The sequence below is a fragment of the Neobacillus sp. BF23-41 genome, from assembly GCF_041106275.1.
On sequence record NZ_JBGBPR010000021.1, the window covers coordinates 1 to 85088 of the forward strand.

An 85088-nucleotide genomic window follows, 5' to 3' on the forward strand; every position below is an offset into this window, starting at 1 on the left:
ATAGTGCAAGCACGGTTCTGTGAGGGGGGTGGAGTACAATTTACCGCAAGGTAGAAAGGCTCCCTTCTACTCGACTAATTAAATAGCAGCCAACATAGACTCTAGGACATTCATTTTAGAACCACTGAATTAAGCCCCTCTCGAGTGAGAAAGGCTTTTGTTTTTTTACAAACAATTTACAAAGATTTTATAGGGTTTTATTCATTTTTGACTAATTCTAAACGTAAGAAAAATAAAAGGAAGGAAGTGGAGAGAATGAAACGTCAAAGGACTTTTTTTATTATTAAAGATCTGATTTTTGAAATCCAAAAACCAGAAATTACACTAAAGCAAATCAGAGTAGCACAGGTTAAAATTGAAAATGAGGAATATAAAGAACTGAGAAAAAAATTCGATGAAGATGTTTTTCATATAGAAAAAAAACCGGAAGGATGGTTTATAACACAGAAAGAGTAATCCCCACTCTATTTTGAGAAGGGTTTGTTTGTGGAGAGAACCCTTCAATCTTTTTATCCGATTCGTAAAGTTCCCAGGCTTTTGTTAACAGCAAAATAAATCCCTTTTTAAATTGGTTATATTAGAGGAATTATTGCCTTGTTTATAGAAATGAAAACGTTGGGATAATGAACTATCGGGTCTGTTTGGTTAAAGAAGAATTGAAACATAATTCGATTGAAAAACGTATATTAAAGTGAATTTTATCAATACAGTATTACCGTTATAGGCCTTAAAGTTTAGTAAATAAAGGACTCATTTTCGAACTTAGGATAATAATAGGATTAAATACAGACACGTAAAATGTTTAAAAGATGTATTAGAAGATGATGTTTTGAATTTTATAAAAGGAGAAGTTTATAAAATTGTAGGGTTTGATTATAATTCACTTGTGTATTATATTGAAGTAGAATTTTATGAAGATAATCCGTTACCAGATGAATTTGTCGTTTTCCCATTAAATAAAAATTTTGAATTTTTGTATATAGAATGACAATATGAATTAAGTAGAATGATGAACACATGCAATTCTTCAAGTATGAAGAATTGCTTTTCTTTTTCAGTAACGATGAGTTTAGTTTAATAAGGATAATGCTAAAATAGAACGTGGTTATGTTGATATTTGGAGGTAATTACTTATGTCAGTGGAACGTGATGCAATGATTAATCTTTAAAAGTGATACTTTATTTGGAAGGATACCCACCTATGGAGATTCTAGTATTTTTGAAAGGTTTAGTTATTGGTTTTTCTATTGCTGCTCCTGTAGGACCTATTGGTGTACTGGTTATTAAAAGAACGTTAAGTCAGGGGAGAATATATGGTATTGTGTCGGGAGTTGGGGCAGCAAGTGCGGATGCAGTTTATGGACTTATTGCAGGGCTTGGTTTAACCTTTATTACAAATTTTTTTATAGGTCATCAGTTTTGGCTTCATTTAGCAGGGGGAGCATTCCTCTGTTATTTAGGAATAAAAATAGCAATATCTAAAGCATCAGAAAACCCTGCACGAGCCCAAGGTCAGCATTTATTTGGGGATTATACCTCAGTTTTTCTCCTTACTCTGACAAACCCTATGACGATAATATCTTTTGTTGGCATTTTTTCAGGATTGGGACTCACTCAAGTTAATGTAGGATCAGTGGTCACTTTGGTTTTAGGTGTATTTTTTGGTTCAGGAATTTGGTGGCTTATACTCTGTTTTGTTGTGGGGCTTTTCAAGGAAGTTCTCAAAAAACAAACCTTAATATGGATTAACCGATTATCGGGTCTTATCATTTTTTTATTTGGAATATATTCCTTTTGGGGTTTATTGCACTAACGGGTGCAAGAGTTAAAGATGGGGACCGCTGCTGCGATCCTTTTTTTCTTGTTGTACTAATGGAGCAGGAGTTAAATAATATCTATTAATTAAATAGTTGGTTAACTTAATGGGACAGTACCATTTTAGTTTTTTTAGGGAAGGGAATATAAAAAATGACACAAATTACATTCTTAGCTTCATCCAAACCATTTGAAATACCAGATGAAATTGAAGAATACAATAATCGAACAGTATTTGAACGTGAGGAAGATGTTATCTTTTTCTCTGTTCAAGAGGTTGATGATTATTGGAAGAAAAAAATTGAGGGGTTGTTTTCTTTGCCCTACGTTTATGAAGTAAATGGTGTTGGAAATCGCTTATTTCTAACATACATTGAAAAGTATCTGGAATTAGGAGATGTGTTGGAAATTTACCAAGTACCAAATCAACACGCTTTCGAAGAATACAAACAAAGGTTGGAAGATCATCCTGAGCCGATTGAAGTAAATGTAGGGAGTTATACATACCGAAACATTTATGGTTTGAATCAATTATATTCTAAAAAGTGGTTAGAGGATCTTAACCACCGAAATTATATTACACATCGAGGTATTACAACATTTGTTAAGTGTTGAACGCAGGGGATAAATCGAATAAATAAATGGATTGAATCGTAAATAAAAATCTATATTTGTTATGACTAACGTGTGCAAGAATTGAAGATCGGATCTGTCGTTGAGGCAACTTTACTTATTGTACTAACGGATGCAGGATAGTCCAAGAAGGAAATATATATTAATCAAGAGAATATTATCCTTATGATAAAAATTTATTAAGGGAAAGGAGAACTGATGGAGATTAATAATCGGATTACTGCTATATTGAATGATAACTATGGAATTGAAGCAACTTCAATAGAACAACGTCCAGGCGGCTGGTCGGCTTTAGCATTTTTCGTGGAAGATAAATGTGAAAAGTATTTTTTAAAATTATATAACAAAAGAAAGCCGTCCAGTTTTCCGTGGATTGATGCAATTGATAGATATACTCCCTTAGTAAAGTGGTTGTATAACCATACTGATTTAAAAAACAATCTCGTCAATCCAATCTTTACGAAATTGAAAAGTAATCAATGCGAAGACGAACAGTACGTGTATTTGCTTTCAGAATATATTGAGGGAACTACAATTGCAGATAAACAGCTAAGTCAAAATCAGGTAAATGAACTGGCTAAGATTCTTGGAATACTTCATAAGAACACTTCAAACATCCCTAATGAATTAAAACAGCAACAAGTAAACGAAAGTTTTGACATAGATTTCTGCGAATACTTATCTTCTTTTATTAATAACGATTTGGATAATACAGATGATATCGTTTTAGAAATTGTGAAGCCTTATACAGGCACTTTATTAGAAATGATTAACAGGATGAGGTATTTATCAAATACTTTGAAAAGCAAACCATACCAGTTTGTTTTGTCCCACGCAGATGCTCATAATTGGAATGTTATGCAAGGGAAATACCTTATGCTTATTGACTGGGAATGTCTAAAACTTGCTCCACAAGAACAAGACTTGATTTTAATCATTACAGAGCCATATGCTGGACAATTCTTATATGAATACAGGAAATATATGAAGTATGAGTCTCCTGATTTTGATGCCTTTGAATTTTATTTCTTAAAGAGGAAACTTGAAGATATTTGGGAGTGGATTAAGAACTTACGTTTTGAAGGTCTTGTAAAATCAGAAGAAGTAACACTCGAATTTCTAAAGTTGAACCTTGATGCCTGTACAAGAACTGAGAGCTTTCGGTCGGAAATTCAAAAAGTATTTAATTAAAAGGTAAACATAGATATTCTTGTTGAACTAACGGGTGCTAGAGTTAAAGAGCCAGCTGCCAAAATGGCGGCTTTTTCTTATTGTGCTATCGGGGCAGGTTAGTAAAAGAAGGGATCGGTTAAACGTCCATCATTTAGTATGATTAATGAATTTAATCCTAGTTAATATTCTACTTCGATTTTCTATCGAATAACATTTTATTGGTAGATATTTTTTTGGAAGTAGAGGTGATATCTTTGATACAAAAATTACTGCTTTCAATGGAGCAAATGATTTACATAATTCAAAATGGGTTACAAAAAACGAATTCACCAAAGGATGTAACCATTATAGGTGCAGGGATATCTGGTTTAGTTGCTGCTTCACTCTTAAAAGAAGCTGGACATCGGGTTACCATTATTGAAGCAAATAACAGAATTGGCGGAAGAATTTACACAAAAAGGGAACCTTTTATTAATAATCAATATATAGATCTTGGGGCAATGCGTATACCTTCATTTCACCATTTAGTTTTTGAATATATAAAAAAATTCAATTTACAAGTCAATGAATTTATTAATAGCACCCCTAATGATCTGATTTACATCAATAATATATTAACAAATGAAAAAAATTATGGAACAAATCCAGACCAATTAAGGTTTAAAGTCTACCCAAGTGAAAAAGGAAAAACTGCAACAGAGTTACTATTATTAGCAGTTGGTCCAGTTATTGATTTTATAAACCAAGATCCCGAAAAAAATTGGGATATAGTTATTAATATGTATGATCATTTTTCAATGGCTAACTTTTTAAAATATAACCCTGTGGGTGTATCCTTATCAGCTGAAGCAATCGATATGATTGAAACGATGGTCGGATTAGAAGGGTTTTCTGAACTTGCATTTACTGCAATATTAAGAGAAGTTTTAGTACTCCTTACAAAGAACCTAAAACTTTATGAAATTTCAGGGGGTACTGATCATCTTATTAATGGATTTTTACCACAACTAAAAGACGATATTATTACTAATCAAAGAGTAAAAAAAATTATGCAACAAGAATCAAACGTAACAATCTATACAGAAAATCAAATACTTAATACTGAGCATCAACTTACAAGCGACTTTGTTATTTCAACAATTCCTTTTTCTTTATTGAATTTCGTAGATTTACTTCCCTTTGAGTCTATTTCATATGACAAGAGGAAAGTTATTAGAAAGATACATTATGCAAATTCAACTAAAATAGGACTTCAATTTAAAAATAGATTTTGGGAAAAATATGGGTTATATGGTGGGAAAATAACAACCGATTTACCAATCAAGTTTGCATATTTTCCTAGTCATGGTCAAGAGGCATCGGACAGTACAGGGATTATGTTAGCTAGCTACACATGGGAAGACGATTCTAGTATTTGGGATAATATGACACAACAAGAACGTATAAAAATTGCTTTAAATGATCTTTCGTATATATTTGGAAATCAAGTGTTTACGGAGTTTTTAATAGGATATTCACATAATTGGTCTAAATTTCCTTATTATGGAGGAGCATTTGTCATGTTTAAACCCGACCAAATAAAAGAATTAGGTAAATATATTAGTACACCAGAAGGGAGAATTCATTTCGCAGGATCACATTCATCTACTACACCAGGTTGGATTCAAGGTGCGATTGAAGCAGGAGTTAGAACAGCATATGAAGTTAGTAATAGGTAAGTTTTATTTAAATATCAAAAGATGAACTTCCACAAAAAGGTCATCTTTTATTGATAATTAGAGTATTTATTTAATCAGATTACTGAATATAAAGGATTTTCTTATTCAACTAGCGCATGTGTTAGTTCAATAACGATCGACTGCTTCGGCGGTCTTTTTTACTGCACTAAATGGGCAGTTTAGTTGAAGAAGAAAGTGGTAAAATGAGGATTAAAGGAGGTTGATTTTGTGGTAATACAATCAAATATGACTTCAAAGGCAATAACCGTTGTGTGGGAAAAAACGGTAGATGTTTTTCAAAAATTCAATGTTCCAATTACAGAAAAGACATTGCAAGTATTAGTTAACGACAACATTCTTCAATTATTATTAACTGAATTAAATAATGTAGTGGGTAGCTCAAATGCAACTTGCGTAGTAGGTGGCTGACAAATGCCTTCTAGAAAGGAGTAGGTTACTCCTTTAATTTATCTTTTTAAAGTACAAGGTTGCTTTTATTTTATTAAAATCCTTACATAAGGAGGAGTATTTATGGGCTATTGTGAAGACATAAGAGAAATGATTGAAAATTTTCCTTTGATAATGGTAAGACCAAGTGTAGCAATCTTAAATAAAAAAGGTGAAATATATTAAGTAGGTATTCAGGTGCAGACTGGGGAATTCCTGGTGGAATATTGCAGCTAAATGAGTCAGTTGAAGAATGTATTAAGAAAAATGTAAAAGAAGATTTAGGGGTAATGTTACATTCACTTCAATTATTTGGTGTTTACTCAGGCAAGGAATTAATAAATCGAGTCTAAGAAAGTGGCGATGAGTATCATACTGTTGCAATTGGTTATTTATGTACCGAGTACGAAGGAGAAATAACTCCTGATAGTAATCAAGCAATAGAAGCCCAGTTTTTTAAATTAAATCAATTACCTGAAGAAATCGATCCTTTTATTAAACACAAGTTAGTTGAATTAAAAGGGCAACTAAAAAATCTACATACCCCTTCTTAAGCTAACGGGTGCTTTAACTAAAGAAGGTACATTGCTACGTCAGTCTTTTTCTAATTGAGCTAACAGTCAGGTTTGTAAAAAAATTAAAGAGGGTTTGCCAATGACTAAAAATACTCATTTTCAATATGAATATACTATTGGCGAAACTTGGGCTTCAGGCTTCATTAAAATCGATAACAATAAGTTTGAGTTTGTATGTTCATATTTAATTTCTAATCCCTTAGAGGAATTACTTAATTCTGTTTATCAGTTAGTCCCGAATCTGGCAGCATTTCCTAGGAAGCAAATTGATTTTACAATGTTGGACGAACCATTTGAATATCGCTGGGAATTAAATTCAATCAATGAAGAAAACGTCAAAATTAACATTTTTTTCAAAGGATATGATTTGTCATCAGAATTGGTTTTTGAAGATATATGTGAACTAAACAGTTTAATAAAAGCAATTGTCCAATGTATAAATAGTAACCCTGAACTCAGATCTAATAAAAATATTGAAAGGTTATATAGTGGTCTTAAACTTCACCTGAAACATTGAACCTCTATACGTTCTTCTTCAACTAACGGGTGCTAGAGTTGAAGATTGGGGTTGCTGCGGCAGCCTTTTTTCTTGTTTTACTAACGAAGCAGTATAGTTGAAGAAGGAACTTAACAATAATCGAAAAACTAAAAATCTAAAGACAGACAGGAGTTAGATACGATGATAAAAGGGTTCGGAGGAATATTTTGGAGAACTAAGAATCTTGATGTAATAAAAAAATGGTATAGTGAAGTGTTGAAGATTGATGAAATAGAAAATTGGAATGGGACTGTGATTAAACCCCAATTAGGAAATGAGACTATCTTTTCTTTCTTTACCGAGAATGACAGTTATTTTCCAACTGAACAACAAGTGATGGTAAATTTCCAAGTACTTAATCTAAACGAGACTATTAAGCATCTTGAACATATTGGTGTACCTCTTGCAAAGAAAATAGAGATTAGTGAATTTGGAAAGTTTATTTGGATTGAAGATCCTGAAGGTCGACTGGTCGAGCTATGGGAGAAATAACGAGTTGTAATTCATTTGCTATTGAGCTAACGGGTGCTAGAGTTAAAAAAGGGGTGCTCTGCGGCATCTCCTTTTATTATTGAGCTAACGGATGTAAAATCAATTAGGCACTTTTTCTTTTACAGAATAATACGATAAATAATGTAATCTGTCATAAGGGGGGTGCAATAATGAACAGAAACCTTAAACTTAGTTATATTGTTCAACCAGTTGATAATTTATATTCAATAGCATTGAAGTTCAATACTTCTGTGGAAAGTATTGTTTTCTTAAATCATCTCGTAAGCCCGATCATATATATTGGCCAAACGCTATTGATTCCCGAACCAGTTTCAAAAAAGGGTATTGAAGCTAGGCAATTACAATACAAACCTGTTACAGCGTACACAGCAGATAGACCTATTTTGGTTAATGGTGTAGATATTAATACTGGGCTATATCCTGTATTAAATTTTCAACCTACAGGTGCTACCTACCCTTTTATTTATGTTCCAATTGCCGAGTTTAGCAGGGTTGGGGCCAAGGTTGTTTGGGATGAGACAAATCAGGTAATTAGGGTTACTTCTGATTATGATGAATTGAAAAATAGAGTCAATGTCCTAACCCAGGAGAATCAATATTTATTATCACTTACTGGAGATTTGTCTATGGAGGGGCTAGGGAATACAGCAGGTAATATATTGAACAGTGGCATTGTTGGTAAAGAAAACGAATGGCTTTATTATAATAAACGGCAAGGTACAGCGTTGTATGGAACATTATCTATAATTAAAACAGATTTGACAATGGATACACCGTTAATGGCCAAAGATGATCCAACCTATATTAATGTTTTAAACGGATGGGTCTATTATCGAAATGGCAGGGATAATGGGAAGATATACAAAATAAAAATTGATAGTACAGAAAGGACAAAATTAACGGATGATAGTTCTACCGATATTATGGTTGCAGGTAATTGGATTTATTATGCAAATCAGTCGGACGGTGCTAAATTATATAAATTAAACGTAGATGGAACAGGAAGGATAAAATTAAATGAAGATCAATCCTCCGCTATTAACCTAATTGGTAATTGGATTTATTACCAAAATGTATCAGATGGCCAAAAACCATACAAAGTAAAAATTGATGGATCGAAAAAAACAAAACTAAATGATACAAGTGCCTACAATATTCAAATAAATGGCTATTGGATTTATTTCAGAAATCCAGCAGATGAAAATAGAATTTATAAGATGACTTTGGATGGATCAAATAAAATCAAATTAAGCGATGTTCCTACTTCAACCTTCAACGTTTCCAATGGTTGGATATACTATACCACTGTAGATGTACCTGGCGGTGATCTCTACAAAATGAAGCTTGATGGAACAGGTAAAACTTTTTTAAATGAACATTTTGTTACGAACACAAACATTTTCGACGATTGGATTTATTACACAAGAACAGAGAAAATGGTATATCGAATAAAAACAGATGGGACACAAAAGCAAACTCTGTATTAGTGCTTTCACCTCCCAAAAATCCTTAATTGACAAATTATCGTAAGATGTTGTTTAACTAACGGTTGCAAGAGTTGAAGATTCAGCTGCCATTTTGGTGGCTTTTTCTTATTCGACTAACGGGCAGGTTAGTTGAAAAAGGTTGTGAATAGGTAAGGTTATTTTCCGAAAATTGGATAGTAGCAAATTTAAAATATTGCTATAGATTTCATCAAATGGTATACTTATAGTACGAACTATTTGAATTTTCTCATTTGCAAACATATAAGACATACAGATTCGAGTCTTTAGACAGTCGCTTAAAGAGCTATCTTTAAGCCGTTCTAAAGGCTTTTTTGTTGTTCCCGCAAGTTTGAACGCTAGTAAAAATCATTAAATTATTGGAGGTGATTGAATGAAACTTGCCTTGCAAAGACTGCGAAGGAATGTGTTGTGGTGCCGTCCTAACTTAAATGAACGAAAGAATATTCTGTTTAAAAAGGAGACAGTAATACTATGATTATTGAAACAGATATATCTCTAGAAGGAAATTCAATTTCGCTTATTCCTCTCGAGGTGAAGCATAAGGAACAATTATTTGAAGCTTTAAAAAGCCCTGAAGTATGGAAATATTCCTGGCGAAAAGTTACCACAGTGGATGATATAGAGCAAATATTAATGATAGCTGTTAATAATAAAAAAGACGGGAAACATATACCTTTTATTGTTAAGGATAAACTGAAAGGTCAAGTATTAGGGACAACTCAAATTTGTGGTATTGATAAAGTAAATCGTAATGTGGAAATAGGTTGGACTTGGCTTTCACCAAAAGTTTGGAGAACAAAAGTAAACACAGAATGTAAATTCTTATTACTTAAGTATTGTTTTGAAGAATTAAAAGTAAATCGTGTCCAATTTTCAGTTAGTGGAGAAAACTTACGTTCTCAAAAAGCTGTTGAACGAATAGGAGCAACAAAAGAGGGAACTTTTCGTAAACATAGAGTAAAGGAAGACGGAACCATTCAAGACAATATATTTTACAGTATTATTGATGATGAATGGGAGTCAGTAAAAGAAAGATTGATTTATTTATTAGAGAAAGCATACTGTTAGTCTCACCTCTTCTTTTATTATCATTATTCTATTGGGAAGAGGTGTTACCTTTAATTGGTAGCACCTTATTTGAATCGACCTTGTTCAACTAACGGAGTGCTTTACCAAAAAGATGGGCAAAAAAAGGTGTTACCTTATCTGGCAGCACCCATTTTTATAATTAAAAGTCAGTTTTTATTTATGGAAGTAAATTTAGTTAAATTATAACATTAAACAAATAAGGGCTAGGCAATCTGAGAACTACACCTTGTACCAACTTGTTCTGATTGTAATAAATCATTAAAGGCTTGCTGATTAATCACATCATTAAAATCAGAAGGTAGGTCTAAGGAAATTCCTCTCCGATTAGCAACAGAAATAATTATACCTATTTCATAATACATATTTTTCGTAAGAATACCTTTTTCAATATTATTAATAATTTCATAGTAAAAACGAATTAATAACTCTTCAGGTAACTTTTCATAGAAATCCATTTTTTATTCACCTCAAACTCCAACGATTGTAAGCCTTTTCAATAATTATACCATTAATCGTATAATTATTGATGTTAAAGTTGTGTAAAAAATTAAAAACATTATGATTTGTTATAGTAAAATACGGAATGTTTGATAATCGACTTCACCCTAAAACCTAACAATCCACCTTCTTCAACTAACGAGGTGCAAGAGTTGAAGATTGAGGGTTGCTTTGGCAATCCTTTTTCTTGTTCAACTTAAATGAGCAGGGTTAGTGGAAGATGGCTTAGATAACGATCATTCTTCAGTTCTCCTATTTGCTATTAATGACACCATTAATATTAATTATTTAATCAGCATTCTTGTATTCGACTTTCTGGAACAGACTTCTTTTTACTTAGGAAGTAGAGGATGAAATATTATCCAATAGGAGTAGAGCCTTTTTTTCTGTTGTTCAGTAACAGGTACCTTTAACATAATAAGAAACAAGATTAAAAAGCCAAAAATATACAAGTTATCATACACAACTTGTATATTTTGGCTTTTTTTAATTAGTGGTTTATTTCTACCTTGACTGATTGAAACGGAAAAGAACAAGCAAGTTAAATGAAAATACTTTGTCAAAAATTCTTACATAAATAGGTAAAGCTGCCCGAAATAAAAATATAATTAAAAACAACGATATTCTTGAATGAAATTAATCATAAAATATCTTTCACATTTATAAAATCGAAAGAAGAGGTTTCTCTATTTATAATGTGTCCGCTATAAAAAATGAGTCGAAGGGTGTTGTGCAATGAGTCTCAAAGACATAAGTACCTCAGTGCCCAAAAAGGATCATACAGGAAAAGTATCGGGCCAGCTGCCCTATATTAGTGATGTGAAAGTGGAAAATATGGTTTATGGTGTTTTGGTCCGGTCTCAGATTGCATATGGAAAAATCATCTCCATCCAATTACCAAACCTTCCGGAAGGATATGAAGCGGTTGGAGCAGAGCATATCCCTGGTCCGAATTATGTCAAAATTATCAAAGAAGATCAGCCCATTTTTGCCAATGAGTGGGTCAATTATATTGGTGAGCCAATTCTGATGCTCGTAGGAGAAGACCTGAATATCTTGTACCGTTTGTTAAATGAAGTAGAGATTGAATTTGAAGAACATCCGCCTATCTATACATTGGACGAAGCGATCAAGCAAAAATCTGTAGCCGGGGTCAATATGGCTAGCTATGAATTGGGGGAAAGCTTAGAGATCATTTCAGCGATCGAGCAGGGAGCCCACAAAATAATCGAAGAAGAATATGATACGGGTTATCAGGAGCATGTCTACCTTGAGCCACAAGGAATGCTTGCCATTTATAAGGATGATGAAATTGAAGTCCAGGGATCGATGCAATGTCTGTATTATATAAAAAATGCCTTGCTAAGCGCATTAGCCTGTGGTGACGATGATGTCAGAGTGGTTCAAAGCCCTACCGGCGGAGGTTTTGGCGGCAAAGAAGACTTTCCTTCGATGATGGCGTGTCACGTAGCCGTTGCGGCAAAGGCAGTCAAAAAATCGGTGATGCTTGTGTTCGACCGTTCGGAGGATATGGTGGTTACGACAAAAAGGCATCCGGCCAAACTCAACTATCGAACTGCCTTAGATAAGGAAGGAAATATTTTGAGCCTGTGTGTTGACATCTATCTCGATGGCGGAGCGAATGTGGGTTTGAGTTCTGTCGTGCTGCAGCGCGCCTTAATAAACAGTGCAGGCGTTTATAAAATTCCTCATTTTCATGCAAAAGGCTATGTCTTAAAAACCAATACCGTTCCGAATGGCGCCTTCAGAGGCTTTGGTGCTCCACAAAGCTTTGCCGGAATCGAAAGCCATATCGGACATCTTAGTAAACTAGCAAACATCGACCCACTTGAATATAAACGAAAATACCTCGTTAAACAAGGAGACCCCACCATCACCAAAGGAATATTCCGCGATCCAATATTAGTAGAAGAAATGATTGAGGACCTGCTCAATTCGTCGGAATACAAAAAGAAGAAACAGGAGTTTCAGCATTTCAATCAACAAAGTCAGCGCTATAAAAAAGGCCTTGGAACTTCGCTGTTCCTCCACGGCTGTGGATTTACAGGCAGTGGCGAACGAGACCATATTAAAGCAACGGTGAAGCTGGTTAAATCAAAGGACGACCAGGTATCTCTAAAAATCTCCAATTCCGATATGGGACAAGGCATTTTGACGACGCTGTGTAAAATTGTCGCCAAAGAACTAAACCTACCTTATGAAGATGTTTTGTACCCTTATCCCGATACAAAAGAGGTTCCAGACTCTGGTCCGACCGTCGCTTCCAGGACGACAATGATTGTCGGGAAATTGCTGGAACGGGCCGCAAAAAACCTTAAGGATAAGTGGCAATCAGGGGTGGAACAGGAAGTATTGGAGCATTATGTTCACCGTGAAATGATACCGTGGAACGAGTTGACCTTCACGGGAGATGCTTACCCGGCTTATTCCTGGGGTGTGAATTTCGTTGAGTTGGAAGTGGATACGTTAACAGGAAATGTAAAGTTAGAAAAAGTATACGCCAATTATGAAGTGGGGAAGGTCATCGATGATCGGATTATGAAAGGCCAAATTGATGGTGGTTTGGCTCAAGGATTAGCGTACGGATATTTAGAAAAGATGACGTCAAAGCAAGGCAAGATCCAACAAAAAAGCATATCGGATTATGGACCGCCGACTTCATTGGACGTTGTTCCCATCGAAAGTAAAGTCTTTGATAACCCTTATGCTGACGGTCCATACGGGGCGAAGGGCGCAGGTGAATTGACGTTAATCGGCGGCGCTCCGGCCGTTCAAGCAGCGATTGAGGATGCTCTGCAAACTTCATTTCAGCAAATTCCAATCACACCAGAAGTCATTATTGAAAGTCTGTGGATGAAAGAAGGTGAAGAGGGTTGATTAAATTTACACTAAATGGAAGCCCCGTAGAAACAGACGCCCCTGCTACAGCAAGATTACTAGATTTATTAAGAGATGACTTTGAATTAATCGGTACAAAGGAAGGCTGTGGAGAAGGGGAATGCGGCGCCTGCAGTGTTTTTGTGAATAACCTCCTACAAAACAGCTGCCTTATTCCCATTGGCTCGATTGCTGGTGCCGATATTCAAACGATAGAAGGGATACTTGAAACGGAACAATTTAAGATTTTAGATGAGAGCTATAGCTTAGCAGGGGGAGTACAATGCGGCTATTGCATTCCGGGGATGATTATGGCAAGTGCAGCATTGTTATCGAAAAATCCGCATCCTTCAGATGCTGAAATCCGTGAAGGTATTTCTGGAAATCTGTGCCGATGTACAGGCTACAATATGATTGTTGATGCGATCAATCAGGCAGCTAAAAAAGGTGACGGATTATGGTAGAGAAATTAGCCGCGTATCGGTTCGATCGTTTAGACCAAACGTTGAGTCAATTGAATAGAGAAGAATGTGTAATCATGGCCGGGGGCACTGATGTCATGGTTCTTCACAAAAGTGGTAGGGGAGTACCTCTGAAACTCCCAAAACCCCTTGTTTTTATTGATCATCTTTCTGAACTAAAGCAGGTGTATCAAAATCACAAGGATCTCCACATCGGGGCTTGCTGTACCTATAGTGAATTACTTGAACATCCGTTAATCCCGATACCATTAAAGAACGCCATTAAAACCATTGCGGCCCCGGCAATAAGAAACAGAGGGACATTAGGTGGGAATATTTGCAACGCCTCTCCAGCAGGTGACACACTTCCTTTATTATATGTATACAATGCAAAGCTTCTGTTGCGCTCCGTAAATGGTGATCGTGTAGTAGCTATTAGCGATTTTATTCAAGGACCACGAAGGGTACAACGTTATCAAAATGAGATTTTAGTAGAAGTTATTTTGCCGTCCATATTAGAAGAAGGTGCACATGTCGTTTTTGAGAAAGTCGGCAACCGCAACGCAGATGCCATTGCCAAAGTAGGATTTGCAGGATATATCCGGATCAATGATGCTCGAATCGAAGATGTGCGCTTTGCCTTCGGGGCAGTCGGACCTACAATGGTTCGTTCCATTGATATTGAAAAGAAGCTGGTTGGAAAAACCATACCATTAGCGAATGCAGACATCGCTCAGGTTGTAGAAGCCTTTGATAAGATCATAAGACCAATCGACGATCAGCGCTCTACTGCAACTTACAGAAAAACAGTCGCATTAAATCTTTTACGATATTTTCTTAGCATAAAGCAATTTCAAACGGACTAATGTTAAAAAAAGGGGGGAGCTATTCATGTTACTGATGGAAAAAGTAGCCATACTGAACCGTCAAAACGAAACCTTTGCCTTAGCCATGATCATTGAATCCAAGGGCTCAACTCCCAGGCATGTTGGAAAAATGATTGTATACCGTGATGGTACGATTGAAGGCACGGTCGGGGGTGGCTTGGCTGAACACTATATCATCGAAGAGAGTGTAAAGGCGCTCCAAATGGGTAAGTCGAAAATCGTTGAATACAAATTAAATAGACATGCAAAAGATGGTATTCAAATGAGTTGTGGGGGAACGTTGCGGGTGTTTATTGAGGTCTATACAAGCAGGCCTGAACTCGTTTTGGCCGGAGCCGGTCATTTAGCTTATGCGTTATCCAAGCTTGCTGATTCCCTTGAATATCCTTATTACATTGTTGATGATCGCGTTGGTTATTGTACGAAGGAACGCTTTCCTAATGCGACCAACCTTTTTGTGAACGAGGATATTGGAAAGGCCTTACTCGCAGCCAACCTAAATGAAAAGTCATATGTGGTCATTGTTACAAAAGATGGTGATGATATGGTCTTAAAAACAGCACTGCAATTTCCGATTGCCTATGTTGGGATGGTTGCCAGCAAGCGCAAGGTCATAACCATTTTTGAAAAATTAAAAAGTGAAGGAGTCACGGAAGAACAGTTGGAGCAGGTCCACTCTCCAATCGGATTAGAAATGGGCGCGGAAACAACAGAAGAAATTGCCATCAGTATTATCGGGGAAATCATTAAAGTAAGCAAGGAAAACAAGCCTGTAAAAGTGAAACTGTTAAATAGATAAGTAAAAGAAGTAACAGCGGTCGATTCTAAAGGATCTTTAAACGTAAAAGCCTTATAGGTCAATGCTTTGTTTAAATCAAAGCGTTGGCCTTATTTGTTATTTTTATCCATTTGGTAAATGGTGGGTCTCTATACTTTTCTTAAGATATTAAACAATATGGATTGATTTGTTCAATAATCAACAAATTGCATGAATTTAACGATAGCATAAATATTCGAATTCGAACGATGAGGTCTTTTTTACACAAAGTATTAAAAAATGTCCCCATTTTGCAAAGGAATTATATTCAACTATGACTGGACATGATTGTTTGGAAATTATTGAAGGTGTCAGGCACTTATCTATTTGATTAAATTTTGTTATATTAAGATAAATGAAATGGTTTTCACAAAGAAGTCTAAGAAAGGGGGAAAAAGATGAAGGGATTTGGTCAAAGGTTATATAGATTATGTGAATTAATTTGGCAGCTGGTCATTTTAAATATAATTGTCACGGTATCTTATATTAAAAATAAATATGATATGGAAGCAACGGTGCAGGAATTATGAAGTTTAAACGTTTCTTAAGGTTTCGCCATTTGAAAAATCAATTGTTATTCCAGAATGCTCTAAGTATCAGTCTAATAATTGGGTTGACTGCGATTATTACCTATACGATTGCTATAAAAATCCAGATTAAAGAGGCAATTAGATACAATACTGTTATGGTCATGCAAATTAGTAAAAGTATAGATAATATGGTGGAATCCTTTAACCGTGTGATGGATGGAGTAACTTTCAACAATGAGATTCAAGGGATATTGCCAGCTGCCTATGAAAATAGTAAAGAGAAGAATCTTTTAAATAAAAACTTATTATCTAAAATAACGGATGAAACTATCATGTTCAATGAAGTCGACCTCATTTATCTTTATGACACTGAAGGCATGAGAGTGAATTTAAGAAGAAGTGTAAATAAAAATAACTATGAATTTTTTAATACATTACGTCCGGAGATTTATGATCCAAATGGAAAAGTCACTTGGAGTGTTGAGAATTCCGTGATTACAGCTAATCGGATGATTTACGATATACACTCTTATAAAATGAAAGTCAGTGGTTATCTCACAATGTCTATGGATAAATCATATTTGAAGGAGCGGATTCAAAAATTTGATCCAACTGAAGATAGACATATCATTATACTGGATAAAGAAAATCATGTGGTTGTATCGAATTCAAATGATAAGGAATTAAGTGCCGTCACATCATGGCTGTCAAATTCAAATAAACCTTTAGCTAATTCTGATGAATTAATAGAAATCCCGGGTTCTGGGAAAATGATTGTGAACAATTATCAATCTGAATTAACAGGGTGGAAAATCATTTCTTTAATAAGTTTGAATGAGATTTCGGAAGGACCTGCAATTATTGGCAAGACTGTCTTTTTAATTGGAATAGTAGCCATCATCATTGGCATCATTATCATTTGGATTAGCACCAATTATATCGTCAGACCCTTAAATAAGTTAAGTTTAGTGATGGATGAGGTTGAAAAAGATAACTTCAATGTTCAGCTTCAAATCGACCGATCGGATGAGCTTGGAAGAGTTGGCGAAAGCTTTAATAGAATGATGAATAAAATTAACAACTTGATTTCGGATATTTATCAGAAGGATATAAATGAAAAAGACGCGCAGTTAAGAGCACTGCGTGCACAGATAAATCCACATTTTCTATATAATACCCTGGACACAATCAACTGGATGGCACAATTTGGGAAATCAGAAGAAGTTAGTAAAATGACAACCTCTTTAAGCAGACTTTTGAAAACGAGTATAACTAAAAATGGGGAGTTTATTAGACTAGAAGAAGAGATTAATTATATCGATGATTATATGACGATTCAAAAAATTAGGTTTCAAGACAAAATTCATTATTCCGTTCATATTGATCTGGGGGCTAAAAATTGTTTAGTGCCAAAACTGATCCTGCAGCCAATCGTTGAGAATGCAATGATTCATGGAATAGAAAAGAAAATAGGAAACGGATATTTATTTATCAATGGGAAAATTAAAAATAACAAATTACACATTGAAGTTTTAGATAATGGAGTAGGTATGGATGAAAATACGGTCGCCTCTCTTTCTGAAGGAAGATATGTAAATCTTGATGAAAAAAAAGGTACAGGAAATGGGATTTTAAATGTTCAAAACCGGATTCAATTATTATTTGGTGAAGATAATGGTATAAAGATTGAAAGTAATATTAACGTCGGAACCTCGTTTGAGCTGACTTTACCTTTACACAAGGAGGGCGACTAAATGTTAAAAGTACTTATTATAGACGATGAACCATTTATAAGTAAAGGATTATCTGAAAAAATCGATTGGCCGGGCCTGGGTTGCGAAATTTGCGGAATGGCCTCGAATGGTTACGAAGGAAAAAAACTTATTTGTGAACTTAATCCAGATATCGTAGTGTCGGATATTGTTATGCCTGGTCATACTGGATTAGAATTGGCTGAGTACGTTCATCAAAATCATAAGGAAATTATAATGATTCTATTATCAGGCTATGATGAGTTTACCTTTGCCAAAGAAGCTTTTAAATATGGTGTTTTTGATTATTTACTTAAACCAACAGTAGTAGACGAAGTAATGATAGTTATTAAAAATGCTGTGAAGACCATTGAACAAAAAAGAGATAAAGAGAAAAACTACGAATATTTGGAAAATGCTCTGCAGGAGAGTATTCCCATTATTGAACAATCATTATTATATGACATGACTGTTAAAGGTATAGTACCGACACAAAATATAAAACAAGGCATCGATCTGACGCCTGGAAAAGGTACTGTGATAACAATAGAAATATATAGTAATTCAGAAAATAATCTTTCCTTTGATACTATTACAAAATCAATCAAGGACTTTTTACTAACAAAAAAAATGGAAGTAAGATTTGTAATCCATAATCAACAACTACTAGTATTACCTTCTTTTTCACTATTGATGCCAGATAAAGTGGTAGAAACACGCTTAAGAGATATTGCTGATAATATTTTGGGTAATTTTCATAATGAGGATTGTATACATGTATCGATTGGTATTGGAGGCATGTATACTTCAATCAATACTTTACACTCTTCTTACTTGCAATCTATAAAAGCGTTAACACAGAGTTATTTTGTTGGGAAAGGTAAAATTCATATTTATGCTGACACAAGCATCCAACATTGCAACAATAATTTTTCAGCAAAATTATCGAGCTTTATTGAAAAGTTTGAAGAATGGGAACTTGAGAAGATTCAGTTTGAAATTGAGGCGCTTTTCAAGGAACTAAAATACACATTTGATAGACAGTTAGTATTAAATCTTTCCTTAGAGTTATTAATTAAACTTGGTTTGATCGTTGCAAAATGGGATAAAAATTTTACGATGACCGTTGGATATGAGCAACTTGAACGGTGTAAAACCTTTGATCAATTGCTTGAATTTATGAACCAGACCTGTGTGAAGGTAAAAAAACATCTCTACGAATCGATGAATAAAAATAACATAGGTGTAGTGGAGCAGGCAAAACGTATTATTGAACAACAATATGCGAATCCAGATTTAAATGCACAGTTTATCGCAGAACTACTTGATGTTAGTGTTAGTTATTTAAGCCGGTCCTTTAAAAAGGATACGGGTGAAAATCTTAGTAATTTCTTAACGGAAAAACGGATTCAGGTTGCACAAAAACTCTTAGCTACAACTGATTTAAAAACGAACGAAGTCTCAATAATGGTAGGATTTCTCGATGCGAGATACTTTGGTCAAGTTTTTAAAAAAATCATGAGAACTACACCTTCAGAATATAAAAAATGCAGATAGTCAATTTTTCAACAGTAAAAATTTTAAGCGTTCTCCTTTATGGCCGGATCACATCAAATTTATGTGATCCGGCTTTTTTATATACGGTAGTCAATATTTTCAACAACTACTTCAAAAATTTCAACCTTTCTCTCTTATGACTGTCAGGTAAAATTAAAACCAAGAAAGCACTTTCAACTACTTTTGTAAGGGATTGCAATCGGAGGAGGGAATATACGAAAAGATACAATATCCCATAATTTTTAACCCCTCCACTAGATCGTTAGCTGGTAACAGGGAGAAAAGTCGTTAAATTTTATTAGGAGAGAGAAGGGGATTATATGACAAATATAAAGAAAAAGATTACCATACCTAGAGCCGTTGGTTATGGATTAACGGACATAATGGGTGGCGGTGCTTTCACCGTTATTGCCGCTTGGTTAATGTATTACTATACAACTTTTGTGGGTTTAACTCCTGTTGAAGGTGCCTCCATTATTGCTATTGCTCGAATCGTGGATGCTGTAGTGAGCTTATCTATCGGCAGTATCACAGATAACTTCTATAAGTTTAAATTGGGAAGAAAGTTTGGCAGACGCCGTTTCTTTCTATTAATTGGTTCGCCGCTAATGGCCACCTATGTGTTGCTATGGTTTACAGGAATGAATTATTGGTACTATCTCATTAGCTATTTGCTATTTGAAATTGTTATGGCTTTAGTATTAATTCCATGGGAAACGCTTCCTTCCGAAATGACAAAAGATTTTAATGAAAGAACCAAATTATCCACAGCAAGAATGTTTATGTCTGGTACAGGTGTATTTTTAGCCACGTTTGTTCCTGGACGTTTAATCGCTTACTTTGGTGAAGATAATGCGTATGCTTATTTTATCAATGGTGTATTTTTTGCCATACTTTTTGCGGTCTGTATCTTTATCTCTTATAAAGTAACATGGGAAAAGAAGCCTACACTTGAAGAAGAAAGAGAATTAATCGCACAATCCAGCAAATCTAAAAGTTTTGGTGAAACACTTAGTGCGATTGGATCTGTTTTAAAGGAATATGGAACTACCTTGAAAATAAAAAGCTTTCGTAAACATTTAGCGATCTATTTATTATCCTTTACTGCTAAAGACGTATTTAATGCTGTTTTTGTTTATTTCTGTGTGTTTGCTCTAAGTATTTCAACATCACTTGCTGCAGACTTGCTATCACTCAGTATAATTGGGGTGCCTTTTATGCTGGTAGCTGGATTCTTAATGATAAAAGTAGGCCCTGGTAATCTGTACAAAATCTCCTATTCCGTAATGCTTATCTGTTTGGGAGCTTTTTATGCAGTCTATGTAACTAAGCCTGATTCAATGGTCGTCATGCTGTTTGTGATCGCTGCCTTTTATCAAGTTGGCAGAGCAATTTTGGACTTTACACCGTGGAATGTATTCCCGTTCATTCCGGATATTGATGAGATTGTAACGAGACAAAGACGAGAAGGATTATTTGCAGCAGTTATGACATTCGCCAGAAAAACGTCTGTTGCATTGGCAACTTTCTGTGTGGGACTTGTACTACAATGGGGCGGTTTTGTTGCTGGAGAAAAAACACAGACAGCAGAGGCAGTTCATACCATCGTCTATACTATGGTCATTGGTGCTTCAGTACTTCTTGTTGCAGCATTACTAGTTGTATTCACTTTTAAATTAAATAAACAAACTCATAAAATATTAGTCGATGAAATTGACAGATTAAAAAATAATGGTTCAAAGCTTAAAGTGGATCCAAAAACAAAAGAAGTTGTTGAAAATCTTACTGGATTTAAGTATGAGGATGTCTGGAAAGATAATAATGAAAATAAAATAAAATCAGCTAAAGTTAAGTCAGCTCTTTAGAAAGCGTAAGGTGAAAAAATTATGTCAATCCGTGAAAAATACGTGTTCAAGTTTATCAATGAAGACAATAATTGTTTATCATTTAAATTAGATCAAAGTGATTTAATTGCGAGAGTATTTGTTTTAGAAAATGATATTGTTCGTGTTTTGATGACAGAGGGTGAAAAGCTGTCGCTGCCACGAACATGGTTAGTAGCACCAGGGATGGATGATGTCTCTATAGAAGGAAGACACCGTTTGGATGTTAGTCCATTTAGTCTGCCATCCTATGATTCCTATGAAAAAGAAGAAGTATTTTATATTGAAACATCAACATTAAAAGTTGAAATCAATCTAAATGGATTCCATTTACATTGGTATTATAAGGATTCTGAAACATCCGAATTTATTCATTTTATGAATGACCGAAAAACACAAGCCTATAATTTTGATGGTTCGTTAGGTGAAGGGATATTCCATTATATTGAGAGATCGAGAGAAGAGAGCTATTACGGTTTAGGGGAAAAGGCGGGCGAAACAGATCGCTATGGTAAGCGCTATCGTATGATGAATCTCGATCCAATGGGGTATGATGCCCAATATACTGATCCTTTATATAAACATATCCCGTTCTATATTACACGGAATGATAAGACAAACATTTCATTTGGCCTCTTTTACGATAACATGTCTAAGTCAGTATTTGATATGGGAAATGAAATGGATAATTATCATGGCTGGTATCGTTACTTCCAATCAGTAGCTGGGGATTTAGATTACTATATCATCGCTGGCCCAAAAGTGAAGGATATTACAAAGAAATTTACGTGGTTGACAGGGAAACCCATTTTTCAGCCGAAATGGAGTCTAGGCTATTCTGGTTCAACCATGACGTATACAGATGAGCCAAAATCACAAGAAAGACTAAATGAATTCTTACAGTTATGTGAAGAACATGATATTATCTGTGATTCGTTTCAATTATCATCCGGATATACTTCTATTGGAGATAAACGTTATGTATTTAATTGGAACACAGATAAGTTCCCAGACCCAAAGGGGTTTACAGAAGGGTATCATGAGAAGAATGTGAATCTATGTGCGAACATCAAGCCTTGCTTGTTAAAAGACCACCCGTTATTCGAAGAATTAGAACAAAAAGGAATGTTCATAAACGCGGGAGATGGAAAAGAGCCAGAAATGGCACAGTTTTGGGATGAAGTTGGAGCCTACTTGGACTTTACAAATAAAGAAACGATTATGTGGTGGAAAAAGAAGGTAACGGAAACGTTGCTAGAATATGGTATTGATTCTACTTGGAATGATAATAATGAATTCGAAATTTGGTCCAAGGATGCACGATGCAATGGATTTGGCCATGATGTAAATTTTGAACTTGTACGTGCGTTACAACCATTATTAATGATGAAAGCTTCCTATGAGGCTCAAAAGGAATTTTCACCAGGATTAAGACCCTATTTGATTTCGCGTTCTGGTTGTCCAGGAATGCAGCGTTATGTTCAAACATGGACAGGTGATAATTATACAAGCTGGAAAACCTTAAAATACAATATTAAAATGGCGATTGGTTTAAGTTTATCAGGCGTGTCTAATATCGGTCATGATATTGGAGGATTTTCCGGTCCTGCTCCATCACCAGAATTATTTGTTCGCTGGGTACAAAATGGAATTTTCTATCCTAGATTTACGATTCATTCATGGAATGAAGACAAAACGGTCAATGTTCCTTGGATGTATGAAGAGGTAACGGATCAAATTGGAAAGCTTATTAAGTTTAGACAAAGACTTACTCCATATTTGTATACTTTATTGTACAATTCTCACAATACGTATGATCCTATTATTAGACCAACTTTTTACGAGTTTGATTATGATAAAAAGACATTTGAAGAATGTGATGATTTTATGTTAGGTGATTCTATTTTAGTGACATCTGTTGTGGAAGAAGGAGCAATTGAACGAACAGTGTATTTACCAGAATGTGATGGCGGCTGGTACGATTTTCATACATCATTTTGGTATGAAGGCGGACAAAGAGTAACCATTCCAGCACCGCTAACATATGCACCGTTTCTAGTAAAATCTGGCAGTATCATTCCTGTGAATGATGCGGACTGTTCATTTATAACAAAAACAAATGATTCACGAGGTTTTGAGTTGTTCCCTCACCAACAAACAGGTACATCAGCTTATGTATTGTACGAGGATGATGGGATCTCTTCAAATTATCAAGAGAATTATTCTAAACTTCATGTTCACATGAATACAACAAGTGATCGATTGGAATTGTCTTTAGAAAAAGAAGGAGTCTTCGAGTTGCCATATAAGCAAATTACATTCTATTTGCCAAAAGGTGAAACGCGAGAGATACTGGTTAACGGACAGCCTATGCAACGAGTAGAGGATGGAAGTTTTGTTTACCAGCTATAAATATAAGAAATTTTAGTCCTCATCATTTTAATAGACCCTATAGTATAGATATACATAAAAAGTCTAACTATAGGGTATTTTTTTTGTATAATGAAGAGTGGAATTTTAAGCAATCACCCCCGAATGAAGTATCATCATAGAAAGGGCAGTATCATTTAATGAAAAAAGTATTGAAAACGATTTCGATTTTTTTTATTGCATCCATTTTATTATTTTCAGTATCAGCCTGTTCTGCCAAACAGAGTCCAAAAGAAATAATTGGTTCAGACGGTGAAAAGAAAGTTACCTTAGATTTCCTTTGGTTTAGTGACGGTGTAGAGGGAAAGGTAATGAAAGAGATTATCAAGGATTATCAAGCAAAGAATAAAAATGTTGAAATTAATTTAATAGAAGTGCCTTATCAAGATATAGATACAAAATTAAAAAGAATGATTGCTGGAGGGGAACCTCCAGCATTAGCGCGTATAACAGATACTGGGAATTTTGCGGATTATGCCTTAGATCTTACACCATATGTTGGCGGAGAGGAGGAATTTACTTCTCAATTCCTGCCAGCAATTAAGCCGTACTTTGTAAAAGATAATAAAATTATTGCCACACCTATGGATGTTACTGCAAATTGCATCATTTATAACAAAACATTGTTTGTTAAAGCAGGAGTGCAAGTTCCACAAACTCCTGACGAAGTATGGACCTGGGATGAATTTGTCGAAGCTCTTAAAACGGTAAAAGAAAAAGGCGGCGCAAAATATGGGCTGTTGGTTGATTTTACACCTCGAAGATATTCCACTTTAGTCTATCAATTTGGCGGAAGCCTCATGACAGAAGATGGTTCTGCACCAGCAATCAATAATGAAAAAGGTGTAGCAGCATTAGATTATTTTATTAAACTTCATAAAGACGGGATTATTCCTGAATCTGTTTGGTTAGGCGTGGAAGATCCAATAAAACTTTTCCGCTCAGGACAGGCTGCTGCTCACCTAGCCGGAAACTGGATGTTAAGCAACTATAAGGATCTTGAGAACTTTGAGTGGGGGGTAACATATCTTCCTAAAAAAGAGATTCGTTCTACAGTACCAGGCGGAAAATATATCATGGGCTTCAAAAATACAGGGGTAGAAGACGAAACAGCCGATTTTATTAAATATTTGGCATCAAAGGAAGTTAATGCTAAATTCAATAAAGAGTCTCTATTGTTAAGTTCAAGATTAGATAACAATGAATTAAACTACGAGTTTGGTAAAGATATGTTTAAAATATTTTCAAATGAATTAGAAAATACTCCACTTATTGCAGCGGAAGATTGGAGAAATCAAGAGGTCATCTCCCAGGTTTCCTCTGATATAAGAGACTCCATCGTAAAAGCGCTAAACGGGGAATTAACCTCAAAAAAAGCAATGGATGAAGTAGCTGAAAAAATTAAAGAAGCGATTGAGGGAAGTCATTCTATCCAGAGTGAATGAGAATTATGAAATGAGGTGCCATGACCTATAAAGAATGAGTACAGCGATGAAAGGATTAATGTTATGAACCAGAAAATCGTCCCTGCATCTTCAAATATGAAGGAATTCGAATCCTTTTTGAGAAGTCCTTACGAAATTGGTGTATTTTTAGATATGCATATTGCTCAGTTAAAACATATTAATAAGATGGCTAAGGAAAAAGGAAAGAAAATGATTTACCATGTGGACTTAATCCACGGCATAAAAAATGATGAATATGCCACCGAGTATATTTGTCAAGAATTCAAGCCGTACGGCTTAATCTCAACTAAATCTAGTGTGATTCAAAAGGCAAAGCAAAAAGGTGTAATTGCTGTACAGAGAATTTTCCTAATTGATAGTCATGCTCTTGAAAAAAGCTATAAACTAATTGCAAAAACCAAACCCGATTACATTGAAGTCCTGCCTGGTGCCATGCCGAAGATTATTGCGGAAGTTAAGGAGAAAGTAGGAACACCCATCTTGGCGGGCGGATTAATTCGAACTTCTGAAGATGTAAATGCGGCACTAGTGGCAGGAGCTACAGCCATCACCACTTCAAAACGAGAGTTATGGGAGGTTTTCTTAAAAAATAATTAAAACAACATACTAATGTTAAAAAAGTTGTTGACATCGTTTTCATAGAATTGTATAATTTTCTCAACAAGTTAAAATTTTGTGACGGAGATTAGGAGATTCACGCAGAAACCCATTTTGTGGTTATTTCTGATGAGTGAGTCTCTTTTTTTGTATCCATATAAGATGATATTTTTGGAGGAAATTACTAGTGGAAAAATACATATTATCTCTAGACCAGGGAACAACTAGTTCCCGTGCAATTATTTTTAATAAAAATGGGGAAGTTGTTCATACAGCACAAAAGGAATTCACGCAATACTTTCCAAAGCCAGGCTGGGTCGAACACAATGCGAATGAAATTTGGGGTTCTATTCTTTCGGTTGTTGCCGAAGTTTTATCAGAATCCGAAATTAAACCTGAACAAATTGCAGGTATAGGGATTACAAACCAGCGCGAAACAACTGTAGTCTGGGACAAAGAAACAGGCCATCCAGTTTATAATGCCATTGTTTGGCAATCAAGACAAACAAGTGAGATTTGTGAAGAGTTGAAAGAAAAAGGTTATAATGACCTATTTCGTAACAAATCTGGATTGTTAATTGATCCTTACTTTTCAGGCTCAAAGGTAAAATGGATCCTCGATCATGTGGAAGGGGCACGTGAAAAAGCGGATCAAGGAAAATTATTATTTGGTACGATTGATACTTGGTTGGTTTGGAAACTATCCGGAGGCCGAGCACATGTAACCGATTATTCTAATGCTTCACGAACCTTAATGTTCAACATCTATGAATTAAAGTGGGATGATGAATTATTGGATATTTTAGGTGTGCCTAAATCCATGCTGCCCCAGGTTAGACCATCATCTGAAATTTATGGAAAAACGGTTGATTATCACTTTTTTGGGAACGAGATTCCAATATCAGGGGTTGCCGGTGACCAGCAGGCTGCATTGTTCGGACAAGCGTGCTTTGACGAAGGAATGGCCAAAAACACTTATGGTACCGGCTGCTTTATGTTAAAGAATACAGGTGAGAAAGCTGTGCGCTCTGAGCATGGATTATTAACCACTATAGCATGGGGGCTGAATGGAAAAGTAGAATACGCACTTGAGGGAAGTATCTTTGTGGCGGGTTCTGCCATTCAGTGGCTTCGTGATGGATTAAGAATGTTTAAGGATGCAAAGGATAGTGAAGCATATGCAGCAAAAGTCGATTCCAACGATGGAGTCTATGTGGTTCCAGCTTTTGTAGGCTTAGGAACTCCTTATTGGGATAGTGATGTACGAGGTGCCGTTTTTGGTTTAACCCGGGGTACAACAAAGGAACATTTCATTCGCGCTACGTTAGAATCTCTTGCATACCAAACAAAAGATGTATTATCTGCCATGGAAGCAGATTCTGGAATTGAACTAAAAACGCTCCGTGTTGACGGCGGTGCGGTGAAAAATAATTTCCTAATGGAGTTCCAAAGTGGTATTTTGGATGTTCCAGTAGAAAGACCAGTTGTAAATGAAACTACCGCATTAGGAGCAGCATATCTAGCAGGACTTGCTGTTGGCTTCTGGGAAAGCCAAGAGGAAATTTCCAGGCAATGGGCGGTTGACCAAACGTTTTCACCAAAGATGTCTGCTGAAAATCGGAATAAATTATATGACGGTTGGAAAAAAGCAGTGAATGCCACAATGGCTTTTAAATAATAATTTTCAATTTTCATAGTTTTTATGTTATACTAAAAACAAGTTAATACTTGGTAGGAGAAGTCGGAGAGACCACAAAAACATTATCATTTTCGATAATGTAATTTGTGGTCTCTTTTTATTTTTTCTAAAAAAACCAATCATATTATTCATTCAGGAGGACTAAATAATGCAATTTTCAAATCTTAACCGTCAGGAGTTTATTAACAAATTTAAAACGGAAGTTTTTGATGTTTTAGTAATAGGCGGAGGAATTACAGGAGCAGGGATTGCCCTTGATGCCCAAACGAGAGGAATGACTACAGCCCTTGTTGAAATGCAGGACTTTGCAGCTGGAACTTCTAGCAGGTCAACGAAATTAGTTCATGGAGGACTCAGATATCTTAAACAATTTGAAGTCAAAATGGTTGCAGAGGTTGGAAAGGAGAGGGCTATTGTTTACGAAAATGGACCACATGTAACAACGCCTGAATGGATGTTATTACCTATTCATAAAGGTGGAACGTTTGGAAAGTTTAGCACTTCAATTGGTCTTCGTGTTTATGATTTTTTAGCAGGTGTTAAAAAATCAGAATGGCGAAAGATGCTATCATCTCAATCAACTTTAGCAAAGGAGCCGCTTATTAAAAAAGCGGGTTTAAAGGGTGGCGGTTATTATGTTGAATACCGGACAGATGATGCAAGGCTGACCATTGAGGTTATGAAGGCTGCGGTGGAAAAAGGGGCAATTGCTTGTAATTATACAAAAGTATCGAAGCTTCTTTATGAAAATGGCAAGGTTATTGGTGCCTTGGTCCAAGATCAATTTTCAGGAGAGATGTATGAAATACATGCCAAAAATATTGTCAATGCTGCCGGCCCATGGGTTGACCAAATTCGTGAAATGGATCAATCAAAAAAAGGTAAGTTCTTACAGCTTTCAAAAGGGGTCCACTTAGTGATTGACCAATCCCGTTTTCCTTTGAAACAAGCAATCTATTTTGATACACCTGACGGCAGGATGGTGTTTGCTATCCCTCGTGAAGGAAAGGCATATGTTGGAACAACTGATACCTTCTATAACAAAGATGCCGTAAACCCTTCTATGACTGAAAGTGATCGTAATTATATCTTAAATGCTATTAATTATATGTTCCCTGAAGTGAATATAAGTGAAAAAGATGTTGAATCGAGCTGGGCAGGTGTTCGACCGCTTATATACGAGGAAGGAAAGAACGCATCAGAAATTTCTAGAAAAGATGAGATTTGGGAGTCAAATTCAGGGTTAATCACCATTGCTGGTGGTAAATTAACTGGCTATAGAAAAATGGCTGAAATGGTGGCTAATTTATTGGCTACGAAATTAAAATCAGAAGAGGGGAGAAGTTTTAAATCGTGTCAAACGAAGTATCTCCCAATATCAGGTGGAGATGTTGGAGGTTCAAAACAATTTCCTTCTTTCATTACTGCAACAGTTAATAGAGGTATGGAAGTTGGTCTTACCAAAGATGAGGCTGAAACATTAGTGAAAATATATGGATCCAATAGTAACACAGTGTTTGAATTGTTGAAAAATAATATGTCAGATGTAAATAAATATCAATTACCTACAGTGTTATTTGCAAAATTACTTTATGGCATTGAACATGAAATGATTGCTACACCTATAGATTTCTTAAACCGCCGTACGGGTGCCATTCTATTTGATATACAAACCGTAAGAGATTGGAAGAAGCAAGTAATTACTTATTTAGCATATCGGTTAAATTGGTCTAATCAAGAGAAAAACAAATATTCATCTTCTGTAGATGAGGCATTAAAAGATGCTGTCATTCCTGTGGATCAACCAAAATCATACCCAAAAGCTGCAAATGATAATTAACTTTTAACGAGCAGCGGCTTAAAGTAATTTTTGCAGCGACAGGAGTGACAGATGGGAACTTTTAACCGGTGTACAATATAAAGGCAATGTAGGAACAACACACACTCCTGTTATGCGTGCAAGATCAGGAACTGTTCGTTTTATCGGGGGGAAGCATAGTTTAGCAAAAAAGCTTAACCTAGTAATAAAGTAATGAAGTTTTAGATAATTTATTTGAATAGTAGGGTGAACCTTATGGAACTTGGAGTTGCTGCTTATCTTAAGAAGATAAATAAAAGTTTGATTTTAAGTAAGATTATTAAACATGGGATGATCTCGAGGTCAGATTTAGCCAATATTACAAAATTAACAAAGGCAACAATTTCTGCACAAGTGGCGGATCTATTAGAGGAAGAGTTAATCATGGAATCTCATCAAGAGTATGCCAATGTTGGAAGAAAGCCAATTATGCTTTCACTAAGGCAAAATGCGGGTTATGCTTTAGGAATTGATTTGGATTATCGGAATATTACATTTACTATATGTGATTTAAAGGGGAACCCAGTTCATTCAGATAATGTAGAATTGGAGAATTCAAACTATGATGAGATTCTTCATTTTTTAATCACCCAAATTAGAGGATACCAAGAAAAATTTTCTCATAGTTGTTTTGGAATTGTTGGTGTGTCCATTGGAGTTCATGGAACTGTGAAGAATGACGAAACCATCTCTTTTGTGCCACAACATAAGTGGTATAATAAGGACTTAAAGAGAGCCCTTGAGAAAAATTTAAATACTGTAGTTTATGTTGAAAATAATGCGAATTTATGTTCATTTGCAGAAAAAGTATTTAAATTCCATCAAAGTAACAACTTAATAAGTATTAGTATGTATTCTGGAATAGGTATAGGGTTTTTAATCAACGGAGAACTGGTAAAAGGGTATCATGGTTATGCAGGGGAAATGGGTCACATGATTATTAATCCTAATGGAAAACCTTGTAATTGTGGCAATTTCGGTTGTTGGGAGTTATATGCTTCAGAAGTAAGCTTTTTTAATGAATTATCTGAAAAATTAAATAAACCAAAACTGACCCACGAGGATATCGAAAATCTTGTTATTGCAAGAAACCCAGCAGTTATGAATCAAATCGATGAATTTATAAAGTACGTATCTATGGGACTTAATAATATTATTAATATTCTGAATCCTGAAACACTAGTTTTAAATAGTGAGTTATTAAATTTGTTTCCTGAAGCATTGAATCTAATCAAATCAAACTTAAAATCTTCGATAAGTAATTATAAAGAAATATTCATTTCAGATTTCGGTACAAATGCATGTGTAATGGGTGCTTGTGCCCTAGCTATAAAGAACTTTTTAGATATACCAGAATTAAGTTTATCTATTAAGCAGGATAAATGCATTTAGGTGACCATAAAATACATATTATTCTAGTTCTGTATTACCCGTGGAGTGACGTTAAAGAAAGACCCATTTACAAATGCTTCAACCCTGTAACCGTAGTTAATTATTGAAAAGAAATAATCGTGATTTAGTAAATAATGATCATTCGCATCATAAATTCTTCTATTTATGATCTCGAAATATCTAAATGTCTGTGCCAAATCCTTTTCCTAATTGGTAGTAAATTATATAAATAGAGTCCCCTGTATTTCATATCCACATTTATGATTTACAGGGGACTTTCTATTAATTAGAAATGGAGATTCCTATTTTAGTATTTTTATGAATATCTTCCGTTCTGGCATCTAATGCAGTCTTGTAATATAAGCATTTATGCTCGATGACTTCCATTGTTTTTTTTAGTTCTTCCATCTGTGCTTCAACATGAGCTTTTCGGTCTAAAAACATGTCATATCTTTGTTGCAACGTGGAATCCCCATCAGAACACCAATCAATGAAAGTTTTTATTTCCTTAATAGGCATCCCGGTTGCTTTCAGACATTCTATTACTTTTAAAGCGTCGATATCGGATTCTTTAAACACTCGTGTTCCGCTTGGTGTCCGTTCTACAAAAGGAATTAGACCCTCCTTGTCGTAGTAACGCAAGGTATAAACTGTTAGATTTAATTCTTTTGCAACTTCGCTTATTGAATATGTCTTCATCATTTTTCTCCTATTCTTAATAATATAGACTTCGAGTTAACTCTATGAATGAGGAGATATTATCATGGTATTTTCATAATGTCAAAGTCACCTTACAGGAAATTATAGATGGTTTGAAACCATTGTGGTCAGGCGATCTTCAAAAAGAATCTAAACTAATCTCTTGACCTAGAGTTAACTATAAGGATTAATATTGTTTTGCAGGAGAGAAAAGTAGGGATAGAAGGGAATGAAGGGGAATTTTCACCTGAGTTCTTCATTTATATCCGGTACAAGCCATTCTCTTGAAAAATATATATTATTGGAGGTTTTTTTATGATAACTGCTAAAGCGCGAGCTGTAGACGGTCCAGACAAACCGTTTCGAGCTGCTGAAATTAAAAGACGAGACCTTGATTTGCATGATGTTCTGATTGAAATTAAATATGCAGGCATATGCCATTCTGACATCCATACTGCTCATGGCGAATGGGGTCCCGTGAACTATCCACTCGTACCTGGACACGAGATTGCGGGTATTGTCACAGCTGTAGGAGCAGAGGTCTCAAAGTACAAGCTCGGTGACCGGGTAGGGGTCGGATGTATGGTTGACTCCTGTGGCGAATGTGAAAATTGCCGTAAAGGAGAAGAACAATACTGTCTCAATGGAAATGTACCCACCTACGCTGGTGTTGACAAATACGGCGAGCCAACTCAAGGTGGTTATTCTACCCACATTGTCGTAACTGAGGATTTCGTAGTCAGAATACCTGATAGCATTGAGCTTGACGCGGCAGCACCATTACTTTGCGCAGGTATTACAACATATTCTCCACTAAATCATTGGGGAGCTGGTCCAGGTAAGAAAGTAGCGGTTGTTGGTATGGGCGGTCTTGGTCATATGGCTGTCCAAATTGCACATGCCATGGGTGCCGATGTCACCGTTCTGTCACAAACATTGAAAAAGAAGGACGATGGCTTGCAATTAGGAGCAGACAACTACTATGCCACAAGCGATCCAGAAACATTCGAGAAACTTTCCGGATCGTTTGACTTAATTATTAACACTGTAAGTGCAAAAATTGACATTAATGCTTATTTCTCACTGCTAACGCTGGATGGTACACTGGTCAATGTCGGTGCACCGGCAGAGCCGTTGTCAGTTAACGTATTTTCGCTTATCGGTCATCGCCGATCATTTGCAGGTTCAATGATTGGAGGCATCCGTGAAACTCAGGAGATGTTAGATTTCTGCGCAGAATATAACATTGTTCCTAAGATTGAAGTAATTTCAGCCGACCAAATTGACGAAGCCTACGAACGTGTATTAGCTTCGGATGTGAAGTATCGATTCGTGATTGACATCAGCACTATGTGAGTTGTGTAAATGATAAATTCTAATGTTAATTTCGAGGGATGTCCAAAAAGCCTAGCTTTTTGGACATCCTTTTATATATTGGCTTCAAAGTGGGATGTTCCAGGTGATATCAGCACAAAAGCTATTCAGCCAATTCCACAGTAATTATGCTTATCTATTATTTTTGAAAATCGATATTACTAACCCAACAGAAGCTGAGGCTTTCGTCAATTTAAAGAATTTGAAAAATTCGTCTGAATTTCTTTTAAAAACATCTCTGCAGCAGCGGAAAAAACCTGATGCTTTTTCCAAACAATATTTAAGCCAGATTCAAGTCTTGGCTCTAGCGGTCTAAAACAAAGGTTACTATCACTAGACGTATTCACTATTTTATCAAGAGTTATTGCATAACCAATGCCCTCATCAACCATAATGGCAGCATTATAGGCAAGATTGTAGGTAGTAACCACGTTTAATTTATCAAAATCTTCACCAAACCAATCCGCAAATTCATTTTTGGAAAATGTCTGTTTCATAGCCTGTCGTGAACAGATCAGCGGAACATTTAATAAATCCACTGCTTGAATGGAATCTTTGTAGGCAAGAGGACTGTCTTTCCTCATAACAACGCCCCAAACATCTTTACCAGGGATATTGAAATAATTGTATTTTGATAAATCAGCTGGTTGAATTAAAATACCAAAGTCAAGCAATCCCTTATCAAGCCTCTCGGTCACATCGTCTTCGTTTCCGCTGTAGAGGTGATACCGGATATTGGGGTAACTTAACTGTAAATCTTTTACTACCCGTGCAATCTGTCGCATAGCATCTGTTTCTCCACCACCTATGAAGACATCCCCACTAATTGTTTCTTCCATGGAACTAAACTCTGTCTCTAATTTATCGACCATATCTATGATTTCTTCCGCTCTTTTTCGCAGAAGCATTCCTTCATCTGTAAGAATCATACTGTGACTACTGCGAATAAATAATTTTTTCCCTAACTCTTGTTCAAGGTCTTTTAATTGTCTTGACAAGGTTGGCTGTGTAACATGCAAAAATTCAGCAGCAGCCGTCATGCTTCCTTCTCTTGCAACAGTAAGAAAATAGCGCAAAACTCTTAGTTCCAAAAAAACACCCTCCTTTATGATGTTTTAGTATATACGTTTTTGAAATACCCATCAAGCATATCATGATATAAGATATAGGCATTGGCTATATCAAAGGGCCATAGCTAGAATAAATAACATAGGATGTTGAATAAGGAATCAATGAATAGGTCTTCTAAAAAATAAAATCAAAAGCAATCTGGGAGGAAATAAATATGACTAACAATATGAAAGTTTGGTTTATCACAGGTGCTGGACGTGGAATGGGTGTTAGTTTGTAAAAGCAGCTTTTTCAGAGTGCAGATGCCCTTGCTGGTGCAGAACAAAAGGTCGCAGAACTTCAACAACAGATCAACGCCTATCGTGACATATCTACCTCTCTCGGTTACGAGGCTGAGTGAGCAGTTAGACGGAATTAAACTAAATTCTTCTTTGAGAAGAACCTTTAAAATAAATTGCCCCCCGAAAAAATGGGGGTAATTTATTGTTGAAAGGAGCTGTTTTTTTGACTAAACGAAATAATCTGTTGATTTTTATATTAACAATCGGAGTCTTCGGCATCTTAAATACAGAAATGGGGGTTATTGGGATATTGCCTTCCATTGCTGATCACTTTCATGTCAGTGTATCAAAAGCAGGATGGCTAGTAAGTTTTTTTGCCCTTGTTGTTGCAGTATCTGGTCCAACGATGCCTTTATTGTTTTCAGGGATAAATCGGAAGAAGGTCATGTTACTTGTACTAGGTGTTTTCGTTTTGGGAAACATTGTATCCATATTTACAGCTAACTTTACCATTCTATTAATGGCTCGGATAATTCCAGCCTTTTTTCATCCAATTTATTGTTCGTTGGCATTTACAGTAGCGGCTGCCTCAGTAAGTAAAGAAGAAGCTCCAAAAGCTGTTTCCAAAGTATTTATAGGAGTATCTGCCGGTATGGTAGTCGGTGTACCAATCGCAAGTTTTATTGCTAGTACAACTTCTTTACAAATGGCAATGGTATTCTTTGCTATTGTAAATATGTTGGCATTCGTTGCTACCTTACTATTTGTACCCTCAATGCCTGTTAAGGAAAGCCTTTCTTACGGAGTACAATTATCGGTATTAAAAAAATCTATTACTTGGCTTTCGATTGTGTCTGTCATTTTATTAAACTCAGCCGTATTTGGAGTTTATAGTTATCTTGCAGATTATCTGAAAACTGTTACGAATATGTCTTCCAATACCATTAGTCTAATATTATTCATATACGGCGGAGCCAATATTATTGGAAGCATTGTCGCAGGGAAGTTACTTACTAAAAATGCGATCAAATCTGTAATGACATTTCCTTTTGCATTGGGAGTTGTCTACATCCTATTATTCTTTTTTGGACAATTTACCGTACCAATGGTTATCATTACTTTAATTTGGGGAATTTTAGCTGGAATAGGGGGCAATATTAACCAATACTGGATTGCGTCTTCAGCTCCCGAAGCACCTGATTTCGCAAATGGTTTATTTTTAACATCTGCTAATTTAGGAACAACATTTGGCGCAGCTGTAGGCGGGTTAATTATATCGGATATGGGCACACAATACGTCGTATTGGTGGGATTCTTATCATTAATATTAAGTTTGGTAACTATTTTACTAAGAAACTACATGTTTACCCCTACACAACAACTTTCAAAATAAGGAGTATCCCGATTAGGATATTTAGATACCTCTCAATCTGAGAACGAGAAATGGAGGATTTTAAATGTCAAAAGATATAAAAGTTGCACTTGGCACCGGCGGGAATCGAGGAATTATCTAATGGAATATGTAAAACAGGGGGATATGACGAACAATTTGTTTCCGATTGGCACAAATTAATCGATAAGTTATAAATATTTAACCGATTGGGTCCATACCGCTTGTCATTGAAAATCGCGAAGGCACTGTCATGATGATAGTGTCGTCTTTATTTTTTTAATTCATACTTTACTGATAGGAATTATGGGTTTATAATAAAATTAATCTAATATATGAAATTAAAAGTGGTTGTATTCAAGGAAAAGTTTTTGTAAAACTAAGGGAGTGTTTCTGTTGAGAAATAATGATGAAAAAAAGCGACAAAAACTTATCAATAAATTAATTTTTTTAAACGTCTATAACAAAGACGATCAAAAGCTTTATGAGTTGCCACTATCGAAATTAGAATATGAGTATAGAAGATTTAAAATTCAAAACCATCCGCATGGTGAGTTTGGATCTATTCAGTGGATATAAAATAAATATGGTTAGGTTACATTAGACTGAATGGTGTTCCACACCTGCGGTCTTTTTTTTGCAAGGAAATTAAAAAATTCAATGTTGGGGCAGAAAAGAATCTTTTAATCTTGGAATGAAGAAGAAAAGTTGAATTTTTAGTCTATATAAAGTATTATTTACTGTCTTCCGGACAACCGATGGCATGAACATACAATGTTCATGCTTTTTTATTAACATAAATAGGCTGGAGACATAAAATAAACAAAAGATTGCGAACTTTTTTCTCCTGTTTTATTTTCAAAAGTTTACTAGTCATTTAAGGTTTATTCATTCTTGTAGCCTTTTTTACCGAATTAACCATGATAGGGGAATATTGGGGGTATTGTGATGAATATTAAGGAGAGCATTTTGGAAAAAGAAGGTCGGAAGTTTCCTGGAGCGACCTATTCAGAGGTAGTATTGGCACCTGCTTATGAGCACGCCAAGCAATCTTTACTAGAGCCGATGATAGCAATCCATAAAGCCCACCTGATTATGCTGGTGGAACAAGGGTTGTTGCAGGAGAGTGAGGGTTCCCAAATCCTTGCAGCTATTTGCGCACTTGATAAGGAGAGAATTCTCCAATCCACCTATGATGGACAGTATGAGGATCTCTTTTTCCTTGTAGAAAGTCAAATTATGAAAGTTGCCGGCGAAATGGGTGGGAGTTTGCACCTTGCTCGGAGCCGGAACGATATGGGTGTTGCAATGTACAGGATGGTTCTTCGGGAAAAGATTCTACTCGCCATCGAGGCGCTGCTTTCCTTTCAAGAAACACTTTTGAGGGTGATCGACACCTATAAGGAAACCATTGTCCTTGGGCATACCCATACGCAGCAAGCCCAGCCGATGACGTTCTCCCATTATCTGCTGGGTATGTACGATGTCGTTGACCGTGACTTAAAAAGATTGAAAGCAGCCTATGATACATGCAATGCTAGTCCTCTCGGCGCGGCGGCCCTCACTACGACCGGATTTCCGATTGACCGAAATACAGTCGCAGAGTTATTAGGATTTCCGAAAATCATCAAGAGTGCCTATGATGCGATTGGCGGTGCCGATTATTTAGGGGAAATTGCAACAGCGATACAATTAACCTTTATCAATCTCGGCCGGTTTTCACAAGACCTTCTCTTATGGTCCAGCCAGGAATTTTCAGCGATTCGTGTGGCAGACCCCTATGTTCAAACGAGTTCCATTATGCCGCAAAAAAGAAATCCTGTTTCACTAGAGCATATTCGTGCATTAAGCTCTAGCGGAATTGGGAATGCCCAAACCGTACTTCAAATGTTACATAACACACCATACGGAGATATAAACGATACCGAGGATGACCTTCAGCCGTATTTATGGAAGGGCCTGCACCTTATTGATCAAGTTTTTCGGTTAACCAACGTGGTGGTTGGAACACTTGAAGTAAATGAAGCACTGTTAAAAAGAAGGGCCCAAGAAAGTTTTGCGACGATAACGGAATTAGCCGATACCCTGTTTAGGGAAGCAAACATCCCGTTTCGAACCTCTCATTCCATTGCCAGCCAGGTGGTGAAAATTGCCTTGGCCAGAGGACTGAATGCTACTCATGTCACATCTGTACTCGTGGATGAAGCGGCAAAAGCAGTTGTCGGAATTCCGTTGAATTTACCGGAGGAGATCATTCGTACAGCAATGGACCCAGAACACTTTGTTAAAACTCGGTCGCTGCCTGGCGGACCAGCACCGAAGGAAATGAAGCGGGCCATTGTGGAAAGAGAAGCTAGTCTACACCACCATATTTCTTTACTCCATACTGAGGTTAATCGAATTAAAGTTTGTATGGAAAGACTTGACCAACTGACAAGCCATTGGGGTAAAACGGATGAAAACGATATCAATACTGGACATTGATGAAGGCGGTAGTTAATTCCAGAAGACAATATTACTCCAGAGGGACGGTTCTCATGGTTTTTAATGAGATTAGTGAGACCATAAGAACCTTCCCCATACTAGGGAGGCGCCAATTGTCTGTATTTCGTTTAATTCATACTTTACTTATTGGATTAATTGGAGTAGACTTTAGAAAATTGATAAAAAGTGGAAAGTAGCTGATTGGTCGTCCAAAAGCTCCTGAACGTATTATACGTTCGGGAGCCTTTTTTGTTAGCCTTTGTAATAGAAAAATCATGTTATATTAGTCTGCGAATTTGCTTAAGGTAGAAAATACGCTTAAACCCGGAGTCTATTGACTTCATTGTTTAAATACGTCTTTATATTAAATCAGGAAAGTTGTGGTGGAAAATGAATATTGATTATCTTGAAGCTTTTATGAATGTAGTTCATTTAGAAAGTATTCATAAAGCAGCTGAAGCTCTGTATTTATCTCAGCCAACCGTGACTGCAAGAATTAAAACGTTAGAACGTGATCTTGGCATCGAATTATTTTTACGTAAGGGAAGGAGTTTGAGATTATCTGAGGAAGGAAAAGCCTTTATCCCATACGCAGAGAAAATTTTATTTACCTATCATCAAGGGAAGAAACTATTGAAGAAGGAAGATAATCCTGAAGAAATTGTTATTGGGGCTAATATTATTACTTCACAATACTTTATTCCTTTTGCCCTTCCTTTCTTGAAGAAAGCAAACCCTCAATTGCGATTTAAATTTTTTTCAGCGCCAAACGAAGTATTGCTCGATAAACTTCTTCAGAAGCAGGTGGATATCGCCTTTATGAAGGATATTACTCATCGTGGAATTCAAAAACATGAGCTTCTAAATAATTCTGTCCGGTTGGTTGTTTATCCTGGACATTCATTTCAATTTCAAGAGAATGTATCTGTTCAGCAATTAGCCATTGAACCCATGGTATTTTTTGAATGCGGAGCTTTTAACTGGAATCGGGTCCATAAATTATTTGAAGTGGCAAATGTTAATCCTCGCATAGAATTTTTAGTAGACCATCTTGAAGTAGCAAAATCTATAATTCTTAGCAAAAATGGCATAGGATTTTTACCATACCTATGCATTAAGGAAGAGCTTGAACGAGGCAAACTGATTGAAATCGATGTTTCTCATATTCTCCAAATAAACCAGCATATTTTTGCGACACACTTAAATAATGGTTTTGTGTACCCAAAGCTATGGAATGATATTCTTTTATCCATTAAAGAATTTGAGAAGAAAAGTAGTATGTTGATTGATTAAATTTTCTGATATAAAGATTAAATTTTTCTATCAGTTAAGGTATTGCCATTACAACCTTCTCGGTGATAGGATTAATCTCAATAAAATAATAAGCATTCATTTCTCAGTGTAACAGGGAAAAGCAAAGCTTTAATTCCGACTATTCAAGTGTGTATTGTTGGATATAAAAGGAGGATGATAAATATGCAAACACAAAATATGAATTCTGTGGGGCACTTTTCAAAAACAAAAAAACAAAGTTCCTTCAAAACAAGTAAATATCTAAATTTGCCAGATTTACAGTTTTTTAATTGGTGCAATCAACAGTATCAGGTCAATAGAGGTGTTTATAATACGATTGATCAATGGTTTTACGAGTATGGGATTGTCAATATTCATTACCGAAGGATTCAGCTTTTGGCATTCTTAGAATTTGTCAAAGGTGAGAGGATCGAGCAAGATAAACAAAAATTTATCCGATTTGGTCATGGAGGTCTTACAAAGAGGCTGAATGAATTTCTGAATGATGGTCGACAAAGGAGAAATGTAATACAACTGAAGAAATGAAGAAAAATTAATAAATTAGAGTTTTTTCTTGAAAGATTATTTTAATCAATTATCAACAAAGGCGCTACAGTATGGAACCGTCAATGATGGGAAGGACTTTTCAGAACGTCTCTCTTTTTTATTGGAATTAGTTGAAAATTCGGTCGGTAATGATCATCCTCTTGCGGGTATTCAAGCAACACCCATTCCTCAGAAAAAACCTGGAATTTTCCTGCTTGGAGCAAATCCAAAAAGTGCACAGCTTGCTGCTAATTTAAGAATATCATATGTATTTGATAAATTTATCAATAGTGATGATAGGGTACTAGAAGAAGCGGAAAATGTATATCGGGATAGTTTTCCAAATGGAAAATTTATCATATCATTGGCTGTTATTGCCGCTCCTACTCAAATAGAAGCAGAAGAACTGGCAGGAGAAAGAAAAATAGTCAAAGTCCATCTTCAGAGTGGACGATCGGTGACCTTACAATCACTTGAGCAAGCAGAAGCGTTTGGAAAGCAAGCAAGTGAACCTTATGAAATAACCGAACAAGAAGCAGATATTATTGCGGGAACCCCTAATTATGTGAAGGGAATTTTAGGGAAACTTCAAAAAACTCATCAGGTGGATGAATTTATTTTACATACTCCAATTGAAAAAGAAGAAGAAGAAAGGTTTCAATCATTTCACCTCTTAAGTCCACTTTATTTTAAGGGGGAGATTGGGAGAAAGATAACAGAACATGAAGAATTTATCACAAAATAAAAATTATATTAAATGAGGAGACCAGGATAGGAATTGTGATGTCTAAAAAAAGACAATTAAAGCAGGGAACAATCATTCACGATATAGGATCTTCATTAATTATTTTTTGAAGTTCTTTTTTATAGTTATAATTCTTACTTGTTTAATAGGTTTAGTAGGATTTGATTATTAGATTTAAAAGGATAATAAAAGATAGCTTGGTATTTGGAAATAAAGTTAGATTGAGAGAAGGAGGAAGATAAAGATGGAGGAAAAGTTTCCTGTTATAAAGGGGGCAGAAAAATTTTATTTTAAGGGAAACAAGATTGGGATTCTTATTTCACATGGATTTGTTGGTACTCCGCAAAGCGTACGCTACCTGGGTGAAAGACTTAAGCAATATGGGTATTCTGTTATGGCTACAAGATTAAAAGGGCATGGTACCCATTATTATGATTTAGAGAAGTGCACTCATGAAGAATGGTTTGAGTCATTGGAAAGGGGTTATCAGGAATTAAAACAGACGTGTACAAGTATTTTTGTATTGGGCCAGTCAATGGGTGGGACGCTGGCACTTTGGCTTGCTCATAGATATAGGGATATACGAGGCATTATCATAATTAATGCTGCTTTAACTCTTCCGGCTTTTGAACATTTAAAAGGTAAATCCATACCGAGATTTCTTGATGAAGGAAAGCCCGATATTAAAGCAAAAGATGCCTATGAAATAACTTATCAAAAAGTACCGTTAAAAGCCGTTCATCAACTGCAAACGCTAATGGACATTACACCTGCTATATTACCGGAAATTCATTGTCCTATATTAGGCTTTAAGTCAGCTGAGGATCATGTCGTACCACCAGAAAATACGGATTATATTATTGAACACATAGGGTCTGACTTAAAGGAAGGGGTTGTTCTGAAAAATTCTTTCCATGTGGCATCTATGGATAATGACAAAGAGCAAATTGTAAAGGGGTGCCATCGATTCGTACAGCATCAAGTTGGATCTGGAGTGATTTAGGCTTTGAGTTGGTTTTTTTGGGGATTTGAACAACGTTCAGATAAGTGGGAACTACTATTTTTTTGATAGATTTTATCAATGAATTCAATAAATTTTTCTATCAGTTAATGTATAGAATTTCTATTCTGTAAGTGATAGGATAAAGCACAACATAATTAATAGTATTCCTATCTAATAACTGTGAATTAAATATAGGGTAAAGGCTTTCGGCCGTAAACCGGATGAACTTGTCACCCTGCCAGGGATCTCACCTATTATTGGTAATACAGAAGAGGAAGCAGAAAGAAAATACCAAGAAATTGCTAATCTAGTTTCGATTGATAAAGCGCTGGATTACCTAGGGCGATATTTCGATCCAGTAAATCGTTACTCAAAAGGGTTATCAAAGGATGAAGCTTGAAACTAATTATTTTAATAGTAAGTGGTGTTTGTGCCGACTAGGCGACTAGAGGCTCTCGATTTAAGATGTTTTGATCTTGAATGGGGAGTCTTTTTTATTAACAAAACTAAGGAGGAAAACAGAAATGGGAAATGAATTATCAGTGGTCGTGTGGGCCAAAGAAGGATGTCACTATTGTGGAGAGGTAAAACAGTACTTACAAGAAAAAGAGGTAAATTACAAAATAGTCGATGTCACAAATCATGATGAATTTCGAGAGATTTTAAATACCAAATATGGTATCCGTCATGTACCAGTCGTTGAAATAGGTCATGGTGAAGTGTATGAGGCGGTAACACAAGTAGGACTTAAACATCTGGAGAAAGTACTTGATAAATTTAATAAGCATAAAATATTTGGTTAATTCCGACTAATTTAATGAGTTTAATTGAAAATCAAGTACAGATTGCTAGTAAATAAAAAGGATAAGGTGGATATTTAATGAAGAAAACATTATTTATTTTTATGACGTTACTACTTGTTTTAGTGGTGGGAGCATGCTCTTCCCAAGAAACAAAAACAAGCTCAAAGGTAAGCTCCGAAACTGCTAAAGGGGAGTCGAAAGTACAAAAAATAATAGTCGGAACAGGAACACAATTTCCAAATGTATGCTTTATTGACAAGGATGGAAAGTTAACTGGGTATGATGTGGAATTAGTAAGGAAAATCGATGAAAAGCTGCCAGAATACGAATTTGAGTTTAAAACAATGGAATTTTCGAATCTGTTGTTAAGTTTAGAAACTAATAAAATTGATTTTATTGCCCATCAAATGGAAGTGAATGAAGAACGGCAAAAGAAGTTTCTTTTTAATGAAGAACCATATAATGTCTTTCCTCTTCATGTAACGATCAATAAAAATAACAATGATATTCATTCTATAAAAGACTTAAAAGGGAAAAAGGCAATTGTAAGTGCGACTAGTAATTCCGCTGTATTTCTAGAAAAGTATAACAAAGAAAATAACGCCGGAATTGAAATTGTTTATGCAGGTAACGGACCAGATTCGACGATAAATCAAATTAAAACAGGTCGAGCAGATGCAACCATAACGACACCATTTTCTGTAGATTTTAATAATGACGCTGTAGATGCGCAACAAAAAGTAGTAGGTGAGCCGCTGCTGAATTCAAAGGTTTATTTCCTGCTTAGAAAAGATGAACCCCCCCTACAAAAGAGAATTGACGAAGCAATTGTTGAATTGAAAAAAGAAGGTGTTGTGAGTGAATTGAGTAAAAAATGGTTAGGAGCTGACTATACAGTTAACTTTTAATAGATTGGATTATGTATTTGGAGGTTGTAGTAAACATGGGGAAAGCCTTTGATCTTAAGTTAATAATCGAGTTTATTCCCACACTAATTCAATATTTAGGGATAACTCTTCAAATTTTAGGAGCATCTATTATTCTAGGACTCATTTTCGGTATAGCAGCCGCTATACCGAGGTTATTTAAAATACCTTTACTAAATCAATTGGTCATTTTATATGTTTCTTTTGTTCGAGGGACACCAATATTAATCCAATTATTCCTTGTTTTTTATGGCTTACCCGCTGTACTCATAATTTTCAATATTGATATCTCAAAGCTTGATGCCATTTATTTTGTCATTGTTACTTATGCCGTTAGCAATGGCGCAGGTTTTGCTGAAATTTTTCGAGGAGCCATTCGTGCAGTCGATTATGGACAAACGGAAGCAGCTTATTCTGTAGGGATGACAGGCAGCCAAAACTTTTTTCGAATCGTCCTTCCCCAGGCACTAAGGATTGCTTTCCCGAATATGGCAAATTCGGTGATTGGTTCATTAAAGGATACTTCTCTTGCTTTTACTATCGGTGTGATGGACATGATGGGAAGAGGAGATACGCTCATTGCTTCAACAGCACATGCACTAGAGGTGTATATATCTCTATCGATTATTTATTATGTTGTTGTCCTATTGTTTGAAAAAATATTTAGTAAACTAGAAAAATATTACAATCGTTATCAGAAAGCTGATCTAACTGCTGCTTCATAGAAAGGAGGAGTGAAAATGACGATTGATATTCCCTTTATATGGGTAGCGTTTAAAGAAATTATCAAGGCCATTCCTATTACTCTTATCATAACTATTGTTCCTTTATTGGTGGGATTTCTAATAGGTATTGTTGTGGCCCTTGTTAGAGTATTTCAAGTGAGATTTCTTTATAGTGCAGCAAATGCTTATGTATCTTTTTTTAGAGGAACTCCTATCATTATGCATATTTTTGTGACTTATTTTGGATTTCCATTATTACTGGACCAACTTTCAGAAAAGTTTGATTTAGGGATTCATACAAATTCGATTCCGATTATTTCATTTGTATTAATCGCCTTATCATTGGCCGCAGGTGCCTATTTATCAGAAATTATTCGATCTGGAATTATCAGTGTTTCTAATGGACAAATGGAAGCGGCCTATTCAGTTGGAATGACGAAGATACAAGCGATGGTTCGAATCATTTTACCGCAGGCATTAGCGCAGTCTATTCCGAACTTTACTAATGTCACTATAGGTTTTTTACACACTTCATCCATTGCTTTTCTCGTATCGGAAAAAGAAGTAACAGGTGCCGCCAATATCGTCGCATCAATCAATTTAAAGTTTCTCGAAGCCTTTATTGCTGCGGGGATGATCTATTGGGGTCTTACTATTATTATAGAAGGTCTCTCCTATTTACTTGAAAAAAGGGTGACAGCTTATAATCGAGGAGGCGTGTCATGATCTATTTACAGGGTATTAAAAAATCATTTAACAAACAGCCGGTTTTAAAAGGAATTAACTTAAAAATTGAAAGAGGAGAAGTGGTAACAATTCTTGGTCCAAGTGGATCGGGTAAAACAACTTTATTAAGATGTCTGAATTTTTTGGAAACTCCTGATGCAGGTATTATAAAAATTGGCGATATACAGGTTAATTCAGAAAAGGCGAAGAAAAAAGAAATGTTGTTATTAAGAAAGCAATCTGCCATGGTTTTTCAACATTATAATTTATTTGCCCATAAAACAGTGCTGGAAAACGTGATGGAAGGATTAATAGTTTCAAAGAAAGTAAAGAAAAAGGATGCTAGAAATAAAAGTGAACAGGTGCTTTATAAAGTAGGTCTAAGTGATAAACTACATCACTATCCATCACAGCTATCAGGGGGGCAACAGCAGAGAGTAGGAATAGCAAGAGCGTTAGCGTTAAATCCAGAAGTCATTCTCTTTGATGAGCCAACATCGGCCCTGGATCCTGAATTAGTTGGAGATGTGCTTTCTGTTATTAAAGCCATAGCACGGGAAGGTATTACGATGGTCGTTGTTACCCATGAAATGAGTTTTGCTAGAGAAGTCGCTGATCGCGTATTGTTCATGGATGAAGGAGTAATCGTTGAGGAAGGTACACCTTTAGAAATTTTTAATGCTCCAAAAGAAGAACGAACCAGGCGATTTTTATACCGAATATCGGGTGAATCATTCTTTCCCCAACTTAAAGAACAGATTAATTAAATAAAAATCCTGGAGAAGAGGGTGACTGTAATGGTGACAAACCAAATCATTATTGATGAATTAGTGGAAGATGAAAAAGAAACGGTTCGACGTTTATTAGTTGAGAGCTATCAGCAGTATGAGCATGAATATACAAATCCATATCAATGGGAGGATTATTTAGCAAATATTAAGGCATCGGTTGATAATCCAGATGTGAAAAAGATATTGATTGCGAAAAATAATGTAAATATTCTTGGTACATTACAGTTATTCGAGTCATCTGAAAAGGCGTATCAAAAACCTGAATTACAAATCTTTTCACCGATTATTCGCCTATTGGCTGTCCACCCCCAGGCAAGAGGACGTGGCGTAGCGCAAGAATTATTAAAAGCTGGTCTTCATTTTGCAAAGTCTCAAGGAGCAAATAAATTGTATTTGCACACTGGGGATAAAATGCAAAAAGCGATTCGTTTATATGAATGGTTTGGTTTTAAGCGAGATCAAACGAAAGAATTTATGAACAATGATATTTTAGTAAAATGCTATCGTTTTGATATATAGGAAGGAGATTGTTATGAATCAAGCGGAATTAGAGGCTCAATTGATATCCATTCGGCGCCATTTACATCAATATCCAGAATTATCAAATCAAGAATTTAAAACATCCAAGTCAATTGAAAAATGGCTGCGGGAACTAGACATACCGATTCGCAAAACGGATTTGAAAACAGGTGTCTTTGCTGAAATAAAAGGAGGAAAACCTGGTCCTATCGTAGCTGTACGCGCAGATATTGATGCACTTCCAATTGAGGAAAAGTCAGGACTTCCCTATTCTTCAAAAATAAAGGGAGTGATGCATGCTTGCGGTCATGATTTTCATACAGCTGCTCTTATTGGTGCAGCCAGCCTTTTACAAAAAAAACAGTCAGAACTGAATGGAACGGTGCGCCTACTCTTTCAACCAGCAGAGGAATCCGGCGGAGGGGCCAAAAAGGTGATAGCAGATGGACAATTGGATGGGGTGGGGGCGATTATAGGTCTTCATAATAAGCCGGATTTACCAGTTGGGACAATCGGATTAAAGGAAGGACCATTAATGGCTGCAGTGGATCGTTTTCATATCGTGCTTTATGGAAAGGGGAGTCATGCAGCGATACCGCAAAATGGAAAGGACCCGATTATAGCTGCTGGACACCTTATCACAGCACTTCAGACGGTTGTCAGCCGGAATGTGTCTCCGCTTCAAAGCGCTGTATTGAGTGTGACGAAAATAATAGGTGGAAGCACGTGGAACGTTATTCCAGGTGATGTCATCCTTGAAGGTACCATTCGAACCTTTGACAATACAATTCGTGAAGTCGTAAAAGAAAAATTTTATACAATTGTTGAAGCAATAGCCACAGCTTTTTCGCAGAAAGTTGAAATTGGCTGGTTTCCAGGTCCACCACCACTTGTTAATCATAAGGCTGTAACAGAGATTGCTAGGAATTCTGCTAAGCAACAATCTTTACATGTTATTGATCCAGAACTATCAATGGCTGGTGAAGATTTCTCCTACTATCTTTACAATGTCCCAGGGACATTTGCTTTTTTTGGTACAAACGGGAACGAAGAATGGCATCATCCTGCATTTACACTAGATGAATCAGCTATTCTCAAAGCAGCTTATTTTTTATATGAAAGTTCGAGAGAATTATTAGATCGACATTTTGCTATTTAACAAATCTAAAGTTTATGATCCAAACGAAAAGGTGGGTTCAATTCCACACAGTCCTGCTGATTATAAGTGATGTTGCATAATCTAGAGTGTCGGTTCGACCCTTACCATCGGTATCAAATTAGGCTGAGAAAAGCTTATTCTTCAACGTTTCTTACATTTTGTAAGGAACTTTTTTTATCAGAAATACTCTCATACAAAAATATTCATCAAATCCCATTGAACTGTCACGCATATTCGCTAGATTTCCAGCTTTCTAGAGGCATGTTGCGATTTCATTTCGGGGCAATTAAATCTATTAAATCAAGTGCTAATACTATTTCAGAGCTTATAATATCAACGTTCCTACTATTCAAACAAAGTAAATAAAATTATGAATATTATGTTATAATACTCTTAAAATAATTAATTATTCTTAGTTATTTGAATAATTACATATTACATAATGAAAGACTTTCCATCTTTAATTTAGGAAAAAACATGAAATATAAAATGGTGCCTGTCACTTGTCGAATGCTACAAATTTCGAGTGGGACAGGCACTTTTTCAGGAGCACAGACTAAGGGGTCGAGTAAATATGAGTTTTAACCAAATGCACATAAAAGATGCTTTTGAATTACCTAAAGAAACCGTTTTGAATGAATTTTATGAACGAATTATTTCAATCCCTATTGAAGCAAGAACAAATTTGAAAAATGAGCTCATTACCGTCATTGGAGAGGAACGAACAAGGGGCGTGTTTATTCGCTACGGCTGGCATTGTGGTGTGAGTGATGCGGAAAAAGCCATGTCATTGCAATGGGACGATGAGATGGATTTGGTAAATGCAGGTCCTAAATTTCACAGGTTGCATGGTTACTTAGATAAAGTGGAAATTTTGGAAATGAGATTTGATGAGCAAAAGAAATGCAATTTTATTGAAGTCCTTTGGATTAATACATTTGAAGCGTCACAATATTTAAAAGACAAAGGCCTCAGTGAAGGGCCTGTTTGTCACACCTTGTGTGGATATGCAAGCGGTTACCTGTCTAAAGTGTTGCAACAGCCGATCCTTGTTAAGGAAGTAGAATGTCGCGCGATGGGTCACGAGCAATGCAAATGTATTTGTATGCCTATTGAAAAATGGGGAGAAGAAATTACGAGTGACCTGAGTTACTATCAAGCGAATAGCATGATCAAGGAACTCGATGAAATAACAGCGAAATTAAAAATGGAACGGGATCATTTAAGTAAAGCGAGCGATATACACCGGCAATTAATTGAGGAACTACTGTCGAACCAAGGGTTACAAAAAGTTGTTGATATTTTATTTGAAACGACTGGTTTAACAGTCTTTATTGAAGATGAATATAATCAAATCATTGTAAAATCAGGAAACCTTCCGAATCCGCTTACTTTAAATACATTTAGAGATTCGAACACTACATTTGTACGTTATTCAGAAAAGCTTTCATTGTTACGCACCCCAATTTTTTATGGACAGCAAGTTAAAGGCTATTGTTCTTTTGTTTATACAGGAGAGAATCAGCCGAATGAGCTTGATTATATGATTATTGAAAAGGCAGCAATAACGTCTTCGCTTATATTATTGAATGAAAGTATAAAAGTTACTACGGAGCAAACGATTAAACGGAGCTTTTTAAATGATATCCTGGAAGGCCGATTGGCAAAGGAAGAAATGTATAAAATCGCCTATTATTTAGATTTCAATCCTTCCTCGACCTATTGGATGTTAACGTTTGAACGATTTGTAAAGGAACCAAAAATTGAACATGAAATAGCGTTTAATGAAGAATTGATTCGTCATATTCATCTATTTTTGAAAGAGCGAACGATCAATTCAATCGTTTCACAAAAACTCAACAAAATTATTATATTAATGGAGTACCCAACTTTTGAAAGTTTGCATATATCACAGTCTACGTTTATTAATCAATTGTTAAAGCATTGTTCACGACGCTTCCCAAAATATAGGATTTCTGTCGGTGTTAGCTCTGTCATCCAAGAGTTTTCACAAACTGTCACGCTATACAATGAAACATTGGCGGCATTACGTGCAACAAACAATCGAAAAAATGTATATTACTTCGAAGAGCTAGGCATTGAAAGTGTTTTATTCCAAATACAGGATGATGTGTTGATTGAGCGCTTTGTGAATCAACATATTGGTAGGTTGTTAGAAGTAGATAGTAATGAATTTGAGTTAATAAAAACGTTATTTGCATATATAGATAATGGAAGCAGTATTAACGATACTGCGAAGGAATTATCCATGTCGATTAGCGGATTACGCTATCGACTGGCCAAAATTAGTGAGATTTTAAACCATGATCTTAATGATACACAATATGCCTTCACACTTTATTTAGCAATCAATATTTTAAAAGCAAAAGGAAAAATTGAGATGTAACTATAAGCCTTGCCCATTAACTTGTTGATGGACAAGGCTTTTTCGTAGTTAAATAATGAAAAAAGTTTGTTTGATTCATCATTTTACAATAACTATCAAGCTAACTCCGTTTCTTTTGTAACGGTTAGAAATATAAACTTATCATGATTTACGCAATCCAATTAAATATATAAAGAAAATATTTAATAGAAAACGTGTTAAAAACAATCTTAATTCAGTATCTACTGTAGGTATATTTAAAATATTCTAAATATTATAATTCAAATCAGTAGTAGATGCATGATAGGATTTGAAAACGTTTACTTAAGAGGAGGAAGGTATATGGCAGTTAATATTTTAGAAGTTAAAAAGACTCCCAACAAAGAAGAACTTCTTATGAGGGCAAAGGAGGTTGGTTTATTAGCTGAAAAATACGCTTTAAAGGCAGATCAAGATTCAAAGCTTCCAGATGAAGTAATTGAAAAAATAAAAGAAGCTGGGTTTCATAAACTTTTACGACCAAAAGAATATGGCGGCCAAGATTTAGATTACTTTACTTTTGGTGAAATGATCCGCACGATCGCGAATCATAGTATCGCCGCTGCATGGTTAAGTTATTTCTTTGTTATTCATGAAACCTGGGTTGCGTTTTTACCAAAAGAAAGCCGTGATGAATTGTATGGAAATGGTGGCTTAATGGCAGATGTATTTGCCCCTGTCGGGAAAGTAACAGAAGATGGCGAAGGCTATCGCCTTTCAGGGCAATGGAACTTCTGTAGTGGAGTGCTTTGGAGTGATTGGATTGGACTAGGCGCAATCACCAAGCTAAAGGATGGGACAGAGCCGGAATATTGTTTATTTATTTTGAATAAAGAGGAAGCGGAAATCGTCCATAACTGGGATGCAATGGGCTTGCGTGGCTCAGGAAGTAACGCGGTGAAAGTTGACAGCGTTTACATACCGCCGAATCGAATTTTCCATGCTACACGTGTCATTAACGGTGAAGGCCCAGTAGATGGTAATTTTGAGCCTGACTATCAAATTTTCAATGTACCATATATCCCATGGTTCTTAATGGGCTTCCAATTTATTCAGATTGGTGGCATTGAACGATTGATTGATATTTTCCAAGAAAAAACAGAAAATCGGATTCGTATTTTTAACAATAATTCAAATGAAAAAGAAGCAGCTAGTAGTCAACGCGTACTGGCGGAATTAAAACTACAATTAAGTTCTTTAAAAGGCTTAGCAAAGGATTACGTAGAAAGGTTAACGTATTATCAACAAAATCGCGTTCGTACATTGGATGAAGAAGAGCGTGAAAGATTGTTTGGGATTCGTGGGCATATATCAAAAACGACTTCTGAGATGGCGCTCCGTATTTTACTTACATTAGGTGGAAACTCCGTATTTAAAGGACAACCTACTGAACTGTTTGTGCGTGACATTATGACAGCGGCTTCTCATCCGACGCACCATTACGAAGATGCAATGGCATCATATGGCAAGTCAATCTTTGGCTTTAAAGGAAACCCAATTTGGTAAATAAAACTTTGGAGGGAATGTGAAATGATGAAAGAACCTATTTTTGATGTGGCACATCTGGCACATATTGAAATTTATAGTCCTAAAGTAGAAGAGTCTGTTTGGTTTTTTAAAGAAATTTTAGGGATGGAAGAATCGCACCGTCAAGGTGATTCTGTTTATATGCGTGCTTACGAGGATCTTTATCATCATACATTGATCATTACGAAAAATGATGAAGCGGGTCTTGGGCATGTGGCATGGCGTGCCACTTCTCCGCAAGCTCTAGAGCGTCGTGTACGAGAAATCGAAGCGACAGGTTATGGTATGGGGTGGATTGAAGGCGATGTCGGTCATGGACCAGCCTATCAATTTACCACGCCAGATGGACATAAAATGGAAATTCTTTGGGAGGTGGAATATTTCAAAGCGAATGAGGATCAAGCTACACCACTTTTAAACCGTCCACAAAGGCGTCCACGTCGCGGAGTACCAGTACGTCGCTTAGACCATGTGAATGTCCTGGCGAGCGAAACAAATAAAAACGTTGAGTTCTTAGAAAATGCACTTGGATTTAAAGTGCGCGAACGTATTCTAAATGATGATAATACAGATGTAGCAGCATGGTTAAGTTCGAACTCATTAGTGCACGAAGTTGCCATCATGGGAGACGCATTAGCTGAAAAAGGAAGATTACATCATATTTGCTACTGGTACGGCTATCCCCAACATTTAATGGATGTAAGTGAATTATTGGTGGAGCATGGGTTTAAAATTGAAGCAGGTCCTGGCAAGCACGGTGTCTCTCAGGCTTACTTCCTATATGTGATCGAACCTGGGGGTAATCGTGTTGAATTATTCGGTGACACGGGTTATCAAATTTTTGACCCAGACTGGAAAACGGTTGAATGGAAAGGGAAAGATTTAGAGCATGCAATTATTTGGTACGGCTCTAATTTACCACAAGAGTTCTTTGAATATGGAACACCAGTGAAGAAAAAGGCAGTTGCACCACTAAAATAAATGCTGGTGAATAGTTACAGGTGAGCTTTTCCAATGTACAAGCTCGCCATGTATGGAATGTAAAAGCGAGAGGAAGCTTTCAATAGTTTCCTCTATCTTTATTAATAGATGGAAGGAGCAATACGTTATGACGATTATCTCAAAATATATGGATGTGAATGGGATTAACACACACTATCATGAGGAGGGGAGAGGAGCAGAAAAAATTATATTAATACATGGGTCAGGACCAGGTGTATCTGCCTTCGCAAACTGGCGCTTAATTATCCCAAGCTTAAGTGAATCCTATCATGTATTTGCACCTGATATTATTGGTTTTGGCAAAACGGATAAACTCTCCAATCATCAATATACCGTTGAACTGTGGGTACAACATTTAATTAGCTTTATTGAATCCGTGTCGGATCAGCCTGTTCACTTAGTCGGCAACTCAATGGGCGGCGCATTAGCACTCCATGTTGCCTATCAAAGACCGGACCTTGTGAAAAAATTAGTTTTAATGGGTAGTGTTGGCATCAAGCACCAAATTTCAGAAGGATTAGAACGTGTTTGGGGGTATGAGCCAAGTTTGGAGTCAATGCGAGAATTAATTGAATTATTCTCGTACGATGAAAAAGCAGCGAAAAATGAAGAATTAGTCCGACTTCGCTATGAAGCTAGTATTGAACCTGAGGTGAAAGATGCATTTTCGGCTATGTTCCCAGAGCCGCGCCAACAAAAGCTCGACGAATTGGCGTTAACCGATGAACAAATTCAAAGCATTAATGTACGAACACTATTATTCCATGGCTTGAATGACAAGGTTATCCCCATTGCAGACACAAGCTATCGTCTAATTGAATTGCTTCCGCAAGCAGAACTACATGTATTTAATGAGTGCGGGCATTGGACACAAATCGAAAAAACTGAGCCGTTCGTGGAGAATATTTTAAGATTTATTAAATGATGAATCTCATAAAGATGAGCCCTACGCGTGATGGAGGATTTCGAAAAGTAAAATGGGTAATATCAATATTGCCAATTGGAAAAGTAACCGATATTCATCTTGAAGAGAAGGAACCACTTGTGTTCTTTAACGGAAAATATCGTGCATTGGCAGAAGTATAAGCTGACTTCATTATTGGAACATGAAAGGAGACTGGATGGAAACGATCTATTTAAGTAAGGGGAATTTGGCTGCTTATCAGGAAATCGCAAGCTCAAATGTTATGGCAATTGGATGTTTTGACGGTCTCCATCATGGGCATGTAAAAGTGATTCAAACTGCATTGCAGGAAGCAAAGGAAAGACAAGTCTCATTGTCAGTAATGAGTTTCTTTCCTCACCCGAAAACGGTCATTGAGGGGAAGGCATGTTTTCACTATTTAATGTCTCAGTCCGAAAAAGAAAAGAGGCTTAGTGAACTAGGTGTAGATACTTTTTACCTTGTGGAGTTCGATAAAGACTTTGCTGGGTTGTCACCTCGAGCATTTGTTAAGGAATACCTGATCAATCTGGGTGTTATTCATGCAGTAGCAGGATATGACTTTTCGTATGGCAGCCGCGGAGCAGGGAATATGGAAACATTGAAACAAGATTCTGGAGACCGGATGGATGTGACTACGGTCGACAAGGTGGAGTACAAAGGGGAAAAAATCAGTTCGACTCGTATCAGACAACAACTGTTAGAAGGAAATGTCGAGGAGCTGCCCTATCTTATCGGGCACTCTTACGAATTAATTACACAAAAGCCCGGCTAGCTCCTATCCGCTAGTCGGGCTTTTTCACGCGCAAAAACTTCCGATTGTCCCCTTAAAGAACCGTCCCCATGGTCTTTCGAGATATACATTATATGGTAAGATATGGAGTAGTAATTAACTCCTGTATTTATCTAAACCACATAAACAACCTTTTGAGCATATTTTCTTAGCTCTAAAAATCCGCATAATCCTGATGTTACCGTCTATATTAACTTACGCATACTAAAAGAGTAAAAAGTTATTCGGAGTAATATGATTTTTTCTACTGTCAATTAAAGCAATACATTGAGCCAATCGCTCTACCCCTATTTTAATTTGACTCTCTTTCACTTGAGAGATGCTTAATCGAAGGAGATTTTCCTTTTTATATTCTGGTAAAAACATTCTTGAGGCATCATCGACATATATATGCTGCTCGTTTAGCATATGAACTACCTGTTTTGCTGTTACATTCTCGGGCAAACAGATGGATAGATAGAATCCTGAAGTCGGTTTAGAAAAATGAGTATTATCCTGTAGCAATAATTCACAGGCTTCTTGAAGGATTTGCATTTTAGTACGGTAAACCTCTTTTATTTTTTTGAGATGGCTATTAAACATACCACTTTTTAAATAGATTTCTAATGCACCTTGAGAAAGTGCTGAACTATTAAAATCCGAACTAAATTTATATCGTAAAAAATTGTTAATCATTAATGTAGGAAGAACGACAGCAGCAATCCTTAACCCTGGGAGAAAAATTTTCGAAAAGCTTTTAATATAAATCACTCTCCCAGAAGGATCAAAAGAAAATAAAGGATCTGATTTTGCATTTGGATCCAGGTCTCCTAAAAAATCATCTTCCACTATATATACATCGTATTTTTCAGCTAACTCAACGATTTTTTTCTTTTCACTATTCGTGTAACAATGTCCAAGAGGATTGTGAAATCTCGGGATAATATAGAAAAATTTTATATCATTATTTCGAAAAATGTATTCCAGACGATCAAGATCAATCCCTTCCATCGATAACTCAATTCCAAAAGTAGTAGCTTGGTGCAGATTGATGGACTCAATAAACCCGAAATAAGTAGGCTGCTCAATTAGAATATTGTTTTTTCCATTTGGAAACGGCATTGAAACTAATAAATTTAGGGCTTGTTGCGAGCCAGATACAACGACTACTCTTTCAGGTTGAGTGAACACCTGTAAATTCTGCAAATATTTCACTAACTGTACTCGTAATGAGTAAAGCCCTTGTTGATCAGAGTATGTAAAAAGCTCTTCTTTATATTGTTCAATTGCTTGATTCATACAATGTTGAAATTCAACATAGGGCATAACGTTCTTATCTGGACCAGCAGATAAGAAATCAATCACCTCATTTTCTTTCGTCGCATTTTGTAATTCATTGACAACATAGTAGCCACTTTTAGGAACAGAATAAATTAAATGCTCTTTTTCTAGTTCTTCGTATGCTTTAATGACCGTATTTTTGCTACATGAAAAATACTCAGATAGTTGACGAACAGAAGGGAGTTTACTCCCTGCAATAAGCTCCCCATCTGCTAGCCGAAGCTTAATTTCTTCCATTATCTCGATATATTTTGAGCTCATACATTTATCCTCCTTCAACTGTACCGGTACAGAAGGGTAAAAAAGTGGTTTATTTTTAGTGTGTGTACCTATTATTATTTTAATTATATCAGAACTGTTTTTTAAGAAAAACAGAAAATGATACAGATATAATACGAAGGTAGGTAGGATAAGATGCAGAGAGAAACCAGGGAGAAATTTGGATTATTGTTGGGATTAGTAGGTGTCATTTGTTTTAGCTTAACGCTCCCTTCTACAAGTATTGCAGTAGAGTATTTTGGGACTACGATCGTCGGTTTAGGAAGAACAGTTGTTGCTGCTATTTTAGTAGCTGTGATATTGATTGTTCGAAAAGAAAAACTACCTTCTCCTCGCCAATTCAAAAGTCTACTTATTGTTGCTGTTGGTGCAGTTTTAGGATTTCCTCTCCTCACTTCTTGGGCAATGGAGTCCTTGCCTGTTTCTCATGGAGCTGTGGAATTAGCCCTGTTACCATTAGCAACAGTAGGATTTGCTATGTTTAGAGCAGGTGAAATCCCTTCTCTCAAATTCTGGATTTCAAGTATAATCGGCTCTTTAGCTGTTATTATGTATGCACTTCATCTTGGATTCGGTCAATTACAATTTGCCGATTTAGCTTTACTAACAGCAGTAATTATACTTGGACTTAGTTACGCAGAAGGTGGGAGATTAGCGAAAGAATTAGGTAGTTGGCAAGTGATTGCTTGGGCAATTATGATCGGTGCTCCATTTTTCATTATTCCAGTTGGGCTAAACCTTACAACTGAAATGCTCCATGCACCTTTACAAGCTTGGGTTAGTTTTATTTATCTCGCAGTGGTTAGTCAGTTTCTAGCATATGTTGCATGGTATAGCGGAATGGCCATGGGCGGAATAGCAAGAGTTAGTCAGATTCAATACTTACAACCATTTTTGATGATTCTATTTGCAACAGTATTTCTAGATGAATCCATCACACCTTTCACTCTTGTAATAGCAGTGATTGTTGTTTTTTCAGTAATATTAGGTAAAAATGCTCCCGTATCAAAAAAAGGTTCTGTATCAGTGAAAAACTAACTTCAAGTTCAATTGACATTACTAAAAAATTAAATATAAAAAGGAATAAATCTTATTGCATAGCTTATGGAATGACCGAATTGTAGTAGATGAAGAAGTTTTCATTGATAAACAAGATCGTGGTTAAAAAACGGTTATCTTTTAGAGAAATAATAAATTTAATAATAAGAAAAGATTCTGAGAGGAGAAAAATCATGTATATTCCTACACATTTTAAAATTAAAGACGATACACTTGCCTTCGACATTATGAAGGAACATAGTTTTGCGACTCTTTTTTCTCAACATAATGGGTTGCCATTTGCGACTCATTTACCGTTAATTTTGAACAAGGATAATTCATACTTATATGGCCATTTTGCTCGTCCTAATCCTCAGTGGAAAGATATCAAAAATCAAACCGTCTTAGCTATTTTTCATGGTCCTCATTGTTATATCTCACCATCTTGGTATGAGACGAATAAAGCAGTACCAACATGGAATTATTTAACTATTCATGTTTACGGAGAAGTCGAACTATTAGAGGATGAACATGAGTTAATGAACTCCTTAAATGATATGGTAATGAAGTACGAAGCTCCTGACAGTTCATACAGTTTGCAAGATGTAGATGCTGAGTTTCTCTCTGGTATGAACAAGGGAGTTCAAGGATTCAAAATAAAAATCAACAAAATAGAAGGGAAAGCAAAGTTAAGTCAAAACCATTCATCGCAGCGACAAGGGTTAATTGTTAATCAATTGGAACAGATTTCAAGTACAGATGAGCAACAGATTTCATTATTAATGATAGCAAACCTAAAAAAATAACGTTGAATATTACTTCATAACGGGAGTGATGATTCAATAAGGATTTTGGACCAGGATTAGGACCAGGTTTTTATCCAGGTATTGGTTTAGGAGGACCAGGCTCAGGTTTTGGTTTCTCTCCAGGTCTTGGCTTAGGTGGACCAGGTTCAGGATTTGGTTTTTATCCAGGACTTGGTTTTGGCTATCCTCACCCACACCACTACCCGTACTACCACCATTATTAAAATTATCTGATAAAAACTTCCAAATAATAATGAGATGAAGTTTCTCTGAAACAGGATGTTTCCACAATTGTAGAAACGCCTGTTTCTTGTTAGGTATGGAAAAAGTTGTAAATTTATAACTGGTGGATACTGTATTATGACAATTAGACCAGGCACTCTTAATTTTTTAGATCTAAAAATTTGCGAATTTCTTCAACATGTTTATCTTTAGGATAGTTCTTATATAAAGCACTTGATAATCGAATGGGGTCACCAAAAAAGTATCTCTCATATTGGGTTTGTCTTGTACCAAATGAACTCATCGTAAGATCCCATGCCAATCGGAAAATTTTAACCCGATCATGAGCTGTCTTGTTTGCCGCTTGAAGGTATTGGTTCAGGTCTTCTCTAATATCTGAATCAAAGTCCCTCTCCGTAGGTAAGGAAACCATTCCGCTAGCTCCAATTAATTGGATAATTTCACTGAAGCGGGGATAAATTCTAGGAAAGATGTTACAAGCGACTTGTAATGGTATCGTACTAGGTCGCATATATCCCCATTCATCTAATTCTGAATCATTTTCTGATTTCTCTAATAGTGCTTTCATTGTTTCAAGACCAATAATCATTTCGGAAAGTTTTTCTTGTATATGTTGAAACTCACTAACATTAATCGTCTCGACAAGAAGTTGAACAACCCCAAGAATAAATTCTGTTTTTACAATTTGTCTGATTACAACTTGATGGTATGCAAAGGTGTAAAAAGAGCTTTGATTCATGAAGTCAGTAGCCGCTTCAACATTATCGTAAAAAAATACTCTATCCCATGGAACTAATACATTGTCAAACACAACGATTGAATCCATTTCTTCATATCTTGAGCTGAGGGGATGATTAAATGAAGATTCTCCTCCCACAAAAGATTCTCTGCAAATAAATCTTAATCCTTTCGTGTTAGAAGGGATAGAAAAGGCGAACGCTTCTTCACTATCAAATAATCTTGTGGCAGAAATAACCAATACTTCATCAGTTAACCCGCCTTGAGTAGCGAGCAGGCGGGCACCTTTTATGACTATTCCTTTTTCATTTCTATCAATAATCTTAGCGGAGATAGGCTTTTCAGAAAAATCCAAATAATGCTGGGAACGATTTACCTGGGGAGTAATAAATGTATGTGTAAACGAGAGGTCTTGTTCCATCGCTCTTTTATATAGAAATCTAATATTTTCAGGAAAACAATTTTCCCTACCTTTTATTAGTGAGGCAGAGGAGGCAAAGCTCATTACAGCCGTGTTCATATAGTCAGGACTTCTTCCCATCATTCCATGAGTGTGTATTGCCCAATTTTCGATCATTTTTCTTCTTCTCTTCAAATCCTCTTTCGATTTGGGCTGCAAATATGAAAGTCCAATAGGTTCTTCTTTATCAGGTAAAAAGAAAGTCATCTCATCTTTTAGAACGGGATTATTTTGTAAATCATAAAGGGAAGCTTTTGCCTTAAGAATCCCTTTAAAGGCAGGATGCTCAGAAATTTTTCCCTTAATTTTTTCACCATCAAACCAAATCTCATTTTCCAACTTATTTAAACGATCAATAAAATTTTTTCCATTAATGATTCCCAAATTTACCTACTCCCTTGGTTAAAGATCCATAAAATCGTACTAGCTAAGCTAATATCATTTTATTGGATAACATGGATGCTTGTTCCCGTTGGAAGAGCCTTGTTTTAAATTGGGGAAAATGCCATTATAAATGAAAATTTCAATTAGCTACCTTCACTTTCCTATCAAGGTGACTTTCATCCAACAATGCAATCTTGGCATAAATATTTACGTGATAAAGGGTTGGATAACCGACCACCAGAAATCCGATGGTAGCTGCATCTTGCCTGGTTAAAGTTAAGGGAGATTACATAGACAGAATCAAGGGAATATATGAAGATATGACTGCGATTCAGTATCGCCTTTTCCTAATCAGGAAGATTAGTTCAATAAATAATTTCAAATATACCAAGGACATACCCTTGAAAATGTTGAATAAAGTATCATTAAGAGATTTTCAATATGGGGTTGATTTCTTTGGATGAAGTGAAAAAAGTTGTACCTCGATTGATTGAAATTATTGCAATCTTATCAGTTGGTTTACTTTTCACAATATATATATTAGGGTAGATGAAGGTTATCCTGCTACTAAATCGTCTTCTTCCTTCGGCAAACATTCAATAAATATTGATGAAAAACTAAAACCGAAGATGGTATAATGATAGCTTTGTCAAAATAACTTCCATATACATTTGATAATCAATCCAAAACTTTACAATTGACAAAATGAACTGTATCGATTAAATTTACAGTATGGTAACTGTAAGATTTTTTATTACATTTAAAAATACTTGCCAAAATACACGAAGGAGTGTGTAAAAGTATGGTGACTGTTTATACCACACCGAGTTGTGGTTCTTGCCGAAAAGCTAAAGCTTGGCTTGAAGAGCATCGAATTGAGTATATGGAAAGAAACATCTTATCTCAGCCCTTTACAGTCGATGAGATTAAATCGATTCTTCGCATGACGGAAGAGGGGACGAGCGAAATTATTTCAACTAATTCGAAGGCGTTCCAAGAATTAAACGTAAATATTGAAACTCTTCCGCTTAATGAATTGTATAAATTAATAATGGAGCATCCTAAAATGGTGCGCCGGCCAATCATCCTCGACGAAAAAAGATTACAGGTTGGATATAACGAGGACGAAATTCGTAGTTTTTTGCCCCGTAGGATACGAAATTATTTGTACACCGAATTGCAAAAAGAGGCCAATTAAAATGAAATAATAAGGGCAAAATCCTTAGTATTAAACTTAAAACTAAAGCCAAAATATATTTAATTTATATATGTTTTTAAAAGGAGGAATAACGGATGATTGAAGTTTTCGTGACAGTAAATTATAAAAATCGGAATTACCATACCAATGTCATAGCGGAAAAAGATATGACATGGGAAAAAATTAAACGGATCGCAGAAGAACAAGTCAAAAAACAATGGGAGATTTAAATAAATCGGCATATCCACGGACTTAGAAAAGCTAAATTCTTGACTAGTCAATCTGTAATGCTTAGTAGTCCAGTACGTTATTAATTTTAAAAGAGATCTCTCTAGCATTTTCTTCGGAGTAGAAGAACATCTGGTAGAATATTTAAAGGAGTATACAATCAACAATCAAAGAGGTTGTTGACCTTGTTAATAAGCGGGAGTGACCGGTATATGACTTTAGACTTCTTTGAGTAAAATGTAATAAAAAAAATTACAGATTAATTAATGCGGGCATATCTTAGGATTAAACGCAATAAAATTAAGAAGGTGAAAAAAACTATGTTCTCCAATAATAATACGGTTTTAAAAACAGGTGATTGGATTAAGGTAGAATCACTGGAGGGCGAATTAATCATTGGTTATATTGATTCACTGTCAAGTATAGAAGGAATAGTGAAGGTAACGGTTGTTACAAGTGACAATAATCAAGCGATTGGCAAAACAATTCCTTTTTTAAGTAAACGGGTGAAAAAACTGCCTGTTTCGAATGTAACCAACAAGTCACAAATTGAATTTCTCCTAGACTTGGCATTATCAACAGGGGATAAGGAATGGTTTTTGGCGCTTTCTGCGGAATTAAACGCGATGAAGCAGCTAGTTAATGGAGTACTTTAAAACTACACATTTAATTCCGTTTGGTTGAATTTTGATAAAAGGAATATCCAATGTTTATTGGAAAGGGTTAGTCCAAATAGTTCAACAAAAAGGTGCATGAATCCAGAAACGGATTCATGCACCTTTTTTAATAAGTATTTGATTAAAGGTGTTACCTGTTTTCATGAAAAACGAATCCACGTAATCTCCTAATTTGTCAGATTAAATTTCGGAACAAACAAGTAACAAAAAAGATAAAGTGTTTTAGCAGCACATCCATTTAACTAAGTTAGAACATGCCGTTTTCATTAAGGGAATCCTCTGGTATGGGTTGTCCTATATCCCACAATTCAACGATTTGGTTATCTTGGAAACTGAAGATATGTACAACAGCTCCTCCAAGATCCTCTGGATTTTGTTTCACATGAGAGTAAACCGAAACCATCTCTCTCTCTTGAAGAGCAAGTTTGACCTCAAGTATTTTATGAGGGTTCATAGTTGAGTTCTCTTCCATCGCAAGCATGAGTGATTCTGCATCGCCACGGAAATAGGGGTTGTGATGACGAAAGTCAGGACTTATGTATGTCTGGTATGCTTCACGAACTTTCCCTGATGCTACGAGCTGTAGAAAAGACACAGCTTTCTCTTTGAGTGAGGGGTTCGATGTAGACTGCTGATCCGTACTCATTTCAATCATCCTTTCCTTTGAAGAATTATACTGTTAGAAATAATAGAAGTTTAAGGTACTAAAACTCTTCAGCCGTTATTTCTCTTTTTTCATCGATGCTGATCGACAAGAATTTGATTCCCGTCTGGATCTTCCATGATAAAATGTGCTGGTCCCTCTGTTGTTTCAGTTGCTTCAGTCAGCATTTTTATTCCTTCAGCCTTAAGTTGTTTTTGAATGTCTCGAATGTCCGTAAACGATTCAAGATTTTCGGCATTTTCATTCCACCCTGGATTAAAGGTCAGAATGTTCTTTTCAAACATTCCTTGGAATAGCCCAATGATGCAATTTTCATTCTTCAGAATAAGCCAATTTTGACTAATGTCACCACCAAAAGCTTGAAATCCCAGTTTTTCGTAGAATGACTTAGATAGATGAATGTCTTTAACGTTTAAACTCACTGAAAAAGCTCCCAGGTTCATATATACTCCTCCTTTTAACTTATCTATTTTTACTATAAATGAGTGCTTTGAAATTCTCAACATTTACCATATAATTAAATTAGACATGGGTTTATTTCATATGTCAAACAAAAAATAAAAATTGCAAAAATATACTTTAATAATTTTAAAACTATAGATACGAGATGGGAGAGGAGTATGGTGAATACATTTAAAGAGAGAAGAAAAGCCCGAAGAGACAAAAGAAAAGAAGAAGGAAAGGAATCCATTTGGTGGGAATTCCTTGATATCTTCTTGGATATAGCAGAATTAATCGGACCAAGTCTTATTCGGTCTATTCGGTCAGCCATTAAATTTCTGGAACATCATTAATATGATTATTTAAGGAATTGTATTGGATGGGTGAAAATCGATACCTTAGTTCTTTATTTAAAGGTTTAGTTTAATATATTACTGGAAACGAAGTAAAAAATAAAGATTAAATTCTTCAATAATGATAGGAGAATATATGGACAATTTCAATAATGTGCCACTAGAAAATGATTTCCCCAATATTGGTAAACCTGCTACAAGAGCTCTTATCAATGCTGGCTACTATAAACTTGATCAATTGACCAAGGTTACTGAGTCAGAAATACTGAAGTTACATGGTGTTGGACCGAAAGCGGTGCGAATACTGAATGAAGCACTTAAAGGAAAACAATTATCTTTTGCTGGAAAATTAAACAAGCTCTGAACTCTGTTTCCTAAAGAGTCCAGAGCTTGTTTATATTTGAATCTATTTTGGTTCTTTGTGAAATGGAAACCCAATTAAACTTTTAATCGAAGTCCTTACGTCCTGTTCCCATGACCATCAAATTTGAAAATTATTTTTCCAAACCCTGTCTATTTTTTCTTCAATCCAATATATAGACGATGAAAGATCAATCAGCCCATGTGATCCCCAAAAAAGAGGAATTCGAAACTTAAAACCTACTGAGGTTTGGAATTACAAGCAATATGGTTAGTTGGTAGACGTGGAAGCCTAAAAAAGGTGGGGATTTCTTGCGAAAAAGAATAACAGGAGTCGCATTAGTAGCAGCTACAACAGTTCTAGCTTTCCATCCTTCGCCCTTTCAGAAGGAAGGAATAAAACCAAGTTTCAGCCTTCAGCAGGATGAGATTCCAGTTAGTACCTCTCTTAAAGTGGTAGATTCAGTCACACCAAATGGACAAGTACCCGTCACATTAGTGGATACCATTGATGGCGATACAATAAAGGTAAGAGTACAGGGGAAAATCGAAACGGTTCGTTATCTGTTAATTGATACACCGGAATCGAAAAAGCCGAAAATGTGTGTCTAGCCTTATGCAAAGGAAGCTTACTTAAGGAATGACGAATTAGTAAAAAGCGGCACAGTGACCATGGAGTTGGAGCTGGAGAACACCAGGGACTCCTACGGACGCCTAGTAGCCTATGTTTATGTCGATGGCAAATCGGTTCAAGAAACGCTGCTAAAGGAAGGATTTGCACGAGTCGGTTATATTATGAATCCTCCCTATAAGTATCTCAGTCTATACAGGGAAGATGAGAGTCTGGCCAAAAGGAGCAAATTAAACATCTGGGGCAGTCCAAATTTTGTGACCAAATGGGGATTTAATGGGTGTGCCTTTATGTACCCGTGAAAATAGAAAATTTCACCAAAAATGCAAAAAACGCCTTCAAAATCAAATTTGAAGGCGTTTTTTGATGTTTCGATAAAAAATGCCCTCAAAAATGAAAAAAGGAATGTACCAAAGTAGACAAGCATAAAATTAAATCGTAATTATTTCGGTTTAAAGGAGCTATATATGACAATTTCATCTCCTATAAAGGACATATTCCTATACGGTCTATTTTTGTTTATTGTGTATCTTTTTTTCTTTGGAAATGATGAATCCCTTCAAATCATACGTGTCATTTTTCAGGGTGAATGGAGGACTGTATTTGTTGTTTTTCTTGGCATTTTACTTGAAGCACTTCCTTTTATAGTTATTGGTGCATTAATGGCATCGGTTATTCAAATATTTATAACCGAAGAAATCATACAGAAATTTATCCCCAAAAGGCCTATTCCGGCAATGATTACTGCGTTAATTGGAGCTGCCATCCTTCCTGTGTGTGAATGCGCAATCATCCCGGTGGTCAGAAGGTTGATTCAAAAGGGTATGCCAGTGCATGCCGGTACCGTACTTCTGATTGGTGCACCCATTTTGAATTTTGTGGTATTCGGTTCCACGTTTTATGCCTTTCAACGGCAGCCTGAAATTTTTTACGGGCGATTTATTTTGTGTGTAATGACAGCTCTTATTGCAGGAACAGTAATTTATGTTAGTTTTAACAAAACAAATATTCTGAAATTTAATACGGATGATTTGACTCTGCAGAGGCCATTAAATCAAAACAGAGGGGCTTCAAAGTTAAAGGGGGTATTGCATCATACTTGCCAGGAATTTTTTGCCGTGGGTAAGGTATTTATAATCGGTGCATTTCTTGCAAGTATTGCTCAAGTGTATGTTCAGCAATCCATGCTTATTGAAACGGCAAAAGAACCTGTAAACTCAACGATTATGATGATGGCGTTTGCCTTTATTCTGTCACTTTGTTCAGAAGCGGATGCATTTGTTGCTGCTTCTCTAGGACATGTATTTCTTCCAGGTGCAATATTAGGTTTTTTAGTTTATGGTCCAATTATGGATTTAAAGAATGTATTTGTTATGTTATCTTCGTTCAAAGTTCGCTTTGTACTGCTCTTTTTTCTTGTCATAACTATAACAGTATTTGGCCTCTCATTGCTGGCTGGCCACCTAATAAATGGAGGTTAAAGAATGAAAGAAAAGCAGGTTCCTATTTGGCAATTCAACAACGAACTACAGGGAATTCTTTTAATTGGTTTTAGTTTAGTGATTTTTAAGCTATATGTATCAAAAAAAATCTTGATAATACTGGAACCCAAGATGATTCCTTTTATGTTGTTTGCTATGATAAGTCTTTTTATAATCGGTTTTTTCCGTCTTTTAAATAGTGATTTAAATGGAGCGGACTGCGATTGTGATGTTTGTGATCCATCTTCTTCATTGTTCATAATCATCATGAAATCTTCTTTTTTCATTTTTGTGATCATACTATCTCTTGTCCTAAATGATTTTATTGATACCGTTCATATCCCTTTCAAATAGCATGAGTAATATTTCTTCTAATGAGCAGAGAGGAACAGCATTATTAAATAACAAAAAAGCTGATTCCAAGGAATTAGCTTTTTTGTTCATAATTAGAGATGGGCATTCATTTCTAAACTGAGTTTTCTTTTTATATTGTCCTAATCCCGGAAATGATTTCATTCTCTTTCCATTGACGGTCCTCACCCTGGAAACAACATACGTAGTGCATGCTGCACTAAAACAAAATACTTAAATGCTAACTGTATACAGCAACAAGGAACAAATATTTTTAATATTTTTAACGAAATGAACTTGCTCATTAAATAAAAAAGTGGTACATTATCAATTATTCAAGTTCAAATCGTAATGATTACGATTTTAAAGAGGTGAGGTGTATGTATAAATGGACGATTGTTCGCAATATCTCTGGGGCACGCCAGGCAGCGGCACGGATTGTTAGTAGTTTATAGTGACGGATTACATAAATGGTTGGAGTTTTCTAGGAACAATTTGTTTTAGAAATTTTGGATTTATTGCCGTTTTAAACATAATTTTTATAAATGCCGTCATTATGCATTATATGGAGATCGGTGCATATCTGTTGTTATATAAGATAAAATCTTTACGTTTTACTGAAAGTATATGTAGACGAGGAGGATTACGATGAAAAAAATACCCACTTATATAATTTCAGGATTTTTGGGAAGCGGAAAAACAACATTGCTGCTACATTTATTAAAGTATTGCAAATCTCAACAAAAAAAAGCTGCCATTCTATTAAATGAGCTAGGCAGTGTGAATGTAGAAAGTTACTTGTTTAAAGACGAGAATGTATTTGAGTTATTAGATGGATGTATCTGTTGTTCAATTCAAGACGATTTAATAGCAACATTAACATCACTTTTAGAAACACACACTGAAAAACCTATAGATGCATTATTCGTTGAAGGGACAGGTGTTGCGAATCCGTTAGAAATCGTAGAAGTAATGGCTAGTCCTCCTTTTGTGCACTCTTTTGATATTCAATCCGTCATTAGTATGATTGATGCAAGTTCATACTTAGAAAATCAAGATATTTTTACTTCGAAAACAGTTCGTGACTTGCTTAAAAATCAAATTAAGGGAGCTACAACTGTCGTTCTAAATAAAGTGGACCTGGTGAATGAAAAACAATTACAAAAAATAGATGCTAAACTCATTAAGTTGCTAGATAACAATACACAAGTAATGAAGACTTCCTATGGAAACGTTGATATAGGCGAATTACTACAAAAACGGTCAGACACAACCGTTGTTTCCCATAAACACCAAACAGGTAGTTGTGATGATCCTCGTCATTCTACTTGTAATCATGAACATGCACACCATCATGATCATGTACAGCATGCGAGCATTAAAACCATAACGATTCAAGATGTTCCTTCTGTAACTAGAAGACAACTAAAAAAATGGCTGAAATCATTACCAGAAGGGGTTATGCGTGGTAAAGGATACATATTCTTGAAAGATAAACCGGGTTTGTATCCATTTCAGTATAGTTCTAATCAAGTGCATATAGGTGATTTTCCGCAAAAACTTGAAGCAGATCCTTGTATTGTCTTAATTGGGAAAGATATAGATATTACGACTATTCAAAACTCTTACACTACCCAATTTACCTTATCCTAACTATGTGTGGACTAAGTAAAATAAAGACCGACTCTTTGTTAACAGCTTGTCCTGCAAAGGAAGCGGGGGTAGGGATACTATTAAAATCAGATGTACAGGTCTATCGCATAAATCGTAATCATTCAGATTTATAAAGGAGAAGTAAAAGTGAAGAAAATACCGGTAACCGTATTAAGTGGGTATTTAGGGGCAGGAAAAACAACATTATTAAATCACATTTTAGCAAACCGGGAAGATAAAAAGGTTGCTGTGATTGTTAATGATATGAGTGAAATTAATATTGATGCGTCTTTAGTAAAACAAGGAGGATTTTCACGTACAGAAGAAAAACTGGTGGAAATGCAGAATGGTTGCATTTGCTGCACGCTGAGGGAGGATTTAATAAAAGAAGTGGAGAAGCTTGCGGTTATAGGGGATATTGATTACATTGTCATTGAATCAACCGGCATTAGTGAGCCGATACCCGTAGCCCAAACGTTTACCTACGTTGATGAAAATTTAGGAATTGATTTATCGGCGTTTTGCAGGCTCGATGCCATGGTGACTGTTGTCGATGCGAATCGTTTCTGGCATGATTTTGCTTCCGGGGAAAGCCTGCTAGATCGGAAACAGGGGACAGATGAGTCGGATACGCGTGAAGTGGTCGACTTATTAATCGACCAAATTGAATTTGCGAATGTCCTGGTCTTAAATAAAATCGATTTAGTGGGTAAAAAGAGTGTACTTGAGCTAAAAGCAGTCCTGCAAAAGCTGAATCCAGATGCAATAATAATTGAAAGTGCTCACTCACAAGTGGACTTAAATGAAATATTGGATACAAAATTATTTGATTTTGAAGAGGCAAGTCAAGGGGCAGGCTGGATCAAGGAATTAACGGAAGAGCATACTCCAGAAACAGAGGAATATGGCATTTCATCCTTCGTCTATCGTAGAAGGAGACCATTTCATCCTGAAAGATGGATGCAATGGTTAGAGGATTGGCCAGAAGAAGTTGTTCGAGCAAAAGGATTCTTTTGGCTGCCTACCCGAAATGATATGACAGGTCTATTATCACAAGCAGGACCCTCGATTATGCTTCAGGGAGCTGGCGAATGGCTTGCGTCTTACCCTGAACACGAAAGAAAGCAAATCCTTATGGAAGAACCAGAGCTATTGGAGAATTGGGATGAAGAATTTGGTGATCGGTTGACAGAACTTGTTCTAATAGGGGTTGATATGAACCGCGATGAAATCGAGGCTTCTTTAGATCGATGTTTATTGACCGATGAAGAAATGAAAATGGACTGGAATTTATTCCATGATCCGCTTCCATCCTTTACAGTTACCGCGTAATAAATACCCACAAGGAGGATATAAAAATGAGAGTAAAAATCACGTTAGCATGTACAGAAACAGGAGACCGCAATTACATTACCACCAAAAATAAGCGAAATAATCCAGACCGTATTGAATTGATGAAATATTCACCGCGTTTAAAAAGACGTACGTTACACCGAGAAACAAAATAATTACTCAAGATCTGTCAAAGAGATTATGAGATGTTATTTCTTTTGATTATAAAAATTAAAATAACGAATGACGTTCTGTATTGTAAATAACTTTGTATTCCCTGGTTATTACAATAGCTGTTGCCAGAGAAGATTGATAAGAATAAGACAGAAATATAACGTAAGAGCTCCATATTATTTTAGAGGAGCTCTCACTTGCGGAAATTATCAAAATTTGTCAGGATATCGCTACGACAGTAATGGTATCACTAGGCGGGGCATCTCTAACAAAGAATAATACGATTGAAGTATTTGTACGTGACATTATTGCAGTTGCCACACATGTTACTTCTTTGTATGAGGATGCTGTTTATACGTATGGTCGTAATTTATATGGCAATCAAGGTATTGGTTGGGGATAATAGCCGTTACTTATTAATCTGTTGATACTATTAAAGAATTAGAGCAGTCTGGATCAGGTCCATTCCCCAATCGGATTGGAATTGGGCTCGGAAACAACAGAAGAAATTGCCATCTGTATTATCGGTGAAATCATCAAAGTAAGCAAGGAAAAAAAGCCTATGAAAGTGAAACAATTAAATAGATATGTAAAAAGAAGAAAAGCTTATTTTTCAACGTTTCTTACATGTTGTAAGGAACGTTTTTATATACCAGAAATACACTCATATGCCTCAAAAGATTGTTTTTTTAAGTCCACAGGAACCGTCACCAGTGCCCTTTGTTATCTTGCTATTACATTCTAAACACCTTATTTTTTTCTATTTATGAGGCTATAGTGTAAGTTATCATGATAGCTAAATAGGAGGCGATAAAAATGGTCCAAGATATAAAAACACGTGTAAAAAGTTTAAATTGGGATTCAATTCAAAACGAATTAGATGAGCAAGGGTTTGCAAAGCTTCCAGCAATATTAACAAAAGAGGAATGCGACTTCTTCATGAAACTTTATAGTAAGGAAGAGTCATACAGAACGACAATCAATATGACGAGATATCGCTTTGGGAATGGGGAGTATAAATATTTTTCCTATCCATTACCTGAGATCATCCAAAGTTTAAGAGAGTCCTTTTATCCAGAGTTGGCCAAAACAGCAAATCGATGGTTGGGTTATTTAAAGAAACCAGAACAGTTTCCAGATCATCTTCAAGAATTTTTGAGAACATGTGAAGAATATGAACAAACTAGACCGACACCCCTAATTTTAAAGTATGAAACAGGCGGGTTTAATTGTTTGCACCAAGATTTATATGGAGATGTATTTTTCCCATTTCAAGTAGTATTTGTATTAAATCAACGAGATAGAGACTATACGGGTGGAGAGTCCTTATTAGTGGAACAAATTCCTCGTGCTCAGAGCAGGGGGCATGTGATTACTTTAGAACAAGGCAGTGCACTAATCTTTCCTAGTAACCATAGACCTGCTCTTGGTAAAAAAGGGTATTACAAAAATACGATTCGTCACGGAGTAAGTACGGTTACTTCTGGAGAACGATACGGTCTTGGAATCATTTTTCATGATTCAAAATAAATATTAAATTTTTATATCTTGCTATTTCATTCCTAGAAATGTAAATTCTGAATTTATAGGGGGTATAATGTAAGGAGAGGTGAGATAAATGCGAGATCGTATTAATAATGAATTACAAGAGAGTGAAGAACATGGAATTTTGACTGACGTGGACATGATGACAAATGAAAAGTGGCAAGCAATTATAGACAATGATGCTTCGTACAATAATCAATTTTTCTATGCTGTAAAGACCACAGGAATCTTCTGTAAACCATCTTGCAAATCTCGCATTCCCAAAAAAGAAAATGTACTTATTTTTTTAAACGCAGAACTAGCTCTCCGTGCAAATTTTCGCCCTTGTAAACGTTGCAAGCCTACTAATGATAGATTGCCTGATAGTGAGTGGGTGGCACTTATCACTGAATACATTAATAAAAATTTCATAGAAAAATTAACTTTAGAAACATTAGCAAATATTGCTCATGGGAGTCCCTATCATTTGCATCGAACATTTAAAAAAATTAAAGGCATCACACCAGTTGAATATATCCAACAGGTGAGAGTAAACGCTGCTAAAGAGTATTTGATTCACACAAATAAAGCGATTGCGGATCTCGCCATATGTGTAGGTATGCCTAACGCGTCCTATTTTATTACATTATTTAAAAAGAAAACCGGACATACACCAGCACAATTTCGTCAAATGAGTAAAATGGAGAAAATGTAAAAGGGAATCAAAGAATAAACCAACCCTCTAAGCATCGATTATTAACCAGCTATCGTGGCGGATTAGAAGTGAAGAAATTGCATTTGAATCTGGAAGGACAGATCTCATCCAGCAATGAGTGATTATTTAGGTATATTGCATGGAAAGGAGGTCCCTTAATGAAAAGTGAATTGTTCTATAAAAACCCGAAAACCATACTTAATAAAGGTACAGGCTTTCTTTCTGGATATACTCATTCACTAAATCCTTATACAGGCTGTTCATTTGGGTGTTCATACTGTTATGTACGTCAAATGCCTGTATCCCTCTTTCGAGAAGGGGAATGGGGAAATTGGGTTGATGTTAAAAACGGAGCTGCGAATTTATTAAGGAAGGAGCTTCATCGAGCCAAAGCCAAAGGGAATGTAACCATTTTTATGTCATCAAGTACAGACCCGTATCAACCCGTAGAGCATAAGGAAAAAGTGACACGTTCTTTACTAGAGGTTATGGTAGAAGATCCCCCTGACTTCTTATTAGTACAGACGAGAAGCCCACTTGTAAGTCGTGATATCGATTTGCTGCGGCATTTAAAAGATAAAGTCCGGGTAAGTATGACGATTGAAACGGATTCAGAAACGATACGTAAACATTTTACTCCAGAGGCCCCTCCTATTCAGGCACGCTTCAAGACATTGGAAAAATTAGTGGATGCGGGTATACCGACCCAAGTGGCGATCGCACCCATATTACCGAGTGGAGAATATTTTCCTGAGAAATTGAAGCCATTCGTCGATCGGATATGTATGGATGACTACTTTATGGGGGATGGTAGTGGAGGAAAACGCACAAGAAAACTTGGAATCGAGAAAAAATATGCCCAACTTGGTTTAGAAGAATGGTATGGACCGCAAGTTATTAAAAAAGTATATAAGAGATTTATAGATATCTTTCCGGAAAATCAGGTTTATGTGAGCCAGAAAGGGTTTGAGCCGTAAAGATAACAGGATGTGACAACATGTGTAAAAATCATAAGAAAAGTAATGAAAATAGAAATGGCAAAAATACATTCACACCGTTAGGTCCCAATATTGCGTACACATACCAAGGATGTCTTCGAAGGACTGGAGAGAAAACGGCAATTGTTTCTAAGCCAATTGCAAAAAAACACCATAGTAAAATAAAAGTAAGAAGTGGGGGATATTTATGAGAAGAATAATTTTGTCGACAGAGAGTGGTGCGGATTTACCAGAAGAATTAGCTGATAAACATAATGTCCAGGTGGTCCCGATGCACGTGATTATCGATGGGAAGGATTACTTAGATGGAACGATACCTGTAACGGATATTTATGACTACTACGAGCGGACAAAAAAAATACCCTCTACAACATCGACAAATTCCCATGAATATCTTGAATTTTTCAAGAAGATAAAAAATGATTTTCCAGATTGCATTATTATACATATTGGTTATACTTCAAAGGCATCGTCTTCCTTTCAAAATGCAATCATCGCAACGGAAGATTTGAATGATATTTTTCTAATTGATGCTTTAAACGTAACAGGTGGATTAACTGCGATTGTAATGTATGCGGTTACCTTATTAGCGAATGAACCTTCAATTGACCCTGCCCAATTAGTAGAGAAGATTGAATCAAAGGTTCCTAAATCAAGACTGGCTTTCGTTCCCGGAAGTTTAGAATTTTTAAGAGCAGGAGGACGAGTCAGTAATCTAGCTTATCTCGGTGGGGCTTTGTTAAAAATCAAGCCGCGTATTGAACTAATTGATGGAAATCTTGTTTCAACAAAAAAATATCGTGGGAAAATGGAAATTGTTTCGGAAAAACTCATTCGAGATTATTTAGGTCAATACGACATTGAAAAAGAACAACTATACCTTCTTTACTCTGTCGGACTTGATGAAAAGATCAAGCAGGGGATGGATGAAATTGCTAAAGAAACAGGTTTCAAAAATGTAAAATGGATTCAAGCAGGCGGAATGATATCTACACATGCTGGACCTGGTGGTATCGGAATTGCAGGCTTAGAAGTATAGTACGGTCAAAACCAGTACTTATATGGGATTAGCAACAACCTTAGCTGAAATTTTTTAGGACCTGTATTGTTTTATTTTTCTTCCTATTATATATATATAAATTAAAGAACTTAATAAATACGGTCCTAAAGGTGCCGTCGTGTACCACAGTTCTCATAACTGAGTAGTACTCTGCAAGGTGGGTGTTTATGCTAAAAGAAGTTTGTGTCGAGAATTTTACATTTGTTCCTGTGGCTATTGCAAAGGGGGTACATCACATTGAGCTTTGCGACAACCTATCTGTAGGAGGCACTACCGTTAGTCACGGGGTAGCTGCAAAAACCATTCCATTTTGTCATATCAAAAATACAAAGGTAATGACCATGGTTAGGCCCAGAGGTGGAAACTTTATTTATAATAAAGAAGAAATAGAGATTATGCAAAATGATATTGTCCATTTCAAACAGTTAGGGACAGATGGAGTGGTCATTGGCTGCCTAAATGATTCAGGGTGGATTGATGAGGATGCCATGCTCTACCTGCTAGAAACTGCGAAAGGGCTAGATGTCACTTTTCACATGGCGTTTGATCAGATAAAACATGAATATCAGTTTGAGGCTATTGATTGGCTTGTAAAACATCGTGTGAATCGGATTTTAACACACGGTGGACCAAGTTCTAAATCAATCGAAAACAACCTTATCCGGTTGAGGGAATATGTGGATTTTGCGGCTGACCAAATTATTATTCTGCCTGGTGGGGGAATTACCGACAAGAACCTAAATTATATCGCAAGTACTTTAAATATAAGAGAAGTTCACGGGACAAAAATAGTGGGTGAGCTTAGTTAAGTTGCTGGCATCTTAAATTCTCTAGGCCCTATAGGGTATGTGACACTTTAAGGAGCAATTTAGTTATAGGACATCATTAAATGACCTCCATATGAATTTGTCTTGTTACATCATTAGTCTATGTGAACTTTTATTGTGTGGACTAGTTTGATACCTAATTTTGAAATAAAAATTATGTACATTATAAGTTTGATTTGTTCAAAAGAGGAATCGGAAAGCATGTTAAAGTACCTTAAAGTTAATCAAATAGACAGGTCATAACGACCTGTCAGAGTATGAAATCTTAACGTTGTTTTGACGTGAGGGGATTAACAACAAAAGCCTCCACCATAACCAACGCCACCGTAGCCACCACCGTAGCCACCGCCATAGCTACCACCAACAAAGGATGCACCTACGATGATTAAAAGAATAAACAGTACAACAATAAAAGCAAATCCGGATCCGAAATTAGTACCTTCGCTCATATTTAACACCACCTTTTGAGAGCATAAACTACCATATGTAAGGAATGTGGTTTTGTTGAGAGATAAATTAAAACGAATAAATTGAAATTATTGGCTAATTTTTCTTTTTATTCAATTGGCTTTAGGAAACTAAGGTATTTGTTGAACTAACGAAGCAGTTTAATAAGAGTTCTATTTAAAAAGGAACCGCGATTGGCGATTCCTAAGATTATTATTTATTTTCTACGTTTAGGGTACTAAATGAATTGTTAAGTGCTGTTTTACACTTGTTTACATCAGGATTCGATGAACGAACTGCTGCTAATACAACATCAATTGTTCCATCAATTTTTGTCCATGTAGCGCCATCGATTTTTCGAAGCTTAGGTTCCTGTGTGTCCCAGTGATGTTCTAATTCATCTGCCCCTTTTTTCGCTGAAGAAAAGTCGTTTTTATTTACAGCGTTTAGCATATCATTTTCAATTTTAACAAAATCGTTTATTTGACCTGCTAATGTAGCTTGCTCTTCAGCACCTTGTGATGCAATATTATTACTGCGCCAGTTATAACCACCTATACCAACAACTAAGAAAATTACGAGTACAACAATCGTTTGTGTTAGCACATGTTTCTTATTTGCATTTCTTTGGTTTGTTTCCGCTATATCACTTTTAGCATTTGTATCAATTTTTGAAACGGCAAGGAAAACGATGATCGCTAAAATAGCGATAAGAAAAATCACACTCGTAACGGTTGTCCCGAGTCCTAATCCGCCATTTACTTTTGATTGAGATAGGTAATCTCCAATTGACGCTCCAAGCGGACGAGTTAAAATATACGCAATCCAGAAAGCTAATACTCCGTCAAGTTTCAAAAATTTATAAGCTAAGAACACAAGAGCAATAATAATAACAACGCCTATTCCTGTGTTGAGATAACCAAAACCAAGTTGTTCGGAATATAAATCGCCGACCGCTGTTCCAAGTGCAAAGGTGAAAAGGATCGTAAGCCAGTAGAAAACCTCTCTTTTTCTAGTAAAAATCGAGTGGATCGATAGTGTTTTTTCACTAAGATACCATAATAGAAAAGTCAGTCCTAGAAGCACCGAGAAAACAGCTGTGCTAACCTCAAGTGGTACACCCATATTATCTGTCAAGTTATCCGTTACCAATGTTCCAAATACGCTTATAAGAACAACTGTTACCCAGTAAATCGCTGGAACATATTTGCTTGCTTTAAATTGAAAAAACAATGCAATTAAAAATGCAGCTCCCATAATAATAGTAGTAAGAGTTAAACCAAGTCCAATGTTGAAATTGATGAAATCAGCAAATGTTTCACCAACAGTTGTACACAAAATTTTGATGATCCAAAAGAAAATTGTCACTTGTGGCACTTTGTTAAGTAAAATTTTCATTTTATTTTGGTTTTCTTGCATATATAATTTCCTTTCTTTAAAGTGGTTTCCCACAACTTAATTTTATTTCTCTCTCTAAATAAGGAAACACATCCAAATCCAAGTTTATCATTTAGGAAGTCCGCTCTGTTTCTCCCACAATGGTTGCCATAATCTTGACGATTTCAAAAAATATGGTGACTTGTGATTCTTTGCTTATCATTTACCGATCTGAAGGTTGGACTATTTCAGTTTGTTCAGAAAATGCTAAGTTTTCTTAAAAAGGAACTCATCTCCTTTTTGGAAGTAGTCATTGTTTCCATCGCTTATTTTCATTTGTGATGATGTTAGTCTCTACTTCTCTACTATAATAGAAATTGGGGGGCTATTTATTAAAAACTGATTAAAATTAACTTAAGTGTCTATTAAGTATAAGCGGCATTTTCTTATTGTATTTACGGTCCAGGAGTGTTGAAGAAGGGAAAGTAATTTTTCATACTGGGAGGAGAAAAGGATGAGAAGGGATTACTTGAAGTTATTTTACCAGTAAGGGGAAATATTAATCTTTTCAAGTCTATCCCAATTTCATTGTTGATGGTATCTCAATATTTTCCTTTCTATATAGAGGAGGTTTAGTTGAAGAATAAATGCATAAATATTTAAATACGAGGGATTTTCAAAAGGTAATTTATTGGGTGTGCCAATTAAGATTACCTTTATTAGTTTAGGGGAGATAATACAGGAAGATAGAACTACAATATTTTTTTACCTTAAACAAAATTAAACCAAACAACATATAATACAATATGTGGTAAACCATAAAGAAGACCGTGACTTGAACGTCTCGGTCTAACAAACAGCTATAGAAGTGATTGAGTAATCCATCCTCGTCGGCAAACTCTGGTTGGATTATTTTTTTTGTTTGTTTTGTTTTCTCATGTGGACATCACCTACTTACTTATTTTTGGTTAAAGTTGAGTTTATTAAATTCCTTATCTATTACATAAGGTATTTACGGTAATTGTATTGTTTTGATATGCTCTAAATTGCGACAAACCGTTTCCCCATCAGCTGTTATAAGAATCATTTTGTTATTACGAATCTTTTGAAGTAAGCCTATTTTTTCAGTATTTTCTCCACCATCTATAATAACTAGTTGATTTTCTAATCTTTTCATCTGTTCATCAAAGGATCTGGCTAAAGGAGTGGATATAGGCACAAGGGGTAGATTTTCCTTGTTTAAAGAATACGGTATTTTATTAGGGGGATACGGAATTAGCCATTTAACATGATTCATCGAAATAAACATTGTTTTGTACACAGGGGAGTGAAAGACAAAATAGTCGTTCATAATGCTGGTTATATAACCATGAATTGATTTATTCCCTGTGACGTAAACCTTGACAAACAAACCTTTAGCAATCGTTAATGATTTACGAAACGATATTACATCTGTTTCAATTGGTTTTTCTGAAGGAGGGTTATAAGAGGTATATTCTTCATCTAAAATGGTTTCTTTCAATCTTTGAACATGAACAAATGGAATATAGAGGTATGAATCGGTCCTGCCATCGTATAAAACAATGATGTCCAACCCAGCATCTGTTAGGATTCCCTTGTGAATAACGCCTCCTGAAATTTCAACCTCAATTTGAATTCCTATTGAATCTACAAAATCTATAAGCATCTTAATTCTCCTTTTTTCTCAAATTATCCTTGGAGTGCTCCACCGAAGAGCCAAGAAACCCAATAATATAAAACCACTAATGTGAATAATACAGTAGGCGGTATAACGACAGCTGTTACTTTTATATATTCCCACCAAGTGATTCTTACTTTTCCACGCTTTACAATGTGCATCCACATCAGCGTAGCCAACGTTCCCATTGGAAGTAGTAAGGAACCCATGTCGCTGCCAATGACGTTCGCCAGATAGGCGATTTTCAAGGAGAGTAGATCTAGATTCATATGCGTTAACGTGAGGGTTCCAACCATGAGTGCAGGGTGATTATTAAAAATATTTGAGAGTACTGATAGAAGTACACCCATCATCACACTTGCATTGAGCAGGCTTCCAGAAACCATTGGACGCATAAATTGGATCAACCAGTCTGTTAGTCCGATATTATTCAGACCGTAAATAATCACATACATACTAAAAGCGAACACGATAATATACCACGGCGTTTTTTTCAGCATATCGGTTGGAGGTATTTTTAAATAAGCCCATCTCCATCCTAAAAGGACCAGCGAGCCAATTACAGCCATAAGAGAGACTGGAATGGAAAGAAACGAAGCGACAAATAGACTGACACGGACTGCAAATACAAACAGCAGGACGTTTCGCATAAACCTTGAACGTTCCTTCTCTGAACCATGTTTCATAGGACTTGGCTTAAGTGGATGGTAAGAAGGGAGTGACCGCCCAGTAATCTTAGTCGGAACGGTTTTCGGTAAGACTTTTTTGAAGCGAAGGAACAAGAGCCAAGTCAGCAGTAGTAAACCAAGCGTGGCAGGAACAAACATCATCGCAGTATGCAAATACAAGCTCATATGCACGATTTTTAGAGCGATCAGATTGACAATGTTACTTACACCAATTGGAGCACTCGAGGCAGTTGCAATTAAAGCTCCAGACAGCAAATACGGAATTTTTTGATGGTTTTTTAAGCCCATGTTGTTTAATAACATGACTAGGATTGGAGTTGTGATTAAAATACTGCCGTCGTTATTAAAAAAGAGTGTCATGAGAAAACATAAAAGATTGACATACCAGAATAATCTGATGCCAGACCCATTTGCTTTTTCCGCAAGCTTCTCTGCCACCCAGTTAAAGAATCCAAAACTCTCTAAGACAATCGCCATTACAATCGTTGCCATAATAGTTATCGCAGCACCGCTTATCGTTTCTGCAATTATACCCAGATCTGTTAGAGAAACACTTCCACTGAGTATGACAATAATCGCACCTATCGTGGCAGGTATAGCTTCATTAATGCCTCTAGGTCTCCAAAGAATCAATCCGAGGGTAACCAAAAAAGATAAAACGGTTATCCAAACCATTGGTTGCATATTTTTCTCCTTCTTTCTAGCTAGTTTTTCATGATGGTTCCATGAGACGACCTAACCCCCTCAATAGTTAGTCCACTCTTGTCCCCCCCTTCCATCTATCCCTCTTGTGTTGTTGTACTGTATTTATATGTATCACGAATAGGACAGGCTTTGGGTATGTACCCGTTTTTCCAAAAAATCAACTAGAGTCTAAAAAACAACGATTCAAGTAATTACACATGTCAAGATTGAAGAACATAGCTAATTACAAGAATTAACCCTTATTATTAAATTGAAGTAGTTTCTAATGGCAAAAATAAAAAGCGATGCTAAGTAAGCGTCGCCCAGGGGAAGGTTTAGAATATTTTTCCTTAGACAATGCATACTATAAACATAATTTAAAGCAAATGCAGAAAGGGAAGGAGTTGATGTCTTATTTTCTGAAGTTTTTAAGAGGAAAGCGCTCTTCTCGGTTCCATCAAACAAGCAATAATTCTAATCTTTATAAAAAAAATATGGAAGATGATGTCCTGGACTCTGATTTATCCCACAATACAGAGAATCTCCAACTGCTATTTTCTCAAGCACCGGATATAGTGATTCGTCGCTTTCCCATCGCAGCGAGTAAAACGGAGGCCGCTTTGGTGTACTTGCCCGGATTGACGGATAAAGATGCGATCCAAAATTATGTTCTAAAGCCATTGATGCATAGCTCCTTCGATCCTAATAAGGAACTGCCAATCACAATAGGAAAGATCGATATGGTCTATACGTGGGGGCAGATCGAAAATGCGATTTTAGGAGGAGATAGCGTTTTATTGTTAAACGGGCAAATCACCGGGTATCAATTAGATACAAAAGGGTGGCCGCAAAGACAGCTTAATAATCCTCAAAATGAAATATCTCTAAAAGGTGCTAATCAAGGGTTTGTGGAAACAGGGAGTCAAAATATTGCCCTAATCCGCAGGTATATTCCCCATCAGGAATTAATCTTAAAAGAGATGACCGTCGGTATTCGAGGGAAAACAAAGGTTTCCCTCTTATATTTGAGAGATGTTGCTTCTGAAGACGTGCTAAGAGAACTGGAAACACGGATTCAAAATATTACAGTGGACGCTATCATTAATACCGGCGAACTTATCGAGTTCATTGAAGACAATCCTTATTCACCCTTTCCGCAAATTATGTTGACTGAAAGACCTGATACAGCTGCATCCCAAATTCTTCAGGGGAGATTTGTGATTATTATGGATCGTTCTCCGAGCGTATTGATTGCTCCGACAAACTTTATTTCCTTTTTTCAGTCTGTGGATGATTACGGTTCCCGTTGGTTCGTTTCTTCCTTTATCCGGGTAATGCGTTTTTTTGCCTTTATGATGGCCTTATTTTTGCCCGCCACTTATGTTGCGTTTATTTCCTATAATTATGAAGTTATCCCGATGCAGCTTTTCCTTTCGATTGCAGAATCAAGGATACAAGTTCCGTTCCCACCCGTGCTGGAAGCGGTAATTATGGAAATGATCCTGGAGTTGATGAGGGAAGCGGCACTAAGGCTGCCGACCCCGATTGGTCAGACCATTGGCATTGTGGGCGGCATTATCATTGGGCAGGCGGCTGTTCAGGTGGGAATTGTCAGCAACATAATGATTATTGTCGTTGCTGTTACAGCGATTGCTTCTTATAACATCCCTAATTATGATATGAGTTCGTCCATTAGACTATTAAGATTTCCAATGATGTTATCTGCTGCCATGTTTGGAGTTGTAGGGATTGTTGTAGGGTGGATGACCATAGTTGGCCACCTGGTTAGTCTTGAATCATTAGGTACACCCTATGGAACTCCTCTAGCTCCATTCCGATTTGCTGATATGAAGGATGCGTTTCTGCGCTTTCCTTTATGGGCAATGAAAAGCCGCCCCAAAGGCACCGGGGCTATTCCAACTATTCGACAAGGTCGAAATCGCACGAAAAGGTGAAACGATGAAAAAATATGCCTATAATGAAATCACTCTCATGCAGTATATCTTTTTGATTAATGGGGCGCAGGTGGCGACGGGTGTTCTAGCTCTCCCGCGTATACTTGCGGAAAAAGCTGGGACAGATGGTTGGATCGCTATTCCGATTGGATGGTTTTTCTCCGTTGTTGCGAGTATTTTTTTAGTTAAAACGGCCGAAAGATACCCAGATGACACCCTTTTCGAAATTCTTATCCGATTATTCGGAAAAATAGTTGGGAAAGCAGCCGTCATCGTTTACATGGTGTACTTTGCTTTTTACGCTTGGATCATTCTTGTGAACGGCAGTCTATATATCAAGGCATGGTTTCTGCCTAAAACCCCAAGTTACATCATTTTACTTTTATTTTCGATTCCTACTTTTTTCGTTGCCCGTAACGGGATTCGTGTCATAGGCAGATATTCTGAGCTGTCTTTTTACATGGTCATTTGGATTCCTTTGTTTTTCTTGATACCGCTAAGGGATGGGACTTGGCTGCATCTTCTTCCGATACTTAAAGAAGGATGGAAACCAGTATTATCAGCTGTACCGACTACTGTTTTTTCCTTTTTAGGATTTGAAGTCGCGTTCTTTTTGTACCCCTTTTTACAAAAAAAGGAGCATGCGGTTCTCGGAATCACGATTGCGAACACCTTAACGATGTTGTTTTATGTTTTTGTAACGATAGTCTGCTTTGTCTATTTTAGCCCCGATGGGATTATCGATTTTAATCAGCCCGTTCTGTATTTACTTAAGCTAATTGAATTCCGTTTTTTAGAGCGTTTTGACATGGTTATATTGGCTTTTTATCTGATTGTTGTTTCTACAGCCTGGATGCCTTGCATATATCTTGCAACCTTTTGTTCTAGTCAATTGCTGGGAAAACAGGATCACAGCCAGCACGTCATTATTTTATTATTGATCATTATTGGATTGGTCTTTTGGCGTGAGCCTACTTGGAATGAATCGGAAAAATTCCAGCAAATGTTTGTCAAAGGAGGGCTGCAATTGGCATTCGTAGCTCCTCCCTTTTTATGGATCTATAGCTGGATATATGAAAAGTTGCGTCGGAGGGTAAGCCATTGAAAAGGAAGATACTACTTTGCCTATCGCTCTTGGCTATGATGATGACGGGATGCGTGGACCAGATAAATGTTGAAGATGTCACTCTGTCACTTATACTAGGTTTAGACTTGGATGAGGATGATCATTTAGTAGTGTACATGTCAAGTCCGGTGTTTAATAAAGAAGCAAAGGTAAAAGAAGAGAAAGTCGAAGTGAAAGCTGTTACGATTCGCGATTCCAGGGAACTGTTTGATATGACGGTAATGGCTTTAACTTCGGGAAGCAAAACGCAATTAATCTTAGTCGGGAAAAAGCTGTTAAAACGAAAAAATTGGATTGATTATATTGATCCCTTCTATCGGGACCCCAAAAATACGGTATCCACACGCGTTGTCGCCATAGAAGGGCCTGTTTCTGATGTCATTTTCTTTAGGCCGAAAGACAAGCCGCGTCTCCCTTTGTATTTAGCCAATTTAGTGGAAACGGCCTACAGAAGAAATATCACAGTAAAAACGACCATTCAAGAGTTCCGTAAGCAAACGATGGAAAAAGGGATGACAGCAAGCATCACCGAAATGAAAAAAGACCACAAAATCATGTTGACCGGCACGGCTCTGCTGGATGAACAGAGTAGATATAAGTTAAGCATAAAACCGTATGAAAACAAATTATTACGTATCCTGCAGCATAAAACAAAAGGTGATTTCCCATTTACCATTTCAGTCCCTTTGAAATCGAATGGACAGGATAAACATTGGATCAGCTATAGTACGCCGAACATCAAGGTAAAAACAAAGGTAAGGTATGACGGTCATTTTATTTTTGACACAGACGTAAAAATGAGAATTGCCATTACAGAACGGCTTTTTCCATTCAATGTAAGGAAGGACCCAGCAAAACTGCAAAAGAGTATAGAAACGAAACTGCAAGCCGATTTCGAGCGCTTAATAAAGAAAACGCAAACCGCCACCATTGACCCGTTTGGATTTGGGATTTTTGCAAGAGCCTATACGTATCCCGAGTGGAAAAAAGTCCAAAATCAATGGGGGAAAGCCTTTTCGAAGGCTGATGTAAACGTCAAGGTGCGTGTAACAATTGGCGGGATGGGAACGATTAAGTAACACGGGCCAATGATATTCTACCATGAAAATAAGTTTCTTCAAGATTAGAAAAATGACAAAACTTAAAAAGACCCTGCTCAATCGTTAAAAAAAGAGGAGAGCGATAATTAATAAGTCTATGGATTAGGGTTGACTGGATTAAGGTCAGTAACAGTATTGACACTTCCTAACCATGTTACAGATGATAAGAAGTTTAAAAAGGTTAATAATTGGAGGCGGCATTTTCATCCAAATGGAATTTACCGATAATCATGTGTTTTTGATTAATAAGCCTGAATTGGGACCTAAATGCTCCTTTTATAATTTCTTCTTCCACTAACGGGGCTGGCTAGTGGAAGAAGGTATTTTACTTTTCGATGTAGAAACTTATATTAATGCCCAAAATAAAAGGTTTGTTTCCAATTATCCATATTGGATTATTAGTCGCAATTGGCATTTTTGTACTAGGTATGTTTACTAATAAAAACAAAGTATACATTGTTTCTTTATCAATTTCTTTGTTCTGCATAATTATTTTATTGTATAGCATTTTTGGTGTAGGCGGTTGGACAGGAATGGGAATGGGAGTTTACTCTATCTCGTTTTTTTAGGTAGTGTTGTCGGTATTATTTTAATGACTTTAATACCTCTAAATAACAATACAATCACTAAATAAGTGAAAGAGTTAAAGATCAGCTACCATACTTGGTGGCTTTTTGTTATTGAACTAACGGAGCAGTATAGTTGAAGAAAAAGTACAAAAAAACAAAATAAGAGAACCAATAGTGTTAAACAACACAATCATAAAGTGAAATAGCCTTTTTTATCAAGTTTAAATATGTAAAAATTTAATCGAATTTTCTGATTTAAAGAACGTAAAAGCAATCACTCAAGACATTCGGTGTAAACAACGGCGCCAATTGTCCAAACCATGTAGTAATTTTTCAGGTGGCTTTTGCAGCCACTTCCTAGTATATCAGCAATGTAAGCGCAAACCAACTGGTTAATGTTGGACAATAAGAGTGTATGAAAAACTAAGAAAACAGAGAAAAATAGAGTTTAACCAATTGGCTAAATTAGTTATTTCCCAACCTTCAGCGATTACCAAAATGGTCGAATTTGACCTATAAAGCCCAATAATTGCCCCCACATCGAATTTTAATGCCGCGCCCTATTTTTACCCACTTGAACAAACAGAAAAAGCCCAAACAAGCCAAATACGAAAGGCGATTTTAGGTCAAACTGCGGAACCGAAAATAGATTGCTTGTTTTATTGAGTATGAGGTCATTCTTGCTAAATAAATAATATGATTGGATAAGATTGTGAATAATTGTACATAAAGTAACGGGTGCGATGCTTTAAGAAGGCATCGCCTTTTCCTTGTTCCACTAACGGGGCAGGTTAATTCAAGTACATAATGTAGATAGAATACAATCAAAACGGAAAGTAAAGATAAGGTAAAAAGTACAAAATTTATGTTAAAAAAGAAAAAACTCTGACATTTTATAAAAAAAGTATTATATAGTAAATTTTGGATAGAAAAGAATAGCTGACTTGACAACAAGAAGCACTAAAAGGTCCTTGAGTATTAAATATGAGGGGAGTTTTGGTGCTTTTTTATTTTCTTTTTTATCTAAAATACATTTACTTATTGGAGGAATTAGAAATGGAAAAAATGTGTATGAACATGATGATGATGGCTTGTATGGAAAAAATGATGTGTGAAATGAATTGCATGAAAATGATGATGGATCAAATCTGTGACATGAACATGGATATGAACATGGACCAAATGATGACTAAAATGCAAGAATGCGATGAAATGATGACTGAAATGATGAGCATGATGAACAAAATGGCAGTAAAAGCGTAATACTTATTTAATCAGTGAAATGGACATTCATGTGAATTAATAAAAATTCTAGTGTAAAAAGTAAAACCGCTAACTGTTATTGTCGGTCCATTTACAAACAATTCTCAATGAATGTTAGAAAAACTCCAAACTAAAAAGACAAGACCACTAAAAATTAAGTGGTCTTGTTTCATATGGATGAAAATACGGGTAGTTAGTACTTCACTAACGGGTGCTTGTGCGGCCGAGCCTAGGTCGTATCATATAGCGGGTGGGATTCCCGTCGAGTAAGAACTAGCCATTCGCT

Annotated in this window: 80 protein-coding genes and 5 pseudogenes; 74 read left to right on the forward strand and 11 right to left on the reverse strand. The window is 36.1% G+C overall.

Going from position 1 to position 85088, the window contains the following annotated elements; genetic code table 11:
• Positions 1–255: 255 nt before the first annotated feature.
• The 11 genes from AB7942_RS23210 (at position 256) to AB7942_RS23260 (ending at position 9988) form a co-directional block, all read left to right on the forward strand.
• Positions 256–456 (forward strand): hypothetical protein, encoded by a 201-nt coding sequence (locus AB7942_RS23210; RefSeq protein ID WP_088088010.1) that lies wholly within the window; start codon positions 256–258, stop codon positions 454–456.
• 745 nt (positions 457–1201) lie between these two features.
• On the forward strand, positions 1202–1813 hold the full coding sequence (locus AB7942_RS23215; RefSeq protein WP_369448700.1) for a LysE family translocator: 612 nt from the start codon (positions 1202–1204) through the stop codon (positions 1811–1813).
• A gap of 155 nt (positions 1814–1968) precedes the next feature.
• Entirely contained in the window at positions 1969–2430 is a 462-nt protein-coding gene (locus tag AB7942_RS23220; protein WP_369448701.1) for a hypothetical protein, read from the forward strand.
• Positions 2431–2646: 216 nt separating this feature from the next.
• Positions 2647–3639, forward strand: a complete 993-nt coding sequence (locus AB7942_RS23225; protein ID WP_369448702.1) for an aminoglycoside phosphotransferase family protein — start codon at positions 2647–2649, stop codon at positions 3637–3639.
• 260 nt (positions 3640–3899) lie between these two features.
• The gene (locus AB7942_RS23230) at positions 3900–5339 is read left to right on the forward strand and encodes a flavin monoamine oxidase family protein (RefSeq protein WP_369448771.1); all 1440 of its coding nucleotides are present in this window, start codon (positions 3900–3902) and stop codon (positions 5337–5339) included.
• 228 nt (positions 5340–5567) lie between these two features.
• Positions 5568–5768 (forward strand): hypothetical protein, encoded by a 201-nt coding sequence (locus AB7942_RS23235; RefSeq protein ID WP_369448703.1) that lies wholly within the window; start codon positions 5568–5570, stop codon positions 5766–5768.
• Positions 5769–6013: 245 nt separating this feature from the next.
• Entirely contained in the window at positions 6014–6139 is a 126-nt protein-coding gene (locus tag AB7942_RS23240; RefSeq protein ID WP_369448704.1) for an NUDIX hydrolase, read from the forward strand.
• Between the two features lie 301 nt (positions 6140–6440).
• Positions 6441–6878 carry a hypothetical protein gene (locus tag AB7942_RS23245; RefSeq protein ID WP_369448705.1) on the forward strand — a complete coding sequence of 146 codons (438 nt, stop codon included), beginning with the start codon at positions 6441–6443 and terminating at the stop codon, positions 6876–6878.
• Positions 6879–7040: 162 nt separating this feature from the next.
• The gene (locus tag AB7942_RS23250; RefSeq protein WP_369448706.1) at positions 7041–7391 is read left to right on the forward strand and encodes a VOC family protein; all 351 of its coding nucleotides are present in this window, start codon (positions 7041–7043) and stop codon (positions 7389–7391) included.
• Between the two features lie 170 nt (positions 7392–7561).
• The gene (locus tag AB7942_RS23255; RefSeq protein ID WP_369448707.1) at positions 7562–8899 is read left to right on the forward strand and encodes a DUF5050 domain-containing protein; all 1338 of its coding nucleotides are present in this window, start codon (positions 7562–7564) and stop codon (positions 8897–8899) included.
• Between the two features lie 492 nt (positions 8900–9391).
• Positions 9392–9988 carry a GNAT family N-acetyltransferase gene (locus tag AB7942_RS23260; protein WP_369448708.1) on the forward strand — a complete coding sequence of 199 codons (597 nt, stop codon included), beginning with the start codon at positions 9392–9394 and terminating at the stop codon, positions 9986–9988.
• 224 nt (positions 9989–10212) lie between these two features.
• Here AB7942_RS23260 and AB7942_RS23265 read toward each other — a convergent pair whose 3' ends face one another.
• On the reverse strand, positions 10213–10464 hold the full coding sequence (locus tag AB7942_RS23265; RefSeq protein ID WP_369448709.1) for a hypothetical protein: 252 nt from the start codon (positions 10462–10464) through the stop codon (positions 10213–10215).
• Positions 10465–11242: 778 nt separating this feature from the next.
• On the opposite strand from AB7942_RS23265, the gene AB7942_RS23270 reads away from it, so the two are divergent.
• The 15 genes and pseudogenes from AB7942_RS23270 to AB7942_RS23340 all read left to right on the forward strand — a co-directional run bounded on the left by AB7942_RS23270 (position 11243) and on the right by AB7942_RS23340 (position 30733).
• Positions 11243–13405 carry a xanthine dehydrogenase family protein molybdopterin-binding subunit gene (locus tag AB7942_RS23270; RefSeq protein WP_369448710.1) on the forward strand — a complete coding sequence of 721 codons (2163 nt, stop codon included), beginning with the start codon at positions 11243–11245 and terminating at the stop codon, positions 13403–13405.
• Positions 13402–13869, forward strand: coding sequence for a (2Fe-2S)-binding protein (locus tag AB7942_RS23275; protein WP_369448711.1), 468 nt, complete (start codon positions 13402–13404; stop codon positions 13867–13869). The genes AB7942_RS23270 and AB7942_RS23275 overlap by 4 nt, the downstream gene beginning before the upstream one ends.
• Positions 13863–14732 carry an FAD binding domain-containing protein gene (locus tag AB7942_RS23280; protein ID WP_369448712.1) on the forward strand — a complete coding sequence of 290 codons (870 nt, stop codon included), beginning with the start codon at positions 13863–13865 and terminating at the stop codon, positions 14730–14732. Before AB7942_RS23275 ends, AB7942_RS23280 begins: the two co-directional genes overlap by 7 nt.
• Positions 14733–14757: 25 nt before the next feature.
• Positions 14758–15552: an XdhC family protein gene (locus tag AB7942_RS23285; RefSeq protein ID WP_369448713.1), complete on the forward strand. Its 795-nt coding sequence runs from the start codon at positions 14758–14760 to the stop codon at positions 15550–15552.
• 416 nt (positions 15553–15968) lie between these two features.
• Positions 15969–16100, forward strand: coding sequence for a hypothetical protein (locus tag AB7942_RS23290; protein ID WP_369448714.1), 132 nt, complete (start codon positions 15969–15971; stop codon positions 16098–16100).
• Positions 16097–17854, forward strand: coding sequence for a cache domain-containing sensor histidine kinase (locus tag AB7942_RS23295; protein ID WP_369448715.1), 1758 nt, complete (start codon positions 16097–16099; stop codon positions 17852–17854). Before AB7942_RS23290 ends, AB7942_RS23295 begins: the two co-directional genes overlap by 4 nt.
• Positions 17855–19408, forward strand: coding sequence for a response regulator (locus AB7942_RS23300; protein ID WP_369448716.1), 1554 nt, complete (start codon positions 17855–17857; stop codon positions 19406–19408).
• Positions 19409–19728: 320 nt separating this feature from the next.
• Positions 19729–21273 (forward strand): MFS transporter, encoded by a 1545-nt coding sequence (locus tag AB7942_RS23305; protein ID WP_369448717.1) that lies wholly within the window; start codon positions 19729–19731, stop codon positions 21271–21273.
• A 21-nt stretch (positions 21274–21294) separates the two neighbouring features.
• Complete coding sequence (locus tag AB7942_RS23310; RefSeq protein WP_369448718.1) at positions 21295–23703, forward strand: glycoside hydrolase family 31 protein; 2409 nt, start codon at positions 21295–21297, stop codon at positions 23701–23703.
• Positions 23704–23861: 158 nt separating this feature from the next.
• Positions 23862–25166, forward strand: a complete 1305-nt coding sequence (locus AB7942_RS23315; protein WP_369448719.1) for an ABC transporter substrate-binding protein — start codon at positions 23862–23864, stop codon at positions 25164–25166.
• A 63-nt stretch (positions 25167–25229) separates the two neighbouring features.
• Positions 25230–25784: a glycerol-3-phosphate responsive antiterminator gene (locus AB7942_RS23320; protein ID WP_369448720.1), complete on the forward strand. Its 555-nt coding sequence runs from the start codon at positions 25230–25232 to the stop codon at positions 25782–25784.
• Between the two features lie 187 nt (positions 25785–25971).
• Positions 25972–27462 (forward strand): glycerol kinase GlpK, encoded by a 1491-nt coding sequence (glpK, locus tag AB7942_RS23325; protein WP_369448721.1) that lies wholly within the window; start codon positions 25972–25974, stop codon positions 27460–27462.
• Positions 27463–27631: 169 nt separating this feature from the next.
• Positions 27632–29323 (forward strand): glycerol-3-phosphate dehydrogenase/oxidase, encoded by a 1692-nt coding sequence (locus tag AB7942_RS23330; protein ID WP_369448722.1) that lies wholly within the window; start codon positions 27632–27634, stop codon positions 29321–29323.
• 26 nt (positions 29324–29349) lie between these two features.
• A pseudogene (locus AB7942_RS23335) lies at positions 29350–29516 on the forward strand (fructose-bisphosphatase class II); the annotation flags it as partial.
• Between the two features lie 41 nt (positions 29517–29557).
• Entirely contained in the window at positions 29558–30733 is a 1176-nt protein-coding gene (locus AB7942_RS23340) for an ROK family transcriptional regulator (RefSeq protein WP_369448723.1), read from the forward strand.
• A gap of 282 nt (positions 30734–31015) precedes the next feature.
• On the opposite strand, the gene AB7942_RS23345 is transcribed toward AB7942_RS23340, so the two are convergent.
• A complete protein-coding gene (locus tag AB7942_RS23345; RefSeq protein WP_369448772.1) occupies positions 31016–31432 on the reverse strand; it encodes a MerR family transcriptional regulator in 417 nt (138 codons plus the stop codon).
• 315 nt (positions 31433–31747) lie between these two features.
• On the opposite strand from AB7942_RS23345, the gene AB7942_RS23350 reads away from it, so the two are divergent.
• The gene (locus tag AB7942_RS23350; RefSeq protein WP_369448724.1) at positions 31748–32788 is read left to right on the forward strand and encodes an NAD(P)-dependent alcohol dehydrogenase; all 1041 of its coding nucleotides are present in this window, start codon (positions 31748–31750) and stop codon (positions 32786–32788) included.
• 206 nt (positions 32789–32994) lie between these two features.
• Here the strand turns inward: AB7942_RS23350 and AB7942_RS23355 are convergent, their stop codons facing one another.
• On the reverse strand, positions 32995–33897 hold the full coding sequence (locus AB7942_RS23355) for a LysR family transcriptional regulator (RefSeq protein ID WP_369448725.1): 903 nt from the start codon (positions 33895–33897) through the stop codon (positions 32995–32997).
• Between the two features lie 484 nt (positions 33898–34381).
• On the opposite strand from AB7942_RS23355, the gene AB7942_RS23360 reads away from it, so the two are divergent.
• From AB7942_RS23360 to AB7942_RS23460, 21 genes and pseudogenes are all read left to right on the forward strand, one after another.
• Positions 34382–35551: an MFS transporter gene (locus tag AB7942_RS23360; protein ID WP_369448726.1), complete on the forward strand. Its 1170-nt coding sequence runs from the start codon at positions 34382–34384 to the stop codon at positions 35549–35551.
• A gap of 384 nt (positions 35552–35935) precedes the next feature.
• Complete coding sequence (locus AB7942_RS23365; RefSeq protein WP_369448773.1) at positions 35936–36127, forward strand: Fur-regulated basic protein FbpA; 192 nt, start codon at positions 35936–35938, stop codon at positions 36125–36127.
• A gap of 369 nt (positions 36128–36496) precedes the next feature.
• Positions 36497–38032: an argininosuccinate lyase gene (gene argH, locus AB7942_RS23370; RefSeq protein WP_369448727.1), complete on the forward strand. Its 1536-nt coding sequence runs from the start codon at positions 36497–36499 to the stop codon at positions 38030–38032.
• A 390-nt stretch (positions 38033–38422) separates the two neighbouring features.
• Entirely contained in the window at positions 38423–39325 is a 903-nt protein-coding gene (locus AB7942_RS23375; protein WP_369448728.1) for a LysR family transcriptional regulator, read from the forward strand.
• Between the two features lie 183 nt (positions 39326–39508).
• Complete coding sequence (locus AB7942_RS23380) at positions 39509–39871, forward strand: hypothetical protein (protein ID WP_369448729.1); 363 nt, start codon at positions 39509–39511, stop codon at positions 39869–39871.
• 28 nt (positions 39872–39899) lie between these two features.
• Positions 39900–40616, forward strand: coding sequence for an LLM class oxidoreductase (locus tag AB7942_RS23385; RefSeq protein WP_369448730.1), 717 nt, complete (start codon positions 39900–39902; stop codon positions 40614–40616).
• A 244-nt stretch (positions 40617–40860) separates the two neighbouring features.
• Positions 40861–41619 (forward strand): alpha/beta hydrolase, encoded by a 759-nt coding sequence (locus AB7942_RS23390; protein WP_369448731.1) that lies wholly within the window; start codon positions 40861–40863, stop codon positions 41617–41619.
• 193 nt (positions 41620–41812) lie between these two features.
• Positions 41813–41974 (forward strand): annotated as a pseudogene (locus AB7942_RS23395) (LLM class flavin-dependent oxidoreductase); the annotation flags it as partial.
• Positions 41975–42143: 169 nt separating this feature from the next.
• Positions 42144–42422, forward strand: a complete 279-nt coding sequence (locus AB7942_RS23400) for a glutaredoxin family protein (protein ID WP_369448732.1) — start codon at positions 42144–42146, stop codon at positions 42420–42422.
• Between the two features lie 77 nt (positions 42423–42499).
• A complete protein-coding gene (locus AB7942_RS23405) occupies positions 42500–43330 on the forward strand; it encodes a transporter substrate-binding domain-containing protein (protein ID WP_369448733.1) in 831 nt (276 codons plus the stop codon).
• Positions 43331–43365: 35 nt separating this feature from the next.
• The gene (locus tag AB7942_RS23410) at positions 43366–44073 is read left to right on the forward strand and encodes an amino acid ABC transporter permease (protein ID WP_369448734.1); all 708 of its coding nucleotides are present in this window, start codon (positions 43366–43368) and stop codon (positions 44071–44073) included.
• A gap of 15 nt (positions 44074–44088) precedes the next feature.
• On the forward strand, positions 44089–44799 hold the full coding sequence (locus AB7942_RS23415) for an amino acid ABC transporter permease (RefSeq protein WP_369448735.1): 711 nt from the start codon (positions 44089–44091) through the stop codon (positions 44797–44799).
• Positions 44796–45566 carry an amino acid ABC transporter ATP-binding protein gene (locus AB7942_RS23420; protein WP_369448736.1) on the forward strand — a complete coding sequence of 257 codons (771 nt, stop codon included), beginning with the start codon at positions 44796–44798 and terminating at the stop codon, positions 45564–45566. Before AB7942_RS23415 ends, AB7942_RS23420 begins: the two co-directional genes overlap by 4 nt.
• A gap of 30 nt (positions 45567–45596) precedes the next feature.
• Entirely contained in the window at positions 45597–46109 is a 513-nt protein-coding gene (locus AB7942_RS23425; protein ID WP_369448737.1) for a GNAT family N-acetyltransferase, read from the forward strand.
• A gap of 13 nt (positions 46110–46122) precedes the next feature.
• Positions 46123–47268 (forward strand): amidohydrolase, encoded by a 1146-nt coding sequence (locus AB7942_RS23430; RefSeq protein ID WP_369448738.1) that lies wholly within the window; start codon positions 46123–46125, stop codon positions 47266–47268.
• Between the two features lie 574 nt (positions 47269–47842).
• Positions 47843–49675 carry a XylR N-terminal domain-containing protein gene (locus tag AB7942_RS23435; RefSeq protein ID WP_369448739.1) on the forward strand — a complete coding sequence of 611 codons (1833 nt, stop codon included), beginning with the start codon at positions 47843–47845 and terminating at the stop codon, positions 49673–49675.
• 321 nt (positions 49676–49996) lie between these two features.
• A complete protein-coding gene (locus AB7942_RS23440; protein ID WP_369448740.1) occupies positions 49997–51199 on the forward strand; it encodes an acyl-CoA dehydrogenase family protein in 1203 nt (400 codons plus the stop codon).
• A gap of 24 nt (positions 51200–51223) precedes the next feature.
• Entirely contained in the window at positions 51224–52201 is a 978-nt protein-coding gene (locus AB7942_RS23445; RefSeq protein ID WP_369448741.1) for a catechol 2,3-dioxygenase, read from the forward strand.
• Between the two features lie 127 nt (positions 52202–52328).
• Positions 52329–53147, forward strand: coding sequence for an alpha/beta fold hydrolase (locus AB7942_RS23450; RefSeq protein ID WP_369448742.1), 819 nt, complete (start codon positions 52329–52331; stop codon positions 53145–53147).
• Positions 53144–53308, forward strand: coding sequence for a hypothetical protein (locus AB7942_RS23455; protein ID WP_369448743.1), 165 nt, complete (start codon positions 53144–53146; stop codon positions 53306–53308). The genes AB7942_RS23450 and AB7942_RS23455 overlap by 4 nt, the downstream gene beginning before the upstream one ends.
• 35 nt (positions 53309–53343) lie before the next feature.
• A complete protein-coding gene (locus AB7942_RS23460) occupies positions 53344–53940 on the forward strand; it encodes an adenylyltransferase/cytidyltransferase family protein (RefSeq protein WP_369448744.1) in 597 nt (198 codons plus the stop codon).
• Between the two features lie 222 nt (positions 53941–54162).
• Here the strand turns inward: AB7942_RS23460 and AB7942_RS23465 are convergent, their stop codons facing one another.
• A complete protein-coding gene (locus AB7942_RS23465; protein WP_369448745.1) occupies positions 54163–55539 on the reverse strand; it encodes an aminotransferase-like domain-containing protein in 1377 nt (458 codons plus the stop codon).
• Between the two features lie 153 nt (positions 55540–55692).
• On the opposite strand from AB7942_RS23465, the gene AB7942_RS23470 reads away from it, so the two are divergent.
• Together AB7942_RS23470 and AB7942_RS23475 are read left to right on the forward strand one after the other, a co-directional pair.
• Positions 55693–56595, forward strand: a complete 903-nt coding sequence (locus AB7942_RS23470) for a DMT family transporter (protein WP_369448746.1) — start codon at positions 55693–55695, stop codon at positions 56593–56595.
• A 194-nt stretch (positions 56596–56789) separates the two neighbouring features.
• Entirely contained in the window at positions 56790–57401 is a 612-nt protein-coding gene (locus AB7942_RS23475; RefSeq protein ID WP_369448747.1) for an FMN-binding negative transcriptional regulator, read from the forward strand.
• 382 nt (positions 57402–57783) lie between these two features.
• On the opposite strand, the gene hpaB is transcribed toward AB7942_RS23475, so the two are convergent.
• A complete protein-coding gene (gene hpaB / locus AB7942_RS23480) occupies positions 57784–59226 on the reverse strand; it encodes a 4-hydroxyphenylacetate 3-monooxygenase, oxygenase component (RefSeq protein WP_369448748.1) in 1443 nt (480 codons plus the stop codon).
• A gap of 802 nt (positions 59227–60028) precedes the next feature.
• Between hpaB and spxA the strand changes: the two genes are divergently transcribed.
• The 3 genes from spxA to AB7942_RS23495 all read left to right on the forward strand — a co-directional run bounded on the left by spxA (position 60029) and on the right by AB7942_RS23495 (position 61308).
• Positions 60029–60424, forward strand: coding sequence for a transcriptional regulator SpxA (gene spxA / locus AB7942_RS23485; RefSeq protein ID WP_088087263.1), 396 nt, complete (start codon positions 60029–60031; stop codon positions 60422–60424).
• A 95-nt stretch (positions 60425–60519) separates the two neighbouring features.
• Complete coding sequence (locus AB7942_RS23490; RefSeq protein ID WP_335440104.1) at positions 60520–60654, forward strand: BA3454 family stress response protein; 135 nt, start codon at positions 60520–60522, stop codon at positions 60652–60654.
• A 318-nt stretch (positions 60655–60972) separates the two neighbouring features.
• Positions 60973–61308 (forward strand): IDEAL domain-containing protein, encoded by a 336-nt coding sequence (locus AB7942_RS23495; RefSeq protein ID WP_369448749.1) that lies wholly within the window; start codon positions 60973–60975, stop codon positions 61306–61308.
• Between the two features lie 268 nt (positions 61309–61576).
• Here AB7942_RS23495 and AB7942_RS23500 read toward each other — a convergent pair whose 3' ends face one another.
• Positions 61577–61975, reverse strand: a complete 399-nt coding sequence (locus AB7942_RS23500; protein ID WP_369448750.1) for a nuclear transport factor 2 family protein — start codon at positions 61973–61975, stop codon at positions 61577–61579.
• Between the two features lie 89 nt (positions 61976–62064).
• Positions 62065–62436 carry a VOC family protein gene (locus AB7942_RS23505; RefSeq protein ID WP_369448751.1) on the reverse strand — a complete coding sequence of 124 codons (372 nt, stop codon included), beginning with the start codon at positions 62434–62436 and terminating at the stop codon, positions 62065–62067.
• A 177-nt stretch (positions 62437–62613) separates the two neighbouring features.
• Between AB7942_RS23505 and AB7942_RS23510 the strand changes: the two genes are divergently transcribed.
• The 16 genes and pseudogenes from AB7942_RS23510 (at position 62614) to AB7942_RS23585 (ending at position 73875) form a co-directional block, all read left to right on the forward strand.
• A complete protein-coding gene (locus AB7942_RS23510) occupies positions 62614–62787 on the forward strand; it encodes a hypothetical protein (protein WP_335400066.1) in 174 nt (57 codons plus the stop codon).
• A gap of 136 nt (positions 62788–62923) precedes the next feature.
• Positions 62924–63151 carry a helix-hairpin-helix domain-containing protein gene (locus AB7942_RS23515; protein WP_369448752.1) on the forward strand — a complete coding sequence of 76 codons (228 nt, stop codon included), beginning with the start codon at positions 62924–62926 and terminating at the stop codon, positions 63149–63151.
• 308 nt (positions 63152–63459) lie between these two features.
• A complete protein-coding gene (locus AB7942_RS23520) occupies positions 63460–63759 on the forward strand; it encodes a thermonuclease family protein (RefSeq protein WP_369448753.1) in 300 nt (99 codons plus the stop codon).
• A 12-nt stretch (positions 63760–63771) separates the two neighbouring features.
• Positions 63772–64080 (forward strand): annotated as a pseudogene (locus tag AB7942_RS23525) (thermonuclease family protein); the annotation flags it as partial.
• Positions 64081–64245: 165 nt separating this feature from the next.
• Positions 64246–65259, forward strand: a complete 1014-nt coding sequence (locus tag AB7942_RS23530) for a permease (RefSeq protein ID WP_369448754.1) — start codon at positions 64246–64248, stop codon at positions 65257–65259.
• A 3-nt stretch (positions 65260–65262) separates the two neighbouring features.
• Entirely contained in the window at positions 65263–65613 is a 351-nt protein-coding gene (locus tag AB7942_RS23535; RefSeq protein WP_369448755.1) for a DUF1980 domain-containing protein, read from the forward strand.
• 645 nt (positions 65614–66258) lie between these two features.
• Positions 66259–67263: a CobW family GTP-binding protein gene (locus AB7942_RS23540; protein ID WP_369448756.1), complete on the forward strand. Its 1005-nt coding sequence runs from the start codon at positions 66259–66261 to the stop codon at positions 67261–67263.
• Positions 67264–67410: 147 nt separating this feature from the next.
• A complete protein-coding gene (locus AB7942_RS23545) occupies positions 67411–68595 on the forward strand; it encodes a GTP-binding protein (protein ID WP_369448757.1) in 1185 nt (394 codons plus the stop codon).
• Between the two features lie 26 nt (positions 68596–68621).
• Complete coding sequence (gene rpmG, locus AB7942_RS23550) at positions 68622–68771, forward strand: 50S ribosomal protein L33 (RefSeq protein WP_088090954.1); 150 nt, start codon at positions 68622–68624, stop codon at positions 68769–68771.
• A 239-nt stretch (positions 68772–69010) separates the two neighbouring features.
• A complete protein-coding gene (locus AB7942_RS23555) occupies positions 69011–69172 on the forward strand; it encodes a hypothetical protein (RefSeq protein ID WP_369448758.1) in 162 nt (53 codons plus the stop codon).
• 48 nt (positions 69173–69220) lie between these two features.
• Complete coding sequence (locus tag AB7942_RS23560; protein WP_369448774.1) at positions 69221–69514, forward strand: hypothetical protein; 294 nt, start codon at positions 69221–69223, stop codon at positions 69512–69514.
• Positions 69515–69585: 71 nt separating this feature from the next.
• On the forward strand, positions 69586–70299 hold the full coding sequence (locus AB7942_RS23565; protein WP_369448759.1) for a 2OG-Fe(II) oxygenase: 714 nt from the start codon (positions 69586–69588) through the stop codon (positions 70297–70299).
• Positions 70300–70387: 88 nt separating this feature from the next.
• Positions 70388–71008, forward strand: coding sequence for a bifunctional transcriptional activator/DNA repair enzyme AdaA (locus AB7942_RS23570; protein WP_369448760.1), 621 nt, complete (start codon positions 70388–70390; stop codon positions 71006–71008).
• A gap of 158 nt (positions 71009–71166) precedes the next feature.
• Positions 71167–71985 (forward strand): SPL family radical SAM protein, encoded by an 819-nt coding sequence (locus AB7942_RS23575; protein ID WP_369448761.1) that lies wholly within the window; start codon positions 71167–71169, stop codon positions 71983–71985.
• Positions 71986–72193: 208 nt separating this feature from the next.
• The gene (locus tag AB7942_RS23580; RefSeq protein ID WP_369448762.1) at positions 72194–73045 is read left to right on the forward strand and encodes a DegV family protein; all 852 of its coding nucleotides are present in this window, start codon (positions 72194–72196) and stop codon (positions 73043–73045) included.
• A gap of 188 nt (positions 73046–73233) precedes the next feature.
• Positions 73234–73875, forward strand: a complete 642-nt coding sequence (locus AB7942_RS23585) for a copper homeostasis protein CutC (RefSeq protein ID WP_369448763.1) — start codon at positions 73234–73236, stop codon at positions 73873–73875.
• Between the two features lie 374 nt (positions 73876–74249).
• Here AB7942_RS23585 and AB7942_RS30585 read toward each other — a convergent pair.
• From AB7942_RS30585 to AB7942_RS23605, 4 genes and pseudogenes are all read right to left on the reverse strand, one after another.
• A pseudogene (locus AB7942_RS30585) lies at positions 74250–74342 on the reverse strand (YjcZ family sporulation protein); the annotation flags it as partial.
• 655 nt (positions 74343–74997) lie between these two features.
• A pseudogene (locus AB7942_RS23595) lies at positions 74998–75759 on the reverse strand (COG4705 family protein); the annotation flags it as partial.
• A 970-nt stretch (positions 75760–76729) separates the two neighbouring features.
• Complete coding sequence (locus AB7942_RS23600; RefSeq protein WP_369448764.1) at positions 76730–77404, reverse strand: DUF2642 domain-containing protein; 675 nt, start codon at positions 77402–77404, stop codon at positions 76730–76732.
• A 23-nt stretch (positions 77405–77427) separates the two neighbouring features.
• A complete protein-coding gene (locus AB7942_RS23605) occupies positions 77428–78780 on the reverse strand; it encodes an arsenic transporter (protein WP_483310903.1) in 1353 nt (450 codons plus the stop codon).
• A 416-nt stretch (positions 78781–79196) separates the two neighbouring features.
• On the opposite strand from AB7942_RS23605, the gene AB7942_RS23610 reads away from it, so the two are divergent.
• From AB7942_RS23610 to AB7942_RS23630, 5 genes are all read left to right on the forward strand, one after another.
• A complete protein-coding gene (locus AB7942_RS23610) occupies positions 79197–80744 on the forward strand; it encodes a spore germination protein (protein ID WP_369448766.1) in 1548 nt (515 codons plus the stop codon).
• 4 nt (positions 80745–80748) lie between these two features.
• Complete coding sequence (locus tag AB7942_RS23615; protein WP_369448767.1) at positions 80749–81849, forward strand: GerAB/ArcD/ProY family transporter; 1101 nt, start codon at positions 80749–80751, stop codon at positions 81847–81849.
• Entirely contained in the window at positions 81846–82949 is a 1104-nt protein-coding gene (locus AB7942_RS23620; protein ID WP_369448768.1) for a Ger(x)C family spore germination protein, read from the forward strand. The genes AB7942_RS23615 and AB7942_RS23620 overlap by 4 nt, the downstream gene beginning before the upstream one ends.
• A gap of 374 nt (positions 82950–83323) precedes the next feature.
• Positions 83324–83539 (forward strand): YesK family protein, encoded by a 216-nt coding sequence (locus AB7942_RS23625; protein ID WP_369448769.1) that lies wholly within the window; start codon positions 83324–83326, stop codon positions 83537–83539.
• 1056 nt (positions 83540–84595) lie between these two features.
• Positions 84596–84802, forward strand: coding sequence for a hypothetical protein (locus tag AB7942_RS23630; RefSeq protein ID WP_369448770.1), 207 nt, complete (start codon positions 84596–84598; stop codon positions 84800–84802).
• Positions 84803–85088: the final 286 nt, after the last annotated feature.

Excerpts from the sequence above, each read along its gene's own strand:
- AB7942_RS23310 (WP_369448718.1), top strand. The coding sequence starts at position 21,295 with ATGTCAATCCGTGAAAAATACGTGTTCAAGTTTATCAATGAAGACAAT.
- AB7942_RS23420 (WP_369448736.1), top strand. The coding sequence starts at position 44,796 with ATGATCTATTTACAGGGTATTAAAAAATCATTTAACAAACAGCCGGTT.
- AB7942_RS23465 (WP_369448745.1), bottom strand. The coding sequence starts at position 55,539 with ATGAGCTCAAAATATATCGAGATAATGGAAGAAATTAAGCTTCGGCTA.
- AB7942_RS23350 (WP_369448724.1), top strand. The coding sequence starts at position 31,748 with ATGATAACTGCTAAAGCGCGAGCTGTAGACGGTCCAGACAAACCGTTT.
- AB7942_RS23530 (WP_369448754.1), top strand. The coding sequence starts at position 64,246 with ATGACAATTTCATCTCCTATAAAGGACATATTCCTATACGGTCTATTT.
- AB7942_RS23220 (WP_369448701.1), top strand. The coding sequence starts at position 1,969 with ATGACACAAATTACATTCTTAGCTTCATCCAAACCATTTGAAATACCA.
- AB7942_RS23380 (WP_369448729.1), top strand. The coding sequence starts at position 39,509 with ATGCAAACACAAAATATGAATTCTGTGGGGCACTTTTCAAAAACAAAA.
- AB7942_RS23495 (WP_369448749.1), top strand. The coding sequence starts at position 60,973 with ATGTTCTCCAATAATAATACGGTTTTAAAAACAGGTGATTGGATTAAG.
- AB7942_RS23515 (WP_369448752.1), top strand. The coding sequence starts at position 62,924 with ATGGACAATTTCAATAATGTGCCACTAGAAAATGATTTCCCCAATATT.
- AB7942_RS23330 (WP_369448722.1), top strand. The coding sequence starts at position 27,632 with ATGCAATTTTCAAATCTTAACCGTCAGGAGTTTATTAACAAATTTAAA.
- AB7942_RS23585 (WP_369448763.1), top strand. The coding sequence starts at position 73,234 with ATGCTAAAAGAAGTTTGTGTCGAGAATTTTACATTTGTTCCTGTGGCT.
- AB7942_RS23390 (WP_369448731.1), top strand. The coding sequence starts at position 40,861 with ATGGAGGAAAAGTTTCCTGTTATAAAGGGGGCAGAAAAATTTTATTTT.
- AB7942_RS23435 (WP_369448739.1), top strand. The coding sequence starts at position 47,843 with ATGAGTTTTAACCAAATGCACATAAAAGATGCTTTTGAATTACCTAAA.
- AB7942_RS23400 (WP_369448732.1), top strand. The coding sequence starts at position 42,144 with ATGGGAAATGAATTATCAGTGGTCGTGTGGGCCAAAGAAGGATGTCAC.
- AB7942_RS23405 (WP_369448733.1), top strand. The coding sequence starts at position 42,500 with ATGAAGAAAACATTATTTATTTTTATGACGTTACTACTTGTTTTAGTG.
- AB7942_RS23605 (WP_483310903.1), bottom strand. The coding sequence starts at position 78,780 with ATGGTTTGGATAACCGTTTTATCTTTTTTGGTTACCCTCGGATTGATT.
- AB7942_RS23230 (WP_369448771.1), top strand. The coding sequence starts at position 3,900 with ATGGAGCAAATGATTTACATAATTCAAAATGGGTTACAAAAAACGAAT.
- AB7942_RS23555 (WP_369448758.1), top strand. The coding sequence starts at position 69,011 with ATGGTATCACTAGGCGGGGCATCTCTAACAAAGAATAATACGATTGAA.
- AB7942_RS23445 (WP_369448741.1), top strand. The coding sequence starts at position 51,224 with ATGATGAAAGAACCTATTTTTGATGTGGCACATCTGGCACATATTGAA.
- AB7942_RS23295 (WP_369448715.1), top strand. The coding sequence starts at position 16,097 with ATGAAGTTTAAACGTTTCTTAAGGTTTCGCCATTTGAAAAATCAATTG.
- spxA (WP_088087263.1), top strand. The coding sequence starts at position 60,029 with ATGGTGACTGTTTATACCACACCGAGTTGTGGTTCTTGCCGAAAAGCT.
- AB7942_RS23410 (WP_369448734.1), top strand. The coding sequence starts at position 43,366 with ATGGGGAAAGCCTTTGATCTTAAGTTAATAATCGAGTTTATTCCCACA.
- AB7942_RS23610 (WP_369448766.1), top strand. The coding sequence starts at position 79,197 with ATGTCTTATTTTCTGAAGTTTTTAAGAGGAAAGCGCTCTTCTCGGTTC.
- AB7942_RS23425 (WP_369448737.1), top strand. The coding sequence starts at position 45,597 with ATGGTGACAAACCAAATCATTATTGATGAATTAGTGGAAGATGAAAAA.
- AB7942_RS23345 (WP_369448772.1), bottom strand. The coding sequence starts at position 31,432 with ATGAAGACATATTCAATAAGCGAAGTTGCAAAAGAATTAAATCTAACA.
- AB7942_RS23215 (WP_369448700.1), top strand. The coding sequence starts at position 1,202 with ATGGAGATTCTAGTATTTTTGAAAGGTTTAGTTATTGGTTTTTCTATT.
- AB7942_RS23470 (WP_369448746.1), top strand. The coding sequence starts at position 55,693 with ATGCAGAGAGAAACCAGGGAGAAATTTGGATTATTGTTGGGATTAGTA.
- AB7942_RS23210 (WP_088088010.1), top strand. The coding sequence starts at position 256 with ATGAAACGTCAAAGGACTTTTTTTATTATTAAAGATCTGATTTTTGAA.
- AB7942_RS23375 (WP_369448728.1), top strand. The coding sequence starts at position 38,423 with ATGAATATTGATTATCTTGAAGCTTTTATGAATGTAGTTCATTTAGAA.
- AB7942_RS23540 (WP_369448756.1), top strand. The coding sequence starts at position 66,259 with ATGAAAAAAATACCCACTTATATAATTTCAGGATTTTTGGGAAGCGGA.
- AB7942_RS23570 (WP_369448760.1), top strand. The coding sequence starts at position 70,388 with ATGCGAGATCGTATTAATAATGAATTACAAGAGAGTGAAGAACATGGA.
- AB7942_RS23630 (WP_369448770.1), top strand. The coding sequence starts at position 84,596 with ATGGAAAAAATGTGTATGAACATGATGATGATGGCTTGTATGGAAAAA.
- AB7942_RS23600 (WP_369448764.1), bottom strand. The coding sequence starts at position 77,404 with ATGCTTATAGATTTTGTAGATTCAATAGGAATTCAAATTGAGGTTGAA.
- AB7942_RS23475 (WP_369448747.1), top strand. The coding sequence starts at position 56,790 with ATGTATATTCCTACACATTTTAAAATTAAAGACGATACACTTGCCTTC.
- AB7942_RS23300 (WP_369448716.1), top strand. The coding sequence starts at position 17,855 with ATGTTAAAAGTACTTATTATAGACGATGAACCATTTATAAGTAAAGGA.
- AB7942_RS23315 (WP_369448719.1), top strand. The coding sequence starts at position 23,862 with ATGAAAAAAGTATTGAAAACGATTTCGATTTTTTTTATTGCATCCATT.
- AB7942_RS23305 (WP_369448717.1), top strand. The coding sequence starts at position 19,729 with ATGACAAATATAAAGAAAAAGATTACCATACCTAGAGCCGTTGGTTAT.
- AB7942_RS23265 (WP_369448709.1), bottom strand. The coding sequence starts at position 10,464 with ATGGATTTCTATGAAAAGTTACCTGAAGAGTTATTAATTCGTTTTTAC.
- AB7942_RS23340 (WP_369448723.1), top strand. The coding sequence starts at position 29,558 with ATGGAACTTGGAGTTGCTGCTTATCTTAAGAAGATAAATAAAAGTTTG.
- AB7942_RS23505 (WP_369448751.1), bottom strand. The coding sequence starts at position 62,436 with ATGAACCTGGGAGCTTTTTCAGTGAGTTTAAACGTTAAAGACATTCAT.
- AB7942_RS23430 (WP_369448738.1), top strand. The coding sequence starts at position 46,123 with ATGAATCAAGCGGAATTAGAGGCTCAATTGATATCCATTCGGCGCCAT.
- AB7942_RS23580 (WP_369448762.1), top strand. The coding sequence starts at position 72,194 with ATGAGAAGAATAATTTTGTCGACAGAGAGTGGTGCGGATTTACCAGAA.
- AB7942_RS23510 (WP_335400066.1), top strand. The coding sequence starts at position 62,614 with ATGGTGAATACATTTAAAGAGAGAAGAAAAGCCCGAAGAGACAAAAGA.
- AB7942_RS23250 (WP_369448706.1), top strand. The coding sequence starts at position 7,041 with ATGATAAAAGGGTTCGGAGGAATATTTTGGAGAACTAAGAATCTTGAT.
- AB7942_RS23535 (WP_369448755.1), top strand. The coding sequence starts at position 65,263 with ATGAAAGAAAAGCAGGTTCCTATTTGGCAATTCAACAACGAACTACAG.
- AB7942_RS23450 (WP_369448742.1), top strand. The coding sequence starts at position 52,329 with ATGACGATTATCTCAAAATATATGGATGTGAATGGGATTAACACACAC.
- AB7942_RS23280 (WP_369448712.1), top strand. The coding sequence starts at position 13,863 with ATGGTAGAGAAATTAGCCGCGTATCGGTTCGATCGTTTAGACCAAACG.
- AB7942_RS23565 (WP_369448759.1), top strand. The coding sequence starts at position 69,586 with ATGGTCCAAGATATAAAAACACGTGTAAAAAGTTTAAATTGGGATTCA.
- AB7942_RS23500 (WP_369448750.1), bottom strand. The coding sequence starts at position 61,975 with ATGAGTACGGATCAGCAGTCTACATCGAACCCCTCACTCAAAGAGAAA.
- AB7942_RS23415 (WP_369448735.1), top strand. The coding sequence starts at position 44,089 with ATGACGATTGATATTCCCTTTATATGGGTAGCGTTTAAAGAAATTATC.
- AB7942_RS23440 (WP_369448740.1), top strand. The coding sequence starts at position 49,997 with ATGGCAGTTAATATTTTAGAAGTTAAAAAGACTCCCAACAAAGAAGAA.
- AB7942_RS23255 (WP_369448707.1), top strand. The coding sequence starts at position 7,562 with ATGAACAGAAACCTTAAACTTAGTTATATTGTTCAACCAGTTGATAAT.
- AB7942_RS23490 (WP_335440104.1), top strand. The coding sequence starts at position 60,520 with ATGATTGAAGTTTTCGTGACAGTAAATTATAAAAATCGGAATTACCAT.
- AB7942_RS23290 (WP_369448714.1), top strand. The coding sequence starts at position 15,969 with ATGAAGGGATTTGGTCAAAGGTTATATAGATTATGTGAATTAATTTGG.
- AB7942_RS23460 (WP_369448744.1), top strand. The coding sequence starts at position 53,344 with ATGGAAACGATCTATTTAAGTAAGGGGAATTTGGCTGCTTATCAGGAA.
- AB7942_RS23285 (WP_369448713.1), top strand. The coding sequence starts at position 14,758 with ATGTTACTGATGGAAAAAGTAGCCATACTGAACCGTCAAAACGAAACC.
- AB7942_RS23575 (WP_369448761.1), top strand. The coding sequence starts at position 71,167 with ATGAAAAGTGAATTGTTCTATAAAAACCCGAAAACCATACTTAATAAA.
- AB7942_RS23455 (WP_369448743.1), top strand. The coding sequence starts at position 53,144 with ATGATGAATCTCATAAAGATGAGCCCTACGCGTGATGGAGGATTTCGA.
- AB7942_RS23625 (WP_369448769.1), top strand. The coding sequence starts at position 83,324 with ATGCCCAAAATAAAAGGTTTGTTTCCAATTATCCATATTGGATTATTA.
- AB7942_RS23225 (WP_369448702.1), top strand. The coding sequence starts at position 2,647 with ATGGAGATTAATAATCGGATTACTGCTATATTGAATGATAACTATGGA.
- AB7942_RS23260 (WP_369448708.1), top strand. The coding sequence starts at position 9,392 with ATGATTATTGAAACAGATATATCTCTAGAAGGAAATTCAATTTCGCTT.
- rpmG (WP_088090954.1), top strand. The coding sequence starts at position 68,622 with ATGAGAGTAAAAATCACGTTAGCATGTACAGAAACAGGAGACCGCAAT.
- AB7942_RS23245 (WP_369448705.1), top strand. The coding sequence starts at position 6,441 with ATGACTAAAAATACTCATTTTCAATATGAATATACTATTGGCGAAACT.
- AB7942_RS23320 (WP_369448720.1), top strand. The coding sequence starts at position 25,230 with ATGAACCAGAAAATCGTCCCTGCATCTTCAAATATGAAGGAATTCGAA.
- argH (WP_369448727.1), top strand. The coding sequence starts at position 36,497 with ATGAATATTAAGGAGAGCATTTTGGAAAAAGAAGGTCGGAAGTTTCCT.
- AB7942_RS23615 (WP_369448767.1), top strand. The coding sequence starts at position 80,749 with ATGAAAAAATATGCCTATAATGAAATCACTCTCATGCAGTATATCTTT.
- AB7942_RS23270 (WP_369448710.1), top strand. The coding sequence starts at position 11,243 with ATGAGTCTCAAAGACATAAGTACCTCAGTGCCCAAAAAGGATCATACA.